General features: G+C 52.9%; 77 protein-coding genes. 35 read left to right on the top strand and 42 right to left on the bottom strand.

Annotated elements, in window-relative coordinates:
- Positions 1-156: 156 nt before the first annotated feature.
- Positions 157-717, bottom strand: a complete 561-nt coding sequence (gmhB, locus tag NG42_RS16550) for a D-glycero-beta-D-manno-heptose 1,7-bisphosphate 7-phosphatase (RefSeq protein WP_052901013.1) — start codon at positions 715-717, stop codon at positions 157-159.
- A 190-nt stretch (positions 718-907) separates the two neighbouring features.
- Here gmhB and metN point away from each other — a divergent pair, with 190 nt between their 5' ends.
- The 6 genes from metN to proS all read left to right on the top strand — a co-directional run bounded on the left by metN (position 908) and on the right by proS (position 6,525).
- Positions 908-1,939, top strand: coding sequence for a methionine ABC transporter ATP-binding protein MetN (metN, locus tag NG42_RS16545; protein WP_052901011.1), 1,032 nt, complete (start codon positions 908-910; stop codon positions 1,937-1,939).
- The gene (locus NG42_RS16540) at positions 1,932-2,585 is read left to right on the top strand and encodes a methionine ABC transporter permease MetI (protein ID WP_052901008.1); all 654 of its coding nucleotides are present in this window, start codon (positions 1,932-1,934) and stop codon (positions 2,583-2,585) included. The genes metN and NG42_RS16540 overlap by 8 nt, the downstream gene beginning before the upstream one ends.
- Before the next feature lie 36 nt (positions 2,586-2,621).
- Positions 2,622-3,437: a MetQ/NlpA family lipoprotein gene (locus NG42_RS16535; RefSeq protein ID WP_052900999.1), complete on the top strand. Its 816-nt coding sequence runs from the start codon at positions 2,622-2,624 to the stop codon at positions 3,435-3,437.
- Positions 3,438-3,587: 150 nt separating this feature from the next.
- Positions 3,588-3,995: an Rcs stress response system protein RcsF gene (rcsF, locus tag NG42_RS16530; protein WP_052900996.1), complete on the top strand. Its 408-nt coding sequence runs from the start codon at positions 3,588-3,590 to the stop codon at positions 3,993-3,995.
- Positions 3,992-4,699, top strand: a complete 708-nt coding sequence (gene tsaA / locus NG42_RS16525; protein ID WP_052900993.1) for a tRNA (N6-threonylcarbamoyladenosine(37)-N6)-methyltransferase TrmO — start codon at positions 3,992-3,994, stop codon at positions 4,697-4,699. The genes rcsF and tsaA overlap by 4 nt, the downstream gene beginning before the upstream one ends.
- A 107-nt stretch (positions 4,700-4,806) precedes the next feature.
- Positions 4,807-6,525, top strand: a complete 1,719-nt coding sequence (proS, locus tag NG42_RS16520) for a proline--tRNA ligase (protein WP_052900990.1) — start codon at positions 4,807-4,809, stop codon at positions 6,523-6,525.
- Between the two features lie 48 nt (positions 6,526-6,573).
- Here the strand turns inward: proS and arfB are convergent, their stop codons facing one another.
- Positions 6,574-6,990 carry an alternative ribosome rescue aminoacyl-tRNA hydrolase ArfB gene (gene arfB / locus NG42_RS16515; RefSeq protein ID WP_052900987.1) on the bottom strand — a complete coding sequence of 139 codons (417 nt, stop codon included), beginning with the start codon at positions 6,988-6,990 and terminating at the stop codon, positions 6,574-6,576.
- Positions 6,987-7,541, bottom strand: coding sequence for a YaeQ family protein (locus NG42_RS16510; RefSeq protein ID WP_052900984.1), 555 nt, complete (start codon positions 7,539-7,541; stop codon positions 6,987-6,989). The genes arfB and NG42_RS16510 overlap by 4 nt, the downstream gene beginning before the upstream one ends.
- A gap of 134 nt (positions 7,542-7,675) precedes the next feature.
- On the opposite strand from NG42_RS16510, the gene NG42_RS16505 reads away from it, so the two are divergent.
- Positions 7,676-7,876, top strand: a complete 201-nt coding sequence (locus NG42_RS16505; RefSeq protein WP_052900981.1) for a YaeP family protein — start codon at positions 7,676-7,678, stop codon at positions 7,874-7,876.
- Positions 7,863-8,126 carry a Rho-binding antiterminator gene (gene rof, locus NG42_RS16500; protein ID WP_052900978.1) on the top strand — a complete coding sequence of 88 codons (264 nt, stop codon included), beginning with the start codon at positions 7,863-7,865 and terminating at the stop codon, positions 8,124-8,126. Before NG42_RS16505 ends, rof begins: the two co-directional genes overlap by 14 nt.
- A 34-nt stretch (positions 8,127-8,160) precedes the next feature.
- On the opposite strand, the gene NG42_RS16495 is transcribed toward rof, so the two are convergent.
- The 22 genes from NG42_RS16495 to rpsB form a co-directional block, all read right to left on the bottom strand.
- A complete protein-coding gene (locus tag NG42_RS16495) occupies positions 8,161-8,475 on the bottom strand; it encodes a c-type cytochrome (RefSeq protein WP_072133750.1) in 315 nt (104 codons plus the stop codon).
- Entirely contained in the window at positions 8,465-9,787 is a 1,323-nt protein-coding gene (tilS, locus tag NG42_RS16490) for a tRNA lysidine(34) synthetase TilS (protein ID WP_052900972.1), read from the bottom strand. The genes NG42_RS16495 and tilS overlap by 11 nt, the downstream gene beginning before the upstream one ends.
- Before the next feature lie 47 nt (positions 9,788-9,834).
- Positions 9,835-10,224, bottom strand: a complete 390-nt coding sequence (locus tag NG42_RS16485) for a VOC family protein (protein WP_052900969.1) — start codon at positions 10,222-10,224, stop codon at positions 9,835-9,837.
- A gap of 65 nt (positions 10,225-10,289) precedes the next feature.
- Positions 10,290-12,449: a lysine decarboxylase LdcC gene (locus NG42_RS16480; protein ID WP_052900966.1), complete on the bottom strand. Its 2,160-nt coding sequence runs from the start codon at positions 12,447-12,449 to the stop codon at positions 10,290-10,292.
- Positions 12,450-12,587: 138 nt separating this feature from the next.
- On the bottom strand, positions 12,588-13,715 hold the full coding sequence (locus tag NG42_RS16475) for an ABC transporter substrate-binding protein (protein ID WP_052900963.1): 1,128 nt from the start codon (positions 13,713-13,715) through the stop codon (positions 12,588-12,590).
- A gap of 225 nt (positions 13,716-13,940) precedes the next feature.
- Positions 13,941-14,900: an acetyl-CoA carboxylase carboxyl transferase subunit alpha gene (accA, locus tag NG42_RS16470; RefSeq protein ID WP_052900960.1), complete on the bottom strand. Its 960-nt coding sequence runs from the start codon at positions 14,898-14,900 to the stop codon at positions 13,941-13,943.
- 12 nt (positions 14,901-14,912) lie between these two features.
- The gene (dnaE, locus tag NG42_RS16465) at positions 14,913-18,395 is read right to left on the bottom strand and encodes a DNA polymerase III subunit alpha (protein ID WP_052900957.1); all 3,483 of its coding nucleotides are present in this window, start codon (positions 18,393-18,395) and stop codon (positions 14,913-14,915) included.
- Positions 18,396-18,480: 85 nt separating this feature from the next.
- Positions 18,481-19,113, bottom strand: a complete 633-nt coding sequence (gene rnhB / locus NG42_RS16460; protein ID WP_052900954.1) for a ribonuclease HII — start codon at positions 19,111-19,113, stop codon at positions 18,481-18,483.
- Complete coding sequence (lpxB, locus tag NG42_RS16455) at positions 19,106-20,254, bottom strand: lipid-A-disaccharide synthase (RefSeq protein ID WP_052900951.1); 1,149 nt, start codon at positions 20,252-20,254, stop codon at positions 19,106-19,108. Before lpxB ends, rnhB begins: the two co-directional genes overlap by 8 nt.
- Before the next feature lie 3 nt (positions 20,255-20,257).
- Positions 20,258-21,046: an acyl-ACP--UDP-N-acetylglucosamine O-acyltransferase gene (lpxA, locus tag NG42_RS16450; protein ID WP_052900947.1), complete on the bottom strand. Its 789-nt coding sequence runs from the start codon at positions 21,044-21,046 to the stop codon at positions 20,258-20,260.
- A 3-nt stretch (positions 21,047-21,049) separates the two neighbouring features.
- Positions 21,050-21,505 carry a 3-hydroxyacyl-ACP dehydratase FabZ gene (fabZ, locus tag NG42_RS16445; protein WP_007893924.1) on the bottom strand — a complete coding sequence of 152 codons (456 nt, stop codon included), beginning with the start codon at positions 21,503-21,505 and terminating at the stop codon, positions 21,050-21,052.
- A 156-nt stretch (positions 21,506-21,661) separates the two neighbouring features.
- Entirely contained in the window at positions 21,662-22,684 is a 1,023-nt protein-coding gene (gene lpxD / locus NG42_RS16440) for a UDP-3-O-(3-hydroxymyristoyl)glucosamine N-acyltransferase (RefSeq protein WP_052900944.1), read from the bottom strand.
- A gap of 3 nt (positions 22,685-22,687) precedes the next feature.
- The gene (skp, locus tag NG42_RS16435; protein ID WP_052900941.1) at positions 22,688-23,185 is read right to left on the bottom strand and encodes a molecular chaperone Skp; all 498 of its coding nucleotides are present in this window, start codon (positions 23,183-23,185) and stop codon (positions 22,688-22,690) included.
- 119 nt (positions 23,186-23,304) lie between these two features.
- A complete protein-coding gene (gene bamA, locus NG42_RS16430; RefSeq protein ID WP_052900938.1) occupies positions 23,305-25,710 on the bottom strand; it encodes an outer membrane protein assembly factor BamA in 2,406 nt (801 codons plus the stop codon).
- Between the two features lie 54 nt (positions 25,711-25,764).
- Positions 25,765-27,114 carry a sigma E protease regulator RseP gene (gene rseP / locus NG42_RS16425; protein WP_052900935.1) on the bottom strand — a complete coding sequence of 450 codons (1,350 nt, stop codon included), beginning with the start codon at positions 27,112-27,114 and terminating at the stop codon, positions 25,765-25,767.
- A gap of 14 nt (positions 27,115-27,128) precedes the next feature.
- A complete protein-coding gene (gene cdsA / locus NG42_RS16420; RefSeq protein ID WP_052900932.1) occupies positions 27,129-27,986 on the bottom strand; it encodes a phosphatidate cytidylyltransferase in 858 nt (285 codons plus the stop codon).
- An 18-nt stretch (positions 27,987-28,004) separates the two neighbouring features.
- Positions 28,005-28,757, bottom strand: coding sequence for a (2E,6E)-farnesyl-diphosphate-specific ditrans,polycis-undecaprenyl-diphosphate synthase (gene ispU, locus NG42_RS16415; protein WP_052900929.1), 753 nt, complete (start codon positions 28,755-28,757; stop codon positions 28,005-28,007).
- 186 nt (positions 28,758-28,943) lie between these two features.
- On the bottom strand, positions 28,944-30,146 hold the full coding sequence (gene ispC / locus NG42_RS16410) for a 1-deoxy-D-xylulose-5-phosphate reductoisomerase (RefSeq protein ID WP_052900926.1): 1,203 nt from the start codon (positions 30,144-30,146) through the stop codon (positions 28,944-28,946).
- Positions 30,147-30,350: 204 nt separating this feature from the next.
- Positions 30,351-30,908 (bottom strand): ribosome recycling factor, encoded by a 558-nt coding sequence (frr, locus tag NG42_RS16405; RefSeq protein ID WP_052900923.1) that lies wholly within the window; start codon positions 30,906-30,908, stop codon positions 30,351-30,353.
- Positions 30,909-31,096: 188 nt separating this feature from the next.
- Positions 31,097-31,822 carry a UMP kinase gene (gene pyrH, locus NG42_RS16400; protein ID WP_052900921.1) on the bottom strand — a complete coding sequence of 242 codons (726 nt, stop codon included), beginning with the start codon at positions 31,820-31,822 and terminating at the stop codon, positions 31,097-31,099.
- A 283-nt stretch (positions 31,823-32,105) separates the two neighbouring features.
- The gene (gene tsf, locus NG42_RS16395; RefSeq protein WP_052900918.1) at positions 32,106-32,954 is read right to left on the bottom strand and encodes a translation elongation factor Ts; all 849 of its coding nucleotides are present in this window, start codon (positions 32,952-32,954) and stop codon (positions 32,106-32,108) included.
- 222 nt (positions 32,955-33,176) lie between these two features.
- Complete coding sequence (rpsB, locus tag NG42_RS16390; RefSeq protein ID WP_052900915.1) at positions 33,177-33,902, bottom strand: 30S ribosomal protein S2; 726 nt, start codon at positions 33,900-33,902, stop codon at positions 33,177-33,179.
- A gap of 380 nt (positions 33,903-34,282) precedes the next feature.
- Here rpsB and map point away from each other — a divergent pair, with 380 nt between their 5' ends.
- The 4 genes from map to NG42_RS16370 all read left to right on the top strand — a co-directional run bounded on the left by map (position 34,283) and on the right by NG42_RS16370 (position 39,498).
- Positions 34,283-35,077: a type I methionyl aminopeptidase gene (gene map / locus NG42_RS16385; protein WP_052900912.1), complete on the top strand. Its 795-nt coding sequence runs from the start codon at positions 34,283-34,285 to the stop codon at positions 35,075-35,077.
- Positions 35,078-35,168: 91 nt separating this feature from the next.
- Positions 35,169-37,823 (top strand): bifunctional uridylyltransferase/uridylyl-removing protein GlnD, encoded by a 2,655-nt coding sequence (glnD, locus tag NG42_RS16380; RefSeq protein WP_052900909.1) that lies wholly within the window; start codon positions 35,169-35,171, stop codon positions 37,821-37,823.
- Positions 37,824-37,939: 116 nt separating this feature from the next.
- A complete protein-coding gene (gene dapD / locus NG42_RS16375) occupies positions 37,940-38,764 on the top strand; it encodes a 2,3,4,5-tetrahydropyridine-2,6-dicarboxylate N-succinyltransferase (protein ID WP_052900905.1) in 825 nt (274 codons plus the stop codon).
- Positions 38,765-39,105: 341 nt separating this feature from the next.
- Positions 39,106-39,498 (top strand): DUF3461 family protein, encoded by a 393-nt coding sequence (locus tag NG42_RS16370; RefSeq protein ID WP_052900902.1) that lies wholly within the window; start codon positions 39,106-39,108, stop codon positions 39,496-39,498.
- Positions 39,499-39,553: 55 nt separating this feature from the next.
- On the opposite strand, the gene NG42_RS16365 is transcribed toward NG42_RS16370, so the two are convergent.
- The 3 genes from NG42_RS16365 to dgt all read right to left on the bottom strand — a co-directional run bounded on the left by NG42_RS16365 (position 39,554) and on the right by dgt (position 43,983).
- A complete protein-coding gene (locus NG42_RS16365) occupies positions 39,554-40,711 on the bottom strand; it encodes a CdaR family transcriptional regulator (protein ID WP_052900899.1) in 1,158 nt (385 codons plus the stop codon).
- 186 nt (positions 40,712-40,897) lie between these two features.
- Positions 40,898-42,343, bottom strand: coding sequence for a serine endoprotease DegP (gene degP, locus NG42_RS16360; RefSeq protein WP_052900896.1), 1,446 nt, complete (start codon positions 42,341-42,343; stop codon positions 40,898-40,900).
- A gap of 146 nt (positions 42,344-42,489) precedes the next feature.
- A complete protein-coding gene (gene dgt / locus NG42_RS16355) occupies positions 42,490-43,983 on the bottom strand; it encodes a dGTPase (protein ID WP_052900893.1) in 1,494 nt (497 codons plus the stop codon).
- A 97-nt stretch (positions 43,984-44,080) separates the two neighbouring features.
- Here dgt and mtnN point away from each other — a divergent pair, with 97 nt between their 5' ends.
- The 3 genes from mtnN (at position 44,081) to NG42_RS16340 (ending at position 45,965) form a co-directional block, all read left to right on the top strand.
- Positions 44,081-44,776, top strand: a complete 696-nt coding sequence (gene mtnN / locus NG42_RS16350; protein WP_052900890.1) for a 5'-methylthioadenosine/S-adenosylhomocysteine nucleosidase — start codon at positions 44,081-44,083, stop codon at positions 44,774-44,776.
- Positions 44,769-45,563 carry a vitamin B12 ABC transporter substrate-binding protein BtuF gene (btuF, locus tag NG42_RS16345; RefSeq protein WP_052900887.1) on the top strand — a complete coding sequence of 265 codons (795 nt, stop codon included), beginning with the start codon at positions 44,769-44,771 and terminating at the stop codon, positions 45,561-45,563. Before mtnN ends, btuF begins: the two co-directional genes overlap by 8 nt.
- A gap of 147 nt (positions 45,564-45,710) precedes the next feature.
- Entirely contained in the window at positions 45,711-45,965 is a 255-nt protein-coding gene (locus NG42_RS16340; protein WP_052900884.1) for a hypothetical protein, read from the top strand.
- Between the two features lie 38 nt (positions 45,966-46,003).
- Here the strand turns inward: NG42_RS16340 and erpA are convergent, their stop codons facing one another.
- Complete coding sequence (gene erpA, locus NG42_RS16335) at positions 46,004-46,351, bottom strand: iron-sulfur cluster insertion protein ErpA (RefSeq protein WP_052900881.1); 348 nt, start codon at positions 46,349-46,351, stop codon at positions 46,004-46,006.
- A gap of 231 nt (positions 46,352-46,582) precedes the next feature.
- On the opposite strand from erpA, the gene hemL reads away from it, so the two are divergent.
- Both hemL and NG42_RS16325 read left to right on the top strand, forming a co-directional pair.
- The gene (hemL, locus tag NG42_RS16330) at positions 46,583-47,863 is read left to right on the top strand and encodes a glutamate-1-semialdehyde 2,1-aminomutase (protein ID WP_052900875.1); all 1,281 of its coding nucleotides are present in this window, start codon (positions 46,583-46,585) and stop codon (positions 47,861-47,863) included.
- Between the two features lie 273 nt (positions 47,864-48,136).
- Positions 48,137-48,892: a LuxR family transcriptional regulator gene (locus NG42_RS16325; protein WP_052900873.1), complete on the top strand. Its 756-nt coding sequence runs from the start codon at positions 48,137-48,139 to the stop codon at positions 48,890-48,892.
- Positions 48,893-49,119: 227 nt separating this feature from the next.
- On the opposite strand, the gene fhuB is transcribed toward NG42_RS16325, so the two are convergent.
- The 5 genes from fhuB to hrpB form a co-directional block, all read right to left on the bottom strand.
- Positions 49,120-51,099 (bottom strand): Fe(3+)-hydroxamate ABC transporter permease FhuB, encoded by a 1,980-nt coding sequence (fhuB, locus tag NG42_RS16320; protein ID WP_052900870.1) that lies wholly within the window; start codon positions 51,097-51,099, stop codon positions 49,120-49,122.
- Positions 51,096-51,974, bottom strand: coding sequence for a Fe(3+)-hydroxamate ABC transporter substrate-binding protein FhuD (fhuD, locus tag NG42_RS16315; protein WP_052900867.1), 879 nt, complete (start codon positions 51,972-51,974; stop codon positions 51,096-51,098). The genes fhuB and fhuD overlap by 4 nt, the downstream gene beginning before the upstream one ends.
- 15 nt (positions 51,975-51,989) lie before the next feature.
- Positions 51,990-52,784 (bottom strand): Fe3+-hydroxamate ABC transporter ATP-binding protein FhuC, encoded by a 795-nt coding sequence (gene fhuC / locus NG42_RS16310; RefSeq protein ID WP_052900864.1) that lies wholly within the window; start codon positions 52,782-52,784, stop codon positions 51,990-51,992.
- Between the two features lie 234 nt (positions 52,785-53,018).
- A complete protein-coding gene (mrcB, locus tag NG42_RS16305; RefSeq protein WP_052900861.1) occupies positions 53,019-55,526 on the bottom strand; it encodes a bifunctional glycosyl transferase/transpeptidase in 2,508 nt (835 codons plus the stop codon).
- A 108-nt stretch (positions 55,527-55,634) separates the two neighbouring features.
- Positions 55,635-58,079, bottom strand: a complete 2,445-nt coding sequence (gene hrpB / locus NG42_RS16300; RefSeq protein WP_052900858.1) for an ATP-dependent helicase HrpB — start codon at positions 58,077-58,079, stop codon at positions 55,635-55,637.
- Positions 58,080-58,193: 114 nt separating this feature from the next.
- Here hrpB and thpR point away from each other — a divergent pair, with 114 nt between their 5' ends.
- The 9 genes from thpR to panD all read left to right on the top strand — a co-directional run bounded on the left by thpR (position 58,194) and on the right by panD (position 65,245).
- Positions 58,194-58,721 (top strand): RNA 2',3'-cyclic phosphodiesterase, encoded by a 528-nt coding sequence (gene thpR / locus NG42_RS16295; protein ID WP_052900855.1) that lies wholly within the window; start codon positions 58,194-58,196, stop codon positions 58,719-58,721.
- A gap of 12 nt (positions 58,722-58,733) precedes the next feature.
- The gene (gene sfsA / locus NG42_RS16290) at positions 58,734-59,438 is read left to right on the top strand and encodes a DNA/RNA nuclease SfsA (RefSeq protein ID WP_052900852.1); all 705 of its coding nucleotides are present in this window, start codon (positions 58,734-58,736) and stop codon (positions 59,436-59,438) included.
- Positions 59,439-59,619: 181 nt separating this feature from the next.
- Positions 59,620-60,075, top strand: coding sequence for an RNA polymerase-binding protein DksA (gene dksA, locus NG42_RS16285; RefSeq protein ID WP_017800386.1), 456 nt, complete (start codon positions 59,620-59,622; stop codon positions 60,073-60,075).
- Between the two features lie 73 nt (positions 60,076-60,148).
- A complete protein-coding gene (gluQRS, locus tag NG42_RS16280; protein ID WP_052901022.1) occupies positions 60,149-61,057 on the top strand; it encodes a tRNA glutamyl-Q(34) synthetase GluQRS in 909 nt (302 codons plus the stop codon).
- Between the two features lie 58 nt (positions 61,058-61,115).
- On the top strand, positions 61,116-62,537 hold the full coding sequence (gene pcnB / locus NG42_RS16275; RefSeq protein WP_052900849.1) for a polynucleotide adenylyltransferase PcnB: 1,422 nt from the start codon (positions 61,116-61,118) through the stop codon (positions 62,535-62,537).
- On the top strand, positions 62,534-63,013 hold the full coding sequence (gene folK, locus NG42_RS16270; protein ID WP_052900846.1) for a 2-amino-4-hydroxy-6-hydroxymethyldihydropteridine diphosphokinase: 480 nt from the start codon (positions 62,534-62,536) through the stop codon (positions 63,011-63,013). Before pcnB ends, folK begins: the two co-directional genes overlap by 4 nt.
- A 119-nt stretch (positions 63,014-63,132) precedes the next feature.
- Entirely contained in the window at positions 63,133-63,927 is a 795-nt protein-coding gene (gene panB, locus NG42_RS16265) for a 3-methyl-2-oxobutanoate hydroxymethyltransferase (RefSeq protein ID WP_052900844.1), read from the top strand.
- 15 nt (positions 63,928-63,942) lie between these two features.
- Positions 63,943-64,797: a pantoate--beta-alanine ligase gene (gene panC, locus NG42_RS16260; protein WP_052900842.1), complete on the top strand. Its 855-nt coding sequence runs from the start codon at positions 63,943-63,945 to the stop codon at positions 64,795-64,797.
- A 67-nt stretch (positions 64,798-64,864) separates the two neighbouring features.
- Positions 64,865-65,245: an aspartate 1-decarboxylase gene (panD, locus tag NG42_RS16255; RefSeq protein WP_052901019.1), complete on the top strand. Its 381-nt coding sequence runs from the start codon at positions 64,865-64,867 to the stop codon at positions 65,243-65,245.
- A 48-nt stretch (positions 65,246-65,293) separates the two neighbouring features.
- Here the strand turns inward: panD and NG42_RS16250 are convergent, their stop codons facing one another.
- Together NG42_RS16250 and NG42_RS16245 are read right to left on the bottom strand one after the other, a co-directional pair.
- A complete protein-coding gene (locus NG42_RS16250; RefSeq protein WP_052900839.1) occupies positions 65,294-66,064 on the bottom strand; it encodes an ABC transporter permease in 771 nt (256 codons plus the stop codon).
- Complete coding sequence (locus NG42_RS16245) at positions 66,061-66,987, bottom strand: ABC transporter ATP-binding protein (protein ID WP_052900837.1); 927 nt, start codon at positions 66,985-66,987, stop codon at positions 66,061-66,063. The genes NG42_RS16250 and NG42_RS16245 overlap by 4 nt, the downstream gene beginning before the upstream one ends.
- A 111-nt stretch (positions 66,988-67,098) precedes the next feature.
- Between NG42_RS16245 and can the strand changes: the two genes are divergently transcribed.
- Positions 67,099-67,761, top strand: a complete 663-nt coding sequence (gene can / locus NG42_RS16240) for a carbonate dehydratase (protein ID WP_052900834.1) — start codon at positions 67,099-67,101, stop codon at positions 67,759-67,761.
- Between the two features lie 105 nt (positions 67,762-67,866).
- On the opposite strand, the gene hpt is transcribed toward can, so the two are convergent.
- Entirely contained in the window at positions 67,867-68,403 is a 537-nt protein-coding gene (gene hpt, locus NG42_RS16235; protein WP_052900831.1) for a hypoxanthine phosphoribosyltransferase, read from the bottom strand.
- Positions 68,404-68,670: 267 nt separating this feature from the next.
- On the opposite strand from hpt, the gene NG42_RS16230 reads away from it, so the two are divergent.
- Positions 68,671-69,954: a cystathionine gamma-synthase family protein gene (locus NG42_RS16230; protein WP_052900828.1), complete on the top strand. Its 1,284-nt coding sequence runs from the start codon at positions 68,671-68,673 to the stop codon at positions 69,952-69,954.
- Positions 69,955-70,019: 65 nt separating this feature from the next.
- On the opposite strand, the gene NG42_RS16225 is transcribed toward NG42_RS16230, so the two are convergent.
- Positions 70,020-70,640 (bottom strand): hypothetical protein, encoded by a 621-nt coding sequence (locus NG42_RS16225; RefSeq protein ID WP_156322168.1) that lies wholly within the window; start codon positions 70,638-70,640, stop codon positions 70,020-70,022.
- Between the two features lie 351 nt (positions 70,641-70,991).
- Positions 70,992-72,581: a multicopper oxidase CueO gene (cueO, locus tag NG42_RS16220; protein WP_052900822.1), complete on the bottom strand. Its 1,590-nt coding sequence runs from the start codon at positions 72,579-72,581 to the stop codon at positions 70,992-70,994.
- Between the two features lie 196 nt (positions 72,582-72,777).
- On the opposite strand from cueO, the gene NG42_RS16215 reads away from it, so the two are divergent.
- The 3 genes from NG42_RS16215 (at position 72,778) to speD (ending at position 74,932) form a co-directional block, all read left to right on the top strand.
- Complete coding sequence (locus tag NG42_RS16215) at positions 72,778-73,125, top strand: YacC family pilotin-like protein (RefSeq protein ID WP_052900820.1); 348 nt, start codon at positions 72,778-72,780, stop codon at positions 73,123-73,125.
- A gap of 105 nt (positions 73,126-73,230) precedes the next feature.
- Entirely contained in the window at positions 73,231-74,094 is an 864-nt protein-coding gene (gene speE / locus NG42_RS16210; RefSeq protein ID WP_052900818.1) for a polyamine aminopropyltransferase, read from the top strand.
- A gap of 28 nt (positions 74,095-74,122) precedes the next feature.
- Positions 74,123-74,932, top strand: coding sequence for an adenosylmethionine decarboxylase (gene speD / locus NG42_RS16205; protein ID WP_052900815.1), 810 nt, complete (start codon positions 74,123-74,125; stop codon positions 74,930-74,932).
- Positions 74,933-74,998: 66 nt separating this feature from the next.
- Here speD and NG42_RS16200 read toward each other — a convergent pair whose 3' ends face one another.
- On the bottom strand, positions 74,999-75,385 hold the full coding sequence (locus tag NG42_RS16200; protein ID WP_052900812.1) for a cupin domain-containing protein: 387 nt from the start codon (positions 75,383-75,385) through the stop codon (positions 74,999-75,001).
- A 183-nt stretch (positions 75,386-75,568) separates the two neighbouring features.
- On the opposite strand from NG42_RS16200, the gene NG42_RS16195 reads away from it, so the two are divergent.
- Together NG42_RS16195 and NG42_RS16190 are read left to right on the top strand one after the other, a co-directional pair.
- Positions 75,569-75,874: a helix-turn-helix domain-containing protein gene (locus NG42_RS16195; RefSeq protein WP_053115888.1), complete on the top strand. Its 306-nt coding sequence runs from the start codon at positions 75,569-75,571 to the stop codon at positions 75,872-75,874.
- A gap of 41 nt (positions 75,875-75,915) precedes the next feature.
- A complete protein-coding gene (locus tag NG42_RS16190; protein ID WP_052900809.1) occupies positions 75,916-76,608 on the top strand; it encodes a helix-turn-helix transcriptional regulator in 693 nt (230 codons plus the stop codon).
- A 121-nt stretch (positions 76,609-76,729) separates the two neighbouring features.
- Here NG42_RS16190 and yacL read toward each other — a convergent pair whose 3' ends face one another.
- Positions 76,730-77,092, bottom strand: coding sequence for a protein YacL (gene yacL / locus NG42_RS16185; protein WP_052900806.1), 363 nt, complete (start codon positions 77,090-77,092; stop codon positions 76,730-76,732).
- Between the two features lie 201 nt (positions 77,093-77,293).
- Positions 77,294-79,891 carry a bifunctional aconitate hydratase 2/2-methylisocitrate dehydratase gene (gene acnB, locus NG42_RS16180; protein WP_052901016.1) on the bottom strand — a complete coding sequence of 866 codons (2,598 nt, stop codon included), beginning with the start codon at positions 79,889-79,891 and terminating at the stop codon, positions 77,294-77,296.
- 879 nt (positions 79,892-80,770) lie between these two features.
- On the opposite strand from acnB, the gene mgtA reads away from it, so the two are divergent.
- Both mgtA and NG42_RS22720 read left to right on the top strand, forming a co-directional pair.
- Complete coding sequence (gene mgtA, locus NG42_RS16175) at positions 80,771-83,464, top strand: magnesium-translocating P-type ATPase (protein WP_052900794.1); 2,694 nt, start codon at positions 80,771-80,773, stop codon at positions 83,462-83,464.
- 242 nt (positions 83,465-83,706) lie between these two features.
- A complete protein-coding gene (locus tag NG42_RS22720; protein ID WP_156324270.1) occupies positions 83,707-84,102 on the top strand; it encodes a putative T6SS immunity periplasmic lipoprotein in 396 nt (131 codons plus the stop codon).
- The last annotated feature ends 141 nt before the right edge of the window (positions 84,103-84,243 follow it).

Here is an 84,243-nt window from a genome sequence, read left to right as displayed (position 1 = left end):
CCGGCGGTTCAGAGCTTCCTGAACCTCTCAACACCGTGGCCTGTAAGCCGTTGTTCCGTGTCGATGGAGGCGCATTATAGGGAGGCCGCCGGGGATAGCAAGCATAAATCTCAACTTTTTTACTGGTTGCCGCAACTTCGTACGAAACGCTGCTTTTTAACCCTGTTTAATGCGTTCAGGCAGCGCTGCAAGGCTATTAATTACCCAATCTGCTGCTTCCTCACCTTCAGCAGTGACAGGCTGTCCGCTACGAACCAGTACTTTTTTACCGACTCCGGCTGCTTTACCTGCCAGTAAGTCATCAATTTTGTCGCCTACTATATAAGAGGCTGCCATATCGATGTTCAGCTCCTGCTGTGCAGAGAGCAACATACCCGGTTGCGGTTTACGGCAATCACAGCGTTGACGATAAGCTTCTTCTTGCGCTTCCGGATGATGAGGACAGAAATAGATGCCATCAAGATCAACATCACGATCGGCCAGTGACCAGTCCATCCACTCGGTCAGTTGCATAAACTGGTCTTCGCTAAACATACCGCGAGCGATGCCAGACTGGTTAGTGACCAGTACCAAAGCGAAGCCCATTTTTTTCAGTTCACGCATGGCGTCAATGACACCATCAATAAACTGGAAATTATCGATTTCATGGACATAGCCGTGATCGACATTTATGGTGCCGTCACGATCAAGGAAAATTGCGGGTACAAGCTCTGCCACGTAGAAACTCCTGCTACTAAATTTGCTGCACAGTATCGCATGATTGCAATAAAAGAGAGAATCTCAGTTTGAATGACTTCGATTGATTTAGCCGTCTGGATGCCTTAACATCCAATCAAATTTCGCGGTTGCGATGATTGACGCCAGACAAGTACCACGGACAACTTTTCAACACGATAATAAATAGATAATGATAAAACTTTCAAATATCACCAAAGTGTTCCAGCAAGGTTCACGCACCATTACAGCGCTGTCTGATGTCAGCCTGCACGTGCCTGCCGGACAAATATATGGCGTTATCGGCGCATCAGGTGCCGGTAAAAGTACACTTATCCGCTGCGTTAACCTGCTTGAGCGCCCGACTTCCGGTAGCGTTCTGGTAGATGGCCAGGAGCTGACGACGTTATCTGAAAGTCAGCTGACTCAGGCACGTCGCCAGATCGGCATGATTTTTCAGCACTTCAACCTGCTGAACTCGCGCACCGTGGCTGGCAATATCGCCCTGCCTTTAGAGCTGGGCAACTTGTCACGTGAGCAGATTAAGCAACGGGTCGCTGAATTACTGGAACTGGTTGGCCTTTCTGAGAAAAGAGATGTCTGGCCTGCCAATCTGTCCGGTGGCCAGAAACAGCGTGTGGCGATTGCCCGTGCGCTGGCCACTAATCCCAAGGTATTGCTGTGCGATGAAGCCACCAGCGCGCTTGATCCGGCAACCACCCGCTCGATTCTGGAATTGCTGAAAGATATTAACCGTCGTCTTGGCATTACCGTGCTGCTGATCACCCATGAAATGGATGTGGTGAAGCGTATCTGTGACCAGGTTGCGGTGATCAGTAATGGCGAGTTAATTGAAAAAGACAGCGTCAGCGAAGTGTTCTCACATCCGAAAACACCATTGGCACAACAGTTTATTCAGTCCACGCTGCATCTCGATATCCCACAGGATTATCTTGATCGCATGACGTCTGAAGCGAAAGCCGACAACGTACCTTTATTACGTCTGGAGTTTACCGGTAAATCAGTTGATGCGCCGTTGCTCTCAGAAGCAGCCCGCCGTTTCAACGTTAACAACAATATTATCAGCGCGCAGATGGACTACGCCGGTGGCGTGAAGTTCGGCATTATGCTGGCTGAAATGGACGGTAGCGATACGGATACCCAGGCCGCTATCGCGTTCCTGAAAGAACATCACGTGAAAGTTGAGGTATTAGGTTATGTCTGAGGCAATGATGTGGTTACTGGGCCGGGGCATTTGGGAAACCCTGATGATGACCTTTGTCTCCGGCTTTTTCGGTTTTGTGATTGGTCTGCCATTCGGCGTACTGCTGTATGTGACCCGTCCGGGCCAGATTATGGAAAACAGCAAGCTGTACCGCGTGCTTTCCGCGCTGGTTAACATCTTCCGATCGATTCCTTTTATTATCCTGCTGGTATGGATGATTCCATTTACCCGCATGATTGTTGGCACCTCTATCGGCTTGCAGGCAGCTATCGTGCCACTGACCGTTGGCGCCGCGCCGTTTATCGCCCGTATGGTGGAAAATGCCCTGCTGGAACTGCCTACCGGCCTGATTGAAGCATCACGCGCCATGGGCGCCACGCCGTTGCAGATTATCCGCAAAGTGCTGCTGCCCGAAGCGCTGCCGGGCCTGGTTAATGCTGCGACTATCACGCTGATTACGCTGGTTGGTTACTCAGCAATGGGTGGTGCCGTCGGTGCCGGTGGTCTTGGCCAGATTGGTTATCAGTATGGTTATATCGGATACAACGCTACAGTAATGAATACGGTATTAGTATTGTTAGTGGTTTTGGTGTATTTGATTCAGTTCTGTGGTGATCGCATCGTTAGCGCCGTCACCCATAAATAAACAAGCAACATTAATTTCATTTTTGAAGGAAAGGATATGTCTTTTAAATTTAAAACTCTTGCCGCTGTGGGTGCGCTGATTGGTTCACTGGCGCTGGTTGGATGCGGTCAGGAAGAGAAAGATCCTAACCACATCAAAGTGGGTGTAATCGTCGGTGCAGAGCAGCAGGTTGCTGAGATTGCCCAGAAAGTGGCTAAAGAGAAATACGGCCTTGATGTTGAGCTGGTGACCTTTAACGACTATGTGCTGCCAAACGAAGCGCTGAGCAAAGGCGATATCGACCTTAACGCTTTCCAACATAAACCTTACCTCGATCAGCAGATTAAAGATCGCGGTTACAAGCTGACGCCAGTAGGTAACAGCTTTGTGTATCCAATCGCCGGTTACTCCAAGAAAATTAAATCTCTGGATGAGCTGAAAGATGGCGCACAAGTGGCAATTCCTAACGACCCGACTAACCTTGGCCGTACTCTGCTGCTGCTGCAGCAACAGGGTCTGATCAAGCTGAAAGACGGTGTTGGTCTGCTGCCGACCGTACTGGACGTAACTGAGAACCCGAAAAAGCTGAAGCTGGTTGAGCTGGAAGCTCCTCAGCTGCCACGTTCTCTGGACGATCAGCAGATTGCACTGGCGGTGATCAACACCACGTATGCCAGCCAGATTGGCCTGACGCCGGCGAAAGACGGTATCTTCGTTGAAGATAAAGAGTCACCTTACGTCAACCTGCTGGTTGCACGCGAAGATAATAAAGACGCAGAAAACGTGAAGAAATTTGTTCAGGCGTACCAGTCTGACGAAGTCAACGAAGGCGCTAACAAGATCTTCAACGGTGGCGCAGTGAAAGGCTGGTAATTTTACCGCTTAATTGCACCCAGACTGAGGGCGACGGCAACGTCGCCCTTTTTTTTACTGGTAATACCTGCTTCATCCCGCTTGATTGCTTGTCATTTCAACCATAGCTTGCTTCAATAACGCCACTTTCAAAAACATGAGGATGGTCCCATGCGTGTTATACCGCTCTGTTTGTTAGCGCTGTCGCTGACAGGGTGTTCAATGCTGCACAAATCTCCCGAACCGGTTCGCAGCTCAACCACGCAATCGACGCCGACTGAACCGGTACGCGCCAAACCCGCTCCTCGTCCAGCACCAGTAAAACTGTATACCAATGCTGAAGACCTGGTCAGCAAGCCCTTCCGGGATTTGGGCGAAGTGTCTGGCGATGACTGCCAAAGCAGCACACAGGATTCACCCGCCAATATCAATACGGCGCGCAAAAGAATGCAGATTCGTGCCTCGGGTATGAAAGCTAACGCGGTTCTGCTGCACAAGTGTGAAATCGTTACTGGCTCGCCAGGCTGTTATCGCCAGGCAATTTGCCAGGGCTCAGCGCTGAAAGTTTCCGATCAATGAGTCAATTTTCCTTCGAGCAAATCGGTGTTATCCGCTCACCCTGGAAGGAAAAATTTGCGGTTCCCCGCCAGCCGGGCCTGATTCAGGACGGCGGTGGCGAACTGCATCTGCTCGCGCCTTACAATCAGGCCGACGCCGTGCGTGGTCTGGAAGAATTCAGCCATCTGTGGTTGCTGTTTATCTTTCACCAGACCATGGAAGGTGGCTGGCGTCCGACGGTCAGACCACCTCGGCTGGGCGGCAATGCCCGTATGGGCGTGTTTGCCACCCGCTCCACTTTCCGTCCGAACCCGATCGGCATGTCGCTGGTCGAACTGCTTGATATCCGCTGCGATAAAAACAGCGTGATCCTCAAGCTTGGCAGCCTCGACCTGGTCGATGGCACACCGATTGTCGACATTAAACCCTATTTGCCTTTTGCCGAGGCGCTGCCCGATGCGCGCGCAGGCTTTGCCCAGCATGCACCGTCGGCCGATATGCCGGTGAGTTTCTCGCCCGCAGCACAGATGCAAATTGCGCAGCAGCAGCAGCACTATCCGCAACTTGAGCGCTTTATTGCCCAGGTGCTGGCGCAGGACCCACGACCGGCTTACCGTAAAGGCGAAGAGCCGGATCGGGAATACGCCGCCTGGTTGCTGGCATTTAACGTGCGCTGGCGCGTAACGGCGTCGGGAACTGAAGTCATTGCCATCGATCCACGCTAATTTATTGCCCTCTCTCTTTTGAGGATTCAGACACGCTGGTACACTAACCGCCAGCGTTTCAGGCAGTTTTTTTCGATAGTTTTCCGTTTAATTGGAACCGTAACAACATGCGTACTACTCAATATCTGCTCTCTACTCTGAAAGAGACCCCTGCCGATGCGGAAGTGATCAGCCACCAGCTGATGCTGCGCGCCGGGATGATTCGTAAGCTGGCCTCCGGTTTATATACCTGGTTGCCCACCGGTTTGCGCGTACTGAAGAAAGTCGAAAACATCGTGCGCGACGAAATGAACAACGCCGGTGCCATCGAGATCTCAATGCCGGTGGTGCAACCCGCCGACTTATGGCAGGAGAGCGGTCGTTGGGAGCAGTATGGCCCTGAACTGCTGCGTTTTGTCGATCGTGGCGAGCGTCCTTTTGTGCTGGGTCCAACCCATGAAGAAGTGGTGACTGACCTGATTCGTAACGAGCTGAGCTCTTATAAGCAGCTGCCGCTGAATCTGTACCAGATTCAGACCAAATTCCGTGACGAAGTGCGCCCACGTTTTGGCATGATGCGCTCACGTGAATTTATTATGAAAGATGCCTACTCTTTCCACACTTCGCAGGAGTCATTACAGGAAACCTATGAAGTGATGTATCGCGCCTACAGCCAGAGCTTTAGCCGTATGGGCCTCGATTTCCGTGCGGTTCAGGCGGATACCGGCTCTATCGGCGGCAGCGCATCGCATGAATTCCAGGTACTGGCGCAGAGCGGCGAAGACGATATCGTGTTCTCCAGCGAGTCAGAATTTGCGGCCAATATCGAACTGGCTGAAGCGGTGGCACCGCAGGGCGAGCGTCCGGCAGCAACCGAAGCGCTGCGCGAAATCGACACACCAGATGCCAAAACCATCGCGGCGCTGGTTGAGCAGTTTAATCTGCCGATTGAAAAAACCGTGAAAACCCTGCTGGTGAAAGCCACTAAAGAGAGCGGCCATACGCTGGTTGCCCTGCTGGTGCGTGGCGATCATGAACTGAACGAAGTCAAAGCAGAGAAGATTGATATTGTTGCCGCACCTTTAACTTTCGCCACGGAAGAAGAGATTCGTGCTGCTGTCGGCGCAGGCCCGGGTTCACTCGGTCCGGTTGGGCTGACATTACCGGTGGTTGCTGACCGTACCGTAGCCAAAATGAGTGATTTCAGCGCCGGCGCTAACGTTGACGGCAAACACTTTGTCGGCATCAACTGGCTGCGTGATCTGCCGGAAGCGCAGGTTGCGGATATTCGCAACGTGGTGGAGGGTGATGCCAGCCCGGATGGTCAAGGTACTCTGTTAATCAAGCGCGGTATCGAAGTGGGTCATATCTTCCAGCTCGGCACCAAGTACTCTGAAGCGATGAAAGCTTCCGTTCAGGGTGAAGACGGGCGTAACCAGACGCTGACCATGGGCTGTTACGGCATTGGTATCACCCGTATCGTGGCGGCAGCGATTGAGCAGAACCACGACGATCGCGGCATTATCTGGCCAGCGGCGCTGGCACCGTTCCAGGTAGCGATTCTGCCAATGAATATGCACAAATCTTTCCGCGTGAAAGAAGTAGCGGAAGAGCTGTACAGCACGCTGCGTGCCAAAGGTATCGATGTGATTCTGGACGACCGTAAAGAGCGTCCGGGCGTGATGTTTGCTGATATGGAACTGATTGGCGTACCGCACACCATCGTGATCGGCGATCGTAACCTCGACAGCGAAGAGATTGAGTACAAAGCGCGTCGTGAAGGTGAGAAACGCATGATCAAAACCAGCGAAATCGTTGATTTCCTTGTGGCTGAACTGGCGAAGTAATGCTTACCACGGGCGGTGTTCTCGCCGCCCGTACTCATTTTTATTATCTCAGTCGCCGCGCACTTTTCCACGCAGCGATTTAGTCGATGCTTTCCGCGCTTTCCCTTCCAGCCGACGTTTTTTCGATGCCAGCGTCGGACGCGTTGCTCGCCGCGTTTTTTCCACCACGGTTAACTCATTAATCAAATTTTCCAGTCGTTTAAGCGCCGCCTCACGATTTAACTCCTGGCTGCGATGCTCCTGCGCCTTAATAATCACCACCCCATCCGGCGTAATCAGATGATGGCTGGCCGCCAGCAACCGCTGTTTATAAAATTCTGGCAGCGACGAAGCATGGATATCAAAACGTAAATGAATCGCCGTGGAACTCTTATTAACATGCTGCCCACCCGCGCCCTGCGCGCGAATGGCGCTAAGCTCAATTTCTGCATCACTGATGGTGACATTGCGCGACAGCACAATCATGGCGCTTTGCCATTGATCAGCCAGTCGGTAAAGCGCACCTCCAGATGATTTTGCTCATCAGAAAGCCAGATGGTGCCGTCCTGTAGCGTGGCCTGCAATGTCATATTGCGCGCGGCGAAGGCGACAAGCGCGCTGAGCTGCCGATCGTCAATATAGCGTACCGTCAGATTCGGCTGTTGAGACAGCTTAGCCTGATGCTGCTGCCACCAGACCTGCGCCGCCCGGGAGTTATAGCAATATAAGTAAACGCTGGCCGAGCGGTTGCAGGCTTTCTTGATGCGCTTCTCTTCCGGCAACCCTAAATCAATCCACTCTTCAATACCGTTATGGTCGTTCATCCGCCAGATTTCCGGCTCATCTTCGGCACTCAGCCCACGGGTGAACTGCAACCGCTCGCTGGCATGGCATAGCCAGGCCAGCAGCCGCAGCATCAGCCGCTCTTCCGTTTCGGATGGATGACGCGCCAGCGTCAGGCTGCTGTCGAGAAAGACATTACGATCCATATCCGCGACATTGACGTTAGCTTTGTAAATCGTTGCTTTAAGTGCCATGGAATCCCTCATTATCAGATAATGCATTGTAACGCGCCGCGACAGCAAATCACCCTGCGGTGGGCTGATTTCACGTAAAAGCCTGTGCTATAGTCGCTTATGAGCCAGAGAGTTATGCTCTGAAGGAGGTGCATGTGCAAAAGTATTGTGAATTAGTTCGCCGTAAATATGCCGGGATTGGCAGTGGCGACCTGGGATACGTGCCGGACGCCATAGGCTGTGCGTTAAAAGCACTGGACGAGATAGCGGCAAATAATGAGCTAAACTCTTCTGTCAGGGAACAAGCGGCTTATGCTGCTGCAAACTTATTGGTGAGCGATTATGTTGACGAATGAAGCGTACAAACCGATCAATTGTGATGATTACGACAACCTTGAACTCGCCTGCCAAAACCACTGGATGCTGACGCTGGAACTGAAAAACGGCGAGAAACTGAACGTGAAAGCCAAAGATATGGTTTCGCGTAAAAATGTCGAGTATCTGGCGATCGACCAGGCTGGTGAACAGCGCGAACTGCGACTGGATCATATTGCCAGCTTCAGCCACCCTAAGTTGGGGACGGTGGTGGTCAGCGAGTCTGACTAATCCTGTGGGCGGAATGTATTCCGCCCCTGCCATTTTATGGCTGCTGGCTACCATAAAAAGCAGCCAGATCGTCGATATCCTGTTCGCTTAATCCCGCCACAAATGCTTTCATCACTTCCGCCTGACCACCACTGCGATCGCCTTTTTTATACGCCCGCAACGCCTGCGCCAGATACGGGGCATGCTGTCCGGCCAGATTAGGATAAAGCTCGACCTTCGCTTTTCCCTGCGCGCCATGACAGGCAGCACAGGCCGCCGATTTCTGCTGACCGGCGCTGGCATCACTATCGGCTAACGCCGGCACACTGACTGATGCCAGTAGCACAGCCAAAACTAACTTATTCATCATTGCTCTCTTTATTATGTTGCTGCCAGCTGATTCGCCAGCCGGGCTGATGCTCTGTGCTTCCTGCGCGGGTAACAAATACCCCAAGGGCGGCAATCAATTGCTCGCCATAAAACAGCAGCGGCGTCTGCTCACGCTGCCAGACCGGAATGGCAAACTCCTGCCACAATTTTTTAATCGCCCGCCCACCGGCGCGACCGACGATATGCACATCGCCACGGGCATAAAAACGGATCGTCACCGCTTCATCGGCATGCGGCTGGCGCAGCGCGATACCGCTTTCATCGACCACCAGCGTGCCCAACTGATGCGGCAGTTGCAGCGGCTGCCACGGACGTTGCCAGCTAATTATCGTCTCACGTAATGACGGCCGCAGCGGCAGCCAGTAAATCGCCTGACGATAACGCCGAATTTCATACTCACCCAGCTGTATCCGCGGCGAAGCATCTTCACGGCTGTTAATCACTTCGTGCCAGATACGCTGTAGCGCATCACGCGACGGCATCAGGCCGCCCTGCCCGGCAATCCAGCGGCGTATTAACGCAAAGCGCCGTACCTCGCTCAGTGAATGCAGCGGTGCGATATGCAGCGAGCCATCTGGCTGAACCAGCGCGGCCAGCGACTCTGCCAGTAGCTCGTCCAGCAACTGTTCCTGCTCACCACAAAGTGCGGCGCTGCGTGCAGTGGCGGCGGCGAAATGGGGCCAGCGCTGGTTCAGCAGCGGCAGCACCTGCTGACGCAGGAAGTTACGGTCGTAACGCGTGTCCTGATTACTTTCGTCTTCAATCCAGTCCAGCTGATGCTGTGCAGCCCACAGCTCCAGCTGTGGACGACTTTGCGCCAGCAACGGTCTCAATAGCGGATTGTCTCCCAGCCAGAGTTGCGCAGGCATCGCCGCTAATCCGGCCGGGCCACTGCCGCGCTTTAACGCCAGTAGTAAGGTTTCACACTGATCGTCCTGATGCTGCGCCGTCAGCAACGCCTCATCCGGTTGCAGATGCCGGCAGAAAGCCGCGTAACGCGCCGCACGCGCCGCTGCTTCAATGCCTTTTTCCCGCCCATCCACCTGAACCCGCTCGATAATCATCGGCAGCTGCCAGCGGTCACACTGTTGCTGACAATGCTGGCTCCACTGGTCGGCATTAGCACTCAGGCCATGATGAATATGAATAGCACGCAGTTGCAGATGGGGGGAGGTTTTAGCCAGTTGCACCAGCAAATGCAGTAATACCGTCGAATCCAGCCCACCGCTGTAGGCCACCAGCAGGCGCTGATGCCCGGCAAGCTGGGCGTTGATACTGGAAAGCAGTGGCATAGCGATGGTGACAACCTCAGAAAAACCGGTGCAAGTGAGTGGCTATTCTACGCCTGATACAGTTCCAGCGGCAAACCATCCGGGTCGTTAAAAAAGGTAAAGCGTTTACCGGTCAGCGGATCGACGCGAATGGGTTCGCAGTTCACGCCTTTCGCGGCCAGCAACGTAAAAGCGTTATCAATATCATCGACGCTAAACGCCAGATGGCGCAGGCCACAGGCTTCAGGATGACTGATGCGCGCAGGCGGCTGCGGAAAGGAGAATAGCTCAAGGGTATATTGCCCGTTAAGCGCCAGATCCCCTTTCCACGAGTCGCGCGCGGCGCGGTAATCCTCCGTAATCAGCGTAAAACCGAGAATATCGCAGTAGAACGCTTTGCTGCGCGCGTAGTCAGTGGCGATAACAGCAATATGATGAACCTGCTTCAGACCGAGCATGTGAACTCCTTGATTAATCCATGTTACCCGCACCTTACCTGCGCAGGGTGCAGGCAACAAGGGGACTAATTCCGGAATTCTTCTGGCCGCTCAGTTTTTAATACCCGAACGAGGTAGCGTCCCTCTTCATTCAGCGTTGCGCCATGGATATCGGTTTCAAAGCCAGGATAGTGCTCACCAATGGTGCAGAGCATCAGCAGAAAATCGAGTACCGGGCGGCTGGCCTCGGTAATCATTTCACCCGGCATCACCAGCGGCACGCCTGGTGGATACGGCAGAATCATATTCGCGGAAACCCGCCCCACCAGTTCGCTGATATCGACGGTTTCCACATTGCCCTTCACCTGCTGCTGAAACATCTGATGCGGCGTCATTTTCATTTCCGGCAACATAGCAAAAGCCTGGAGCATCAGCCGCGGTAAGTCGTGCTGACGGATCAGCGTATGAATGCCCTGCGCCAGCATCTGGATGCGCATAGTGCGGTAGAAGTCAGGATCTTCGGCATACAGATCCGGCAGCATGTTTTTCACCCGCAGATTGAGATCGTAACTGCGTTTAAACTCGGTCAGGCCGCGCAGCAGACTCATTGCCTTGGTCTTGTCGATACCAATACTGAACAGGAACAGCAGGTTGTAAGGCCCGGTTTTCTCAACTACCACGCCGCGTTCATCGAGGAATTTCGCCACCAGCGCGGCAGGAATGCCCTCATCGGCCATTACGCCCTGCTCGCTCATGCCCGGCGTCAGAATCGTCACTTTAATCGGGTCGAGATACATATGGTCGTGGTCGGCATCGGTAAAGCCGTGCCAGTCGTCACCTGGCTCAATCGGCCAGCATTCGGCTTCACCCACCGCTTCAGGCTGCCAGATATCGAAAAACCAGCCATCACACTCTTCCCGGAGGCGTTGCACCTCGCGGCGGAAATGCAGTGCGCGCTCCACCGAGCGGTTAATCAGCCGTTTGCCAGGATTACCGCGCAGCATTGCCGCCGCGGTTTCTATCGAGGCAACAATCGAATAGTTAGGCGAGGTGGTGGTATGCATCATGTAGGCTTCGTTAAAGGTCTGCTCGTCGTAATCGCCTTTAATATGAATCAGCGAAGCCTGCGAGAACGCCGCCAGCAATTTGTGCGTCGACTGGGTTTCATAGATCACTTTACCCGGCGTGCGCTCGCCACTCATGCCGCTTTTACCGGCATAAATCGGGTGAAAGTTGGTATAAGGCACCCAGGCCGAGTCGAAATGGATCGACGGTACATCCAGCGTTTCTTTAATGTACTGCGTGTTATACAGCAGGCCATCGTAAGTGGAATTAGTGATCACTGCATGCACTGGCCAGCTGGCGTGTTCGGTTTGCGCCACTTTTAACGCAATGCTCTCTTTGGTGAACTCTTGTTGAGGAATGCCACCAAGAATACCCAGCGGATTGCGCGTTGGCTTCAGCCAGATCGGCACCAGGTCGCTCATCATTAACAGATGCGTCAGCGATTTATGACAATTACGGTCAATTAATACCGTGCTGCCTGCCGGTGCCGCATACATGCCGACAATCTTGTTGGAGGTGGACGTGCCGTTAGTCACCATATAACTCTGTTCGGCACCAAAAGTACGCGCCACATACTCTTCCGCTTCCAGATGCGGGCCGGTGTGATCAAGCAGTGAACCCAGCTCAGTGACCGAGATAGAAATATCGGCTTTCAGGGTATTAGCACCAAAGAAGTCGTAGAACAGCGTACCAACCGGGCTTTTCTGAAAGGCGGTACCCGCCATATGGCCGGGCGTGCAGAAGGTATATTTACCCTCTTTCACATAGGTAAACAGCGCGCGGGTTAACGGCGGCGTAATGGTATCAATATACTCATCGGTGTACTGGCGGATACGCTGGGCAATGTCATCCGCAGCATTGAGCGCATATTCAAAGAACCACAGCGCCATTCGCATCTCATTGATGCTGACGTCAAGCGACGAGTGGGTATTGATAAAGGCATACAGCGGCAGATATTCATTGAGTTGATTGATTTCGCTGCACAGATCAAGACTGTATTCATCCCAGTCAAAAATGACGCCACAGATACGCGGATTATGCTCAATCAACTTCAGCAAATCGTCGGCATTTTTGGGGTAAATAAGCTGGAATCCCTGCGTGATTAACGCGTCGTGAAGCTCGCGGATTGGCTGGTCTTTATAGAAGACCTCATGCGGCCCCATAATCGCGATGATATTCAATGCACACCTCCTGGTGAAATTAATGCAATGAATAAGCATAGCGGATCGCGTTAGCCAGATGACTGACTAAAGGCTGATAAAGCGTACCAGGCTGTAAGCGGGTGTTGCGGGCTGGCGCGGTTGCCAGCCCGTTGAGGCTTATTTTGCTGGCAGAGTCACCCAATAACCTGGCTGATAATCCACTGGCAGGAAGCGCTGGTGGAAAGTGCGGAAGGTGACGTCCGGATCGATATCTTCAAACAGTTCGGGATGCATCCATTTCGCCAGCACCTGAATCGCGACAAACTGATACGGGCTGTCATAGAACTGATGCCAGATAGCATGGACGTTACCTTTGGCGGTAACCGGCAGCGTTTTGAATGCCGAACGCTGCATCAGTGCCTGCAAACGCTGGCTGGCAATCGCTAAATCTGCGCCCGGCCCGACGCCAACCCAGCCGTTCGAGGTGTTGTAGTTCTTCCAGTTAGCACCGGTCACCACCACCACATCAGGACGCGCATTGATAATCTGCTCCGGATTCATCGTACCAAACGTACCCGGAATCAGATTTTTAGCGATGTTATCACCGCCCGCGACTTCCACCATACGGCCAAAGTTTTCATCGCCAAACGACATGCAGCACTCATCGGTGTAACCACCGGCGCGATCAATCATCACTTTTGGCCGCGGGCCGTGGTAATCCTTCAGACGATTAATCACCAGATCAATCTGCTGCTGGCGGAAATCAATAATCTCTTTGGCTCGCTCAGGTTTATTCAGCAGCTGGCCCATGATGCGAATACTTTTTACGGCGTTTTCAAATGGCTTTTCACGAAAATCGATAAACACCACCGGGATGCCAAGGCTGGCCAACTTGTCGATTAACTTACCTTCATCGATAGCGGCTTTGGATTCAAGATTCATCAGCACCAGGTCGGGTTTTAGGGTCAGCGCCTGCTCGACATTAAAGCTGCCATCTTTCGCACCACCGAAGGTCGGCAGCGAAGTGATTTGCGGATACTTTTTGGCATAGATTTGGTATGTGTCGAAATCTGCTTTTGGCAGATCATCACGCCAGCCGACGACACGTTTAAACGGTGCGTCGGTATCGAAAGCGGCCAGCAGATAGATTTGACGCCCTTCACCTAAAATAACGCGTTTAACTTCGGATTTGATTTCAACTTTCCGTCCGCTGACGTCCTCAACGGTAAAAGGTGCCGCCAGCACGTTATGCGTTAACGCCAGCGCGGCGACTAACAACGCGATGCTATTCCATAGATATTTCATTGTTAACCCCAAAAGAAAATGATTATTATTATCAATAGAAACGTCTGCATACTATCCGCAGTTAACTATCTGAGCAATAAGTTTATCGGGGTGATTATCAGAATCGGTGATGATATGAAGGGAAGGTAAATTGCCAGCTGGAAATGCAGAATGGGGGAAACAACTTAGCGGATAAGTCATTTCCCCCACTCATACTTGCCCCATCAGATGGGGGAAGCGTAAAGCTTAGGCGTAGCCGTAGCTCATCAGGCGCTGATAACGACGGTTAAGCAGCTCTTCAGTGCTCAGGACGTCAAGATCGGCCAGATCTTCCAGAAGCTGTGCTTTCAATGACTCAGCAACAGCAATTGGATTACGGTGTGCAGCACCCAGCGGTTCCGGGATAACCGTATCGATCAGTTTCAGCTCTTTCAGACGCGGGGCAATAATCCCCATCGCTTCCGCAGCCAGTGGCGCTTTATCCGCGCTTTTCCACAGGATCGACGCACAGCCTTCCGGCGAGATCACTGAATAGGTGCTGTACTGCAACATATTCACTTTATCGCCGACACCGATGGCCAGTGCACCACCCGAACCACCTTCACCGATAACGGTACAGATGACCGGCACTTTCAGACCCGACATTTCACGCAGGTTACGTGCAATGGCTTCAGACTGACCGCGCTCTTCGGCACCGACGCCCGGATAAGCACCTGGCGTGTCGATAAAGGTGATGATAGGCATCTTGAAACGTTCAGCCATCTCCATCAGGCGCAGCGCTTTGCGATAGCCTTCTGGTGCCGGCATACCGAAGTTGCGACGAATTTTCTCTTTGGTTTCGCGGCCTTTCTGATGACCAATGATCATCACCGGACGACCGTCCAGACGAGCAATACCGCCAACAATCGCTTTATCATCGGCGTAAGCGCGATCGCCTGCCAACTCGTCAAAGTCGGTAAACACGTTACGGACATAGTCCAGCGTGTAGGGACGCAGCGGATGACGCGCTAATTGCGCGATCTGCCAGGCACCCAAATCTGAGAAGATTTTACGTGTCAGCTCAACGCTTTTCTCGCGCAGACGATGCACTTCTTCATCCAGATTAATATCCAGTTTTTCATCCTGACGGCTAACCGCGGTAAGCGAATCAATTTTCGCTTCCAGTTCTGCGATTGGCTGTTCGAAATCCAGGTAATTAAGACTCATAATATTCCTGTTTTAGTCAAACTCCAGTTCCACCTGCTCCGATCCTATCAACGAACGTAGATCGTTAAGTAAACGATCGCTGGGCGATACACGCCACGCTGCACCGAAGCGCAACTTCGCCCGTGCATCCTCTCTCTGATAGTAGAGATGTACCGGAATGGTTCCCGAACGATGGGGCTCCAGGGATTGACGGAGACGGTTCAAAAGCTGGTCATCAATTTGCCTGTCCGTCAGCGAGATAGCAAGCCCGCGCGCATATTTTTCGCGTGCTTCATCGATGTCCATCAGTTCACGGGCGGTCATCTTAAGGCCACCACTGAAATCATCAAAGCTGACCTGTCCGCTGACGATCAGGATACGGTCTTTCTCCAGCAACTGCTGGTACTTATCTAACGCATCTGTGAACAACATCACTTCCAGCCGACCAGACCGGTCGTCCAGCGTGCAGATGCCAATACGGTTACCGCGTTTTGTTACCATCACGCGGGCCGCCACCACCAGACCGGCAGCCGTGGTGATTTTACCACGATCGGTCGGGTGCATGTCTTTCAGGCGCGTACCACCTACATAGCGCTCAATTTCTTTCAGGTACTGATTAATCGGATGGCCGGTGAGATAAAGCCCTAAGGTCTCGCGCTCACCGTCCAGCTGAATCTGTTCCGGCCACGGCGTGACATCAGCATAGGACTTCTCAACCTGCTCCGGCGCTTCGGCCAGCACGCCAAACATATCGGCCTGACCAATCGCTTCGGCTTTGGCATGCTGATCGGCGGCTTTCAGGGCATCGCCCAGTGCGCTCATCAGTGCGGCACGATGCGGCCCCAGACGATCGAACGCCCCGGACATGATCAGCTTTTCCAGTACCCGACGGTTAATCTTTTTGGTGTCAGTACGCGCGCAGAGATCAAATAATTCGCGGAAATAGCCGCCTTCATTACGTGCTTCGAGGATCGCCTCAATTGGGCCTTCACCTACGCCTTTGATCGCACCAATACCGTACACAATCTCGCCGTCATTATTGACGTGGAAATGGTACAGGCCGGAGTTAATGTCCGGCGGCAGGATTTTTAAGCCCATCCGCCAGCACTCATCCACCAGCGACACCACTTTCTCGGTGTTATCCATATCGGCGGTCATTACCGCCGCCATAAACTCAGCCGGATAGTGCGCTTTCAGCCACAGCGTCTGGTAGGAAACTAAAGCATAGGCTGCTGAGTGCGATTTGTTAAAACCGTAACCGGCGAATTTTTCCACCAGATCGAAGATTTTTACCGACAGTTCGCCATCAATACCGCGCGATTTCGCGCCGTCTTCAAAGCCACCGCGCTGCTTGGCCATCTCGACCGGGTTCTTTTTACCCATAGCACGACGCAGCATATCCGCGCCGCCGAGGCTGTATCCGGCCAGTACCTGGGCGATCTGCATTACCTGTTCCTGATACAGGATAATGCCGTAAGTCGGTTCCAGTACCGGTTTCAGCGACTCATGCTGCCACTGAATATCCGGGTAGGAGATCTCTTCGCGACCATGCTTACGGTCAATAAAGTTATCTACCATCCCCGACTGCAACGGACCCGGACGGAACAGCGCCACCAGTGCGATCATATCTTCGAAGCAGTCAGGCTTCAGGCGTTTGATCAGATCTTTCATGCCGCGCGATTCAAGCTGGAATACCGCTGTGGTTTCCGAGCGTTGCAGCATGTCGAAGCTTTTCTTGTCATCCATCGGGATGGAGGCAATATCGATCGGCGGCTCGCCCTGCTTTTCGCGCCGGGCATTAATCATTTTCAGCGCCCAGTCGATAATTGTCAGGGTACGCAGACCCAGGAAGTCAAACTTCACCAGCCCGGCGTACTCGACGTCATTCTTATCAAACTGGGTGACCGGCTGATTACCGTTTTCATCACAGTATAGCGGCGCAAAGTCAGTAATTTTAGTCGGTGCGATCACCACGCCACCGGCGTGTTTACCGGCGTTACGGGTGACACCTTCCAGCTTGCGCGCCATATCAATCAGCGCTTTAACTTCCTCGTCGGCCTCGTAGATTTCCGGCAGCTGCGGCTCGGCAACAAACGCTTTCTCCAGCGTCATGCCCGGATCGGGTGGGATCAGCTTGGAGATACGATCGACAAAGCCATACGGATGCCCCAGCACACGGCCGACGTCGCGGATAACCGCTTTCGCCGCCATGGTACCGAAGGTAATAATCTGCGATACCGCTTCACGCCCGTACATCTCGGCGACATGCTCGATCACCTGGTCACGTTTTTCCATGCAGAAGTCGACGTCGAAGTCGGGCATCGAGACACGTTCCGGGTTCAGGAAACGTTCGAACAGCAGGTCAAACTCCAGCGGATCGAGGTCGGTAATTTTTAGCGCATACGCCACCAGTGAACCGGCACCGGAACCACGGCCAGGGCCGACCGGCACGCCGTTATCCTTCGACCACTGGATAAACTCCATGACGATCAGGAAGTAACCCGGGAAGCCCATCTGGTTAATAACCTTCAGCTCGATATCGAGGCGGTCATCATATTCCGGGCGTTTCCCGGCGCGCACCTGCGGGTCAGGGAACAGGAACTCCAGACGCTCTTCCAGACCCTCTTTCGATTTCAGTACCAGGAAATCTTCAGTGGTCATGTCCCCGGTGGGGAATTGCGGCAGGAAATATTCGCCAAGGCGAAGGGTGACGTTACAACGCTTAGCAATTTCTACGCTGTTTTCCAGTGCTTCCGGAATGTCCGAGAACAGCTCGCACATCTCCTCTTCACTGCGCATATATTGCTGAGTGCTGTAGTGACGGGGACGTTTCGGATCGTCGAGCGTAAAGCCGTCATGGATTGCCACGCGGATTTCATGGGCGTCAAAGTCTTCCGCATTAATAAAGCAGACTTCGTTCGTCGCCACTACCGGAATGCCTTCAGCAATCGCCAACTCAACCGCGGCGTGCAGGTAGCTCTCTTCATCCGGGCGGCCGGTACGAATCAGTTCCAGATAGTAGCGATTGGGAAAGTGTTGCTGATAAAATTCCAGACACTGGGAAACCAGTGCCGGGTTGCCGCGCAGCAGGCTTTTACCGACATCACCCCGTCGACCGCCGGAGAGCAGAATCAAGCCTTCCTGCAGGTCGGCCAGCCAGTCACGATCGATAATTGGCCCCGCCACGCCGTAACCGCGCTGATAAGCGCGTGAAATCAATAGCGTCAGGTTCTGATAACCGGTGTTATTCGCGGCCAGTACCGTGATATGGGTCAGCTCATCGCCCATCAGCTCGCTGGACACCATAAAGTCGGCACCGATGATCGGTTTGACCCCGGCACCATGTGCCGCGCCATAGAACTTAACCAGACCGCAAAGATTGGTGAAGTCAGTAATGGCGACAGCAGGCATCCCGAGCGCCGCCGTTTTTTTCACCAGCGGCGCAGTTTTGGCGAGTCCATCAATCATGGAGTAATCGCTATGAACGCGCAGGTGAATAAAACGTGGTTCAGCCATAAATCTTTCCAGCTCCGGTTAATGCTTATATCGGGTAATTTGAGTCGCTGCGAAACAGGCGGCGAATACGCCGCCCCAGGAGTATTTACAGGGGAGCCGTTATCGGATCCCGTGCATTTCTGACTTCTGCATCCAGCAGCGCGTTACGCACCGGTGCAAAACTGCGGCGGTGGTGCACGGTGGCACCGTGCTGCGCCAGTTTTTCCATATGCAGGGCAGTCGGATAACCTTTGTGTTTAGCAAAGCCATACTGCGGAAACGCCACATCCAGCTCGGCCATCTCACGGTCACGCGTCACTTTGGCAATGATTGAGGCGGCACTGATCTCAGCGACCAGGCTGTCGCCTTTCACCACGGCCATCGAGGGCATCGGCAGTGCCGGGCAACGGTTACCATCAATCAGCACGTAATCCGGCATCACCGACAGACCCGCCACCGCACGCTGCATCGCCAGCATGGTGGCATGCAGAATATTGAGCTGATCGATCTCTTCGGGTTCGGCGCGGCCTAAACTCCACGCCAGCGCATTAGCCTTGATCTCATCGTACAACGCCAGCCGGCGCTTTTCTGACAGTTTTTTCGAATCGGCTAAACCAGCAATCGGCCTGGCTGGATCGAGGATCACCGCCGCCGTCACCACGGCCCCCACCAGCGGTCCGCGCCCTACTTCATCAACACCGGCGATACAGTGTGCCAGTGGATAAATAAATTCAGACATTAGCCAACTCCAGCACGGCCTCTGCCGCTTGTTGGTCCGCATTCCAGCGGATTTGATGATGCAGTTCGAGGAAGGTCGCCAGCAGCGTGTCACGGGTTTCACCGCCAGACAGCAACGGCTCCAGCGCCGCGGCCAGTTTCTCCGGCTGACACTCATCCTGTAACAGCTCGGGCACCAGCTCGCGCCCGGCCAGCAGATTCGGCAACGAGACGTAATCGGTTTTCACCAGCCGTTCGGCCAGCCAGAAAGTCACCGGCTTCATACGATAGCCCACGACCATCGGGCATTTCGCCAGCATACATTCCAGCGCTGCGGTGCCCGATGCGAGCAGAGCAGCATCACTGGCCACCATCGCTTCACGGCCGTGACCATCCAGCAGATGCATCGGCAACTCCGGCGCAACTTCCGCCTTGATACGCTCAAACTGTTCGCGGCGTTTGGCATTGACCAGCGGAACCACGATTTCCAGATCCGGCCACTTCGCCCGCAGCAGCTGCGCGGTTTTCAGGAAGTCAGCACTCAGCATCTCCACTTCCGCACCGCGACTTCCCGGCAGCAGCGCCAGGCAACGTGCCTGCTCACTGATACCCAGCGTCTGACGCGCAGCCAGCTTATTCGGCTGCAACGGCATCGCATCAGCCATGGTATGGCCGATAAAGCGGCATGGAACATTAAAACGGTCATAAAACGCTTTTTCAAATGGCAGAAATGCCAGCACCAGATCGGTTGATCTGCCGATTTTGAAAACGCGTTTTTGTCGCCACGCCCAGACTGACGGGCTGACGTAATGAATCGTGCGAATACCGCGCTGCTTTAACCGCCCTTCAAGGGTAATGTTAAAGTCAGGGGCATCGATGCCGACAAACACATCCGGCTTTAATGCGCTAAAACGCCGGGTCAGGTCGCGACGAATCTTCAGCAGACGCCGCAGACGTCCGACTACCTCGACGATGCCCATCACCGCCAGTTCTTCCATTTCATACCAGGTTTCACAGCCTTCCGCCTGCATCAACGGGCCGGCCACACCGACAAAATGGGCGTCAGGATGTTTCTCTTTCAGCGCTCGGATCAATCCGGCACCAAGAATATCGCCGGAGGTTTCTCCGGCGACAAGGGCAATCGTTAAAGGACGCTTTAGCATGAGTTAACGAATCAGACCTCGCGTTGAACGCGCAAAGAAATCATAGAACGGCTGCACTTCAGGGTGCGCCTGGGCAATCTCAGCAATTTCAGGCTTCACTTCTTCCAGCGTGCGACCACTGCGGTACAACAGTTTGTAGGCATTGCGAATCGCATGCAGCGCCTCTTTGCTGAAGCCGCGGCGTTTCAGCCCTTCGATGTTGATACCATAAGGGGTTGCATGGTTACCCTGTGCAATCACAAATGGCGGCACATCTTGCGCCACACCGGAACAACCGCCGACCATCACGTGAGCACCGATGATGCAGAACTGATGAACCGCCGTCATGCCACCGATAATCGCAAAATCATCGACCGTGACATGGCCACCGAGTGTCGCGTTGTTGGCAAAAATACAGCGGTTACCCACCACACAGTCATGGGCGATATGTGCATTGATCATCAGCAGGTTGTCGCTGCCAATTTTCGTTACGTCACCGCCCTGAGTGGTGCCACGGTGGATGGTGACGCTCTCGCGGATGCGGTTGCGATCGCCAATTTCCACACGAGTCGGTTCACCGGCATATTTAAGATCCTGATTCACTTCACCAATTGAAGTGAACTGATAGATCTCATTATCTTTGCCAATGCGCGTGTGGCCATTGACCACCACATGCGATTTCAGTACGGTGCCTTCACCAATTTCAACGTTAGCGCCAATAAAGCAAAATGGGCCAATATGGACGCGAGCGCCAATAACGGCGCCCTCTTCAACAATTGAACTCGGATGGATTACGGCGGTTTGGTCTATCACGGATTATGCCTCCCGGCTGCGGGCACACATCATTGTTGCTTCGCAGACAATTTTACCGTCAACGGTTGCCACGCCTTTGAAGCGCGTCAGACCACGGCGGGTTTTTTCGAACGTGACTTCCATGATCATCTGATCGCCAGGTACCACAGGGCGCTTGAAGCGTGCTTCGTCGATGCCTGCAAAATAGTACAGTTCACCGGGTTCCAGTTTGCCGACGCTTTTAAACGCCAGGATACCCGTCGCCTGCGCCATCGCTTCCAGAATCAATACGCCCGGAAAAATCGGCTTACCAGGGAAGTGCCCCTGGAAAAACGGTTCATTGACAGATACGTTTTTCACCGCACGCAGATATTTGTGCTCTTCAAAATCCAGTACGCGATCTACCAGCAAAAAAGGGTAACGGTGAGGCAGCAGCTCTAAAATCTCTTCAATCTTCAGAGTATGAGTTTCAGTAGTCAAAATACTCTTCCTGTCCTAAAAAAATCTGATGGCATCAATAACACGGCCTGCAACGATCAGGATCGTCCGCAGGCCGCAAATTCAGTTTCCGTGCGCGTGGCTTTCCCTGCTTAGCATGTTGTATTTATGAAAGCCGGTCAGACGCGGGATGCTTGCTTAGTCTTTGTCGACTTTGCGCTCGATGGCTTTTAAGCGTTTGCTTATTTCATCGATGTTCATCACCAACGCTGCAGTTTTGCGCCAGGTTTTGTTGGGTTGCAGCGGAATTCCCGAAGAGTATACCCCAGGTTCAGTGATTGGTCGCATCACCATTCCCATTCCAGTAACCGTAACTTTGTCACAAATTTCCATGTGACCATTAATTACGCTCGCGCCACCAATCATACAGTAACGGCCAATCGTCAGGCTGCCCGCCATGATAACGCCACCCGCAACCGCGGTATTGTCGCCAATCACAACGTTATGTGCAATCTGGCACTGGTTATCAATGATAACACCATTGCCGATTTGAGTGTTATCCAACGCACCACGGTCGATAGTGGTACAGGCACCAATTTCTACCCGATCGCCGATGATCACGGTGCCAAGCTGGGGAATTTTAACCCAATTACCGCGATCGTTAGCGTAACCGAAGCCATCTGCACCAATCACCGTGCCTGACTGGATCAGACATTGCTCACCGATACGTACTTCGTGGTAGACAGAAACATTGGCCCAAAGACGTGAGCCAGCACCAATGTGAGTATTTTTACCGACAAAACAGCCGGCACCGATCACCACATTGTCACCCAGTTCAACACCGGACTCGATAACCGCATTCGCGCCCACCGAAACGTTGTTGCCGAGCTTCGCTGCGTCATCAATCACTGCACTCGGCGCAATATTACTGGCCGGCTGCGGCGTGGTATCCAACAGTTGCGCCATACGTGCGTAGGTCAGATACGGGTTCTTAACGATCAGCGCGGCACTGTGGCACCACTCCAGATCCGCTTCCGTCAGCACCACGGCTGAAGCCTGGCAGGTTGCGAGCTGCTCGCGGTAGCGGCTGTTTGCTAAAAAGGTGATCTGACCGTTTTGGGCGGATTGCATAGAAGCAATGCCGGAGATGGCGATATCGCCATCTCCGTGCAATTCTGCATCCAACTGCTGGGCTAAATCAGCCAGTCGAATTGAAGACATGTCTTATTTAACCTGTTTCAGTACATCAGCAGTGATGTCTTTGGAATTAGATGCATAAGCAACCGCGTTTGCATCGACAACAACATCGTAACCTTCTTTGTCAGCCACGACCTTCACTGCATCCTGAATACGGCTCAGGATTTTATTACGCTCTTCACTCTGACGGCGACGATTATCCTGCTCGAAAGCCTGAGCTTTCGTGGAGAACGCTTCGCGCTGCGCCATAATGTCTTTTTCCATGCGGCTACGATCGCTGGCCTTCATGGTAGAACCGTCGCGCTGCAGACGCTGCATTTTAGTTTGCAGGTCACGCTCCTGGTTCTGCAGTTCGCTTGCGCGACCTTTAAATTCATTTTCAAGCTGTTTCGCAACTGTCGCACGCTGCGGTAACTGTTGGAAAATGCTGGAAACGTTTACCACTGCAATTTTGTCAGCAGCCTGAGCGCCAGCTGATACAGCTAAAGCAAGACCCAGACCTGCGGCACACAACAACTTTTTCACTATAAACTCCTTACCATCACCGTTCGTGTCACAGACACATGTTTTGCGTGACATCGGCAGCAACGAGGCTGCCGTGTGACAACGCGATACTCACTTGAGTCGCTTCCGTGCGCAGGGAGTTACCAGGTTTTACCAATGTTAAACTGGAACTGCTCTGCTTTATCTCCCTCATACTTTTTAACCGGCTGCGCGTACGAGAACACCAGTGGGCCAAGTGGAGACATCCACTGAAGCGCCAGACCGGCAGACACACGCACGTTGCTCGGATCGCTATAATCCGGCACGCCTGCCGCGCGAGTCTCGTTAGTATTCTCCCAGTTGGTATCCCAGACGGTACCGGCATCGACAAACAGCGATGTACGCACCGAGTTAGAATACTTCTCACTGAGGAATGGCGTTGGGGTAATCAGCTCCATGCTGGCGACCGCCATCGCGTTACCACCTACCGCATCGTCAGAGTTACAGATCGGCTGAGCGCCGGAACAGGTTGACGAGTTGTTATTGTAGTAGGCCGCTTTCGGACCGATATTGTTCGAACGGAAACCACGCACGGTGCTGGAACCACCGGCATAGAAGTTTTCGTAGAACGGCAGTTCTTTACCGCTTAAACCATCGCCGTAACCCAGACGACCACGGCCTAGCAGCACCCAGGTACGATCATCGTTAATCGGCATGTACTGTTGGCTGTCCAGCGTCACTTTATAGAAGCTGTTATCCGAGCCTGGGATAGTGATTTTACCATTCAGGTTGGTACGGTTCCCTGAAGTCGGGAAGAATCCACGGTCCAGGTTGTTATACGTCCAGCCATAGTTGAAGGTGAAATCATCCGCTGAGTATTCACTGCGCTGAGTTCTGTTAGGGTTTTCACCCACCGAGTCCAGATAACGCCACATCGCAATCTGCGGCTGCATATCAGACAGGTCGTTATGCACGTAACCTAAGCCAACACGCAGAGTGTTGTTCTCGTTAACCGGGAAGCCCAGCGTACCGTCGAGACCATAACTGGTGTTGGTATAGTCAGACAGGTCAGCATTATCCGCTTTAAAGTCGTTGTAGAAGATGCGGCCACCGAGGCTGACACCATCAACGGTAAAGTACGGATCGGTCAGAGAGAACTCAGCATAGGTCTGGTAATCGTTCTTGGTACCACTGATACCCACGGTATTACCGGTACCCAGCCAGTTTTCTTGCTGAACACCCACCTGGAAGCTGACGCCACTTTCAGTGCCGTAACCAATACCAAAGTTAAAGGTACCGGTATTACGCTCTTTAACTTTGTACACCACATCGACCTGATCCGGCGAACCTGATACACGCTGGGTATCGGTTTCAACGGTTTCAAAATAGCCGGTACGGTTCAGACGCTCTTTACCCTGCTCAACCAGGTCACTGCCCAGCCATGCGCCTTCCATCTGACGCATTTCACGGCGCAGAACGGAATCTTTCGAGGTATCGTTACCTTCGAAACGCACTTTACGCACGTAGTAGCGATTACCCGCATCGACATTAACGTGCAGTTTAACGGTTTTATCAGCGTCATTAATTTCTGGCTGAGTGACCACACGTGGATAGGCATAGCCGTAACGACCCAACATTTTCTTGATGTCGTCTTCCATACGCGTCACTTTCGCGCCGTTATACAGCTCACCCGGATTGACTTTGGTCAGGCTCTCAATTTCAGCTGAGTGACCGGCCAGGTTGCCATTTACCACCACGCCAGAAAGCTTGTACTGATCGCCTTCGGTGATGTTGATGGTGATATAAATACCCTTTTTATCCGGCGTCAGGCTGACCTGAGTCGAATCGATATTAAAGCGTGCATAACCGCGATCCAGATAGAAGCTGCGCAGGGTCTCAAGGTCACCGGCCAGTTTCTGTTTCTGGTATTTGCGATCGCCAACCACGTTCCACCACGGCACCTCGTCGCGCAGCTGGAAGCGGGAAATCAACTCTTCCGAGCTGAACGCCTTATTGCCAACCACGTTGATCTGCTGAATCCTGGCAGAAACACCTTCGGTGAATACAAGTTTCAGATCGACACGGTTACGCGGCAGTGGCGTCACGACAGCTTTTACGCTGGCGCTATATTTACCCACGCTGTAGTAGAAATCCTCCAGACCTTTCTCGATAGTCGAGATAGTGGTGCGGTCCAGCGCTTCGCCGACGCGCACGCCAGAGGCTTCCAGGTTCTGCTTAAGCATGTCTTCTTTCACCGCTTTGTTACCGGAGAAAGTGATGCTGGCAATGGTCGGACGCTCTTTAACCTGAACGATCAGCGTAGTGCCGTCGCGCAGAACCTGAACGTCTTCGAAGTTTCCGGTCGCAAACAGGGAGCGAATGGTATTACTGATGTCATCGTCAGACACCGTATCCCCTACGCGCACAGGCATGCTAAGCAAGGCCGCACCGACGGCGACTCGCTGCAGCCCTTCGAAATGAATGTCCTTCACTACGAACCCGTCTGCACCGTATACGGTGGCGCTGCTAAACAGCAGCGACGCTATGAGCAACTTTTTCATCGCCATCGTTGTTATGCGTTCTTCCTAACACATCCCGTGCCTGCATGCGCCTTGCGGCGGCTACAAGCGAGAGAAATCATTGAATAGTGCAAGCCCCATTAACAGCACCAGCAAAATCGAGCCGATACGATAACTGAAGTCCTGAACTCGCTCGGACACCGGTCCTCCTTTGATCTTTTCGATCGCCAGGAAGAGCAGATGCCCACCATCTAAAACCGGCAGTGGGAACAGGTTGATAATCCCGAGGTTCACGCTGATTAACGCGAGGAACATCAGATAATAGATCACACCGTATTCAGCTGACATCCCGGCACCCTGCGCGATCGAAATCGGCCCGCTCAGATTGTTCAGCTTTACATCACCAGTAATCAGCTTGCCAAGCATGCCGACCGTCAGCTTCATCAGTTGCCAGGTTTTATCCGTGGCCTGACCAATTGCTGCAAACGGACCATACTGACGCACCGTTTTATATTCGTCCGGCAGTGGAACGATGCGCGGTATCACCCCCGCGAAACCTTCAGCACTATTATCCGGCTTAGCTTCAGGGGTCAGCGTCAATCGAACCACTTCACCCTGCCGCTCCACGTCTAAAGCAATGTCTTTACCCGGATTATCACGCACCTGAGTAACAAAATTTTGCCATTGCTCTAACGGCTGACCATCGACTTTAACGATCCTGTCGCCAGCTTGCAAACCTGCCTCACTTGCAGGTGAGCCAGACTGCACTTCTGCCAGCACCGATTCAATCTCTGGTCCACGTGGCCGAATCCCCAGTGACACCACCGGATCTTGCTTATCAGGCTCGAATTGCCAGTTACGCAAATTGAGCTTTCTTTCCGTTGATTGCGATGAGCCAAACGGCGCAACACTGACAGTGGTTTCCTCGTCGCCGATTTTCGCCACCAGCGCCATACGAACTGCATCCCAATCAGGCGTTTCGATACCGTCTACTGCTTTTAGTTCCATGCCTGGCGCAATTTGCGCCTCTGCCGCCACCGAACCGCTTACTATTTCACCAATAACCGGGCGAACGCCAGGGACGCCATGGATAAATACCAGCCAGTAAGCAAAGATAGCGAAAATGAAGTTAGCCAGCGGACCGGCGGCAATAATTGATGCACGTTGCAGCACGGTTTTATTATTGAAAGATTGATGACGCAGTTCAGGCGGCACGCTCTCGACACGCTCGTCGAGCATTTTGACGTAGCCACCTAACGGAATTAGCGCAATCACATACTCGGTGCCCTGCTTATCGCGGCGACGCCACAGCGCCTTACCGAAGCCAACTGAGAAGCGCTCAACTTTCACGCCACAACGACGGGCGACCCAGAAATGGCCGAACTCGTGGACGGTAATCAACACGCCCAGCGCAACGATAAAGGCAGCAAGGCTCCAGAGTATGCTCAACATAGCAATTGCGTCCTTTAAAGGTTCCTGAAAACCAGCAACAGCAGACAGGCGAATACTGGCACTGCGGCAGTCAAACTGTCGATACGGTCAAGAATACCACCGTGGCCCGGAATCAGATTCCCGCTGTCTTTAATCCCTGCTTCGCGTTTAAACATACTTTCTGTCAGATCGCCCAGCACCGACGCTAACGCCGCAGTGATCGAACAGATTAACAAGGTACCCGGTTGCACTGCCAGCGGCGCCCACATACCAAACAGCCATGAGATCAGCGCTGAAGTCAGTAAACCACCAAAGAAACCTTCCCAGGTTTTACCTGGCGACACTTTGGGCGCCAGCTTATGTTTGCCAAACAAACGGCCAAACATATAGGCACCTGAATCTGCCCCCCAGACCAGGAACATCACATACAGTAACCACCAGGCACCGGCGTAGTGATCGACATCATAGTGATACTGGCGCAGCGCCAGCATGCCCCAGAAAAAAGGTACAATCGTCAGGATACCAAACACTAATCGCAGAATGCGCGACTGCCGCCACAGCGCCGCAGAGGCCGGATAGAACAGCACTAATACCAGCGCCGCAATCCACCAGCCGAGTGAGGCCCACAGCCAGAAACTGATTTGAGGTAACTGCACGGAGTGCTGATACGCCGGCAGCGTCAGCATCATTAAGGCGAGCAGCAGGCCGCAAAGCACGGCCAGCCAGATACGTTGAGTACGGGATGCAAAGCCCGCGAACTGGCCCCACTCCCATGCGGCCAGCATGCACACCACCAGAGTGGTAATCATGAAGCCCAGCGGCGGCAGCAAGAACAACGCGGCAATCACCACCGGTATCAATATGAACGCTGTAATCAAGCGAGACTTCAGCAAAGGTTACCCCCAGTGCGCTCAGGCGCCACCAGGTGCTGCGCCGCCAAACCGGCGCTCTCGGTGTGAGAAAGCATTCATTGCACCTTCAAAAACTTGTTCATCAAAATCAGGCCAAAGAACATCAGTAAAGTAAAACTCTGCGTAGGCCACTTGCCACAGCAGGAAGTTACTGATGCGATGTTCTCCCCCGGTCCTTATTACCAGATCCACTGGCGCCAGCGTGTTAAGACAAAGATGCTTCTCCAGGGTCTCTTCCTCGATTTGATCGGGACGCAGTAATCCTTCCTGCACCTGTTCGGCAATTTGTCTTACGCCATGGATAATATCCCAACGGCCGCCATAATTCGCGGCAATGTTGAGCGTTAGTCCATTATTTTGTTGAGTAAGTTCCTCAGCGCGGCGAATGCGCTCTTGTAAGCGTAAATTAAAGCGACTGATGTCACCAATAATTCGCAAACGAACATTATGCTTATGCAGACTTTTGACTTCGCTGTCGAGTGCCCAGACGAAAAGCTCCATCAACGCCATCACTTCCTGCGGCGGACGGTTCCAGTTTTCGCTACTGAAGGCATAAAGCGTGAGCGCATCAAGCTTATTGCTCACGGCAAAGCTTACAGCGCGACGAACCGATTTCACTCCCGCTTTATGACCAGAGATGCGCAATTTGCCTTGATTCTTTGCCCAGCGACCGTTGCCATCCATAATGATGGCCACATGGTGGGGGCCAGCCCCGAGCTGGTCATCGGCTTGTAATTGATTTTCGGACGACATAACGCGTAATTATTTCCTTTAATCAGAAATACAACGGTTTCTGAATACCTTGCACGCTGGCGCAAAAAAGCCGTGTTTCACACGGCTCTCACTACCGTTGTAACAGGTCGTGACTGCTAAACGGAAGCTGCTGACTATACCATTTCCGGCTTCGCCTAACAAATGGCGACGCCGCAAATCGTTGAATTAACGCCGGGCAGCAAAGCGTGGTAGCAACGCAGTTGCCGCAACACGCGCCAGTTTATCGATCTCGATCACAGCTTCAACACTCTGCGGTTCCTGACAGGAAAGCGACGCCAGTACCGCGCTGTTCAGTGCGGCAATATCGGTGAAACGAATCTCTGTATTCAGGAACGCCGAGACAGCCACTTCATTCGCCGCGTTTAACGCCGTGGTCGCAGACTGACCCGCTTCACAGGCATCCATCGCCAGTTTCAGACAGGGGTAGCGAGCAAAATCTGGCTCGGCAAAAGTAAGTGCTCCCATGCGGGTAAAATCGAGCGGCGTTGCACCGGCGCTAACGCGTTGCGGCCAGGCCATCGCATGGGCAATGGGCGTGCGCATATCTGGCGAACCCAGTTGTGCTATCACGCTGCCATCACGGTAACGCACCATGGAGTGAATCACCGACTGTGGGTGCAGTATCACTTCCATCTGGGCATCAGTGGCATTAAATAACCAGCGGGCTTCAATGTATTCCAAACCTTTATTCATCATGGTGGCCGAATCGACGGAGATTTTACGTCCCATCGACCAGTTCGGATGCGCACAAGCCTGATCCGGCGTCATGCTGTTAAGCGCGGCCAGCGGCGTTTCCCGAAACGGACCACCCGATCCCGTGAGGATAATGCTGTCGATGCCATTTTCCCCGAGGTTAGCGTAACCTAACTGCTGCTGGATGGAAGCAGGCAAACTCTGAAAAATCGCATTGTGTTCGCTATCAATCGGCAGCAACTGCGCGTTGGCGTGGCGAACCTCATCCATAAACAGCCGACCGCAGGTGACCAGTGCCTCTTTATTCGCCAGCAGAATAGTTTTACCGGCGCGAATCGCCGCCAGAGTGGGCAACAGACCGGCAGCACCGACGATCGCCGCCATCACCTGATCGACATCATCCAGCGCAGCCAGTTCGCAGGCAGCCTGCTCTCCGGCGAAGACTTCAGTGGCAACATTCAGCTGCTGTAAGCGTTGACGCAACGCCTGCGCCGAAGCCTCATCAGACATCGCCGCATAGGCGGGACGGAAGATCTGACACTGCTCGGCCATCAGCTCGACATTGCGTCCGGCAACCAGCGCCTTCACGGCGAACAAATGGGGATTTTCACGCACCACTGCCAGGGTGCTGGTGCCGATTGAACCGGTCGAGCCGAGGATGGTCAATTGCTTCATAAGGTCTACGTACCTAATATCGTTCCATGCAAGCGAGCGGCGAGAACGCCGCCCCTGCGTTCAGAACGGTGTAAAGGCGGCATTCTCGCCGCCCGTAACGATGATTTGTATGGACTATCACCCATCCAAACGAAAAACGCCGCCAGACCCGCCATTCGGTCTGAACGGGAATCTGTACGGCGTTTCAACGGTGCATGAGGGAAATCAGAATTCCATCAGTTCCGCTTCTTTTTCGGCCAGCGTTGAATCAATTTTCTTGATAAAGACGTCGGTCATTTTCTGAATATCATCCTGTGAACGACGTTCTTCGTCTTCACTGATCTCTTTGTCTTTCAGCAGCGCTTTTACTTTGTCGTTAGCATCACGACGCACGTTACGCACTGAAACACGACCCTGCTCCGCTTCACCGCGCACCACTTTAATCAGGTCTTTACGACGCTCTTCAGTCAGTGCTGGCAGTGGAACACGGATATCAGTGCCTGCTGAACTTGGGTTCAGACCCAAATCAGAAGTCATGATGGCTTTTTCAACGGCCTGACTTAAAGAGCGGTCAAACACGTTAATTTTCAACGTACGTGAATCTTCAACGGTCACGTTGGCAAGCTGACGCAACGGGGTGGCGGCACCATAGTACTCAACCATAATACCGTCGAGAATGCTTGGTGACGCACGGCCAGTGCGGATTTTGCTGATATGGTTTTTGAATGAATCTACGCATTTATCCATGCGCTGTTCTGCATCTTTTCTGATGTCGTTAATCACGTTGGAACCCTTGGATTCTGGTTACCAGGCAAGCCTTAGCCAGCTAAGACCCGTTTAAATAATCGTCGATAAAGCCGTTACACTTTGGGTTGCAAAGGCGTGCCCGCAACCCGAACGGGTTTGGCTATCATCCTGAATGGAGCGCTTCGCACCAACAGAATATACCCTATTTTACGCCGTGACGGGTATTAATGCGTAATCAGAGTACCTTCTTTTTCACCCATTACCACGCGACGCAGTGCACCTGGCTTGTTCATATTGAACACACGAATAGGCAGCGAGTGGTCGCGTGCCAGGGTGAATGCCGCCAGATCCATCACCTTCAGTTCACGTTCCAGCACGTCCTGATAAGTCAGTTGATCGTGCAGTACGGCATCCGGGTTCTTCACCGGGTCGGCAGAGTAAACGCCGTCAACTTTGGTGGCTTTCAGTACCACGTCGGCTTCGATTTCGATGCCGCGCAGGCAAGCTGCCGAGTCAGTGGTAAAGAATGGGTTACCGGTACCGGCAGAGAAGATCACGACGCGATTGTTACGCAGTAAACTGATAGCTTCAGCCCAGCTGTAGTTGTCACACACGCCATTCAGCGGAATCGCTGACATCAGGCGCGCATTGACATAGGCACGGTGCAGCGCATCACGCATCGCAAGGCCGTTCATCACGGTTGCCAGCATCCCCATATGGTCGCCAACAACACGGTTCATGCCAGCCTGTGCCAGACCGGCACCGCGGAACAGGTTACCACCGCCGATCACCACGCCCACCTGAATGCCGAGCTCGACCAGCTCTTTAACTTCTTGCGCCATACGATCGAGCACGCTTGCGTCGATACCAAAACCTTCGGCACCTTGCAGTGCTTCACCGCTCAGTTTTAGCAGGATACGTTGATATACAGGTTTTGCATTGGTAGCCATGGTCTTTTTTCCTGGAAGCTATCATCAAATTGGAAGAGTTAAATCTGATGTATCATCCGCTTAGCCAGATAGAAATGCTATTGGGATGAGACTGAAAATGGGTGTTACTTGTCGTACTAACTTTACCCTAAGTCATTGGCGCTACAGCAAGGCGCAAGCGAACGAATCCCGATGAGCTGACATCAGTCAGTAATTCGGTGAGCAAGAGCAGCAGCACAGCTGTGGTATCAAGGACGACGGGTAAAAAAGAACCGCCATAAATGGCGGTTCCTCAGGACCATGATTACTGCTTAGACATGGCCGCAACTTCTGCTGCGAAGTCGCTTTCAACTTTCTCGATGCCTTCGCCCACTTCAAAGCGGATGAAGTTGATCACGGAAGCACCTTTCTCTTTCAGTGCCTGACCAACGGTTTTGCCTGGATCGATAACGAAAGGCTGACCGGTCAGAGAAACTTCGCCGGTGAATTTCTTCATACGGCCTTCAACCATTTTCTCTGCGATTTCTTTAGGCTTGCCAGACTGCATAGCGATGTCCAGCTGAACCTGGTACTCTTTCTCAACCACATCTGCTGACACGTCTTCTGGATTAACGAATTCTGGCTTGCTTGCTGCAACGTGCATTGCAACTTGCTTAATCAGCTCTTCGTCAGCGCCTTTTGCAGAAACCAGTACGCCGATACGTGCGCCGTGCTGGTAGCTGCCCAGCTGCTCGCCTTCCAGAATCTGAACGCGACGGATGTTGATGTTCTCGCCGATTTTGGCAACCAGCGCTACGCGCTGCTCTTCAAATTGCGCTTTCAGCACTTCAACATCAGTAACTTTACCCGCTACTGCTGCATCCAGAACTTCCTCAACAAATGCCAGGAAGCCACCATCTTTAGCAACAAAGTCAGTCTGGCAGTTAACTTCCAGAATCACAGCGTAGTCGCCAGCGATTTTGGTTTTGATCACGCCGTCAGCAGCAACGTTACCCGCTTTTTTCGCGGCTTTGATTGCGCCAGACTTACGCATGTTTTCGATAGCCAGCTCAATGTCGCCGTTCGCTTCAGTCAGCGCTTTTTTACAATCCATCATGCCAGCGCCAGTACGCTCGCGCAGTTCTTTTACCAGAGCAGCGGTAATATCAGCCATTCTAAATTCCTCGGTTAACTGTGAACCTGCTGCGTACACATGGTAGCAACAGTGTTTAATTCGCAGGAGATTTACTCTACCCCGCCCGGCCTGAAGCCCGGCAAAGCAGACTTAAAAACAATAAAGGGGCCTTGAGGGCCCCTTACAGATCACTATCTGACTATACCAGACATCCTGACGGATGCTTTTTGGTATTAAGGGCTCGGTTAAGAGCTAGCCTTATTACTCAGCGTCAGCGAAGTTTTCTTCAGCTTGCTGAGCCAGATCCTGAGAACGACCTTCGCGAACAGTGGTAGCCACTGCAGTCAGGTACAGGCTTACAGCACGGATCGCATCGTCGTTACCAGGGATAACGAAATCAACGCCATCTGGATCAGAGTTAGTATCAACGATAGCAAATACCGGAATACCCAGGTTGTTTGCTTCTTTGATTGCGATGTGTTCGTGGTCAGCATCAACAACGAACAGTGCATCTGGCAGGCCGCCCATATCTTTGATACCGCCCAGGCTGTTTTCCAGCTTGGCCAGTTCACGAGCACGCATCAGTGCTTCTTTCTTGGTCAGCTTCTCGAAGGTACCGTCCTGAGACTGAGTTTCCAGATCTTTCAGACGTTTGATGGACTGACGAACGGTTTTCCAGTTAGTCAGCATGCCACCCAACCAGCGATGGTTAACGAAGAACTGGTCGCAGCTCAGAGCAGCTTCTTTTACCGCTTCGCTTGCAGCGCGCTTAGTACCAACGATCAGGATCTTACCTTTACGGGCAGAGATCTTGTTCAGTTCAGCCAGAGCTTCGTTGAACATTGGTACAGTTTGTTCAAGGTTGATGATGTGAACTTTGTTACGTGCACCGAAGATGAATGGCTTCATTTTCGGGTTCCAGTAACGGGTCTGGTGACCGAAGTGAACACCAGCCTTGAGCATGTCGCGCATGGAAACAGTTGCCATGATTACCTCTATATAGATTATTTGGGGTTGGGCCTCCACATATCCCATACAACCGACCCTGAACAGCGATAACGCTCTTCGCAGGCACCCCGGCGTATGTGTCGATACGTGTGTGTTATTTACACATAATGAGATTTATGCGTTTCTCGTACAACAGACAACATCGTACATAGAATCGTCGGCGCGCTTTATACCATAATACCGCCTCTGACGCCAATAATTGTTGTCAGCGTTGACGTGCCACAAACTGCATTTGGCAGCGCCAGGGCAGGCTGTTAACATTGTATGACTAAGCTTATGCAGCACGCTGGCGCACGCCGGAATGGCGCGGCGCAGCCTATATTATTGTCGAAAAAGACGACATTCGCGGAAAAAATTTAATGGCTATTTCAATAAAAACCCCAGAAGAAATCGAGAAGATGCGCGTTGCAGGCCGTCTGGCAGCCGAAGTGCTGGAGATGATCGAACCGCACGTCAAACCCGGTGTGACCACCGCTGAACTGGACCGTATTTGCCACGACCATATCGTCAATCAGCAGCAAGCGGTTTCTGCCTGCCTCGGCTACCACGGTTTTCCAAAATCAGTCTGTATCTCGGTTAACGAAGTGGTGTGTCACGGCATTCCCAGCGACGACAAAATCCTGCGCGATGGTGATATCGTCAATATCGACGTTACCGTGATCAAAGATGAGTATCACGGCGATACCTCAAAAATGTTTATCGTCGGCAAACCGACTATTCAGGGCGAGCGTCTGTGCCGCGTGACTCAGGAAAGCTTGTATCTGTCACTGCGTATGGTGAAGCCAGGCATTCGTCTGCGCACGCTGGGTCGTGAAATCCAAAAGTTTGTTGAAGCGCAAGATTTCTCTGTGGTGCGTGAATATTGCGGTCACGGTATCGGTAAAGGCTTCCATGAAGAGCCACAGGTGCTGCACTACGACGCGGATGATGGCGGCGTGGTCCTGCAGGCAGGCATGACTTTCACCATCGAACCGATGGTCAATGCCGGTGATTACCGCATTCGCAGCATGAAAGATGGCTGGACGGTAAAAACTAAAGATCGCAGCTTGTCCGCACAGTACGAGCATACTATTGTGGTGACAGAAAACGGCTGTGAAATTTTAACGCTGCGTAAAGATGACACCATCGAACAAGTGTTAGTAAATGAAGGCTAACAGGCCCTTCATTTCCTTGCGTTAATTAAGGCCGGCTCTGTAGCCGGCTTTTTTTATGTCTGATAAAGCTAATCGCCAGGAGAGAGCGCAGATGAGCAATAGCGTGACGGAAAAAGTGAATATCGGACTGTCAGACTCCCCCGCCTGGTGGGATGATAAACAACTCACCCGCGAGACACTGAGACAGCATCTGGATGCCTTTCAGCAACAGCTGGCTGATGCCTTTGACGCCGGTGAAAATGCAGAAGCGTTGATTGACGCCCGCACCCTGTTTATCGATCGTCTGTTGCGTCGGCTATGGCGTTTTTATGGCTTCGAAGCGATGAGCGATATCGCGCTGGTTGCCGTCGGCGGCTATGGTCGCGGTGAGCTGCATCCGCTTTCTGATATAGATGTGCTGATTCTTAGCCGCAAACCGCTGTCAGAACAGGCGGCACAGCGCACCGGCGAGCTGCTGACGCTCATGTGGGATCTGAAACTGGAAGTGGGTCACAGCGTGCGCACGCTGGAAGAGTGCCTGCTGGAAGGGCTTTCTGACCTGACCGTGGCGACCAACCTGATTGAATCGCGCATGCTGATCGGTGATGTCGCGCTGTTCCTCGAATTACAGAAGAATGTTTTCAGCGACGGCTTCTGGCCCTCTTCCTGCTTTTTCGCTGCCAAACTGGAAGAGCAAAAAGAGCGCCATAAACGCTATCACGGCACCAGTTATAACCTCGAACCAGACATTAAAAGCAGCCCCGGCGGCCTGCGCGATATTCACACGTTGTTGTGGGTCGCCCGGCGGCATTTTGGTGCCACCTCGCTGGACGAAATGGTCGGATTTGGTTTTTTAACCGAGGCCGAACGTAATGAACTAAACGAGTGTCAGAGCCTGTTATGGCGTATGCGCTTTGCGCTGCACCTGTCATTACCGCGCTATGACAACCGCCTGCTGTTCGACCGCCAGCTGAATGTCGCTCAACGCCTGAATTATCAGGGTGAAGGCAACGAGCCGGTAGAACGCATGATGAAAGATTTTTATCGCGTCACCCGTCGCATCAGTGAACTGAATCAGATGCTGTTGCAGCTGTTTGACGAAGCGATTCTGGCACTGGGCCCGGATGAAAAACCGCGGGCGATTGATGATGACTTCCAGTTGCGCGGCACATTGATCGATCTGCGCGACGAGACGCTGTTTGAACGTCAGCCGGAAGCGATTATGCGCATGTTTTACACCATGGTGCGCAATCAAAATATCAGCGGCATCTATTCGACCACCTTACGCCAGCTGCGCCACGCCCGCCGTAATCTTAAAGAGCCACTGTGTACCATTCCGGAAGCACGTCAGCTATTTCTCGCCATATTGCGCCATCCTGGTGCGGTCAGCCGGGCGCTGTTGCCGATGCATCGTCACAGTGTACTCTGGGCCTATATGCCGCAGTGGGGCAATATCGTCGGGCAGATGCAGTTTGACCTGTTTCATGCTTATACCGTCGATGAACACACCATTCGCGTGCTGCAAAAGCTGGAAAGCTTTGCCGATGAGAGCACCCGCCCGCGACATCCGCTGTGCGTCGAACTCTGGCCGCGCCTGCCGCAGCTTGAACTGCTGCTGATGGCGGCGCTGTTTCATGATATCGCCAAAGGGCGTGGCGGCGACCACTCGATTTTAGGGGCGCAGGATGCGCTGGAGTTTGCCGAAATGCACGGTCTGAACTCGCGCGAGACCCAATTGGTTGCCTGGCTGGTACGCCATCACTTGCTGATGTCCGTCACCGCGCAGCGCCGTGATATTCAGGATCCTGGCGTTATTCAGCAGTTCGCCGAGGTGATGCAGAATGAAAACCGTCTGCGCTATCTGGTGTGCCTGACGGTGGCCGATATCTGTGCGACCAATGAAAATCTGTGGAACAGCTGGAAGCAGAGTCTGTTGCGCGAACTGTTTTTCGCCACGGAAAAACAGCTGCGTCGCGGTATGGAAAACAGTCCGGATCTACGCGAACGTGTGCGTCATCACCGCTTACAGGCGCTGGCGCTGCTGCGCATGGATAATATTGATGAAGAAGCGCTGCATCAGATTTGGGGCCGCTGTCGTGCCGACTACTTCCTGCGTCATACGCCGAATCAGCTGGCCTGGCATGCGCGCCATCTGATGAATCACGATCTGAAACAGCCGCTGGTACTGGTCAGTCCGCAAGCCACACGCGGCGGCACCGAAATCTTTATCTGGAGCCCGGACCGCCCTTACCTGTTTGCGGCGGTTGCCGGTGAGCTGGATCGTCGCAACCTCAGCGTGCACGATGCACAGATTTTTACCAGCCGTGACGGTATGGCGATGGACACCTTTATCGTGCTGGAGCCGGATGGCAGCCCGCTGTCACCGGATCGCCACCTGATGATTAGCCAGGCGCTGGAGCAGGCGATTACCCAGACCCGTTGGGTACCGCCGCGCACCCGCCGACAGGCGGCGAGGCTGAAACACTTTAATGTCGAGACCGCAGTCAATTTCTTACCGACCCATACCGATCGCCGCACTTATCTTGAACTGGTGGCGCTTGATCAGCCGGGCCTGCTGGCCCGCGTTGGCGAAGTGTTCTCTGACCTGGGCGTGTCGCTGCACGGAGCCAGAATTAGCACCATCGGCGAGCGGGTTGAGGATTTATTTATTCTGGCAAACAGCGATCGTCGCGCACTTGATGCCGAATTACGCGATGTGTTGCAACAACGGTTGACAGAGGCACTTAATCCAAACGATAAAGTGTGACGAAGATTTGTTTTTTACCATGCGCAGGGGCGGCGTTTTATCGTCCGTGCCGTAAAAAGGCACCGGGAGCCGCAGCGGCTCCCCTGCGATTTAATTGATACAGGAAAAGTAACTTAATGCAACAATTACAGAGTGTTATTGAAGCGGCCTTCGAGCGCCGTGCCGACATTACACCAGCTAACGCTGATACCGTAACCCGTGAAGCCGTAAATCAGGTGATCAGCCTGCTGGACAGCGGCGCGCTGCGCGTTGCTGAAAAGATTGACGGTGAGTGGGTGACACATCAGTGGCTGAAGAAGGCGGTACTGCTGTCGTTCCGCATCAATGACAATCAGGTGATTGATGGCGCTGAAAGTCGTTATTACGACAAAGTGCCGATGAAATTTGCCGACTACGACGATGCGCGCTTTAAGAAAGAAGGTTTCCGCGTTGTGCCACCTGCCGCGGTTCGTCAGGGCGCATTTATCGCCCGCAATACCGTGCTGATGCCTTCTTACGTCAACATCGGCGCTTACGTTGATGAAGGCTCGATGGTTGATACCTGGGCAACCGTTGGTTCTTGCGCGCAGATTGGTAAAAACGTTCACCTGTCTGGTGGCGTGGGTATCGGTGGTGTTCTGGAGCCATTACAGGCGAACCCAACCATCATCGAAGATAACTGCTTTATCGGCGCACGCTCTGAAATCGTGGAAGGCGTGATTGTTGAAGAAGGCTCAGTGATCTCAATGGGCGTGTATATCGGTCAGAGCACCAAAATCTACGACCGCGAAACCGGCGAAGTGCATTACGGCCGCGTACCAGCGGGTTCAGTGGTTGTCTCCGGTAACCTGCCATCAAAAGACGGCAGCTACAGCCTTTACTGCGCGGTAATCGTCAAGAAAGTTGACGCGAAAACCCTCGGCAAAACCGGCATCAACGAACTGCTGCGCACCATCGACTAAGATTCTCCCTTGCGGGCCACTGCCGTGGCCCGTAATTTTTTCTTTACACTTCCCCGTCTCATTACCTGTTGCGCCTCAGCGGTTAACAGGTGATCTTGCTCACATTTCAGGCGATAATCCGCGCCAGTTAATCACCAACATCTCTGTGACTGTTTCTCCCGTTTTCACTAATACGACCACATTGTTCGCATTAGTACGAGACGAGTGAGCTAAGTGAAGACAAGGCGTAAGCGCGCAGCAACCGCAGTGGACTAAAGTCCATGAGGATTGCGAGCACTGCACAACGCAGTATTCACGACGCGCAGCCGGATCGACACCAACTTACAAAGGAAACTATTGTTATGTATGATAATTTGAAGAGTCTGGGCATCGCTAACCCTGGCGACATTGACCGCTACAGCCTGCGTCAGGAAGCCAACAACGACATCCTGAAAATTTATTTCCGCAAAGACAAAGGTGAGTTTTTCGCCAAGAGCGTGAAGTTTAAATATCCGCGTCAGCGTAAAACAGTCGTCAGCGACAGCATGGGTCAGGGTTACAAAGAAGTGCAGGAAATCAGCCCTAATCTGCGTTACGTGATCGACGAGCTCGATCAGATTTGTCAGCGCGATCAGGTTGAAGTCGATCTGAAACGTAAAATCCTCGACGATCTGCGTCATCTGGAAAGTGTGGTCGCTAACAAGATCAGCGAAATCGAATCTGACCTGGAAAAATTGACCCGCAACGGTCGTTGATTTCCCTCACGGGCGGAACCCTTTCCGCCCGTTTAATGCCGATTTAAAACCTCTGTTACGGCTGTTCATCCAGCTGCAATGCCACATACAGCAGCAGCCGATCATCAAAGTTACTCAGATTCAGTCCGGTCAGTTCTGAAATACGATTCAGACGATACTCCAGCGTATTTCGATGAATAAACAGCGCTTTTGCCGTCGCCGATGGCTGCACATTATTGCTGAACCAGGAAATCAGGGTACGACGCAGCAGGCCGTTATTATCCAGCGTTTTTAACTTAGCCAATGGACGCGACAGCTCATTAGCCTGCCAGCCCCCGCGCAAACTATCCAGCAACACCGGCAGCACCAGATCCTGATAGAAATAGCTACGCTGTTCAGGCATCCGTTGCTTACCCACCAGCATGGTAGTGTGCGCCGTACGGTAGGATCGCGCAATGTTGCCCTCACCGGTAAAAAAGTTACCCAACGCGATGCGAATGCGCAAATGACCGCTCTCTTTCATACGCGACAGCAGCTGCTCAACCCGCCGCCGGTGATCCTCCTGGTCGTAGCGACCATGGGTATTCAACGCCGGTTTCAGCACCACCATTTCCGTCAGGGAAACAATCGCAATCAGATTATCGCGCTCCGGGGTAGTCAGCAGGGTTTGTAACTGCTGCAACTCTGACATCGCGCTATCCACGCCGAGCTGGCCGCTGTCCACTTCCACTACCGCCACCACACGCGGCTGCTGGAGGTCAATTCCCAACCGCTGCGCCCAGTCCATTAGCGCGGGCGACAAGGTTTCACTGCGAATCAGATTAAGGACCAACTCTTCACGCAGACGACTGTCCTGAGCCAGCATATGCAGTAAGCGAGCTTGCTCCAGCATCATCTCTGCGGTCATGCACACCAGCTCACCATAGTGACGCAGCGCCTGCGGATCGCCGGTCAGGCCAATCACGCCAACAATATCGCCATCGATACGCAGCGGCAGGTTAATCCCCGGCCGCACGCCATGCAGATGTTTCGCCACAGCATCATCGATATCCACCACCCGCGCCTGAGAAAGCGCCAGCAAGGCTCCCTCGTGCATTTCCCCAATGCGTTCACGATCGCCGCTGCCGACGATACGGCCGCGCGCATCCATCACGTTGACATTGCTGTCAATAATTTTCATGGTACGTGCGACGATCTCCTGGGCCAGACGTGCATCCAGATGATAGGTGGCCATCAAACACTCCTGCAAAGCATAGGGATAATCAGCATAGCCGGGAGAGTGGCGCGAAACATTGTGCAGATGCACAGAGCAGTGCAGCAGTGACGAAAATTGCGGTGGCTATCACAAATGGGGCAGAAAAAGCGGGAGAAACCGGGCAGGAATTCGTGCCGGTGCACAAGGCACCGACACGTTCAGGAGTTACTGCATAAGCAGATAGAGGGAAGTATCACCACGCTGAATATTCAGCGCCAGCACTGAAGGCTTGCTATCGAGGATCTTACGTAATTCACCCAGATTCGCGACAGCCTGCTGATTAACGCCAAGGATCACATCATCCTTTTTCAGGCCGATTCGTGCCGCTGCGGTACCCGGCTTCACGCTGTCGACTTTGACGCCTTTGTGTCCGTTAACCTCAATATTGCTCAGGTCCGCACCTTCGATACCGGTATAAATCGTACCGGAATCCACTTTGGTCTGCGTACTCTGTTGCAGCTCAACATTGACCGTCACCGGCTTGCCATCACGAAGCAGGCCAAGTTCCATCTTCGAACCTACCGGCAGCGTACCCACCTGCGCACGCAGCGCTGAGAAGCTGGAAATTGGTTTTTTGTTGAGCGAGACAATCACATCGCCCGCTTTGATACCGGCTTTAGCTGCGGATGAGTTTGGCATTACCTGACTGACAAAGGCACCACGCTGAGCGTCGACTTTCATCGCTTTCGCCAGTTCGGAGTTCAACTCGGTACCGAGGATTCCCAGCTCACCTCGTTTCACCTGACCATATTCCACCATCTGTGAGGTCAGGTTTTTCACCATATTGCTCGGGATAGCAAAGCCGATACCGATATTGCCACCGTCCGGCGCAAGGATCGCGGTGTTGATACCAATCAGCTCGCCGTTCAGGTTAACCAATGCGCCGCCAGAGTTACCGCGGTTAATTGCCGCATCGGTCTGGATAAAGTTTTCATAATTCTCGACATTCAGGCCACTACGCCCCAGTGCCGACACGATACCCGAAGTGACTGTTTCACCCAGACCGTACGGGTTACCAATCGCAACGGTATAGTCGCCAACCCGCAGGTCATCAGAGTCTGCCAGTTTGATGGCGGTGAGATTTTTAAAGTCCTGCAACTGAATCAGGGCGATATCGGAGCGCGGATCCTTACCGATCACTTTGGCTTCATATTTACGCCCGTCGCTAATCTGTACCTGGATTTTCGTGGCGTTATCCACCACGTGGTTATTGGTCACCACATAGCCTTTCGCCGCGTCAATCACCACACCGGAGCCAAGCGCACGGAATTTCTCTTGCTGTGTATTGCTGCCATCCTGGCCGTCCTGACCATTCTGTCCGCCGCCCTGACACATCGGGGAGTTCTGGAAAGGTGAACCGTCCTGACAGAAAGGTGAATTCCCGCCAAAGAACTGCTGGAATTGCTGTGGTAAGCGCGGAGTGCGCACGGTGGTACTGCCCTCAACGTTAATGCTGACGACCGACGGCATGACTTTTTCCAGCATCGGTGCCAGGCTTGGCAATTGCTGGGTGGAAGAAGAGGCCGTTTCAGCGGCCGACGCGGTTACCGGATTCATCGCCATACCCAGGCTCAGAGCCAGCGCGCTCAATACTAAAGTTGTTTTTTTCATTTATCGTTTTCTCGTCTCTGACAATGATGCAGACCATTGCTGTGGTCACGATGATAAGATTAAGTTTTTAGCGCGAAGTTCATGTTTAAGTGTTTGGAAATGGTAAAAAATTATTCTTCGCCTTTACAAATCGGATTAACTCGACCTTATTCAACCGCCATCAGCCGACGATATTCATCCCAGGCATACAGATCGGTCATGCCACTGATATAATCCTGCATCAGGCGGGCGCGATAATAACGTTCCCATAACAGACGCTGATACTTATGTTCCACAATAATGCCACGCATTTTTTGCTGATAGGCTTTCCGGTGCTTACCAGAAAGTTTATGAAATAGCCGGGTTTCAATTGGCCGGCCTTTAAGGAAGTCGTCATTCATCAGCGTGGTAAAATCTTCGTAATTTAGCTCCAGCAGGGGTTTATAGATATCCAGCAGCCCCTTCATCACCCGATACCCCTGCAGTTCCAGCTGTTCCACTTCCGCATGATTAAACACATGCTTACGCGCCACCGCTTTGAAAATCGCCAGTAATCGCCCTTCCTCACCGTCATCCTCTAACAATGCATGATTAAAGTTTCCGGCAAAGATAGCGGCAAGATTTTCAATAAAGCGTTTCACCGCGTAACTGACTAAAACATTCTGTACGCTAACGCGTAACGACATAAAAAACTGATCGCTCTGACTGCGAAAACGCCCGTTGCCATTCGCCGACTTCCACGCATAACCCACGGTGCGGCTAAACGCATCCCCGTTTTTTGCTTTACCCCATGCCTGCTCCAGATATTCATACAGCGCTTTGACAGTAAAGATATCTTTTTCCACCGCATCATCCAGGTCGGCAATGCAATAAGAGATATCGTCGGCGGCTTCCATTATATATGTCAGCGGATAACGATGATGCTCATCAATTTGGGTGGCGGCTCGCAGTTCAGCAATATAATCCTGCTCCGACAGATAAAAACCGGGCTTTTTCATCAGCGTGGTAAATTCCGCCGGTTTATCGCCTTGCCACCAGGCAGGGGCGGTATATTTTAAAATACAGGCGACCTGAGAATAGGTGAGATTCAGTTGCAACAGCGTATGCACCAGCCGGATAGCCTGCGCATTCCCTTCGAAATGACAGAGATCCTGGCGGATCATATCATTCAGCTGACGAAAGGCTTTCATCTGCTCATCATTGAACACACCAGCGACCTGCGCGTCGACCAGTTCAGCGGGCAAATTGTCATTAAACCAGTCGTTTATCGCCGATTCGCCAAAGTGGCCGAACGGCGGATTACCGACGTCATGCAACAGGCAGGACATCTCGACCAGACTTTCAAACGCCCCGGCAAAATCGGCTAAGCCATATTTTTCCAGCCCTCCGCTCGATTTCAGCGTCTCGATAATCTCTTTGGCGATAAAGCGGCCGGTCTGCTGAACCTCCAGCGAATGCGTCAGGCGCGAACGCACGGCAGCATTACGCTCCAGCGGAAACACCTGCGTTTTCTGCTGTAAGCGCCGAATGGCGGCAGAGTTAATAATCCGTCCACGATCACTTTCAAAGTGGCGGGTAATATTATATTCACCGACCGGTTCGTCGCGGTTATTGTATGGCCGCTGAAAACTGATTTTCTTCCTGAAATTAATCTCTGCCATAAATCCCCTCACCTGATGCGTGAATATATCCAATCCAACCATGGTAAACTATGCATCACTTTAAGCGATTAATTCCACCCTATTAGCGAGTATCACTATGAAAGCAGGCATTATTGGGGCAATGGAGCAGGAAGTTACCCTGCTGCGTGACAAGATTGAAAACCGTCAAACGCTGACGCTGGCCGGTTGTGAAATCTATACCGGTACACTGAACGGCGTTGAGGTTGCGCTGCTGAAATCAGGCATCGGTAAAGTATCTGCCGCGATGGGTACCGCACTGCTGCTGGAGCTGTGCAAACCTGACTTTGTTATCAATACCGGCTCCGCTGGCGGCCTGGCCCCGACGCTAAAAGTCGGCGACATCGTGGTCTCAGACGAAGTGCGCTATCACGATGCAGACGTCACCGCATTCGGTTATGAATTCGGCCAGATGGCCGGTTGCCCGGCGGCCTTTACTGCCGACGAAAAACTGATTGCCGCAGCAGAAAGCTGCATTGCCCAGCTTAATCTCAACGCGGTACGTGGCCTGGTGGTCAGCGGCGATGCCTTTATCAACGGCGCTGAACCGCTGGCACGCATTCGCAGCGCTTTCCCACAGGCGATTGCGGTGGAAATGGAAGCGACCGCTATCGGCCATGTTTGCCATCAGTTCAACACGCCATTTGTGGTGATCCGCGCAATTTCAGACGTGGCCGATCAGGAATCTCACCTGAGCTTTGATGAGTTCCTGGTGGTGGCAGCTCAGCAATCTTCACTGATGGTAGAAACCCTGCTGAATAATCTGCGTGGCTAAGTGGATTAACACCCTGCTGTTGCTGCTGATGCTGCCTGTTGCGGCCTTGGCAGCAACCGCGCCGCGGGTGATTACGCTGGCTCCTCATCTTACCGAGCTGGCTTTTGCCGCAGGTATTACGCCGGTTGCCGTCAGTGCGTACTCCGATTATCCCGCTGACGCACGTCAGATCGAACAGGTTGCCAACTGGCAAGGGATCAATATTGAGCGCATTCTGGCGCTAAAACCGGATGTGGTGCTGGCATGGCGCGGTGGCAATCTCCAGCGGCAGATTACCCAGTTGCAGGCGTTAGGGCTGAACATTGTCTGGATCGACCCGCAAACCATTGATGCCGTGATCGCTGCCATTCGGCAACTTGAACCGTGGAGCAACAATCCACAGCTGGCACAACAACATGCCGATCGTTTGCAAGCGCGCTTTACTGCCCTGCGTCAGCGCTATGCGCAGTCACAACGTAAAACGGTGTTCTTACAGTTTGGGCTGCAACCGTTGTTTACCACTTCACAGGCAACCTTACAAAACCAGATAGTGCAGCTGTGTGGCGGTGACAATATTTTTGCCGACAGTCAGGTTCCCTGGCCACAGGTCAGTCGTGAGCAGGTATTGATGCGCCATCCGCAAGCGATAGTGATTGCTGGCGACGCCGGAAAGATTACAGCGGTAAAACAGTTCTGGCAGCCACAGCTGGCGGTTCCGGTCGTTGCCATCAATGATGACTGGTTCAGCCGTGCAGGTCCGCGTATTATTCTCGCCGCTGAGCAACTCTGCGCAGCGTTACAACACTAAAAAATGGTTTCATCAAGACCGAAAAAAATCGGCTAAAGAAACAGCACCAACTGCCGTTATTTAATCAGTACCGTTAACCGATGGCGTTATCTGTTAACACGTTAAGGTGCGTGGTTGCGCACCGAATACACCAGGAAGCTCAGCACCATGAAAGCCATTATTCTGGCCGCAGGTCTGTTGATGGTTAATACACTCAGCGCCGCCACCGTTAGTGGCAGTATCAAAGTGCGATTGACCCTCTATACACCTTGCCATGTAAATGGCCATGTCGGTGACAATCAAAGACGGCCGCAAATTGATTGCGGACCACGTGAATCGGCCCAGCCCAGGGTGACCGAAAGCAGGTTAAGCAAGGATGCGAAGACTCAGCAGGAACAACGGCTGATCACCGTCGAATGGTAAACAGAAAGGGCGAAGCAATTTCGCCCTTTTTTTTCAGCTTAGATGCTGAAAGAGGAACCACAGCCGCAGGTGGTTTTAGCATTTGGATTGGTCACAATAAAACGTGAACCTTCCAGCCCTTCGGTGTAGTCAACCGAGCCGCCTACCAGATATTGCAGGCTCATCGGGTCAACCACCAGCGCCACGCCCGACTTCTCAATGGTCATATCGCCGTCATTAATTTTATCGTCGAAGGTAAAACCATACTGGAAACCGCTGCATCCACCGCCGGTAATATACACACGCAGTTTCAGGTCCGGGTTATCTTCATCGGAAATCAGGTTTTTCACCTTGCTGGCTGCTGCATCAGTAAATTGCAGAGGCAGTGCTGCTACATCGTCGCTCATTTAAACACTCCAGTAATGCGTTCAGGCTGATGCCTGTCAGGCCAGTCTACCTAAAGATTTCGCTGACCATAGCTTTTGTTATTATCTAATAGCCTGGTATCGCAATCAAGTATTGGCACTCTGTGCTTCGGCAACAAAATACGTCAATCGTGCTACTCGCCTTTCAACAGCCCGGCATGTTCCCTTAGAATAGTGATGATTTTTTCTAACGTACGTTCCAGGAGCCGATCCATGAGTAAGTCTGAAAACCTGTATGCCCAGGCACAAAAGTTAATTCCCGGTGGGGTTAACTCTCCGGTGCGCGCATTCACCGGTGTCGGCGGCGTACCGCTTTTCATCGAGCGCGCGAACGGCGCTTACCTCTATGATGCTGATGGTAAAGCCTATATCGACTACGTCGGGTCCTGGGGACCCATGGTGCTGGGTCATAATCACCCGGCAATCCGTGACGCGGTTATCGCAGCGGCTGAACGCGGCCTGAGCTTCGGCGCGCCGACCGAGATGGAAGTGAAAATGGCCGAGCTGGTGTGTCAGCTGGTGCCAACCATGGATATGGTGCGGATGGTGAACTCCGGTACTGAAGCGACCATGAGTGCTATTCGTCTGGCGCGCGGCTTCACGCACCGCGACAAAATTATTAAATTTGAAGGCTGCTATCACGGTCATGCCGACTGCCTGCTGGTCAAAGCTGGCTCCGGCGCGCTGACCCTCGGCCAGCCGAACTCACCGGGTGTACCGGCAGACTTCGCGAAGCATACTCTGACCTGCACCTATAACGATCTGGACTCAGTACGCGCGGCATTCGAACAATATCCGCAGGATATCGCCTGTATTATCGTCGAACCGGTCGCGGGCAATATGAACTGTATTCCGCCGCACGCCGATTTCCTGCCAGGCCTGCGCGCGCTGTGTGATGAGTTTGGTGCGCTGCTGATTATCGATGAAGTGATGACCGGTTTCCGCGTGGCGCTGGCGGGTGCACAAGCACACTACGGCGTTAAACCGGACCTGACTTGTCTTGGTAAGATTATCGGCGGCGGGATGCCGGTCGGCGCATTTGGCGGCCGTCGTGAAGTAATGGATGCCCTGGCACCCACCGGACCGGTTTACCAGGCGGGCACCCTTTCCGGTAACCCGATCGCCATGGCGGCGGGCTTTGCTTGTCTGAGTGAAATTGCCAAAGCTGGCACACATCAGCAACTGACCGCGCTGACCACTCAACTGGCCGACGGCCTGCTGGCAGCAGCGAAAGCCGAAAACATTCCGTTAGTCGTTAACCATGTGGGCGGCATGTTTGGTCTGTTCTTTACCGATGCTGAGACGGTGACCTGCTATCAGGATGTAACGCAGTGCGACGTTGAGCGCTTTAAGAAATTCTTCCATCTGATGCTGGAAGAAGGCGTTTACCTTGCGCCGTCAGCCTTTGAAGCGGGCTTTATGTCACTGGCCCACAGTGAAGAAGATATTCAGCGTACTATCGATGCAGCGCAGCGCAGCTTTGCGAAATTGTAATCGCTGAATGTAGACTGATAGCTTAAGTTGCAGGAAAGCGATAAATCTGGCGGAAGTGGATTTGTATGCTACCTGCAACTACTTGCACGGCAGGATGTGAAAAGGAATACGACTGGCAATACATCTACAATCCGAATCGTGGCAGGCGGAAATCTTAAGTATCAAAGGGTTATCACAGTACAACAACGATATACTGCAAAAAATGCTTAACGATAATCTTACTGACTGTTTGCTCTATAATTTGATGACAAACCTGTGCATGAGGATGGAGAAATGCCTGACGGTTTTTTTAATAACGAAAATATTAATCACATTATAAAAGAACATTTAGAGGATAAAATAAAACCCTATGGAAGAATTAAATATGCCTACGCGATAATAAATAAAGAAAACCCTGTCAATATGATGGTAATCACCAACTACTCAGAATGGGCCGACCTATATTTAAAAAACAGTTATCAACTTGTTGATCCGGTGATTATTAAGTGCCTCTCCAGTGTGGATGGTTTTTTATGGGATGAGGACATTATGTTAAGAGCACAGTTCAAACTTCCCATGCTTTACAGAATGGGGGAAAATTACGACATTAAAAATGGCTGTACCTTTACTCTTCATGATTACAAAAACAATCTGGCACTATTATCTATAGTGATGGGGGAGCACTGTGACGAAGCGACTAAAACCGCGATAATTAATGAACGAGACAGATTACAATCACTACTTATCTCTACGCATAAAAAAACATTATCACTTTACCAGGATGAATCTGACGCCGCTCTGCCAGACAAGAGAAAATTGGGACCACTCACTCTCCGTGAGAGTGAGGTTATTTATCTTGCCAGTCAAGGTAAAACCTACGCTGAAATAGCCTGTTCACTAAATATTAAAGTTACCACAATAAAATTTCTTATGGGAAATATCGTTAAAAAACTGGGCGCAATAAACGCAAAGCACGCCATTATTTTAGGAATTGAACTGAAGCTTCACCCTCCTGCACTATCTGACAACAGTTTAGTGCAAAAGAACTGATAATTTAAAAACCAATTCCTGCTTTTAAGATTAACTAACTCACTCCAGGAGTGAGTGATTTAATTAAAAAAGACACTTTATTTCGCCATCTCAGCAGCAGCAATACGCTATCAAAAGCAATTTCTGCCAGCCCATCTCGCGCGGGTAAGCCAAACAGAAAAAATCGCCGGGATTTCTTAAATGCTCCAGGGGAGCCGTTTCCGGCTCCCCTGCACCTCACCCGGGCTCTAGCGGCTCTTACGCAGCAGATAAACAAAGTATGGCGCGCCAAAGAAGGTTGCCAGCAGCCCCGCCGGAATTTGATCCGGGAATGACATCATCCGCCCACACCAGTCAGCAAACACCATCAATATCCCTCCCAGCAGCGCAGTGATCACCAGCTGCGGCAGCGCGCGACGAAAACCGAGCATGCGGGCCATATGCGGTGCCATCAGGCCAACAAAGCTGAGCGGACCGATGGTCAGCGTTGCCGCCGCCGTCAGCGCCGCGGCCAGCAGTAATAACGCCAGACGCGAAGGCGTTAACGCCATACCGACCGCACGAGCGGTAGCCCCACCCAGCGGCAGAATCGTCAGCCAGCGCGTGGCTAACGGCGCCAGCGCCATCAGAATCACGGCAATCACCGCTGTCCGCAGCGCCTGTGGGCCATCCACAGGGTAAGTTGAGCCGGAAATCCACGTCAGCAAACTCGCCATACGTGGATCGCCACTGGCCAGCAACAGCATCAGCAGCATGGTAAAGGCGGTACTCAGCGCCATCCCCGCTAACAGCATGCGTTCCGGCGAGAAACCACCGCGCCCTGCCGCCAGCATAATAATCATCAGGGTTACCGCAGCGCCAATGCTGCCAGCCGGCAGCAACCAGCCAAAGGCATCTCCCGGCACGATAAACAGCATCATCACCACGCCAAAAGCCGCACCGGAGCTGATACCCAGTACTTCCGGGCTGGCCATCGGGTTGCCGGTCAGGCGCTGAATCACGCTACCGGCCACACCGAGCATCATACCGGCAGCCAGTGCCGCACCCACGCGTGGCGCACGCCACGGCTGTAATTGCTGCCAGAGGTCGCCACTGGCCCAACTCCAGCCATACGCATCACGCCCAAATGACAATGCCACGGCAATCATCAGCAACAGCATGCCGACGCCAAACAGCGCCCACCCCATCACCTGCTGGCGTTCGGCCGGAATATTGTCCCCCTGATTCATTGCCGGTGGCACCGAACCGGTGCGCAGGCGTGGCAACAGCCACAGCAATAATGGCGCACCAATCACCGCCGTCGCGGTACCGGTCGAAACCTCACGCCAGACATCGGTCAGCCAGCTGACACTCTGGTCTGCCAACCACAGCAGCAACGCGCCAATTAACGGTGCCAGCAGCAGACGGCTAATCAGACGGCGCGCGCCCAGCATCCGTGCCAGCAGTGGCGCAAACAGGCCGATAAAGCCGACTATCCCTACCGCATTGACCAGTTGCGCACTGAGCAAAATCGCCAGCACCAGCGCGGCTAAACGCGCCAGTGACAAGGCCAGACCGAGGTTTTTTGCTACGCCATCATCCAGCCCCATCAGCGTCATCGGACGCAGCAACAGCAGTGCCAGCGCAAAGGCGATCAGCAACCTTGGCCACAGCGTCATGACGTTGCTCCAGTCCTGCTGATTCAGCGCTCCGGTGCCCCACAAAAACATATTTTGCAGCTGGTCATGATTAAAGATGGCAATAATCTGGTTGACCGCACCGCAGTACAGGCTCATCACCAGTCCGGCGAGAATCAGCGTGACCGGCGATAAACGCTTGCCCCACGCAATACCAAATACCACCAGCCCGACCAGAATCGCGCCACCCATCGCGGCCATTTGCTGGGTTAATAATCCGCCCGGCAAGCTCCACAGGGTTACAACGGTGATCCCCAGCTGCGCCCCGGAGGCCACCCCCAGCGTAGTGGGTTCAGCCAGCGGATTGCGCAGCACCTGTTGGAACAACAGACCCGCCAGTCCCAGCCCCGCCCCCACCAGTAAGGATATCGCCAGCCGTGGTAACAGGCTGTAATGAAACAACATCTGATCCAGATTATCGATATCCGGCTGCCGCAATGCCGCCAGCCATTGTGCCACCGGCAAATGCTGAGCCAGGTTGTACAGCGTTAACGCCAGCGTCAACACAAACAAGCCCGTGAGCAGCGTCAGCGGGAATAATTTCCGTGTCATGTCGTCTCCAGCGCGCTGTCGAGGATGTGGCAGAAATGCTGAGCGGTCAGCGTGGCACCATAGAACCATACCGCTGGCACGCGCTTAAACCGCTGTTGGCGAACAAACGGGAAAGAGCGCCACAGCGCCGTCGACATGACCTGCTCCATCATCAGGTCGTTACCGTGATCGAAACAGATAGCATCCGCATCTTTGATCGTCGCCAGGCGTTCAATACCCATCACCGCGCTGCCCCAGAAGTTGGTTTCGCCCTGCCAGGCATTTTCAATACCCAGTCCATCCAGCACTTCCAGGAACAGGCTGCCTTTGCCAAACACAATCGCGTGGCGGCTGTCGAGAATTGACATCAGCAGCAGCGGCTTAGGCGCGCGATGTGCCAGTCTGGCACGCATTTGCAGCATAAAGCGGTCAAATTCAGCAAGATGTTGGTCGGCGCGCGACTCAAGGCCAAGACGTTGTGCCAGCCTGACCAGTGAATGACGAGCGGAAGTCAGCGGTTTGCCATCGCCTTCGTTAAAGCTGAAGCCCATACCCGGCGCGATGCGCTCAAGTTTATCCGGCGACGGGCCATAGCCCTGCGAATAGAGGATTAATGAAGGTTTGAGTTGCGTCAGCAGTTCGAGATTAGGTTCGGTACGCAGTCCGAGATCGAGGGTATTCGCCGGTAAATCCGGCTTACCGACCCACAGCTGGTAATTATGGATTTCCGCCACGCCCATCGGCGCCACGCCGAGCGCCATCATCAGCTCGACCGGCAACCACTCCAGCGCCACCACGCGCTGGATATCGGGAAGCCCGGCGCGCGCCGGTAAATTCAGTAATACGGGGGAGAGCGCCATTGCGGTTAACAAACGGCGGCGAAGTCTATCCGGCATCAGAACATCCTGTAATCAGTAAACAAAGCTCACGGGCGCACCGCCTTGCGGATGCGGCAGAATGCCCATAGGGATGCCGTAGATCTTCTCCAGCACGTCACCATGCATAATGGCCTGAGGCTCGCCCTGTGCAATGGCTTCACCGCCACGCAGCGCCACCAGATGATCGCAATAACGCGCCGCCATATTGATATCATGCAACACCGCAATCACCGTCAGACCACGCTGATGGCTCAGCCGTTGAATCAGCGCCAGTACATCAACCTGATGGGCGATATCCAGCGCCGACGTCGGCTCATCCAGCAGCAGACAGCGGCTGTTCTGTGCCACCAGCATGGCAATCCATGCGCGTTGACGCTCGCCGCCGGAGAGGCTGTCTACCAGCCGCTGTGCGAAAGGCTTCAGACCGACCAGCGCAATGGCCTCTTCAACACGTTCACGGTCCTCCACGCCATAGCGACCCAGCGCCCCATGCCATGGATAGCGACCAATCGCCACCAGCTCCCGCACCGTCATACCTTCGGCAGCCGGAAGCTGCTGCGGCAGATAGGCAACTTCACGTGCAAAAGCCTTGCTGTTCCACTCTGCCACCGCGGTATCGTTCAGTAATACCCGCCCTTCACTGGCCGCATGATGGCGACCGAGCATTTTTAGCAGCGTCGATTTACCGGAACCGTTGTGTCCAATCAGCCCGGTGACTTTTCCGGCGGGAAAGGTCAGTGACAAAGGGTGTAACAGCGTACGACCGGGAACGGTGAAGCTGACGTTATCAAGCCGGAAGGTTGTATCCTGTTGTTGCTGAGATTGCATGATTATCTTCAGGGTTGGCGGGAGCAGCGAACCGCATCCAGTTAAACATTAAAAGCGGAATGTAAACGATAATTATTATTATACAGCTCGGATAATATGCGAAACGCGGGAAGCTCTGCAACAAAAATCCAGCTGGGGCGCGGTTGTCAGGCCAGCGCCAATAAAAAAGGCGGCGTAAACGCCGCCTCGATGAGGATCGTGGTACAGGCGACATCGCCGCCGCCGGGGGTAATGCTATTTACCGAACATATCCTTAATCCAGCCCGCCACGCCGTCGCTGTCTTTCTGCTCTTGCTGCTGCTGCTGTTCCTGTTGCTGCTGCTGTTCAACCTGCTGCTGTTGCTGCTGGCAGAGTGCATTCGCATCAGTGGTCCATACCGGCAGAGAGCGCCAGTTGCTGCTGCCCGAGTCACAGACAAAGTTACCGGCAGAGTCGACGTTCATTGACGCGATATCCTCCGGCGGCGTCAGACTGAGCGGCATCGGAGCCTGATTTTCCAGGTAATGACGGTAGATCTGCATCGCGCCGGAAGAACCGTACAATTTAGTGGTCTGGTTGTTATCACGCCCAATCCAGGTAATCGCCACTTCTTTACCGTCGATACCGGCAAACCAGCTGTCCACCTGATTATTGGTGGTACCGGTTTTCGCGGCCAGATTCGCACTCGGATACTTCGCGCCCAGCGCTCGGGCGGTACCGCGTGCCGCAACCTGCTGCATGCTGTACAGCGTCAGGTATGCCGCCTGCGCCGGTTCAGCGCGTTCCGCCTGCGGGAAGCTCTGATACAGCACCGAACCATCTTCCGCAATCACCGAGCGCAGCGCCGAAAGCTGAGCACGATTACCGCCGCTGGCGATAGTCTGGAATGCCTGCGCCACTTCAACCGGCGTCAGGTTCAGCGCACCGAGCAGCATGGCCGGAACCGGATGCAGCTGATCTTTCGGCACGCCCAGTTTAGTCCAGGTATCCGTCACCGCCGGTAAGCCCAGCGACATGCCAAGGTTGACGGTTGGCACGTTCATCGAACGGGTTAATGCATCCACCAACATAACCTGACCACTGAACTGACGATCGTCGTTCTGCGGCTTCCACACCTGACCATTCGGCTGTTTCAGCGCCAGTGGCTGATCGGCAATCCAGGTATTCAGGCGATATTTATCCGGCTGGCTTAACGCCGTCAGATAGGTCGCCGGTTTTGCCAGCGAGCCGATGGAACGGCGCGCCTGCAACGCACGGTTGTAACCGGCAAACTGCGGATCGGCACCGCCGACCATCGCGCGCACTTCACCGCTAAAGCGGTCAACGATGACCATCGCCGTTTCGAGATCTTTCACGCCGCGCTGTTTACGCAGCGCCGGGATACCCTCTTCCACCGCTTTTTCTGCCGCATCCTGCGAGACCGAATCCAGCGTGGTGAAGATTTTCACCCCGGAGAGATCTTTCACCTTGTCGCCCAGCTTCTGCTGTAGCTCATTACGCACCATCTGCATAAACGCGGGCTGCGGAGTGATCACGCCGCCTTTCGGCTGCACGCCGAGCGGACGGGCGCTGAGCATGTCATACAGCTCCTGATCGATCACCTTCTGCTGCTGCAACAGACGCAGTACCAGGTTACGACGCTCCAGCGCCAGCTTCGGATTACGCCATGGGTTATACAGCGACGCCCCTTTTACCATCCCCACCAGCAGCGCTTGCTGATCGAGGCTCAGCTCATCCACCGGACGGCCGAAGTAGTAGAGACTCGCCAGCGGGAAGCCGCGAATCTGATCGCTGCCGCTCTGGCCGAGGTACACTTCGTTAAGATACAGCTCAAGGATACGATCCTTGCTGTAACGCGCGTCCATAATCAGCGCCATATAGGCTTCATTAGCCTTACGCCACAGTGAACGCTCGTTGGTCAGGAACAGGTTTTTTACCAGCTGCTGCGTCAGAGTACTGCCGCCCTGCACTGCACGACCGGCGGTAATATTGGCGAGGAACGCACGGCCAATCGAGTAGAAACTGATGCCGTCATGCTGATAGAAATGACGGTCTTCGGTCGCCACCAGCGTATCGACCAGCAGATCCGGGAAGCCCGCACGCGGCACAAACAGGCGCTGTTCACCGTTTGGCGACTGCAACATGGTGATCAGGCGCGGATCAAGGCGGAAGAAACCAAAGTCACGTCCGCTGTCGAGGTTCTTAATTTCGCTCAGCGTGCCATTACTGAATGACAGACGCGCACGAATCTGACCCTCTTTGCTGTCCGGGAAATCAAACGGACGACGGATCATCTCAATGCTGTTGCCCTGCACGGTAAACTCACCCGGACGCGTCATGCGCGTCACCTGGCGATATTGCGTGCCTTCAAGCAGTGCCACCATCTCCTGCTTGTTATAGGACATGCCCGGCTCAAGGCTGACCATGCGGCCATACACCGTTGCCGGCAGCTGCCAGACTTTGCCGTCAATACGGCTGCGAATTTGCGAGTCGAGCCAGACGCCGTAGATCGCCATCAGCACAATGACGACCAGCAACAGCTTAATGATTAGCCCCAGCCAGCCTCTTTTTTTGCGTGGCGAACGCCCTTTTGCTTTACGTGGCACCGGTTCTGTCTCCTCGTGGTCATCATCAGTATCATCCTGATAATCATCGTAATCTTCATTATAATCTTCTTCCCTGCGGCGACCTTTAGCCGGCTTACGCGGCGGTTTAGGCTGTTTGCCTTTGCGCCCGATAGGTTCGCGATCGTTGCCAGACATTCGTTTCATTTCTCCAGGGATTGCCGTCGGCAAGGCCGACTACTCTGTTCTTACTCTGTATTCCGGGAAAGTGGAACCTTCCGAAATGCATACTCTAAAAACAACCGCTCAGGACGGCGGGGAAAACTTTTTGACGCGCCGCGTGGGTAACGTATTGGCTGGATCGTCCGGCCACAGATGTTTCGGGTAGCGCCCTTTCATCTCTTTTTGCACCTGCGGATACGCGCCGCGCCAGAATGCCGCTAAATCACGGGTGATTTGCAGTGGACGCTGAGCGGGGGATAACAGCTCCAGCACCAGCGGCACTCGCCCTTCGGCAACACAGGGATTTTGCGCTTCACCAAACATCTCCTGTAGTCGCACCGCCAGCACCGGCGGTAAAACCGCATCATAGCGTAACGGTAGCCGACTTCCGGTCGGCACAGTGTAATGAGTTGGCAGCACACTATCCAGCCGCTGACGCTCAGACCATGTCAGTAATTGTAATAATGCGTTGACGAGATTGATGTTGCGCAACCCTTTCAGGTCACGCACGCCGGTCATCAGCGGCAGCAGCCAGCGCTCCAGTGAATCGAGCAGGCTCTGGTCATCACTGGCAGGCCAGCTCTCTTGCGGCAACCACTGAGCGGCACAGGCTAAACGCATCCGCAGCTGCTGCGCATCCGGCGTCCAGTTCAGTACGCTGAGACCTTTCTCGCGAATCCAGTTAAGCATTGCCGGATGCAGCTCTTCCGGTTCGGGCCGGGCCTGTGGTTGTGCTTTAAGCACCAGAGCGCCAATCTGCTCGCGACGCCAGGCGCGCAGCGTGCCTTTCTCTTCATCCCACTCGACGGCAGTGACTGACTTGACCTGTTCAGGACACTGGCGAATCAGCGATTCAATCTCCACCGGTAATGCGTGCAGGATACGGGCATCCGCCTGCATGTTGCCCTGTAACAGCAGCGGAGCAATCAGCCATTCGTAGCGGGTCAGCGCGTGATCGTCATCCAGCTGTGCGCCGGTGCCGTTCGCCAGCTGATAGCGCCCCTGCTGGCCGCGACGTCGTGCCAGACGATCGGGAAAGGCCGCCATCAGTAATGGCGCAAGGCATTCGACGTCCGCTACCGCGTCGCGTGCGCCGAGCCGGTGTTGTAGCTGACGGGCACGCCGCTGCCAGTGCGGCTGCACCCGCTGGAAACCATCGCGCAGATCGCCGCTGCCATGACGCGGCGGCTCTTCCAGAATGGCGACCAGCAGCGCCGCCGTGGCGATCCGCTCAGCGGACGTTCCGGCATCGATTAACAGTGCCGCCAGCCGCGGATCGCTGCCGAGCTGCGCCATTTTGCGCCCTTTCTCATTCAGCCTGCCCTGCGCATCGGTAGCACCGAGTTGATGCAGTAACCGCGCCGCTGCGTGCAAAGCGGGTTCAGGCGGCTGATCCAGCCAGCTAAGCTGACGGATATCATTGCAGCCCCACTGCAGCACATCGAGCCATAACGCCGACAGATCGCTTTGCAGTATCTCGGCGTCGCTGTGCGCTACCGCGCGTTCGGCTTGCTCTTTACCCAGCAAATGCAGACACAGGCCTGACTCCAGACGGCCTGCGCGTCCGGCACGCTGGGTCATTGATGCCTGGCTGATGCGCTGCGTCTGTAATCGGGTCAGCCCGCTGCGCAGATCAAAGCTGGCCATCCGCTCCAGCCCGCTGTCCACCACCAGCCGGATACCTTCAATGGTTAAACTGGTTTCGGCAATATTGGTCGCCAGCACCACTTTACGCCGCCCCTGAGCGGCAGGCAAAATGGCGCGCTGCTGCTCACTCAGCGGCAAAGCGCCGTACAGCGGGCAGAGATCGATATCATGGCTTACCCGCTCTTCCAGCAGCGTTTTGATGCGCTGGATCTCACCGACGCCCGGTAAAAACAGCAACAGCGATCCGCTCTCATCACGCAGCAACTGCGCGACCTCACGTGCCACCGCCTCGTCAAAACGCAGGTGGCTTGCCAGCGCACTATAGCGCCGTTCAACCGGAAAACTGCGTCCTTCAGAGACAATTACCGGGGCATCGGGTAACAGCGCACTAAGCCGCTGATTATCGAGGGTAGCCGACATCAGCAACACTTTCAGATCGTCGCGTAAACCTTGCTGTACATCGAGCAGCAGCGCCAGTGCCAGATCGGCCTGCAAACTGCGCTCGTGAAACTCATCCAGGATCACCAGCGAGACGCCTTCCAGCATCGGATCCTGTTGCAGCATGCGGCTGAGGATCCCTTCGGTCACCACTTCCAGCCGCGTCTCCGGCCCGACCCGCGTTTCCGCACGCATACGGTAACCGACGGTTTCACCCGGCTGTTGATTCAGCTGTTCAGCCAGCCGCTGTGCCACGTTGCGTGCCGCCAGTCGTCGCGGTTCGAGTAACAGAATACGACCGGTGAAATCCGCCTGCTGCAAAATTTGCAGCGGTAGCCAGGTGGACTTACCCGCGCCGGTAGGGGCGACCAGTAATACCTGAGGTGCCTGCTCCAGGGCGGCTAACAGCTGCGGCAGCACCGCACTGACCGGTAATAAACTCACAAAAAAACTCCGTAACAACGTGGACTTATAGCCAACACAAATGCAGCCTGAGGGATGACGGGTATATAATGGCAGGCATTGTAGCATTCAACCGCATTCATTACCGGAGGTGCCATGTCCACGCGCCGTTTATTCTTCGGCATCGGTTTGCCGCCGACGATACAACAGGAAATTATTGCCTGGCGCGCCACGGCGTTTAACGCTGAGGCTGGCCGTCCGCTGGCCGCTGCTAACCTGCACCTGACGCTGGCATTTCTTGGCGAAATCAGCGCGGAAAAGGCCACGGCCATCAGCCGCCTGGCCGGGCGTATTCGTCAGCCGCCGTTTACCCTGCAAATCGATGATGCCGGACACTGGCCGCGTCCCGGCGTGGTGTGGCTCGGCCCGCGTCAGTCGCCACGCGGTCTGGTGCAACTGGCAGAACTGCTGCGCTCACAGGCGGCACGCAGCGGTTGTTACCAGAGTCCGCAGCCGTTTCATCCCCATATCAGCCTGTTGCGTAATGCCACCCGCCCGGTGGCGATGCCGCCGCGCAATTTTCACTGGCAGTTTGACGTCACAGAGTTTGCTTTATGGCAGTCGACCTTTAGCCAGGGCCGTACCCGCTACAACATCGTGGAAAGCTGGCCGCTGACCGCCTGAACAGGATTACCCATGGAATATTTCCCGGCGCTGCAACCCGCACGTCTGATTAAACGCTATAAACGTTTTTTAGCCGATGTCATCACGCCGCAAGGCGAAACCCTGACCATTCACTGTGCGAATACCGGCGCGATGACCGGCTGTGCCACACCGGGCGATACCGTGTGGTATTCCACCTCGGACAGCCTGACGCGCAAATACCCGCACAGCTGGGAGCTAACGCAGACTCAGCAGGGCCACTGGATTTGCGTCAACACCCTGCGGGCTAACCAGTTGGTGCGCGAAGCGATACAGGCAGATATCATCACCTCGCTGACTGGCTACACATCGTTACAGGCAGAGGTAAAATATGGCGCAGAACGGAGCCGAATAGATTTTCTATTACAGGCAGATAATCGCCGAAACTGCTATATTGAAGTGAAATCCGTGACACTCTTAGAAAGAGGTAAAGGGTATTTTCCGGATGCGGTAACCGTTCGTGGTCAGAAGCACCTGCGCGAGCTGGCTAAAATCGCCGAAAATGGCGAGCGTGCGGTTCTGTTTTTTGCCGTTCTGCACTCGGGGATTGAGGACGTTTCCCCGGCGCGTCATATTGATGCGCAGTATGCGGAACTACTGGCACAGGCACAACAGAGCGGAACAGAGATCCTCTGTTATAAGGCGCAGTTCTCACCTGACGGATTAAGTCTGCAAAAGTCGCTCGAAGTGAAGTTGTAATATTTCGTGCAATTTGCTGTGATAGGATAGTTGCTAGCGGTGTGCTAAATACGCTTTTACTCACAGGCTTGTCAAGACTTGTTCAGGAATAATTGCCAACCTTAATCGCTTCTGTTATTTATAGCGGCCTGTTTTTTTCCCCGTTGGGGATCGATAGTGCGTGTTATCCAGGAGAAACAACATGCAAGAAGGGCAAAACCGTAAAACATCGTCCCTGAGTATTCTCGCCATCGCTGGGGTGGAGCCATATCAGGAGAAGCCGGGCGAAGAGTATATGAACGAAGCCCAGCTGGAGCACTTCAAGAAGATTCTTGAAGCGTGGCGCAATCAACTCAGGGATGAAGTAGACCGTACGGTAACTCATATGCAGGACGAAGCTGCTAACTTCCCGGATCCGGTTGATCGTGCCGCTCAGGAAGAAGAGTTCAGTCTTGAACTGCGTAACCGCGACCGTGAGCGTAAGCTGATCAAAAAGATCGAGAAGACGCTGAAAAAGGTTGAAGACGACGATTTCGGCTACTGTGATTCATGTGGCGTTGAAATTGGTATCCGTCGCCTTGAAGCGCGTCCGACTGCCGATCTTTGCATTGACTGCAAAACGCTGGCGGAAATTCGCGAGAAACAAATGGCCGGTTAACGGCGCGCGGATGTTGCAGTGAAGCAGGGACAAATTAATGCTCCCGCTTCACTGCTCACCGTATTTGACTATCATGCCATCATCCTATATCGGGCGCTTTGCCCCCTCTCCTTCCGGTGAATTACACTTCGGCTCACTGATTGCTGCCCTTGGCAGTTATTTGCAGGCGCGTGCGCAGCAAGGTCAATGGCGAGTGCGCATCGAAGATATCGATCCGCCACGTGAAATTCCCGGCGCGGCACAACACATTTTACGTCAGTTGGAACATTACGGCCTGCACTGGGACGGCGAGGTACTATGGCAGTCACAGCGCCACGATGCCTATCGCGCCGCGCTCAGCTGGTTACGTCAGCATCAGCAAAGTTACTGGTGTCGCTGCACTCGTCGCCGCATTCAGCAAAGCGGTGGGCATTACGACGGCCATTGTCGCGACCGGCAACTGAGTGCAGAAAATGCCGCCCTGCGTTTACGTCAGCATGCACCGGTAACCGAGTTTTATGATGGCTTGCGTGGCAATATCATTGCCGATCGCGCGCTGGCGACGGAAGATTTTATCATTCATCGCCGTGATGGCCTGTTCGCCTATAACCTGGCAGTAGTGGTCGACGACCATTTTCAGGGCATCAGCGAAATTGTGCGCGGTGCCGATTTAATTGAACCGACGGTGCGCCAGATTGCACTGTATCAGCAGTTTGGCTGGTCGGTGCCGGGCTACCTGCATTTGCCGCTGGTACTCAATACCGATGGCAATAAATTATCAAAACAGAATCATGCCCCCGCGTTACCGGAAGGCGATCCGCGACCGGTGCTGGTGCGTGCTTTACGGTTTCTTGGTCAGCCAGAGCCGACTGGCTGGCAGGATGATTCACTGGATGCGCTGTTAAAACAGGCAATTCAGCAGTGGGATCTCACAAAAATCCCACGCCAGGACGCAGCGGGAAGCATTGGAATGACTTCAGCATTCTCAAATGGTTCTCACTAAGCTATGATTAGCCGCTGTTTTTACCACCCAAGTTTCTTAGTCACTATCGAGGTGTCCCATTTTTACCCGAGTTGCTAATTTTTGCAGAAAAGTCCTGAATCGCGAAGATGAGGCGCCAACTGTGGTCGAGGAAGTCCGTCATATGACGATTATCCCTCGCGACCGCCATAATATCTCGCGAAAAGACATTAGCGAAAATGCCCTCAAAGTACTCTATCGCCTGAATAAAGCCGGTTATGAAGCCTACCTGGTAGGTGGCGGCGTGCGCGATTTGCTGCTGGGTAAAAAGCCGAAAGATTTCGATGTGACCACCAACGCCACCCCGGAGCAGATGCGTAAACTGTTCCGCAACTGCCGTCTGGTGGGTCGCCGCTTCCGTCTGGCTCACGTGATGTTTGGCCCGGAAGTGATTGAAGTCGCGACTTTCCGTGGCCACCATCTGGCGGAAGAGCAGCAGGATGATCGCAACAACTCCCAGCGCGGCCAGAACGGCATGCTGCTGCGCGACAATATTTTTGGTTCGATTGAAGATGACGCCCAGCGCCGCGATCTGACCATCAACAGCCTGTACTACAGCGTGGCGGATTTCACCGTCCGTGACTATGTTGGCGGTCTGAACGATCTGCAACAGGGAATTATTCGCCTGATTGGCGACCCGGAAACGCGTTATCGCGAAGATCCGGTGCGTATGCTGCGCGTGGTGCGTTTCTCCGCCAAGCTGGATATGAGCGTGGCCGCCGAGACCGCCGAGCCCATTCCACGCCTTGCGACGCTGTTGCAGGACATTCCGCCAGCACGCCTGTTTGAAGAGACATTGAAGCTGTTGCAGGCCGGTTACGGCTACAGTACTTATCTGCAACTGCGTGAATATCAGCTGTTCCAGCCACTGTTCCCGCTGATCACCCGCTACTTCACCGAACAAGGTGACAGCGCCATGGAGCGGATGGTGATTCAGGTACTGAAAAATACCGATAACCGCATTCACAACCAGATGCGCGTCAATCCGGCGTTCCTGTTTGCTGCGATGTTCTGGTATCCACAGCTGGAAGCGGCGCAAAAAATCGCGCAGGAAAGCGGTCTGGCCTACTACGACGCCTTTGCGCTGGCAATGAATGATGTGCTCGACGAAGCCTGCCGTGCGCTGGCGATTCCAAAACGCATCACCACCCTGATTCGTGATATCTGGCAATTGCAGCTGCGTCTGTCACGCCGCCACGGCAAACGCGCGTGGAAGCTGATGGAACATCCGAAATTCCGCGCCGCGTATGACCTGCTGGCGCTGCGTGCTGAAGTGGAAAATAACCACGAACTGCAACGTCTCACCACCTGGTGGAGCGAGTTCCAGGTTGCCGCACCACCGCAGCAAAAAACCATGCTGAATACGCTGGGTGACGATCCGGTGCCACGCCGTCGTACCCGTCGCCCGCGCAAACGCACGCCGGGTGCTGCACCACGTCGTGACGGCAACAGCAACGCATGACCCGCGTCTATATTGCGTTAGGCAGCAATCTGGCCGACCCGTTGCATCAGGTGCAAAATGCACTTGATGCACTGGCCGCAATCCCTGACAGTCAGCTGATTGCCATCTCTTCGCTGTATCGCACCCCACCTTACGGCCCTGCCGATCAGCCCGACTATCTCAATGCGGTGATTGCCCTTGAGACCACCCTGCCACCCGAAACGCTGCTGGATCATACCCAGCGTATCGAACGGGAACAGGGTCGGGTACGCAAAGCAGAGCGCTGGGGGCCACGAACGCTGGATCTCGATATTCTGCTGTTTGGCGAGTTGACGATTAACAGCGAGCGCTTAATCGTGCCGCATTATGATATGAAAAACCGCGCCTTTATGCTGCTACCGCTGGCGGAAATCGCTGCCGGACTGCACTTTCCTGACGGCGAATCTGTCGCAGAAAGGCTGTCACAGCTCGACAGTCGCGATATTCAACGCTGGTAGCCCTTAGGGTCAGTATAAAAATCCTCCGCCTCGCCGCTCCGTTAGCCTGATAAACGTTCCTCTGCGATTCGCGATCTATTACACTTCGGCCATCAGAAATTTCCTCCTGAGAGGCCGTTATGAAACCGACCAGTATTTCTCAATTGCGCCAGTGGAAACAGGCAGGCCGCAAATTCGCTTCAATTACCGCTTATGACTACAGCTTTGCCAAACTGTTTGCCGACGAAGGCATTCAGGTGCTGCTGGTGGGTGATTCGCTGGGAATGACCGTACAGGGCCATGATTCCACGCTGCCGGTGACTGTCGCCGATATCGTTTATCACACTCAGGCGGTACGTCGTGGCGCGCCCAATGTGCTGCTGCTGTCCGACCTGCCGTTTATGAGCTATGCCACGCCGCAGCAGACTTTTGACAACGCCGCACAGCTGATGCGCGCCGGTGCGAATATGGTCAAACTGGAAGGCGGTAAATGGCTGGCTGAGACGGTAAAACAGCTGACCGAACGCGCGGTACCGGTATGTGGACATCTGGGGTTAACGCCGCAGTCGGTCAATATTTTTGGCGGCTACAAAATTCAGGGGCGCGAAGCGGCGGATGCCGATCGTCTGCTGGACGATGCGCTGGCATTAGAAGCCGCAGGCGCACAACTGCTGGTGCTGGAGTGTGTGCCGGTGGCGCTGGCTAAACGCGTGACCGAGGCACTAAGCATTCCGGTGATTGGTATCGGCGCGGGCAATGTTACTGATGGGCAGATTCTGGTGATGCATGATGCTTTTGCGATTACTGGTGGACATATCCCTAAATTCGCGAAAAACTTCCTGTCCGACAGCGGCGATATTCGTAGCGCTGTCCGTCAGTACATTACCGAAGTTGAGGCCGGGAGCTATCCCGCTGAAGAACACAGTTTCCAATAACCCAGGAGAGAGTCTGTGCTGATTATTGAAACGCTGCCGATGTTGCGTCGTGAAATTCGTCGCTGGCGTCAGGATGGTAAACGCATCGCGCTGGTGCCGACCATGGGCAACTTACATGACGGTCATATGACACTGGTTGATGAAGCACGCGCACGTGCGGATATCGTGGTGGCCAGCATTTTCGTCAACCCGATGCAGTTTGAGCGCGCTGACGATCTGGCGCGGTATCCCCGTACCTTGCAGGAAGATTGCGAAAAGCTTAATCGCCGTGGCGTTGACCTGGTGTTTTCCCCTTCCCCTGCCGATATCTATCCTGCCGGGCTGGATACGCAGACCTTCGTTGACGTACCGGGTCTCTCTTCACTGCTGGAAGGTGCCAGCCGCCCGGGCCATTTCCGTGGCGTCTCGACGGTGGTCAGTAAGTTGTTTAATCTGGTGCAGCCAGACCTCGCCTGCTTCGGTGAGAAGGATTACCAGCAGCTGGCCCTGATTCGCAAGATGGTGGCCGATATGGGCTACGATATCGATATTATTGGTGTGCCGACGGTACGGGCGAAAGATGGACTGGCACTCAGTTCACGCAACGGCTATCTGACCGCCGATCAGCGCAAACAGGCACCCGAGCTGAGCAAGGTGATGAACAGCATCGCGCAGAAACTGTCTGATGGTGAACGCCATGTGGAAGAGTTGATTGCTGCTGGTGAAGCCGAACTGAATGAAAAAGGCTTCCGCCCCGACGGCCTGGCGATTTGCGATGCAGAGACGCTGTTACCGCTGGATACCGAGAGTAAACGGGCGGTAATTCTGATGGCGGCATGGCTGGGTAATGCCCGTCTGATTGATAACCAGCAGGTTGATCTGACGCAGTAGACAAGGCGCAATGAACGACAGATACTGTCGTTCGTTTTTTGATGAGATGCTCAAAGGTAACAGAGTTATGGTACGCACCATGTTGCAAGGCAAGCTGCACCGGGTAAAAGTCACCCAGGCCGATTTGCACTATGAAGGCTCCTGCGCCATCGATCAGGATTTCCTCGATGCTTCAGGCATTCTTCAATATGAAGCGATCGATATCTACAACGTTAACAACGGCCAGCGTTTCTCAACTTACGCTATCGCTGCCGAACGGGGTTCGAAAATCATCTCGGTTAACGGCGCGGCTGCGCGCTGTGCCTGCGCCGGTGATTTGCTGATTATCTGCTCTTACGTGCAAATGTCAGATGAGCAAGCCCGCGAGTGGCAACCTAAAGTCGCCTATTTCGAAGGTGATAATGAGATGAAACGCCTGGCTAAAGCGGTGCCGGTTCAGGTGGCGTGATTTTCTTTGTGGGCGGCGAAAATGCCGCCCCATAAAACGGAATGGTCATTAAGTACGCAGCCCGCGACCACGCTGAATCAGCGCCCATACCACCGCATAAAACACTACGATAAAGGCGATCAGCACCGACAGGGTAAATACCAGCGGTACATCGTTAACCCCGAGGAAGCCGTAGCGGAAACCACTGATCATATACACGATAGGGTTCAGCTTCGACACCGCCTGCCAGAACGGCGGCAGCAGCGTCAGCGAATAAAATACGCCACCGAGATAGGTTAACGGCGTCAGTACAAAGGTCGGGATCAGACTGATATCGTCAAAAGTACGCGCAAACACCGCATTCAGCAGACCAGCCAGCGAGAACAGAATCGCGGTCAGTAACAGCGTTATGGCGACCATCCACCATGAATGAACATGGAACGGCACGAAAAATAGCGAAATTGCCGTCACTAGTACCCCAACGCAGATTCCGCGCGCTACACCTCCCCCCACATAACCGGCGATAATAATATGCGTCGGCACCGGCGCGACCAGCAGCTCTTCAATATTGCGCTGAAACTTCGAGCTGAAAAACGACGAGGCGACGTTAGCGTAAGCATTCGTGATCACCGCCATCATAATCAGACCCGGCACAATAAACTGCATGTAGGTGAAACCGTGCATCTCACCAATACGCGAGCCGATCAGATTACCGAAAATAATAAAGTAGAGAGTCATGGTGATCACCGGCGGCACCAGTGTCTGAATCCAGATACGCGCAAAGCGGTTGATCTCTTTACCCCAGATGCTCTTCAGCGCTACCCAGTACAAATGTGTCATGCCTTCTCTCCTTTCTTGCCCTGCGTCAGGCCAACAAACAGCTCTTCCAGGCGGTTTGCTTTATTACGCATACTCAGCACCTGAATGCCCTGCGCGCTGAGCTGACTAAATACGCTATTCAGACCCTGCTCACGCATCACTTCTACTTCCAGCGTCGAGGTATCGACCAGACGATACTGGAAACCATCCAGCTGCGGCAGCGGACTTTTTGGCGCCAGATCGAGAATAAAGGTCTCGGATTTTAGTTTGGACAGCAGACCTTTCATCGAGGTATTTTCCACCAGCTCACCGCTCTGGATAATGCCGATATTGCGACACAGCATTTCAGCCTCTTCCAGATAGTGCGTGGTCAGAATAATCGTGGTGCCTTTGGCATTAAGATCTTTCAGAAACACCCACATTGAACGGCGCAGCTCAATATCCACCCCGGCGGTCGGCTCATCAAGGATCAACAGCTTTGGCTCATGCATCAGGGCGCGGGCAATCATCAGGCGACGCTTCATGCCGCCGGACAACATGCGTGCACGTTCGCTGCGTTTTTCCCACAGATCGAGCTGTTTCAGGTATTTTTCTGCGCGTTTAATCGCTTCTGGCTTTTCAACGCCATAGTAACCCGCCTGATTGACGACGATTTGCATCACCGTCTCAAACGGGTTGAAGTTAAACTCCTGCGGCACCAGGCCAAGCTGGCGTTTAGCATTGACCATATCGTGTTGCAGGTCATAACCAAATACCCGCACTTTGCCGGCAGTTTTATTCACCAGTGAGCTGATAATGCCAATGGTGGTGGATTTACCCGCCCCGTTCGGGCCGAGCAGTGCATAGAAATCACCGGCCTCAACGTTTAAGTCGATGCCCTTCAGCGCCTGAACGCCGCCGGGATAGGTCTTGGCCAGTTTTTCAAGTTCCAGTGCATAAGTCATAGGTAAAAGCGTACCCTGTTTGTATGGTTTTCTTGTTTGCCGTTTTAAATCTTGTGGCGTTGACCTATAGTACGGCAACGCACTTTGACTTGTTACAGGTCGTATAAATTCATGAAAGATATCGATACCCTTATCAGCAACAACCGCGAATGGTCTAAATTGCTGATAGAGGAGGATCCCGGCTTCTTCGAGCGCCTTGCTGACACGCAAAAACCCCGTTTTCTCTGGATTGGTTGCTCTGACAGCCGCGTACCTGCCGAACGTCTGACCGGGCTTGAGCCTGGCGAACTGTTTGTGCATCGCAACGTTGCCAACCTGGTGGTCCACACCGATTTAAACTGCCTTTCTGTAGTGCAGTACGCCGTTGAAGTGCTGGAAGTCGAACACATCATCATCTGCGGCCACTATGGCTGTGGCGGCGTGCAGGCCGCGCTCGAAAACCCTGAACTGGGGTTGATCGACAACTGGCTGCTGCATATCCGCGACCTGTGGTACAAACATAGCTCATTGCTGGGTGAACTGCCGCCAGAAAAGCGTTTTGATAAATTGTGTGAAATCAACGTTATCGAACAGGTCTACAACCTGGGCCACTCCACTATTATGCAATCTGCATGGAAGCGCGGCCAGAAAGTCACTATTCACGGCTGGGTGTATGGCATCCACGATGGTTGTCTGCGAGACCTCGGGGTCACCGCCACCAATCGCGAAATCCTTGAGCAGCGCTATCGCCACGGCATTGCCAATCTGCTGAACAAGCCTGACAGCCACCGCTAACACGGCGGCAAATGCACAGCTGCAACTTCCGCGAGGAAGGGTATAACAGGCCGGCGGGTCCGGCCTTGCCAGATAATGCGGTGCGTCATGCGCCAGCGGAGTGAATTACTGCTCCAGAATCACCACTTTACCGACATACGGCAGATGGCGATAACGCTGGGCATAATCGATACCGTAACCCACGACAAATTCATCAGGAATTGAGAAGCCGACGTATTCGACGTCCACCGTCACTTCACGGCGCTCGGGTTTATCCAGCAGCGTACAGATAGCCAGTGACTTTGGCCCACGCAGGCTGAGGATTTCGCGGACTTTGCTCAGCGTATTACCGGAATCGATAATATCCTCAACAATCAGTACGTCTTTGCCACGAATATCTTCGTCGAGATCTTTCAGGATTTTCACATCGCGGGTCGTCGACATGCCGCTGCCGTAACTGGAAGCCGTCATAAAATCGACTTCATGAGGGACGTCAATGGTGCGACACAGATCGGCCATAAACATAAATGAGCCGCGTAGCAGGCCAACCAGCACCATATCGCTACCGCTGTCACGGTAATGTTCAGAGATCTGTTTGCCCAGTTCGGCAATGCGGGATTTGATCTCAGCTTCGGAGATCATCACTTCTACAGTATGTTTCATAGCATTCAGTTCAGCTTGGTTGCCATCAGGAAAGCGACGCAGTCTATCACATTTCAGCGCTGAAGCATGCTGTTGCGCAACGGCAATCTCTCAGTGGACAATGCGCGCCATCCAGACGGATAGACTGCTAAAATCTTCAAAAGTAACATTTAATTGTGAAAAAGGTTTTAAACTTAGAACGTTAATTCATTTATCCGCTCATTCTCCTGCATGGTAGCTTATGCTCAAAATATCGAGTTAACACATGCCGCCAAGGCAGGAGATCGTATGACTTCCCCACACTCCAAGAAAACCCACCTGGGTAACCGTGAACTGCAGCCTGAAACGCAGATGCTGAATTATGGCTATGATCCGGCACTGTCTGAAGGCGCGGTTAAACCGCCGGTGTTCCTGACCTCAACCTTTGTCTTTAACACCGCCGAGGACGGACGTGATTTCTTTGATTATGTCTCCGGCCGCCGCGAACCTCCGGCTGGCAGTTCATCAGGGCTGGTCTACTCGCGCTTTAACCATCCTAACAGCGAGATCGTTGAAGACCGGCTGGCGGTTTACGAACGTACCGAAAGCGGCGCGCTGTTCTCTTCGGGGATGTCTGCGATTTCCACCACCCTGCTGGCCCTGGTGAAACCTGGCGATGTGATTTTGCACTCGCAGCCGTTATATGGCGGCACCGAAACCCTGCTGAGTAAAACCTTCAGCAATCTCAATGTTGCCAGCGTCGGCTTTTCCGATGGCGTTAATCAGGCGTCAGTGCAGGCGGCAGCGGATGAAGCGGTTAAAAAGGGGCGGGTTGCGGTGATTCTGATTGAGTCGCCAGCTAACCCGACCAACAGTCTGGTGGATGTGGCGATGATCAGCCGTATTGCTGACAACATCGCGCAGCAGCAGGGTCATCGCCCAATTATCGCCTGCGACAACACCCTGCTGGGGCCGGTGTTTCAACGTCCGCTTGAGCATGGTGCCGATCTCTCGGTCTATTCACTGACCAAGTATGTCGGCGGTCACTCGGATCTGATTGCTGGTGCGGTACTGGGCAGCAAGAAGCTGGTCGGTCAGATAAAATCGCTGCGTGGTGCGATTGGAACTCAGCTTGACCCGCACTCGTGCTGGATGATTGGTCGATCTCTCGAAACGCTGTCACTGCGCATGGAGCGTGCTAACAGCAACGCCGAAGCGGTGGCAACGTTCCTGCGTGACCATGCCAAAGTCGAAAATATTCACTATCTGTCATTCCTCGACCCGCAGTCCGCAGCCGGTCAAACTTTCAGCCGCCAGTGCAGTGGTGCCGGTTCAACCTTCTCTTTCGATTTACGCGGCGGTCAGGCAGCTTCGTTCCGTTTTCTGAATGCGCTACAGCTGTTTAAGCTGGCAGTGAGTCTGGGCGGCACAGAATCTCTCGCCAGCCACCCGGCCAGCACCACCCACTCAGGGGTGCCGGTTGACGTGCGCGATCGTATTGGAATCAGTGCATCAACGATTCGTCTGTCGATCGGCATTGAGAATAAAGATGATTTGATTGAGGATTTGCGTCTGGCGCTGGAACTGGCCTGATTAGCAATCACTATCAGCTCGCTGCTCAGCGCAGCGAGCTGATAACCGTCAGGCAGATTTGATTATCATGAGGGTTGTTGCATTATTTTCAGTATTTTACTGAAGCTAATGGTTTTGCTGCCAATTTTCGTCATACCATCCTCCGGCAGATAGCTGAACTTTACATAAAGTATCTGACCGCCCTCTTTTTGGTTCTCCTGTAGTTTTTCCATAGCCTCATACAACCCTTTGAGATCTCCCGGAATACCCGCGGCATCCGTAATGATGCTTCCCGGTTGAAATTTCTGGACTTGTTCCACCGCCGTTATTAATAAGTCATTCAATGGAAATAAACCGATAAATCGTTTCCTCGGCACATATTTAGTGATACCCATATAAATATCAGGCAGTTCAGTAATATTATTTTCAATTCCCCGTGTTTCATTTTTTATCAGAAACTCGGTGATTTCTACTGGCGTTCCGATCAGAACCAGCGGCTTCACCCCGGCTCCTTTTTCGGAAAAGCAGTATTCATTGGTTGACGTTCGGACCGCCTTTTGCAGCTCCCCGCGGTCGATAATCAGACTGTATTGCTTTCCTTCTTTGACAACCGACTGCGGCTCACGCCACATTTCCGTTGTGGAAGCACTGGCTGAAGTACCAGTAATACCGATCGTCAGTAACAACGATGGAATAATATGTTTCATCATTGGGTTCCTTTCCTTCTCTGCCTTAATTGACAATTATCGCCACCCTTCAACAAGGTAAAAAGTTTCATACCTTGTATGGCATCGATAATTTCCATATAGAGTAAATCGTAAATGACGCGGTCAGAATACCACACCCATATTATTAGCCAGCATGAGCTTATTAGTTAGCGTGTTAAACATTCTTACAGACACGATTATAATAAAACACATTAATAAGACTTACCATAAACGAAGGTTAAATAAACCAATAGCCCTGTAAAAATAAAAAATAAGAAAGGAAAAACCCTTTATTAAACCTGAGGATATTTTGAGAATATCGTCTTAATAAAGGGTGAAATAATAAATTAGTTAACTGACGGTAAAGCCAAGCATCATACCGGTATCTTCATGTTCCAGCAGATGGCAGTGAGCCATATAGGCATTTTCCGCATTGGCGACATAGTTAAAACGCACCAGCACTTCGCTACGCCAGCCTTCTACCCGCACCGTGTCTTTCCAGCCACTGCGATGCGCCTTTGGCGGTTTACCGTTTTCAGACAGAATACGGAACTGGGTGCCGTGAATATGGAACGGATGCAGCATGGCATCGCCTTCACCTGAAATGGTCCACTTTTCATATTCACCTAATTTGGCATCAAACATCGGTTTATGCATATCAAATGGCAGTCCATTGATTTTATTACCATTGTGGAAATCGTAAGCCGGGGCTTTATTACCGCTATCCATGGCGGCCATCGTGCTATGATCATGGCTGGCGGCAGTCCCCGCGTTATCCATGCCGTGATGCGCGTCCATTCCCATCCCGGCCATCGCTTTCGTGCCGTATTTACGCATCAACGCCTGCATACCCAGCTGGTCGAGTTGCGGGTCCATCATCAGCTGTAACCAACGGCTGGTGATACCTTCCACCGCAGGCAAGGCCGGCATGTCCACCAGCTTGTCCGGCAATTCCCCGCTGGCCTGAATGTTCAGAGGCAACACATTTAACAGCGGTAATGGCTGATCGAATGGCATTAATGACATGCCCATCTGCCGTACCGGTAACGTCACCAGATCAAACGGTTTACCGTCTTTGGTATCAACCAGCACTTCAAAGCGCTCGCCTGGCAGCATCGACAGCTCGCTGATTTTTACCGGTTCGCCTAATAAGCCACCGTCGCTGGCAATCACATACAGCGGACGATGGTCACTGGTGGCGAGAGTTAACGAACGGGCATTACAGCCATTCAGTAAGCGCAGGCGTAACCAGCCGCGCGGCACCGGATGCTGCGGATACTGCACGCCGTTAGTCAGCATCAGATTGCCGAACCAGCCTACCGCCGCGCGCATAATATCCAGTTGATAGTCGATTTGACTGCCATCGGCGCTAAGCTGTTTGTCCTGAAAAATCAACGGAATATCATCGATACCCCACTGTTTAGGCAGCAACAGTCTTTCACTGTCTTTATCTTTCAGAATCACCAGACCTGCGAGCCCCTGCGCCACCTGATAACCGGTCTGACCGTGCTGATGCGGATGGAACCAGCAGGTCGCTGCCGGCTGATCGGGGGTAAAGCTGACCGTGCGCTGCTGGCCCGGTTCGATGCGCGCATGCGGGCCGCCGTCAACCGCACCCGGCACTTCCAGCCCGTGCCAGTGCACGGTGGTAGCCTGCGGCAGTTGGTTATCGATATTGACGCTAATTGGTTTGCCACGCTCCAGTTGCAGCGCCGGGCCCAGCAGATTACCGTTATAGCCCCAGCTCGGCACTTTTTTACCGTTCCACAGCGAAAAACCACTGCGGGCGGTTAAGGTGACCTCCCCACGCGGGTCAGCACTCAGCAGCTCAGGAACCGGCAGCGTCGGACGCGTTGCAGCCATTAGCGAACGACTCCAGAGCGGCAGCGCACCGGCAGCACTGAGTGCGGCACTCAGCTTGAGAAAATCACGGCGTAACATTATCGCATCCTTTACAGTCAAAAAATTATCGCGCAGCTTAAACCTTCACCCGGCGGTAAGGTCAAGTTCAATCAGATTCACTATACTGTCAGAAACTGATGAAAATGGCAGTTGAAGAAGTTTCGTGGGCAAAATTGCCTGAACGCTGAGTCTAACTGTGCTAACGTCAGTTAATTGCAACTTTATGAGAAGAATTATGAAGAAAGGCATCAAGGCTCTGGTACTCACCGGGCTTCTTGGCTTCTCCTCCACCAGCTTTGCCCTGAGCGAATCGGAAGCAGAAGATCTCGCTGATTTAACAGCGGTTTTTGTCTATCTGAAAAATGACTGCGGCTATCAGGATTTACCTGATGCACAGATTCGCAAGGCATTGATGTTTTTTGCCCAGCAAAACCGTTGGGATTTAACCAATTACGCCAGTTACAACATGAAGGCGCTTGGCGAAGACAGCTACCGCGATCTCAGCGGTATCGCCATTACTAATGACAAGAAGTGTAAATCCCTGGCGCGTGATTCTCTCAGCCTGCTTGCCTACGTGAAGTAACCCGCCCCATTACCCTTCTGTTGAATATTTGACCGTGCAACCACGGTCAGAGTTAGCTATCATGTGCCGCCCATTTTTCATGGCTATTACTCTGGAGATCCCACCATGGCTCAAGATGAAATGTGGTATGAGACGCTTCATGCCGGTTTCGGACAGTACTTCTCTGTCGATAAAGAACTGTATCGTGAAAAGACCGAACATCAGGACCTGATTATCTTCGAAAATGCGGCGCTGGGTCGCGTTATGGCGCTTGACGGCGTGGTACAAACTACCGAGCGCGATGAGTTTATCTACCATGAAATGATGACCCATGTGCCTCTGCTGGCGCACGGTGCGGCGAAGAAGGTATTGATTATTGGTGGTGGTGATGGCGCAATGCTGCGCGAAGTCAGCCGTCATAAAAATATCGAACAGATAACCATGGTCGAAATCGACGCGGGTGTGGTCAACTTCTGTAAGCAATATTTGCCGAACCACAGTGCCGGTGCCTATGAGGATCCGCGCTTCAAACTGGTGATTGATGACGGTGTTAACTTTGTTAATCAAAGCAGTGATAAATTTGATGTGATTATCTCCGACTGTACCGATCCTATCGGTCCTGGCGAAAGTTTATTTACCTCTGAATTTTATGCGGGTTGCCACCGTTGCCTTAATGAAAATGGCATCTTTGTGGCACAGAATGGCGTTTGCTTCCTGCAACAGGATGAAGCCATTAACAGCCATCGTAAATTGGGTCATTATTTTAGCGACGTCAGCTTCTATCAGGCAGCGATTCCGACCTACTACGGCGGCATCATGACGTTTGCCTGGGCTAGCGACAATCCCGCTTTGCGCCAGCTCGATAGCGCAACGCTGCAAGCACGTCTTGATGCAGCGGGTTTAACCTGCCGTTACTACAATTCGGCAATCCATACTGGCAGCTTTGCCCTGCCACAATATCTGCTGAATGCACTGTCAGACGCGAGCTGATTGGGCATTTATAAGGGGGTGAACTAAATTGCAAAAGCTGAAACTACATGGCTTCAACAACCTGACAAAAAGCCTGAGTTTTTGTATCTATGATATTTGCTATGCGAATACCGCTGCAGAGCGCGACGGATACATTGCCTATATTGATGAGCAATACAACGCCAATCGTCTGACTGAAATTCTGAGCGAAACCTGCTCGATAATTGGCGCTAACGTGCTGAATATCGCGCGTCAGGATTACGAACCTCAGGGTGCCAGCGTGACTATTCTGGTGAGCGAAGAGCCGATCGACCCACGGGATATCGATAACTCAGAGCATCCTGGCCCACTGCCTGACTCGGTGGTTGCGCATCTGGATAAGAGCCATATTTGCGTCCATACCTATCCGGAAAGCCATCCCGAGGGAGGGCTGTGTACTTTCCGTGCCGATATTGAAGTATCAACCTGCGGCGTTATTTCGCCGCTGAAAGCGCTGAACTATCTGATCCACCAGCTGGAATCTGATATCGTCACCATCGATTATCGCGTGCGCGGCTTTACCCGTGACGTGAACGGGGTGAAACACTTTATCGATCATGAGATTAACTCGATTCAGAACTTTATGTCGGAAGATATGAAGTCGATGTATGACATGATGGATGTGAATGTCTATCAGGAAAACATGTTCCACACCAAGATGTTACTGAAAGAATTCGATTTAAAACATTACCTGTTTAACACCAAACCGGAAGATTTGAGCCCGCAAGAGCACAAGCGAATCACCGATTTGCTGTGGAAAGAGATGCGTGAAATTTACTATGCCCGTAATATTGCGGCAACAGGATTAAAAACCCTTTAATTTCCTTCACCTCTCCCGTTTTCGGGAGAGGGTTAATTAATAGCAAAATAATTATTTTATAAAATATTAATTAATCAAATCCGCAAATAAAGTGCGATCGGTGGTTATATGTGATTCAGGACACAAAAAGATTAATTCAATATCGGTTTTCGCCAGTAACTGATGCGCCGTATACGGATAAATACAGAATACTGAGCCCTTACTGACCTGATCTATCCTTCTGTCTTTTAAGCTATTATCAACCACATCTGCCGTCCATATCTCGCCTTCTCCTGACAGAATGATATACCATTCTTCTCCTTCTGCATGACTATGACACCCCACCCGTTTACCCATTTTCAGCGTCGTGCCATAAGCATTCAGCCCGGGCTGAGTAATCATTGGCGCAATTGAAATTCCAACTAACTCATCTTCACTTCCTTTTCCATCAGTAAAATCAGAAAAAATGATCATTCAGCCCTCTCTTCCCTTAGATAGAGTAATAATTGAACTAGACGTCAGCAATAAATCGATATTAAATCACATTAACTTTAACAAATGATCTCTAAACAGACGCTATCATGAGTGACAGCAACCGTAAACCGATCGAGGAATGATCACCCTCCGAAAAAATCTTTTCAGGAAGAGGAATAAAATATGGAAATCAGAACGGATAAACATGACTGGCACCGGCAGGATATTCTGGCTGCCGTGCGCAAAGCTAAAGGTTCACTGGCAAAACTCTCGCGCGAGAATGGCCTGTCAGCCAGCACACTGGGAAATACACTGATACGCCCCTGGCCACGAGGTGAAATCATCATTGCCAATGCGATTGGTATTCCACCGCAAGAAATCTGGCCGAGTCGTTTTTTTGATCAAAAAGGCAGGCTAATCCGTCGACGCGTCAGAGAAAAAGAGCAGCCGGAACAGCAGATGAATTCGCCTGTGCTGTTAACCGAGTAATTCCGTGTCCGGCCAGAGACAGAAATGGAGCAGGGATCGCAATGAGCGCAAACTTAAAGGATTCGTTGCAGATGTTAATTCGCTTCTGGGAAAACAGTGCCGAGCCCTGGGGAGCGAAAGATAACCAATCACGATTTATTTACGCCAATAAAAAATATCACAGCTTACTCGCGCTACCGGCACATTTTTCCGTTGAGGGCAGGCTGGATGGCGAACTGCCCGCCTCAACCGCCGATTTTCAGGATGCCTTCCAGAATCACGATCGCATGGTCGAACGTCTGCTCGACCGTGTCACCTCGATAGAAATCCATCCATTTGAAAATCACGCGTGGCTGCAGCCGTGGTTTTTTGATAAGTATCCGCTGATTGATGAGCGCGGTATTTGCCGGGGGACGATTTTTCATGGCCGGCCAGTAGATAATCTGATCCTGACCAGCCTGAATAAGATTAAGTTACCTGAATCACTGGTCTTTACTCCCCCCTCTTCACTGTTCAGTAAACGTGAGTGGGAGGTGTTGTTTTACATTCTGCACGCCTTTTCCAGCCTCGAGATATCGCATAAGCTGCATTTATCGCAGCGTACGGTGTGTAATATCACGCAAAGTATCTATAAGAAAGCGGGCGTCAGCTGCAAACGCGGCATTATTGAATACTGTCACGATAACAAGATCAGCAATTATATACCGCAGAGTTTCTTTGAACGTTGCCAGTCTTTACCGCTGATCAGTGAATGATTAACCACACGTAAAACTATGGAAAGTCGGGCGCTGCCGGATCTTCCGGCTACGTCGTCAGTGTCAGCTGAAAGACCTGCACGACGAGCACGCTATCGGCCAGCAGCGCTCGCCAACCCGACTACTTGCCTTGCAGAAACAGGCGATAGGCAGCAATCACCGCCAGAAAATCCTCCACGCCGCAAAACGACAGGCTCTCTTCGTCGTAGTAGTTCATGCCTTCTTCCATCCCTTCATCTTCAAAGTTAAGCTGATTGGCACGGATAATGATCTCTTCGTCGTCCATCCATAGCGTGTATTCATGTCCGACGCGCTGCCACTGGCGTTCGCTGCCTTTAATCGCCTGCACCGCGGCTTCGACTTCATCCAGTAACGCCAGGTTTTCTTTTACTTCTTCATTGAACCAGTGACCCACCACCTCATGCCCCATCGACATGCGTACCTTCACCACACCGGTGACGTCATGCAAAAATTCGTATTCCATACTGCTTTCCTCTGTCAGCCAGACGGCCTTTTCATACACTGCTGTCGTGCATTCTCCGCGCTTAGCGGGTAATTAATGGGGTTTAACTCGCATTATCGCAGTCTCAGTCAGGAAAAGCAGCGTTTAAGGCTAAAGGGTTTGCCACGGCAATAAAAAAAGGAGCCTTAACCGGCTCCTTTTGATGCAGTGACTGAACTGAAATTATACTGCGGTCTGGAAAATCACACCGTCAGCTTTATCCGTATACTGGCCCAGCTGGTCAAAGTTCAGATAACGGTAGGTATCTACCGCCGTCTTATCCACCTGCTCCATAAACTGCTGATACTCGTCTGGCGTTGGCAGCTTGCCCAGCAGTGAAGATACTGCCGCCAGTTCTGCTGACGCAAGGAACACGTTAGCACCGGTACCTAAGCGGTTCGGGAAGTTACGGGTTGAGGTGGAAACCACCGTCGAACCATCAGCGACACGCGCCTGGTTACCCATACAGAGTGAGCAACCTGGGATCTCAATACGCGCTCCGCTCTTACCAAACACACTGTAGTAGCCCTCTTCGGTCAGCTGTGCCGCATCCATCTTGGTTGGCGGAGCCACCCACAGGCGGGTGGGTAACTGGCCTTTATGCGCATCCAGCAGTTTACCGGCAGCACGGAAGTGACCAATGTTGGTCATGCAGGAACCGATAAACACTTCGTCGATCTTCTCGCCCTGCACGTCAGACAGCAGACGCGCATCGTCAGGATCGTTCGGCGCGCACAGGATTGGCTCTTTGATGTCAGCCAGATCGATATCGATCACCGCGGCGTATTCCGCATCCGCATCACCTTCCAGCAGTTGCGGATCGTCCAGCCATTTCTGCATGCCCTGGATACGACGCTCCAGCGTACGGCGGTCGCCATAGCCTTCAGCAATCATCCACTTCAGCAGCACGATATTGGAATTAAGGTATTCAATGATCGGATCTTTGCCCAGCTTAATGGTACAGCCGGCAGCAGAACGCTCGGCGGACGCATCCGACAGCTCAAATGCCTGCTCCACTTTCAGATCCGGTAAGCCTTCAATTTCCAGGATGCGGCCAGAGAAGATATTTTTCTTACCTTTCTTCTCGACAGTCAGCAGACCCGCTTTGATGGCATACAGCGGAATGGCGTGAACCAGATCGCGCAGGGTGATACCCGGCTGCATTTTGCCTTTAAAGCGTACCAGTACCGATTCCGGCATATCCAGCGGCATTACGCCGGTGGCAGCAGCAAACGCCACCAGACCCGAACCCGCCGGGAAAGAGATACCAATCGGGAAACGGGTATGAGAGTCACCACCGGTACCGACGGTATCCGGCAGCAGCATACGGTTCAGCCAGCTGTGGATAATGCCGTCGCCCGGACGCAGTGAAACACCGCCACGGTTCATAATAAAGTCTGGCAGCGTGTGGTGAGTGCTGACGTCAACCGGCTTCGGATAGGCTGCGGTATGGCAGAATGACTGCATCACCAGGTCAGCCGAGAAGCCGAGGCACGCCAGATCTTTCAGCTCATCACGGGTCATTGGGCCAGTGGTATCCTGCGAACCGACCGAGGTCATTTTAGGTTCGCAATATTGCCCCGGACGCACGCCTTCGGTACCGCAAGCACGACCCACCATTTTCTGTGCCAGTGAGAAGCCGCGGCTGCTCTCTGCCACATCTTTCGCCACGCGGAACACATCGCTGTGCGGCAGACCCAGCGCTTCACGCGCACGGCTGGTCAGCCCACGACCGATAATCAGTGGAATACGACCACCGGCACGCACTTCATCAAGCAGTACGTCGGTTTTCAGTTCGAAATTCGCCAGCACCTCACCGGTGTCATGATTGCGCACTTCGCCCTTGTACGGATAGATATCAATGACATCGCCGGTATTCAGGTTATCGACATCGACTTCGATCGGCAGTGCGCCGGCATCTTCCATGGTATTGAAGAAGATGGGTGCGATTTTACCGCCCAGCACCACGCCACCGCCTTTTTTGTTCGGCACGTTAGGGATGTCATCACCCATAAACCACAGCACCGAGTTGGTGGCGGATTTACGCGAAGAACCAGTACCGACGACATCGCCGACATAAGCCAGCGGAAAGCCTTTCTGTTTCAGCGCTTCGATCTGCTTGATTGGACCCACGTTACCCGCTTCGTCGGGTTCGATGCCTTCACGTGAGTTTTTCAGCATCGCCAGCGCGTGCAGTGGGATGTCCGGACGTGACCAGGCATCCGGTGCCGGAGAAAGGTCATCGGTATTGGTTTCACCGGTCACTTTAAACACGGTTACGGTGATCTTTTCCGCCAGCTCAGGGCGTGACAAATACCAATCGGCATCGGCCCAGGATTGCAGTACCTGCTGCGCGTGCGGGTTGCCGGCTTTGGCTTTCTCGTCAACGTCATGGAAGCTGTCGAACATCAGCAGCGTATGAGACAGGGCTTTCGCGGCAATCGGTGCCAGTTTGTCATCATCCAGCGCATCAATCAGCGGATGAATATTGTAACCGCCCTGCATAGTGCCCAGCAGTTCAACGGCTTTTTCAGGAGAAACCAGAGGAGAAGTCGCTTCGCCTTTCGCGATAGCAGCCAGGAATCCGGCTTTTACATAGGCCGCTTCATCAACACCTGGCGGAACTCGATTAATTAACAGATCAGACAGAAATTCTTCTTCACCCGCAGGAGGGGTTTTCAGCAGTTCAACCAGCGCGGCCATTTGGGAAGCATCTAACGGTTTAGGAACAATCCCTTCGGCGGCACGCTCGGCAACGTGCTTACGGTATTCTTCTAGCACGACGTTCTCCTCGCTCTCATTGTATTTGTCTTTCCGACCACCTTTTTTCACGTCGGGTGATTAACCCTCCTTGTGTAGGGTAAGGTGTAAAGGTGCCCGGTTTCGCGTGGGGCAGCATATCAGGATTTCGCTTGCTTGTTAATCTGTTTACAAAAAAGCAACATTATCTGGCGCGATTCGTCAACCACCGAATAAATGCGCATTTCCGTGACCAGAAGCAGGCCAGAATGAGTCGTATAGCCAGTCACTTAGCATGCACCACCCTGATTTCCTCAGCGGTTATGCTTCTTTAAGAGCACATCTATAACCGGTGGTTATTTAAAACGGAGGGAAAAATCTCATTGAGCGCAAAATAGTTGCCGACAACAGGCTAACTGGCTAAAACCCGAACGTTGAGCTTTGGTTGAGGAAGTACGGTTTACAGCCTGCGGGAGCGGCAGTATAGTTCGTCCCGCGAATTATTGTGGAGAAACCTTTTTTGGACAGTCACCGATCTAATTAAGGCAAGCCTGTTGCTTGCCGCCCTGGCAAGCAGCGATCCCTCCGGCTCGTCTGCTTTGAAAACTATAAACAGACGAGTACTTATGATGCTGATCTTTTCCCATACCCTTTTTCCTCCAGGCTGAAGCTCAGCCGTATTTCTGCTGCGCCATCGCTGCACAGCAGTCTGTTACCGATCCTGTTATTCAGGTTTTTAAGCTCATTATCACCCGGTGATAATTAAGGAGTTACCATGGACGAGCACCCCAGTACGCAGCGTAATCCGCGTTGCGTGGGAGCACTGAGCTAGTTCTTTTCCCCACCTGCAACGCCATATTTTTTTCACGTCTATCTCACTTTGAGAGAGATTGCCGTGCGTATAATTTGGAATAAGCAGACATGACTCAGATGATCGATATGGCGCAACCAGCGCGCCGCCAGCACCACTCTAAAGCCAAAAACTGGCCGATTGCCAACGAGGCGCAGGTCAGCATTGACAGCACCTTTTCCACTCTAAACAGCAGCCCAAAAGGGTTAACCAGCCAACAGGCTGAATCACGACTCGAGCAGTTTGGCCTCAATCAGGTGGCGCAGGAAAAAGCGCCGCATGCGCTGATTCAGCTACTGATGGCGTTTAAAAATCCATTTATCTTTGTATTGATGGGACTCGCCAGTATCAGTTTCTTCACCGACTACTGGTTGCCTGCTCAGCAGGGTGAAGAAACCGATCTGACTGGCGTGATCATTATGTCAGTGATGATTGGGCTGAGCGGCCTGCTGCGTTTCTGGCAGGAGTTTCGCACTAATAAAGCGGCGGATGCGCTGAAATCACTGGTTCGCACGCAAGTGACCACTCGCCGCCGTCACGTTGATCATTCCACTCCGCAGTGGATGTATGTCAATCAGCAACAGCTGGTGCCGGGCGATATTATCTCGATATCAGCAGGCGATATTATCCCGGCCGATATCAAACTGATTGAATCGCAGGATCTGCTGGTCAGCCAGGCAGCGCTGACCGGCGAAGCCTTGCCTGTGGAGAAATTTTGTCTGAACGATCTACCACAAACTGCGCATGAAATTGGTGAAGGTGCCCTGCCCGGCTTGCCAAATGTCTGCCTGATGGGCACCAATGTCGTCAGTGGTCATGCAACCGCCGTGGTGGTGGCGACCGGCAACCAGAGCTGGTTTGGTTCACTGGCAAAAAACATTGTTGGCAAACGCGCGCCCACTGCCTTTGATCGTGGAGTAAACAGCGTCAGCTGGCTGCTGATCCGCTTTATGTTCATTATGGTGCCGATTGTCTTTGTGATTAACGGCATGACCAAGGGCGACTGGCTGGATGCGGCACTGTTTGCCGTGGCGGTGGCGGTCGGTTTAACCCCGGAAATGCTGCCGATGATTGTCAGCACTAATCTCGCGAAAGGTGCGATGGCCATGGCGCGCCGCAAAGTGGTGGTTAAACGCCTGAATGCGATCCAGAACTTCGGCGCAATGGATGTGCTGTGCACCGACAAAACCGGCACCCTGACGCAGGATCATATTGCACTGGAGCAGCACCTTGATGTGCTTGGACGCCCCTGCCGCCAGGTGCTTGATCTGGCCTGGTTAAACAGTTTCCACCAGAGCGGGCTGAAAAACCTGATGGATCGTGCGGTGCTGGAATTCGCCCGCGACACACAGGATCTGCCACGCAACTATCGTAAAGTCGATGAGCTGGCGTTTGATTTCACCCGTCGCCGCCTGTCGGTCAGCGTCAGTAATGAGCTGGGTCAGCATCAGCTGGTCTGCAAAGGTGCGCTGGAAGAGATGCTGGCCATCACCACTCACCTTAACCTTGATGGTCAGGTTGAAAAGATGACGCCAGCCTGGCGTGAGGATATTACCCGGCGCGCAGCCGAGCTTAACCAGCAAGGTTATCGTGTTTTGCTGGTCGCGACCCGTGCCATGGAGAGCAACAACTGGTATCAACGTCTTACGATCGAGGATGAGCGTGATTTAACGCTGTGCGGTATGCTGACCTTCCTCGATCCCGCGAAAGAGAGTGCCGCAGCAGCGATTCACGCCCTGCAACACAATGGCGTACAGATTAAAATTCTGACCGGCGATAATCCGCTGATTACCGCCAAAATCTGCCGCGACCTTGGCGTGGATGCGGGTGTACCGATGCTGGGCGATGAGATTGAGCAGTTAAACGATGAGCAGTTGAAACCACGGATCGAACTGCATACGATTTTTGCCAAACTGACGCCGTCTCAGAAAGAGCGAGTGGTGACATTGTTGCAGGCAAATGGTCATACCGTCGGTTTCCTTGGTGACGGCATAAACGATGCGGCAGCTCTGCGGGCGGCGGATGTCGGTATTTCCGTCGACAGTGCCACCGATATTGCCAAAGAGTCCGCTGATATTATCCTGCTGGAAAAAAGCCTGATGGTGCTGGAACAAGGCGTACTGGTCGGTCGCCAGACCTTTGGTAATATCATCAAATATCTCAATATTACCGCCAGCTCAAACTTTGGTAACGTATTCTCGATTCTGGTAGCCAGTGCTTTTATACCTTTTTTACCGATGCTGGCTATCCAGCTGCTGCTGCAAAACCTGATTTACGATATTTCGCAGCTGGCCTTACCCTGGGATAAAATGGATAAAGAGTTTGTGCGCAAACCACGTAAATGGGACGCCAAAAACATTGGTCGTTTTATGCTGTGGATGGGGCCAACTTCATCAATTTTTGATATCACCACCTTTGCACTGATGTGGCATATTTTTGGTGCCAACAGTGCCGACCATCAGGCATTGTTCCAGTCCGGCTGGTTTATTGAGGGATTACTGTCACAGACGTTAGTGGTGCATATGTTACGCACCCAGAAGATTCCGTTTATTCAGGCCCGTGCCACCTGGCCTATTATGCTGACCACAATTCTGGTGGTGATTATCGGTATCGGCCTGCCGTTCTCACCGTTTAATTCATGGTTTGGCCTGCAATCATTGCCGCTGACTTATTTCCCATGGTTACTGGCCACGCTGCTGGGTTATTGTCTGCTGAGCCAGGGTATGAAACAGCTGTATATGCGCAAGTTTGGCCAGTGGTTTTAATTAGCTGTTAGTGTTACTGCGGGAGGGATAACCCTCCCGCAGAATGACATCAAGTTATATTATATTCATTAAAATAATTACCTTAATGTTTTCTAATACCCCTCACAAATCCGTCCTTTGACACTCCGGAATAAATCTCACCTGTGCTATCTTTCTGGTATTACATCGCTTCAGGAAGATAAATATGAGAGCACATTGGCCTGTTTTATCATTGACCCGACCAACAAAAGAAGCCTGTTCAAATGAAAATAGTTATTCTTCTTGCATGTTGCTTTCTGCTGGCTGGCTGTCCTGTCCATCCATTGCCACACAGAGCTGCACTGGTTTCATTGGGGCAAAATGGGCAGCCTTGTTTTAAGGTAAAAAAGGAGTCAGTCACCGGAAATAATCAGTCTCGCATTATGGCTATAGTCGTAAGAAAAATAGCTGAAGATGACACTTTAAGTGAAGTATGGCGCAGTGACGACCTCGATTTCCCAATCAAAATAGTCGTTCCCGGCCAATGCATTCCAGTCGACTATAAATTTCAGCCATATCAGAAATATAGCGTCACCATTTACACTATCGTGCCACCCAATCAGGTGGAAACCAAACGTTTCTGGAGAGCAAGGTTTGAGCTGCAAAATCTGAAAGCTTAGCGAGGGAGAATAAAAATGATGATTATCGAAGAGGGATCTTCAAGACGTCTGACCCAAGGTGAGTCAGAAATGGCTAAGTCTGTATTTAAAAACGCCATTGATTACCGCCGGGTCCGGGTACATCACGGTGGTTACTTGCCA

This window comes from Winslowiella iniecta (assembly GCF_001267535.1).
Lineage (GTDB): Bacteria > Pseudomonadota > Gammaproteobacteria > Enterobacterales > Enterobacteriaceae > Erwinia > Erwinia iniecta.
This window is presented reverse-complemented; position numbering and strand designations above follow the sequence as displayed.

Excerpts from the sequence above, each read along its gene's own strand:
- NG42_RS16485 (WP_052900969.1), bottom strand. The coding sequence starts at position 10,224 with ATGCTCGGTCTGAAGCAGGTTCATCATATTGCTGTTATCGCCACTGAC.
- NG42_RS16215 (WP_052900820.1), top strand. The coding sequence starts at position 72,778 with ATGAAGAAAGGCATCAAGGCTCTGGTACTCACCGGGCTTCTTGGCTTC.
- dksA (WP_017800386.1), top strand. The coding sequence starts at position 59,620 with ATGCAAGAAGGGCAAAACCGTAAAACATCGTCCCTGAGTATTCTCGCC.
- metN (WP_052901011.1), top strand. The coding sequence starts at position 908 with ATGATAAAACTTTCAAATATCACCAAAGTGTTCCAGCAAGGTTCACGC.
- panB (WP_052900844.1), top strand. The coding sequence starts at position 63,133 with ATGAAACCGACCAGTATTTCTCAATTGCGCCAGTGGAAACAGGCAGGC.
- NG42_RS16535 (WP_052900999.1), top strand. The coding sequence starts at position 2,622 with ATGTCTTTTAAATTTAAAACTCTTGCCGCTGTGGGTGCGCTGATTGGT.
- NG42_RS16510 (WP_052900984.1), bottom strand. The coding sequence starts at position 7,541 with ATGGCACTTAAAGCAACGATTTACAAAGCTAACGTCAATGTCGCGGAT.
- hpt (WP_052900831.1), bottom strand. The coding sequence starts at position 68,403 with ATGAAACATACTGTAGAAGTGATGATCTCCGAAGCTGAGATCAAATCC.
- lpxD (WP_052900944.1), bottom strand. The coding sequence starts at position 22,684 with ATGTCTTCAATTCGACTGGCTGATTTAGCCCAGCAGTTGGATGCAGAA.
- dgt (WP_052900893.1), bottom strand. The coding sequence starts at position 43,983 with ATGGCAGAGATTAATTTCAGGAAGAAAATCAGTTTTCAGCGGCCATAC.
- mgtA (WP_052900794.1), top strand. The coding sequence starts at position 80,771 with ATGACTCAGATGATCGATATGGCGCAACCAGCGCGCCGCCAGCACCAC.
- sfsA (WP_052900852.1), top strand. The coding sequence starts at position 58,734 with ATGGAATATTTCCCGGCGCTGCAACCCGCACGTCTGATTAAACGCTAT.
- mrcB (WP_052900861.1), bottom strand. The coding sequence starts at position 55,526 with ATGTCTGGCAACGATCGCGAACCTATCGGGCGCAAAGGCAAACAGCCT.
- gluQRS (WP_052901022.1), top strand. The coding sequence starts at position 60,149 with ATGCCATCATCCTATATCGGGCGCTTTGCCCCCTCTCCTTCCGGTGAA.
- rseP (WP_052900935.1), bottom strand. The coding sequence starts at position 27,114 with ATGTTGAGCATACTCTGGAGCCTTGCTGCCTTTATCGTTGCGCTGGGC.
- erpA (WP_052900881.1), bottom strand. The coding sequence starts at position 46,351 with ATGAGCGACGATGTAGCAGCACTGCCTCTGCAATTTACTGATGCAGCA.
- tilS (WP_052900972.1), bottom strand. The coding sequence starts at position 9,787 with ATGCCACTGCTTTCCAGTATCAACGCCCAGCTTGCCGGGCATCAGCGC.
- panD (WP_052901019.1), top strand. The coding sequence starts at position 64,865 with ATGGTACGCACCATGTTGCAAGGCAAGCTGCACCGGGTAAAAGTCACC.
- ispC (WP_052900926.1), bottom strand. The coding sequence starts at position 30,146 with ATGAAGCAATTGACCATCCTCGGCTCGACCGGTTCAATCGGCACCAGC.
- rnhB (WP_052900954.1), bottom strand. The coding sequence starts at position 19,113 with ATGTCTGAATTTATTTATCCACTGGCACACTGTATCGCCGGTGTTGAT.
- speE (WP_052900818.1), top strand. The coding sequence starts at position 73,231 with ATGGCTCAAGATGAAATGTGGTATGAGACGCTTCATGCCGGTTTCGGA.
- NG42_RS16195 (WP_053115888.1), top strand. The coding sequence starts at position 75,569 with ATGGAAATCAGAACGGATAAACATGACTGGCACCGGCAGGATATTCTG.
- pyrH (WP_052900921.1), bottom strand. The coding sequence starts at position 31,822 with ATGGCTACCAATGCAAAACCTGTATATCAACGTATCCTGCTAAAACTG.
- fhuC (WP_052900864.1), bottom strand. The coding sequence starts at position 52,784 with ATGCAATCTCAGCAACAACAGGATACAACCTTCCGGCTTGATAACGTC.
- dapD (WP_052900905.1), top strand. The coding sequence starts at position 37,940 with ATGCAACAATTACAGAGTGTTATTGAAGCGGCCTTCGAGCGCCGTGCC.
- accA (WP_052900960.1), bottom strand. The coding sequence starts at position 14,900 with ATGAGTCTTAATTACCTGGATTTCGAACAGCCAATCGCAGAACTGGAA.
- NG42_RS16475 (WP_052900963.1), bottom strand. The coding sequence starts at position 13,715 with ATGAAATATCTATGGAATAGCATCGCGTTGTTAGTCGCCGCGCTGGCG.
- NG42_RS16365 (WP_052900899.1), bottom strand. The coding sequence starts at position 40,711 with ATGGCCACCTATCATCTGGATGCACGTCTGGCCCAGGAGATCGTCGCA.
- cueO (WP_052900822.1), bottom strand. The coding sequence starts at position 72,581 with ATGTTACGCCGTGATTTTCTCAAGCTGAGTGCCGCACTCAGTGCTGCC.
- NG42_RS16225 (WP_156322168.1), bottom strand. The coding sequence starts at position 70,640 with ATGAAACATATTATTCCATCGTTGTTACTGACGATCGGTATTACTGGT.
- NG42_RS16250 (WP_052900839.1), bottom strand. The coding sequence starts at position 66,064 with ATGACACATTTGTACTGGGTAGCGCTGAAGAGCATCTGGGGTAAAGAG.
- rof (WP_052900978.1), top strand. The coding sequence starts at position 7,863 with ATGTTGACGAATGAAGCGTACAAACCGATCAATTGTGATGATTACGAC.
- NG42_RS22720 (WP_156324270.1), top strand. The coding sequence starts at position 83,707 with ATGAAAATAGTTATTCTTCTTGCATGTTGCTTTCTGCTGGCTGGCTGT.
- rcsF (WP_052900996.1), top strand. The coding sequence starts at position 3,588 with ATGCGTGTTATACCGCTCTGTTTGTTAGCGCTGTCGCTGACAGGGTGT.
- lpxB (WP_052900951.1), bottom strand. The coding sequence starts at position 20,254 with ATGCTAAAGCGTCCTTTAACGATTGCCCTTGTCGCCGGAGAAACCTCC.
- NG42_RS16230 (WP_052900828.1), top strand. The coding sequence starts at position 68,671 with ATGACTTCCCCACACTCCAAGAAAACCCACCTGGGTAACCGTGAACTG.
- fhuD (WP_052900867.1), bottom strand. The coding sequence starts at position 51,974 with ATGCCGGATAGACTTCGCCGCCGTTTGTTAACCGCAATGGCGCTCTCC.
- folK (WP_052900846.1), top strand. The coding sequence starts at position 62,534 with ATGACCCGCGTCTATATTGCGTTAGGCAGCAATCTGGCCGACCCGTTG.
- ispU (WP_052900929.1), bottom strand. The coding sequence starts at position 28,757 with ATGTCGTCCGAAAATCAATTACAAGCCGATGACCAGCTCGGGGCTGGC.
- glnD (WP_052900909.1), top strand. The coding sequence starts at position 35,169 with ATGAGCAATAGCGTGACGGAAAAAGTGAATATCGGACTGTCAGACTCC.
- fhuB (WP_052900870.1), bottom strand. The coding sequence starts at position 51,099 with ATGACACGGAAATTATTCCCGCTGACGCTGCTCACGGGCTTGTTTGTG.
- rpsB (WP_052900915.1), bottom strand. The coding sequence starts at position 33,902 with ATGGCAACTGTTTCCATGCGCGACATGCTCAAGGCTGGTGTTCACTTC.
- NG42_RS16540 (WP_052901008.1), top strand. The coding sequence starts at position 1,932 with ATGTCTGAGGCAATGATGTGGTTACTGGGCCGGGGCATTTGGGAAACC.
- yacL (WP_052900806.1), bottom strand. The coding sequence starts at position 77,092 with ATGGAATACGAATTTTTGCATGACGTCACCGGTGTGGTGAAGGTACGC.
- bamA (WP_052900938.1), bottom strand. The coding sequence starts at position 25,710 with ATGGCGATGAAAAAGTTGCTCATAGCGTCGCTGCTGTTTAGCAGCGCC.
- hemL (WP_052900875.1), top strand. The coding sequence starts at position 46,583 with ATGAGTAAGTCTGAAAACCTGTATGCCCAGGCACAAAAGTTAATTCCC.
- mtnN (WP_052900890.1), top strand. The coding sequence starts at position 44,081 with ATGAAAGCAGGCATTATTGGGGCAATGGAGCAGGAAGTTACCCTGCTG.
- NG42_RS16190 (WP_052900809.1), top strand. The coding sequence starts at position 75,916 with ATGAGCGCAAACTTAAAGGATTCGTTGCAGATGTTAATTCGCTTCTGG.
- NG42_RS16245 (WP_052900837.1), bottom strand. The coding sequence starts at position 66,987 with ATGACTTATGCACTGGAACTTGAAAAACTGGCCAAGACCTATCCCGGC.
- NG42_RS16370 (WP_052900902.1), top strand. The coding sequence starts at position 39,106 with ATGTATGATAATTTGAAGAGTCTGGGCATCGCTAACCCTGGCGACATT.
- NG42_RS16325 (WP_052900873.1), top strand. The coding sequence starts at position 48,137 with ATGCCTGACGGTTTTTTTAATAACGAAAATATTAATCACATTATAAAA.
- proS (WP_052900990.1), top strand. The coding sequence starts at position 4,807 with ATGCGTACTACTCAATATCTGCTCTCTACTCTGAAAGAGACCCCTGCC.
- can (WP_052900834.1), top strand. The coding sequence starts at position 67,099 with ATGAAAGATATCGATACCCTTATCAGCAACAACCGCGAATGGTCTAAA.
- tsaA (WP_052900993.1), top strand. The coding sequence starts at position 3,992 with ATGAGTCAATTTTCCTTCGAGCAAATCGGTGTTATCCGCTCACCCTGG.
- dnaE (WP_052900957.1), bottom strand. The coding sequence starts at position 18,395 with ATGGCTGAACCACGTTTTATTCACCTGCGCGTTCATAGCGATTACTCC.
- arfB (WP_052900987.1), bottom strand. The coding sequence starts at position 6,990 with ATGATTGTGCTGTCGCGCAATGTCACCATCAGTGATGCAGAAATTGAG.
- NG42_RS16495 (WP_072133750.1), bottom strand. The coding sequence starts at position 8,475 with ATGATGAATAAGTTAGTTTTGGCTGTGCTACTGGCATCAGTCAGTGTG.
- degP (WP_052900896.1), bottom strand. The coding sequence starts at position 42,343 with ATGAAAAAAACAACTTTAGTATTGAGCGCGCTGGCTCTGAGCCTGGGT.
- NG42_RS16340 (WP_052900884.1), top strand. The coding sequence starts at position 45,711 with ATGAAAGCCATTATTCTGGCCGCAGGTCTGTTGATGGTTAATACACTC.
- map (WP_052900912.1), top strand. The coding sequence starts at position 34,283 with ATGGCTATTTCAATAAAAACCCCAGAAGAAATCGAGAAGATGCGCGTT.
- tsf (WP_052900918.1), bottom strand. The coding sequence starts at position 32,954 with ATGGCTGATATTACCGCTGCTCTGGTAAAAGAACTGCGCGAGCGTACT.
- NG42_RS16200 (WP_052900812.1), bottom strand. The coding sequence starts at position 75,385 with ATGATCATTTTTTCTGATTTTACTGATGGAAAAGGAAGTGAAGATGAG.
- thpR (WP_052900855.1), top strand. The coding sequence starts at position 58,194 with ATGTCCACGCGCCGTTTATTCTTCGGCATCGGTTTGCCGCCGACGATA.